Below are 115,062 nucleotides of genomic sequence, written 5' to 3'. Positions count from 1 at the left end.
CTTGTAGGCGTCGGGGGAAGCGGGCCTAAGACTCGACCGGCGTGAGCTGGTTGGCCGCCCTGCGGCCTAGCTCAGCGAAATGTTGACCAAGTCTTCTTCCTTCTTCTTGTTGAGCACCTGCTCTTCGTAGTACTCGCGCACCATGGCGGCTTCGCGGGCCGCTTTGCGGCGGGCCATCTTCTCGTCGCGGGCGGTCTGAGGACGGCCCTTGTTGTCGCGGGTGCGGGCCACGTCGTCGGAATTCAACCTGAGGGCATGCTCGTAATTGTTGAGGTCGACATTCTTGCCGCCGGCGAAAATCTCGTGGCGGCCGTTGTTCTCATACCACTTGGCGACGGTGGCGTTCATGTGCATGTGCTCGATGATGTTGCGCCATCCGTGACCCGTATTGTAGGCGCAGAAGGAAATCTCGCCTTCCTGGGTGGCGTAGGGGATGATGCACATCTCAGTGCGGCGGAAGTCGTAGTTGAAGAGGTCCTGGAACCACATTCCGGCGATGAAGAGGAAGTTCCAAGGATCGTCGCGGCGGTCTTTGCCCGTCCCGTAATCCTTGCCGGAAAGTCCGAAGCTCTTGTCGAACTTCTTGAGGATATCGAGCAGGCGCAGGCGCGGAGGCGCGTTGAAAGGCTCATAGTTCTTGAGCAGCGCCAATCCCATCATAAGGTTCGAGAACCACTTGCCGCGGCCGGCGTCGGTCAGCTTCTGCATGTCGGCTACCAGTCCCGGAATGTTGAGGAACTCGGGAACCGGGGCGGCGTCCTTGGTTTCCTTGTCGATCATGACGGCCGTTCCCACACCGCAGTTGGGATGGCATCCGCAACTGACTTGGCCCCACTCGGCCGAAGGTCCGTGGACCATGTCGGCGAAGTCGGCGAACGATCCCATCAGCGAGAGGGGGAACCAGTCGCGGGTGGGCTCGGTCATGCCGGTTTGCTTCTTCACGTCGCGGGCCATGTGGGAGAGCGTGTAGCGCTGGCGCTGGCGGCGCTCGTCGGTGATCTCCTCATCGCGTCCGGTGAAGGACACCGGCTGGAAGGAAATGAAGGCGATCTTCTTGGGGTTGTCCATGGCGAAGCGGATGATGGGTCCGACCTGGTCGTTGTTGACGTCGTTGACCAGGGTCGTGACCAGCACGATCTCCGTTCCCGCCGCATGGATGTTGTTGATGGCCCTCAGCTTGACGTCGAAAAGGTTGCCGATGTGGCGATGCGAGTTGGCGTCGTTTCCGATGCCGTCGAACTGCAGGTAGGTGTAGCGCAGCCCGGCCTCGGCCGCCTTGCGGGCGAACTTGATGTCCTTGGCGAACTCGATGCCGTTGGTGGCCGCCTGGACCGAGTTGAAGCCTAGCTTGCGCGAGTAACGAATGGCCCGGAAGAAGTGCGGCGAGAGGGTGGGTTCGCCGCCCGAGAACTGCACCGACATCTGACGGCGCGGCTTGATCGTCATGGCGTTGTCCAAGATCTCCTTGATCTCTTCCCACTCCAGTTCGTGCACGAAGCCCACCTGGTTGGCGTCCATGAAACAGGGATCGCACATCATGTTGCAACGGTTGGTCAAGTCGACCGTCAAAACGCTGCCGCGTCCGAACTTGATGGTGGAAGAGCCGTGGTTGTGCAGGGCTTCGTCATTGTGGGCGCGGATGTCGCGTCCGGGGAAATTGGACTCGATCCAGGAGAGAAACTTGGAGTCGATGGCCATCACGTCTTCATACTTGCCGTGGATGGGGCATTCCTTGACCATCAGGATCTTGCCGTCGCGCTCGATCACCTTGGCCTTGACCTCGCCGACCTTCTCCTCGATCAGCACCGTGTAGTCTTCTTCGCCGTTGAGAATCCGCTCGCGGGCTTCGATGACGCACTTGGGGCAGAGAGAGTCGGTCTCTCGCGGCCAACCCAGCGTCGGCTTCGATTTTTCCCACGACTTCAGCAAGGGCTTGTCCGACCACTTGGGCGTGAAGGAGGGATTGGGTCGATGCTTATTGAAGAACTGGATGGCGTCGAAGGCCGCCCCGGCCGTCTTGGCGATGGCCTTGTCCACGTACTTCCACTTGCTGGGCTTGCGGACCTGAGTGTTGGGCATAGCTGGCTTCCTTTCTGCTCGGCTGCTATCTCTGCGACTTGCAAATAACTCGTATCGTCGCTTCCAAATGTCTCTAAAAACAAAGGCACGCTTGAAAGCGTGCTGTTGTGGCATGCGCAATCTTACTGTGCCCCGAACGTGCCGTAGTATCTCGCTCCTGGTCAAATAATGCAAGTCGAGACGGAAGTGCGGGGTGGCTCACTTTGGCATTTTTCAATAAAGTGATCCTTCCGGCGGCGATTGCGCCTGCTTCGGACGGCTTGTTAGAATAGAGAGTCGCCGATTTTGCCTGAGGAGGGCTGTTATATGGATTTCACAATCACCGAAGAGGCGCAGGAACAGATCCGCGCCGCTGTCGATAAACAGAGAGATCAAGATCCCCCCAAGACCACGATGCGCGTGGAGGCCTCGGCCAACGGGAGTCCCGACTTCGCCTACGGCTTGAGACTGATCAGCGCCGAGGAAGAAAACGAAGACGACCTGATCCTCGAGCTGGAAGGCATCCGCGTGGCCATCGATCCGGGCAGCGCCAAGAACCTGGAAGGAGCCGAACTCGATTACGAAGACCGCATCGTCCGCAGCGGCTTCAAGTTCAGCAACCCCAACAAGCCCGAGACTCCCTCCATCGGAAGCGGCTCGCGCGACGATTTGTCGGGTCCGGTTGCGGAAAAAGTGCAGCGTCTGATCGATACCGAACTGAACCCCGCCGTTGCCGCCCATGGCGGTCACATGACTCTGGTGGGAGTCAAGGACGACAAGGTTTATCTGAGCTTCGGCGGAGGCTGCCACGGCTGCGGAATGGTCGACGTCACACTCAAGCAGGGGGTGGAGACCCGCATCCGCGAGCTGATCCCCGAAATCGTTCAAGTGGTGGACACTACCGACCACAGCAGCGGCGAGAATCCCTTCTACGCTTGATCGCAATGCCGGCAGGACGGCAAGCCGCCTGGCATCAGCACTCGGAAGCCCGGCAAGCACTCTTGTCGATTCAACGCTAAGAGGCGGGCTGTTGGCGCACAAACCCTCGCCCCGCTGACATTAAAGCGCAGATTTTTCGAACGCTTTGTGGTACAACTGAAGGTCCGCCCAGGCGGTTGAGCGTCCGCGGGGAGAGAGGTTCCGCGCAGCGCTCGGGGTTTGTGGCCAGAGAGATTTTTCTGTATAAGGAGTGCTTTACCAGGGGAGGATGGCTGCCTCATGTCATGGAATCGACTGCTGTTCACAATTGCCGGTTCGTTTTTGTTCCTAGTCGCCAGTTCCTGCAGCGACGCCAATTCAACGCCTGACCACACCAGCAACCGGGGCATCACCCGGGCCGCCTCACTGCGTTTCGAAGCGCCCTTGCTTTACCAGCGCGGTGAGGAGACCGTAGGATTAGAAGCCCGCCTCGTAGAAGCCGCAATGGAGCGGCTCAACGCGCCCCGCCGGGCCCAAGGCTCGCGTCCGCTGGAACTGATGTGGGTCGACCGCCAGTACGCAGAGCGGATTCCGGCCCTGGCCAACGCCGAGGTGGAGATGGCGGCCAGCGTCCTGGCCGTGACCGATGACAGGCGCTCCAAGGTCGACTTCAGCGAGTCCTACTACACTTCGGAACTGGCCCTGGTCATCAATCCCGGAATGGCCGAGTTCACCGCCAAGGAAATGTCGGGACGCAAGATCGGGGTGCGCGCGGGTACCGCCATCCAGGATTTCGTGGCCCAGCAGCATCCGAAAGCCGAGATCGTCCCTTTCCCCAGCCTCGACCCCGCCCTTTTGGCCTTGCGCCGCGGTGAAATCGAGGGCGTGGTGGACGACGTCAACATGGCCGCCTATGCGCTGGACACGGTGGCCGTCATGAAGAATATGGAAATTATGCCGGGCAGCCTGGGCAGCTTTGAGATCGCCCTGGCCGTACCCAAAGGCAGCACTACTCTGCTCAACGCCATCAACGGCGCCATCAGAGAGGCCCGCGAGAGCGGCGAACTGCAAGCCTGGATGGAGGAGCATATCGGCGAGCGCACCCAGAAAGTGCGTCAACGCCACCAGGACCGCCTGAAGCGACAGCGCATGGCGGTTCAGCCGCGCAGCTTCGTGCTCCGCATCAGCAAGGAAAGCCAGAGCCCCTTTGACATTTACAAGATCGCCAACCTGACCTTCTCGGTGCGCGGAGAGGGCGACAGCATCACGACCTCCAAGGTCAACTTCAACAAGCGCACGGGCTACGTCAGCGCCAGCCTCAAACCGGGCCGTTACCAGCTTTACCTGCCCAAGGTCTTCGGCAACTCGTCCCTGGGCGAAGTGCTGATCAAGTCGGATGACGGCGCAAGGGTCAACTACAACCTGGTCTTTCGGGCCGACAGCAGTGTTTACCTGAGGGCCGCCAACTGATTGGCCGGGGCCGAGGCCTTCACCTCGAGGCGGTTGCGCTTAGAGCGACCTCTCGGGTAATCTGAAGAGCCTCGACAGCCGAGGTGGGGATGAGTCTAGGAACAACGCCCAATCAGATGCCGTCAGCCCTGTCCGCTCCCTTGCAGCGGACGGAAAGCGGTCGATTTGCGGCTTATTGGGCCCTGACCAAGCCCCGAGTCACTTTCATGGTGGTGCTGACCGCCCTGGCGGGTTATGCCATGGCAGCGGTGGGCAGTCTCGACTGGGGCCTGCTGCTGAACCTGGCGCTGGGCACGTTCTTCATCGCAGGCGGAACGGCAGGACTCAATCAGGCCCTGGAAGCGCAAGCCGACGCCCGCATGCAGCGCACCGCCATGCGTCCCCTTCCGGCCGGCAGCATAGACCCGCCTGCGGCGCTTTTCTTCACCACTGTGCTGGTTTTTTCGGGCGCGCTATATCTGGCGCTGCTGGTCAGCCCCTCCAGCTCTTTGCTGGGCGTACTGACCGCCTCGCTTTATCTCTTCGTCTACACGCCCCTGAAGTCGCACACCATCTGGTGCACGACCATCGGCGCCATTCCGGGCGCCATCCCGCCGCTGATGGGATGGGCGGCCGTGCGCTCGCCCTTGGAACCCGGCGCTCTGGCCCTCTTCGCCCTGCTCTTCTTCTGGCAGTTCCCCCACTTTTACGCCATCGCCTGGATGTATCGCGACGACTACCGCAAGGGGGGATTCAGGATGCTGCCTCTGGCCGACGGCAGCGAAGGGCGCACCGCGCGCCACATCACCGTCCACAGCGTTTTGCTGATCGCCGTATCGCTCTTGCCCTTCGTGGTGGGAATGACAGGATGGCTCTATCTGGCGGGCTCCCTGGCGCTGGGCTGGATTCCGCTCAGAGCGGCCTTGAAAGTCAGCCGCCAGCGCACGCCCCAGGCCGCCGCAGGCGTCTTGAGGGCTTCGGTGATCTACCTGCCCCTGATGCTCATCTTACTGATCGCCGGCAAGCTTTAGCCGCTCGATGAGCATGAAGGTGATGTCGTCGGTCTGATCGTGCCCCTGAGTGAATTCCTCCAGGGTCTCGAAGATCTTGTCCTCCACCGCTTCGCCGCCGGATGCTCCGCTGTTTTTGAGCAATTCGATAAGCCGCTCTTCGCCGTACATATCCTCGCTGGGATTCTCGGCTTCGGTCAACCCGTCGGAATAGACCAGCAGAATGTCGCCTGGGTCGAGGCGGAAGGGATGGGCTTGATAGGTGGCGAACTCGAAAGCTCCTAGAATCAGGCCGGCCGAGTCGAGCTGGTCGACGGTTCCGGAGGCCGACCGGAAGAGAAAGGAAGGGTTATGCCCGGCGCTGATGAACTCGCCTGCGCCGTCCTCCCTGTCGAGCGTGAAGAAGAACAGGGTGCAGAAGCGATTGGCCTGGGAACGTTCGCAGGTAAAGCGATTGAGTTCGTTGAAAGCCCTGTCGGGCGGCGCCCCGGCCCTGAACTGCATGTGCAGCGCCCCCTGCAGGCTGGAGCTGAGCAAAGAGGCCGAGACGCCCTTTCCTGACACGTCGGCCAAGATGCCGCCCAGCTTCCCGTTGGGGAGATCGATGAAGTCGTAGAAGTCGCCGCCCACGTGGCGGGTGGGACGGCTGAAGGCGCGTATCAGGAATCCTTCGACCTGAGGGACTTTCTGGGGCAGCAGCGTGACCTGAGTTTCCCGCGCCAGAGCCAACTCGCTCTCCAGCTTCTGGCGTTCCTGCAGTCCGCGGATCATCTCGATCTTCTCGATGACGTTTCCGGCTTCGTCGGCCAGCCGGCTGAGGATCTTCTGGTCGAGGCCGGAGAGAGCGTGCATGGTTTTGGTGCTGTCCAGATAGAGGATGCCCAGTAGCTGAGGCGTGTCCGAATCGGGGGCGATGCCTGTCAGCGGCATGCAGGCCACGGCCCGCAGGTTCATGGCTACGATGCTCTCCTGCTGGGCGAACTCGCCGGATATGCCCTCGGTCATGAAGACCGGCTTGCCCTCCTCGGCCACCTGCTTGACCACCGACTGACTGGTGCGGAAATCGGCCTCGGAAAGCACGTTGCCCTGGTGGTCGAGTCCACGGGCGTATTCAAATCCCCGCTCCAGGCGCCTGAGCACGTAGCCGCGTTCAGCTCCGCTGATCTGCAGGGCGCTGGCCAGGATCTGATGGAACATGGCCTCGCCCGAGGTGTGCTGGCCCCACTGATACTGGAAGTCGAGGAGCAGAGAGAACTTCTCCAACTCCGATTGCCCGGTTTCCTGAGAGGGCATCATGCGAGTCAGGTTCATGAAGGCCGTCTGCATGGCCTCGGCCTCCGAGCTTTCGACCGGATCTTCTTCCAGCGGCGGAGCGGCATCGCTGTAGAAAACGATCTCGACCTGGTCGCGCCCCACGCCGATGCGGTCGCCGGAACGAAGGTTCTGACGAGGTTCGGCACGGCGGCCGTTGACGTAAGTGCCGTGGGTGCTGTTGAGGTCGGCCAGAAAGCAGTCATCCCCCTCGCGGATGATTTTGGCGTGATGGCGCGAGATGTAGGGGTTGGGCAGCACGATATCGGAGTCGGACTTGCGTCCGATGAGCACTTGGTCGGACTCGATTTCGAACCACTTCTCCCCTCCCATCGGGTCCTTCCAGTTCAGTTTCGGATTGCTCATAAGACGCTCTCCAGAGAACCGTCATTGTGCGCCATGCCGCCCGCTTGATGCAAGAGTCTGACCGGCGTTTCGGGCGAATCAGACTCGCCCTTGCCGGGCGGTCAAGAGGTTTTGGAATCGAGATTACGAAGAGTGGCGCGCAGGCGGGACTGGGTCGAGGCCGAGAACCAGCAGTCGAGAAAATCACGCCGTCGGTGCGGGGAAGGAGGGTCGATCTGGCGCAGCAAGGGGGCCAACAGAAAGTCTTTGGAGGTGCGGAAGGCGGCGGGATCTCCGGCGGCCAGCCGGCGGGCCAGACCGTCCACGGCGGAGGGCAGCTTCTCTTCCGACTCAACCTGGTCGATCCAGCCCATGCCAAGGGCCTTTTCAACCGGGTAGTTCTCCCCCAGCCAAAGCGGACGACGGGCCCGCGAGAATCCCAGCAGATGCCGGAAGACCTGCTGGGCCGTGTAGGGAACCGCCACCGAGAAATTGAGGGGAGTCATTCCGATGAGGGCGCCGCGGCGGGCCAGGCGGAAATCGCAGCAACTGGCCAAGATGCATCCCCCTGCCAGCGCATCTCCATTGAGTTGGGCCAGCACCGGCTTGGGATGGCGCAGCAGGGACACCATCAATCCCTCGAAGGCCTCGATCATGTCCTCCATCTCGGCCCGTTGCAAAGCGCTCACCTGACGCAAATCGAATCCGGGCGAAAAGAAGCGGCTTCCCTGGCCGCTGATGATCAACACCCGGCTGCCGTCGTCCCGGGCGTGGGACTCGAGGGCGGCGAGAAGCTCCGCGATGGCTAGTCGGGTGAGAGTGTTGTGGCGGCTGGCCAGTTCGAGACGGGTGCGGTCTTGCCCGGCTTCCAACAACAGATGAGCGCTAGCGTTCACGGGGCCATCCCTAGTCGAGCCCAAGCTCTTCGATCAGTTCTTCGAAGGCCGCCCGGCCGCGCAAAGGATCCATCACCGGATCGACCTTCAGATAGACCGCCTCGGCGGCACGGGTGCGCACAGCTTGCTGGATGAGTCGCAGAGCCTGCTCCTCATCTCCCAGTCCGAGCTGCACAAGAGCCATCCAATAGGGCCGCGATCCCCATTCGCCGAGAACCAGTTCGCGGCCTGGGAAGGGCGCGTCGGGTGCGGGCGGCTCGCGGGGGACGGAAGGCGGAGCGGGAGGAAGGGGCGGAGGCGCCGAACCCTGGCTTGGCCGAGGACGCCGGTCTCGCCCCACCGATTGATTGTAAAGGGAAAGGCGCCGCAGGTGAGCTCCGGGCCGTGACAGATTCCGCAAGACTCTCTCGACTTTGTCTCTGTCGCCGCTGCGCCCGTAGGCCAGTCCCAGCACGGCCATGGCCTGATGGCGGGCGGGATTGAAGGCCTCTTGCGGATCGCCGCCGCGCAGCCGTCCTTCAAGCACCTCGACGGCCGCCCGGGGACGTCCGGCGCCCAAATGGCTGAGGGCCGTGTATTGCTCGGCGAAGAGGCCCGGCGAACCTTTCGAGTCGGCTTGTCCCAGAACGTCGATGGCCTGGTCGTAGCGCCGCTGGAAGTAATGGACGCGGCCCAAGTCGAAGAGCAGGGCGGCGGAACCGGGCTTGAGGCGCATGGCCTTGCGCAGCGCATTTTCAGCCTCGTCCAACTGTCCCGTCGGGACCAAATAGTCCATGGCGTACTGCTGCAGCGTCTCCGCCGAACGCGGGTTCATTTCCATGGCCTGCTCGAACTCGTCTTCAGCGCGGTCCCAGTCGCGCTCGAAACGAGAGTAGACGGTGGCCAGCACGCCGTGGACTTCAGCGTTGCCCCGCTTCAGGTCGAGCAACTTGACGGCGGCGGCCTTGGCCATCGGCATGACCACGCCGGGATCGAGATGCCCCGCCGCCCCGGCGCTGGAAAGCGCTTCGGCCAACCCCTGCTGGGCCTTGACGAAGTCTTTGTCGATCTCCAGAGCCTTGAGGTAGCTTTCGATCTGATCCCCCACCTCGGCGGCATCGCGCTCGGCCATGCGCTTTTCGCTTGGCTTGTGGCGGGCCTCCAGGTAGTGGTTGAAGGCTTCGGGATCAGGAGCTGAACCCTCTGCCAGGAAGTCGGGCTCGCCCGTCCATTCATAGCCCAGCCGCTGCACCACGTTAGAGGCCACCTGCTCCTGAAAGGCGCCGGAACGGGAGAAGGGCTCCTGGAAACGGTCGCCCCAAATCTGGAATCCCTGGCGGGTATCGAGCAGGGTGGCCTGCACGGTGACCGTCTCTTCACGCCGCGACACCCGCCCGCTCAAAACCGCGTCCACCTGCAACTGCCGCCCCGCCTCCAAGGGATCTTCGACGCTGCCCTGGTAGCGGCTCACGGTACTCCAAGCCATCACCTGCAATTCCTCGACCTGGGAGAGGCGGTTGATCAAGCCCTCTACAACCTCCTTGCTCAAATAAGCGAGTTGAGTCGAGCCGTCTGAGCCGTCTTCCGCGGCCTCTTCGAATTGAAAGGGCAAAACTGCCAGAGAACGCACTGGTCCGGCCTCCCGGCCGGAATCGGAGCCGTCCCAAAAAAGTGTACCGGCGTAGAAGAGCAAGGCCGCCGCCGTCAGGACAGCAAGGGCGTAGAGGGCGGGCCGGATAGAGGCGCGCCGCCCTTGGCCCGGGGGAGGGCTGTGCGTCGATGACGGCTCAGGCATGGGCGTAAAGGCCGCGCTGTCGGCGGCCCCCAAGGCGGCCTTCAACTCGGCCCGGACTTCGCGGGCACTCTGAGGACGCTGACGCGGATCTTTGCTCAGGCAACCCCGCACCACCTTTTCGAGCTGCAGCGGGATGGACACCCCCGACTCGCCGGTTCCCGACACCTCGTCGCGCAGGATGGCGGCCATGATGTCGCTGGACGTCTCTCCCTGGAAGGCCCTCTGCCCCGTGATCATCTCGAAGAGAATGGCGCCCAGCGAGAAGATGTCCGAGCGCTCGTCGGTGGGCATGCCCCGCACCTGCTCAGGCGACATGTATCCCACGGTGCCTAGAACCGTTCCGGGCTCGGTCTTGGTAATGGCGGTAGGGGCCGAGGAATGAGGGCCCAACTGCTGTACGCCTTCTACGCTGGCCAAACCGAAATCGAGGATCTTGATTCGCTCGTCCTCGGTTATGAAGATGTTCTCGGGCTTGAGATCGCGATGGATAATGCCCTTGGAATGGGCGGCGGCAAGCCCTTCGGAAAGAGCCATGCCGAATTCGGCGGCCTGCTGCCACGATAGCGGCCCTGAGGAGAGGCGGCTGCGCAGGCTCTCGCCTTGCAGCAACTCGCTGACGGCATAGGGCTTCTCGTCGATGAACCCGAAATCGAAGATGGAAACGATGTTGGGGTGCGACAAGGCCGCCACGGCCTGGGCTTCGCGTTCGAAGCGTGCCCGGGCCTCTTCGTTGTCGACATGGCGCTGGGGCAGCACCTTGATGGCCACGTCGCGCTGCAGCCGAGTATCGCGGGCTCGATAAACTTCGCCCATTCCTCCCGCGCCAACGGTGTCCAAGATCTTGTAGGGACCGACTTTGCTGCCTATTTCAAGTGACATGGCTGTGAAGGGGACGACCAAGTTACATTACGACACTTGTAGAGGAAAGTTTCGCCTTTCTAGGGCCACTAGGTGGCCAACAAGTTCACACCCGAATCAAGAGGCTGCTCGCTACTTCTAGTCCGCCAACCTGGCGTAGGCGCCGTCATAATAAAGCAAGGGTTTGCGGTCGCTGCGGAGCACGGCATTGGTGACGCGGCCCACCAGAATCTTGTGGTCGCCTCCCGGATAGCTCTGCACGATATCGCATTCCAGCCAGGCCAGGCAGTCGGCCAGCAGCGGGAGCCCGTTCTCTCCCTGAACGTAGTCGAATTCGGTTCGGTCGGTGCTGGGCCGGGAAAAGAAGACGGAAGCGTCTTCCTGTCCCTCGGCCAGGATGTTCACGCCCATGCGTCCGAAGTCTTCGAACAGCTCCAACCCGCTCAGTTTTTGGTCGAGACACACCAGGACCATCAAGGGGTCCAGCGAGAGAGAAGTAAAGGCGGTTACCGTAACGCCGTATGGGCAACCAGCCAAGCCCTGGGTGGTGACCACCGTGACGCCCATGGCGTAATTCCTCATGACAGCGCGAAACTTTTCCGCCGACAATGCCATACTCGCGTCTCCCATACCATGGAAGAGTCTACAACACCCGCTCCTGCGGGCGCGAACCTCGTTCATCAACCCGCACAGCCGTCAGGTGAAAGGGCCGGCAATCTGCTATTCTGAGCCCGACATCCTGGAGAAGCCATGAAAAAGATCGCCATCGCCGTTGTCGTCGTCCTGCTGCTGGCCTTCCTGACAGTAGGTCTGTTTATCGATTCCATCGCCGCCTCGGCTATCGAAAACCAGGGCAGCCGCGCACTCGGTGTGGCGGTTCATGCCGGCTCGGTGGACGTGGGCATACTCAGCGGCGGATTCAGCCTGTCGGGACTCGAAATCGACAATCCCGAAGGCTTTCAGTCGCCCCATCTGGCCCGGGTAGGCGACCTCCATCTAGACGTCTCCCTGGGAACGCTGCTGGCGGACAAGATCGTGGCTCCGCGCCTTCACGTCAGCAATGTCGAAATCTGGGTTGAGGGCTCCCGAGGACGCACCAACATCCAGACGATCCAAGAGAACCTGCGCAAGCACCGGTCGTCGGACGACTCCGCCGACGGAGGCGGGGGCAAGAGGTTCGTCATCGAAGAAGTCGTGGTTGAAAACATCGTTGCCACCGTCAATCTCCCGCCCTTGGCACAGGGTCTCAAAGTCGAGGTCCCCAAGGTGACGCTTGAGAACGTGGGCGGCGGCGAAGGCGGCGAAGGAGTCACTCAGGGCCAACTGGTACAGCAGATCATCAGCCGAATCGCCGAACAGGCCCGGCGGGAAGCCATGCGCAATCCCGAAGGTACGATCGACCGCATCAGGGACCTGATCAACAAGTAACCTCCTCCTCCTGCATGTCGATCAACCGCGTTCAGATCGTCGATGAGAACTTCCGTACCCGCGTAGGCCAAGCTGCCTTCAAAAGGGTCTCTTTTCTTCCCCACGACCTGTTGGTGAGGAACTCCCGGCTGACCGTTGCAGCCGCGGTGGAGCTTCTCGAGTGCCAGATCACCAGCCGCTGGCTCGACTACGTCGCCCGCGAACTGAAGGCTGAGGGCAAGAGCTTCTACACCATCGGCTCGGCGGGACACGAAGGCAACGCCATGCTGGGACAGCTTACGAGTCCCACCGATACGGCCTTCCTGCATTACCGCAGCGGCGGATTCTACCTGGCCAGGGCCCGTCAAGTGGCCGGAGAAACCCCCATATTCGACACTTGCCTGGGCCTGTGCGCTTCCAGGCAGGACCCCATCTCGGGCGGACGCCACAAGGTCTGGGGCAGCCTTGGCCTCAACATTCCTCCCCAGACCAGCACCATCGCCTCTCATCTGCCCAAGGCGGTAGGCTACGCCTTTTTCATGGACCGGCGGCGCCGTCTCGACCTGATGGGTTGCGGAGGAGTTCCCCGCGACGCCATCGCGATCTGCACTTTCGGAGACGCTTCGGTCAACCACTCCACCGCTTTGGGAGCCCTCAACTCGGCCTCCTGGGCCGATTTCCAGCGCTTGCCGGTTCCCTTGCTGCTGGTCTGCGAAGACAACGGCATCGGCATCTCGGTGCGGACGCCGGGGGAATGGGTCGACAAAAACTACCGTCATCGCACGGGACTGACCTACTACAAGTCCGACGCCCTCGACATCTTCAAAAGCTACCGCGAGATTGAGGAGGCGGTGGCCTATTGCCGCAGGACGCGGCGGCCGGTCTTCCTTCACCTGCGCACCGTGCGCCTTTTGGGCCATGCCGGCACCGACATCGAGCTGTCTTACAAAAAGCGGGAAGAAATCGAGGCCCAGGAAGCCCTCGACCCGCTCATCCAAACGGCTTTGGGATTGATCGAGCGGGGGGTGCTCTCGCCGGGAGAAGTCCTCGACCTTTACGATTCCATAGCCGAACAGGTGCGCGCCGCCGGGCGTGAAGCCTCGCGCCGGGATCGCCACAGCAGCGCGGCCTCGGTGATGGCTCCCCTCCTGCCCGAGACCCCGCCGCGCCTGCCCAGCCCCGTCAGCGCCGACCGGCCGACGCGCCGCAGCCATTTCAGCAAAGGACTTCCCGAGGACTCCAAGCCGCGTCACATGGCCCAACTCATCAACTGGGGGCTGCAGGACCTCATGCTCAGCGACCGGCGCATTACCGTTTTCGGGGAAGACGTGGCGCGCAAGGGCGGCGTTTACAACGTCACCGCCGAGCTTTACGAGCGCTTTGGCGTGGGGCGGGTCTTCAACACCCTGCTCGACGAGCAGGCCATCCTGGGACTGGCTATCGGCGCCGGACAAATAGGCCTGCTGCCCATCGCCGAAATTCAATATCTGGCCTATGTCTACAACGCCGTTGACCAGTTGAGGGGAGAGGCCTGCTCGCTGCAGTTCTTCTCTCAGGGCCAGTTCCGCAATCCCATGGTGGTGCGCATCGCCTCCTTCGCCTACCAGAAGGGGTTCGGAGGACACTTCCACAACGACAACGGATTCGCTTCGCTGCGCGAGATTCCGGGCATCATCATCGTCACCGCCAGCAACGGGCCCGATGCTGTACGCGCCATGCGCTGTGCCGTCAGCCTGGCGCTTGAATGCGGCGCCGTCGTGCTCTTCCTGGAGCCCATCGCCCTTTACATGGCCAAGGACCTAACCGGGGACGACGACTGGCTCTTTCCCTACCCGGCTCCTCAGGAAACACTCGACTTCGGCCACGTCAGCTTTCACGGCCGGCAGGAGGCCGAGATTCTGGTTATCAGCTATGCCAACGGATGCTACCTGAGCCGACAAGCTCAGCACGACCTTTCCCGGCAGAGCATCGAATTTGCCATCCTGGAACTGCATTTCCTGACGCCGCTCAATCGCCAGGCGATCGTCGACGCCGCACGAGGACGAAAAAGCGTCATCCTGGTGGACGAATCACGCCGAACCGGCGGACTGTCGGAAGAAATCGCCGCCCTGCTGTGCGAGGCCCTGCAGGACGAAATGCCCCATCTGACGCGAGTTTGCGGAGAGGACACTTATATCCCCCTGGGGACGGCCTGGGAATACGTGCTCCCCTCGCGGCAAAGCATCGCTCAAGCCGTACGGCAAAGATGGGAGGTTCTGCGTGGCTAGGATCGTGCTGGTGGCCCCCGGACGGGGGACCTACGGCAAGAGCGAGTTGGGCTACCTGAGCCGTTTTCAGGAACATCCGCGCTTTTCAGAGCGAGAGCGGCTGGTGGGAGAGGCCGACGAAATGCGCCGTCGGCGAAGCCAGCCCACCGTCAGCGAACTGGACGCCGCCCAACGCTTCAGCTCCGCCCTTCACCTGCCCGGCGAGAACGCATCGGCGCTCATCTTCACCTGCACGGCCGCCGATGCCGCCCTCCTCAATCCCGATCACGAAGTGGTGGCCGTGGTGGGCAACTCGATGGGATGGTACAGCGCCCTCTATCTCTGCGGCGCCCTCGGTTTCGCCGAGGCCTTTCGACTGGTCAATGAAATGGGCTTGCAGCAGCGCGGCAACGTCCGTGGCGGACAAATCATCTATCCGCTGGTGGAAGACCACGACTGGCGCCCCCGGCGCGGGAGCCTGGAGAAGGTGTTGGAGTTGGCCCGCTCGGTCAGCGACGACGACGCGCAGGCCCTCGCGGCTCAAGGAGAGCCGCCGTCCGAGAGCGCCTGTTGGGCCGGATTGTCGATCCGCCTGGGAGGCTATGCGGTCCTGGGCGGCACTCCGTCAGGACTGGAGGCCATGAGTGAAAAGCTGCCCCCGGTCACCCGCAACGGCCGCCAATTCCCCCTTCAGCTCGCCTACCACAGCGCCTTCCACACCCCCCTGATGGAGCCTCTCTCCCGCTTCGCCCGGCGAAAACTCAACGACCTGGAGTGGCATCAGCCCCACACCCCCGCCATCGACGGGCGGGGCGCTCAGTGGAAGCCTATGCAGACCTTGGCCGAGGCCCTCTCCCTCTACACCCTGGAGGAACAAGTGCTTCGCCCCTTCGATTTCAGCGCCGCCGTGCGGGTGGCGGCCCTGGAATACAATCCCGACCATTTCGTGCTGCTGGGCCCGGGAGAATCGCTGGGCGGAGCCTTGGCCCAAGTCCTCATCGCCGAAGGCTGGCGCGGCCTGAGCGACCGTGAGAGCTTTCAGAAGGCCCAGCGAAGCGGCCAGCCGCCGTTGATCTCGCTGAATCGCCTAAATCAAGCGGCTTCAATCATTTAGCGCCCTTCCGCCGTCAAGGTTAAAAGCGATGTTAGAATGAGGCCGTTTGCAATTCAAAGGAGAAGCATGAGCGAGAATATCGAATACAGCGTGGAACTCAAAGAAGACCAATATGAATGGCTGCGGGAGATGACCGAAGAGCACGGCCTCATCGACGAATCGAAGGCGGTACGTTGCCTGATCGACTTCGCCCGCGAGAAAAGCGACCTGGAGTCGGACATTTTTGAAGAGATCCGCTGCATGAACTGCTGAGAGCATGGGACGTCCACGCAAAAAGGGCCGCTTGACCCTGTTGCTCCTGCTCTTAGCGGCCCTTACCCTGACAGTCTTGGTGATCGTCTTCAGGGACGAGATATTTCCGGAGTACTCGCCGGCCCAGCGGGGTGCGCGTCTGATGGAGGAGGCCGGCTGCTGGTCCTGCCACAATCCCGCCTCCTCGGGAGCGTTCAATCCGGCCAAGGATGATTCCGCCCAGGAGTATTCGAGCATCCCCTCTCTCTTCAGCCAACGCATGTCGATCGCCGAGATGCGCCAATGGATCGCCGACGGCATCACCGACGAAAAGGAGCACTCCCAGGTCTACATGGCCTCGCGCCAGCAAGAGGCGCTGAAGATGCCGGCCTACAAACATCACCTCTCGGTCGAGCAGATCGACGACATCATCGCCTATCTGGCCCTTGAACAATATCGCTATGAAGTCGACCAGGCCCTGCGCCAAGGCTCCGACTACCCGCTGACGCCAGGGGAGGCTCTAGCCCATCGGATGGCCTGCTACTCCTGCCATGGAGCGTTGGGTCAGGGCGGCATCGGCAACCTCGATTCGCTCAAAGGTTACATCCCCGGTTTTTTCGGGGACGACTTCGACGCCCTCACCGGCGCAGGCGAACGAACTCAAGTGCTGGAGTGGATTCGCGACGGCGCCTCCCAGGCCTTCCTCGATCAGGGCTTCCTGGGCTTCAGCCCCGGCCGCTACTTTCAGCAGCGGCAGGCCATCGACATGCCGGCCTACGCCGATCACATGAGCGAAGAAGATCTGCAAGCTCTGACCGATCATGTGCTGGAACTGCGCGCCCTGGGTCCCCTCACCGCCCGCCAGTTCTTGCGGGAGAAGCCCCTGGGCCGGACCGACGCCGCAGACCCGGCCGAGGGCGAGGAGCCGGTCCGAACGGACGATCTCACCTCGGCGCGAAACTCTGATGCCGATTATTCCCTCTTTTACCAGGTGCGTCCCATTTTGAGGCGTTGTCTCAACTGTCACGGGCCCGGCGAGCAGAAGAGCGAATTCCGCATGGATACGCGTGAGCGGATGCTGGCAGGCGGCGAAATCGCCGAGTTCATGGAGCGGAAAGCCGTGGTGCCCGGAGACCCCGACGCCAGCATGCTGGTTACTTTTATCGAGGCCGACGAAGAGGATCCCTATAACGAAATCTATCCCATGCCGCCCAAGGGTGATCCGCTGACTCCCGGCGAGATCGAGTTGATCAGACGTTGGATCCGCGAGAACATCCCCTGGCCGCCGGGAGAAGAACTTCTTCCCCCCGAGGAAGAGGAAAATTGAGTTTACGTCCACCCCAATAAGCCCCTGAACGGAGTCGAACAGATGAGCAGAATCCTTCTCGCACTTTCGTTGCTGATAAGCGCTTCCCTTCCTGCTGCGGCCGCTCCTCAAGATGAGGAAAAGCCCGAGATCGTGCAGCGAATGGAGAACATGAACGACATTCTGCGCCAGATTCGTCGTCAATCCCGCGACGCGGCCAACAAGGCTTCGGTGCTGGAGTTGATCAAGGAGTTCCGCCTTCATGCCTTGGCCGCCCAGAAGGAAAAACCGCTGAAAACAGCCGACCTGCCCGAGGAGGAACGTGAAGCCTTCGTCGCCGAATTCCGCCAGACCATCGACAAGATGCTGAGCACCTTGGACGAGTTCCAGGCGGCGGTGGAAGCAGGCGATAGCGAGCAGGCCGGCCAACTGTTAAGGCGTCTCTTCGAGTGGAAAAAAGAAGGCCACTCCCAGTTCCGCGTCCAAGACGAGGATCCGAGTTAAGGCTCGATCTCTCTCTTGGTAGTTGGTCCTAGGAAATTGGTGGTTGGGCAAGGGCCACTAGGTGGCCAACAAGTTCACACACGGGTCAAGTTTCAGCGACCGCGGTGAATGCTCAATTGCGCTCGACGGTATGAGGTCGCTCGCTACCCCTAGGCTGGAGCCGCCGCCTCCATACGGTCGGGGTCGTAGGCCAGCACGGGAGCCAGCCAGCGCTCGGTTTCTTCCAGCGGCATGCCCTTGCGGCGCGCGTAGTCGACGACCTGGTCGCGCCCGATCTTGCCCAAGTTGAAGTAGGCCGAATCGGGATGGGAGAAATAGATGCCGCACACCGAGGCCGCCGGCATCATGGCGCAACTCTCGGTCAGCACGATTCCCAATTTGTCCTCAACGTCGAGCAACTGGAAGAGGGTGCGTTTCTCGGTGTGATCGGGTTGGGCCGGATATCCCGGAGCTGGACGGATGCCTTGATACTTTTCGGCGATGAGGGCTTGAATGTCCAGCTCTTCCTGGGCGGCGTATCCCCAGGCCTCGCGCCGCACCTTCTGGTGCAGATACTCGGCGAAAGCTTCGGCCAGACGGTCGGCCAGGGCCTTGAGCAGAATGGCGTTGTAATCGTCGTGCTCTTCCTCGAACCGGCGGGCCAGCTCGGCCACGCCATCTCCTGCAGTGACGGCGAACAGCCCCAGGTGGTCGTGCAGTCCGCTCTCGCGGCTGGCCACATAATCGGCCAGAGCCCGATTGGGATGGCCGCCCGTTTTCTGGGTCTGCTGGCGCAGTGTATGGAGAACGGCCAGCACCTCCTCGCGCTCTTGATCGGCGTAAACCTCGATGTCGTCCTCCACGCGGGCGGCGGGGAAGAGCCGAAAAGCGCCGTGGGCGCGGATCAGTTTCCCTTCTTGCAGCCTGTCCAGCATGGACTGGGCGTCCTCCAGCAGCTTGCGCGCTTCGCCTCCCATCGAGGGGTGATCGAGAATATCGGGGTACTTTCCAGTCAGCTCCCAGGTCAAGAAGAAGGGAGTCCAGTCGATATAGTTACGCAGTTCGCTCAGCGGGAAGTCGCGCAAGACCTGAAGCCCGCTGTCTCGGGGTGCGGGCAGAGCGCGGTCCCAGTCGACTTGATGACGGTTGCCGCGCGCCTCTTCCAGAGTCAGCAGGCGGGTCGAGTGTCCCCGCTGAGCGTAGCGCTCGCGTAGTCGGGCATAGTCTTGCCGCACCTCCTCCCAGAGAGTTCCGCGCAATTGGGGATCGATGAGCCGGCGCACCACGTCGACGCTGCGCGATGCGTCCAGCACATGCACGACGGGAGCCTTGGGATACCGTTGTTCGATCTTGACGGCGGTGTGGACGCGCGATGTGGTGGCGCCTCCGATGAGCAGGGGCAATTCGAAGTCCTGCCGCTCCATCTCTTTGGCCACGTGCACCATCTCGTCCAGCGAGGGCGTAATGAGCCCGCTCAGTCCGATGATGTCGGCACCGATCTCGCGGGCCTTGGCCAGGATCTTCTCGCTGGGGACCATGACCCCCAGGTCGATCACCTCGAAATTGTTGCAGCGCAAGACCACGGCCACGATGTTCTTGCCGATGTCGTGGACGTCTCCCTTCACCGTGGCCACCAACACCTTGCCCTTGCTGTTGCTCCCCCCGGAAGCCTGCCGCTCTTCTTCGATGAAGGGAATCAGGTAGGCAACGGCTTTCTTCATGACGCGGGCGCTCTTGACCACCTGGGGCAGGAACATTTTGCCTTCGCCGAAAAGGTCTCCCACCACGTTCATCCCATCCATCAGCGGACCCTCGATGACGGCCAGGGGAGAAGGGTATCTGCGGCGGGCTTCCTCGACGTCGTCTTCCACGTGGTCGGCGACGCCCTTGACGAGGGCGTGCTTGAGCCGCTCTTCCACCGGCCGGCCCCGCCAGTCCTGCTCGGCCTTTTCTTCAATTTCGCCTTCCTGCACGGTGCCGGCGAATTCGATCAGCCGCTCGGTGGCGTCGGGACGGCGATTGAGCAGCACGTCCTCCACTTTCTCCAGCAGATCGGGATCGATGTCCTGGTAGACGTCCAGATGAGCCGGATTGACGATGGCCATATCGAGGCCCGATTGCACGGCATGGTAGAGGAAAGCCGAATGCATGGCCCTGCGCACGACATTGTTGCCGCGGAATGAGAAAGAGATGTTGCTGACTCCGCCGCTGACCTTGGCCCAGGGCAGGTTCTCCTTGATCCAGCGGGTGGCACGCAAGAAGTCGACGGCATAGTTGTCGTGCTCGGCGATTCCGGTGGCCACGGTCAGGATGTTGGGGTCGAGAATAATGTCCTGAGGCGGGAATCCCACCTCTTCCACCAGGATCTTGTAGGCACGTGCGCAGACTTCGATGCGCCTCTCGAAGTTGTCGGCCTGACCTTTCTCGTCAAAAGCCATGACCACGACGGCGGCTCCATATTCGAGGGCTTTGCTGGCCTGCTTGCGAAAGGAGTCTTCGCCGTCCTTGAGGCTGATGGAATTGACCACGCTCTTGCCTTGCAGGCATTGCAGCCCGGCTTCCAGCACCGTCCAGCGGGAGGAATCGATCATGACCGGCACCCGCGCGATGTCCGGCTCGGCCGAGAGCAGCAGCAAGAACTTGCGCATGGCCTCCTCGGAATCGAGCATCCCCTCGTCCATGTTGACGTCGATGATCTGGGCCCCGCTTTCCACCTGCTCACGCGCCACCGAGAGGGCCTCTTCGAATTCGCCCTCCATGATGAGGCGCTTGAACTTGGGCGATCCCGCCACATTGGTGCGCTCGCCTACGTTGACCAGGTTGGAGTCGGGGCGGACCACCAGCGGTTCCAATCCGCTCAGCCGCAACAATGGCTCCATCTTGGGCACCTGGCGCGGAGGAAGGCCGCGCACGGCCTCGGCGAAGGCCCGGATATGCTCAGGAGTGGTGCCGCAACAGCCTCCCACCATGTTGACGAAGCCGCTCTCAGCATAGTCGCGCAGATGGCGGGCCATGAACTCCGGACTCTCGTCGTACTCGCCGAACTGGTTGGGAAGTCCCGCGTTGGGATAAAGGCTGGTGTAGGTGTCGGCCACCTGGGAGATCTCTTCAATGTAGGGACGCATCTGCTCCGATCCCAGGGCGCAGTTGAGTCCTACCGCCAGCAGCCGGGGGGCGTGGCGCAGCGAAATCCAGAAGGCCTCAGGCGTTTGTCCCGAGAGCGTGCGTCCGCTGTTGTCGACCACGGTGCCTGAAACCATGACGGGCGTCCGGCGGCCGGTCTCCTGGGCCGCTTGAGCGATGGCTGAAAGCACCGCTTTGCAGTTGAGGGCGTCGAAGACGGTCTCGATGAGCAGCACATCGACTCCGCCTTCCAGCAGCCCCAGAACCTGCTGCAAGTAGGAGTCCTGCATCTGGCGGTAGGTCACGGCCCGGTATCCGGGGTCGTTGACGTCAGGCGAGATGGAGAGGGTGCGGTTGGTGGGGCCGATGGCTCCCGCCACCCAGCGCGGACCCGTGCCTTGGCTGCGGCAGAAGTCCTCCACGGCCTGGCGGGCCAGGCGGGCCCCCTGCAGATTGATCTCGTAGGTCAGATCTCCCGTTTGGTAATCGGCCAGAGAGACGGCCGAAGCGCAGAAGGTGTTGGTCTCGATGAAGTCGGCGCCCGCCTCCAAATAGCGCCTGTGGATGGTTTCGATCAGTTGCGGCTGGGTGAGACAGAGCAGATCGTTGTTGCCCTTCAGATCGCAAGGGTGATCCTTGAAGCGGGATCCCCGATAGTCCTCTTCGGCCAGCTTCTGGTCCTGGATGGCGGTGCCCATGGCGCCGTCCAACAGCAGGATGCGCTCGTGCAGCAGGGATTGTATTTCGCGATGAATCATGGGCTTTCGCTTGAGAACCGCTATTCGACGGTTACGGACTTGGCCAAGTTGCGGGGCTGATCAATCTCGCAGCCGTTTTCGCGGGCGATATAGTAGGCCAGCAATTGGAGCGGAATGGTGGTCATAAAAGGCGTGAAGAGATCGTCGATCTGGGGCACCTCGATGACATCGTCACAGAGTTCGCGCATCTGCCTGTCGCCTTCGGTGACGATTCCCAGAATCGGCCCGCCGCGGGCCTTGATCTCCTGCATGTTGGAGATCATCTTCTCGTAGGAACTGTCTCGCGGGGCGATGCAGATGGTGGGGAAGTCCTGGTCGATCAGGGCGATGGGGCCATGCTTCATTTCGCCGGCGGCATAGCCTTCAGCGTGGCGGTAGGAAATCTCCTTCAGCTTGAGGGCGCCTTCCAGTGCCACCGGGTAGTTGAGTTGCCGGCCCAGGAAAAGGTAATTGGAATAACGACTGTACTTCTGGGCTAATGATTCGATGCGGTCGGCCTGATGGAGGATGCGGTCCATCTTCTCGGGGACGGTGCGGAAGGTCTCGATGAACTGCTTGCCTTCGGTCAGCGACATGCGGTGTCGCCGGCCCAGCATCAGGCAGAGCAGATAAAGCACGGCCACCTGCGAGGTGAAAGCCTTGGTGGAGGCCACCCCGATTTCGGGGCCGGCGTGATTGTAGACGCCGGCCGCCGTTTCACGCGCGATGTTGCTTCCCACGACGTTGACCAGTCCCAACACCAGCACGCCTTTGCGCTTGGCCTCCCGCACGGCGGCCAGGGTGTCGGCCGTCTCGCCCGACTGGCTGATGGCCAGCACGACTGTTCCCGGCTTCAGGTTGAGCCGCCGGTAGCGGAACTCCGAGGCCAGGTCGACGTCGACTCCGATCTCAGTCATGTGCTCGACGATGTAGCGCCCGATCAGCCCGGCATAGAAGGACGTGCCGCAGGAAACGATGATCAGCCGGTCCATGTTGAGGAATCGCTTCAGTACCGGTTCCAGGCCGCCCAGCTTGACCGTTCCCTCGTCTTCGATCAGCCGTCCGCGCATGGCGTTCTGTACCGCCTGAGGCTGCTCGAAGATCTCCTTCAGCATGAAGTGAGGGAAGCCCTGTTTTTCGGCGGCATCGACATCCCAATCGACGGTTTCAGGCATGCGCCTGATGTCGGCGTCGTCGAGGTTGAAGATGTCGTGCTGATCGGGAGTGAGGACAGCGATGTCGTTGTCTTCCAGGTAGACGACTTTCTTGGTGTGGTTGACCAGTGCGGCCACGTCGGAGGCGGCGAAGATCTCCCCCTCGCGCAGACCGATGATGAGGGGACTGCCGCGGCGGGCGACCACCATCTTGCCCGGCTCTTGGCGCGAGATGACGGCTATGCCGAAGGCGCCTCTCACCTGGCGCAAGGCTTGGGTGACGGCTTCGCCCAGGTCGCCCTTGTAGCAGTCGGCGATCAGTTGAGTGAGGACCTCGGTGTCGGTTTCCGATTCGAAATGATAGCCCTTGTCGAGGAGGCGTTCCTTGATCTGCTGATAGTTCTCGATGATCCCGTTGTGGATCAAGAAAATGCGGCCGGAATTGTCGCAGTGAGGATGGGCGTTGATTTCCGAAGGCGCGCCGTGAGTGGCCCAGCGGGTATGGGCGATGCCGCCCCAACTCTTGCAGCGGTGATCGTCGAGTTTGTCTTCCAGCTCGCGGATTTTGCCCAGGGCCCGCACGCGGTCGATAGAGCCGTTGTTGAAGACGGCGATTCCGGCCGAGTCGTAGCCCCGATACTCAAGCCGCCTCAGTCCGTCCAGCAGTATGGGCACTGCCGGACGCTTGCCCATGTAGCAAATGATTCCACACATTGAGAGGTCAGTTTATCAGAAGGGCGGGACGGCTCGGCCCTGAATCGAGGCGTTCCGCCGGTTCCTCAGATCAGTCCCAGTTGCAGTTTGGCGGCCTCGTTCATCTTTTCCATGGTCCAGGGCGGATCCCATATCACTTCGACTTTCGACTCTTCGACGCCCTCCACTTCGGCCACGCGGTTTTCCACCTCGGGAGGGAGGCTGTCGGCCACCGGACACATGGGCGACGTCAGGGTCATCTTGATGTCGACCTTGGCGTCTTTGCTGATGTCGATGTTGTAAATGAGTCCGATGTCGTAGATGTTGACCGGAATCTCGGGATCGTAGATCTCCCGCAAGGCCTCGACCACCTTCTTGTCGAGGTCGCCGGGATGCTCGCTGCGGATCTCCGCTATCGCTTCTTCTTGAGTGGTTTCTTCTTCAGACATCTCGCCCATCCTCTGAGTTTTGGATCGGTACACTATTGGACGGCTCAGGATTCAGTAGTGACCGGTTGGCTTTTCTCCTGCAAGGCGGCCTGCAACGTGTGCCAGGCCAAGCTGGCGCACTTGACGCGCACGGGATACTTCTGCACCCCTTGGAAGACCGCCAGTTTGCCGATGGTGTCGGGATCGGCTTCCCTCTTGCCCGTAACGACCTCGTGGAAGCGGCCGAATAGCTGTCGGGCGTCCTCGACCGTCTTGCCCTTGAGGGCCTCGGTCATCAGAGAAGCCGAGGCGGTGGAAATGGCGCAGCCCGCTCCCTGAAAGCGAATGTCGGCGATGACGCCGTCTTCGATCTCCAGGTAGACCTTGACCTTGTCGCCGCAAAGCGGATTGTGGCCCTCAGCCCGATGGCTGGCGCCTTCCAGCTCTCCGAAGTTGCGGGGGCTCTTGTTGTGGTCGAGGATGACCTCTTGGTAAAGCTCGTCCAGCATCAATTGAAAATCTCCTGCACTCTTCTCACCGCCTGCAAGGCTTTGTCGATCTCTTCGCGGGTATTGTACATCCCCAGCGAGATACGGGCGGTGGCGGGGATGCCGAAACGCTCCATGACAGGCTGGGCGCAATGATGTCCGGTGCGGATGGCGATCCCGTTCTGGTCGAGAATCGTGCCGATGTCGTGGGGGTGGGCGTTATCGAGCAGGAATGAGAACACGCTCGACTTGCTGGAGGCCGTGCCGACCGCCTTCAAGCCCGGAATCTGCCGGGCCTGCCGGGTGGTGTAAGCGAGCAGTTCGGCCTCATAGGCGGCGATGCGTCCGACACCCGCCTCGTTCAGATAGCGCAGAGCCGCGCCCAGCCCGATGGCCCCGGCGATGTTGGGCGTGCCGGCTTCGAACTTGTGAGGAATCTCGTTGTAGGTGGTGCCCTCGAAACTGACCGAGAGAATCATGTCGCCGCCGCCCTGGTAAGGCGGCAGGTCTTCCAGCAGTTCGGCCTTGCCGTAGAGAGCGCCGATACCGGTGGGCGCATAGATCTTGTGCCCTGAAAAGACGTAGAAGTCGGCGTCCAGATCGCCCACGTCGACTTCCAGGTGCTGGACGGCCTGAGCGCCGTCGATCAGCGCCAGGGCACCCTGCTCGTGAGCCATGCGGATCATCTGCTTGACCGGCGAAATGGTCCCCAGCGCGTTGGAGACGTGGGAAAGCGCCACCAGGCGCGTCCGCTCGTTGAGCAACTCGGCATAGGCCTCGACCTCGACCTCCCCGGCGTCGTTGATGGGTATCACCCGCAGGCTGGCTCCGCTGCGCTGGGCCAGCATCTGCCAGGGCACGATGTTGGAATGGTGTTCCAGGTGCGAGATGATGATCTCGTCGCCCTCGCCCAGAGAGCGGCCCAAGCAATGCGCCACCAGGTTGATGCCCTCGGTCGCACCCCTCACGAAAATGATCTCGCGGCTTTCGGCCGCATTCAGATATCGTTGGACCGTGCTCCGCGCTTTTTCGTAAGCATCGGTGGCGCGCTGGCTCAGCTCATGCACCCCTCGGTGAATATTGGCGTTATCGCGCCGATAGTATTCCTCCACCGCCTCGATGACGGCCCGCGGCTTTTGTGTCGAGGCTGCGTTGTCGAGATAGACCAAGGGATGGCCGTTCACCTCCTGATGAAGGATGGGGAAGTCGCGCCGGATGTTCTCGACATCGTAGGCCTGAGGAAATGATTGGGGCTGGGCAGCGGAAGTACCGATGGCGCTCATTGTCTTACTCGGCCTCCCTCACCAGATCGCCGTTGGGCAGCCAGTCGGCCATGTAATCATGCAGACGCTCACGCAAGGGCTTGTAGGTGACGCGGCTGATCACCTCGCTGGCAAAGGCGTAGATCATCAAACCGCGGGCCGCTTCTTCGGGAATCCCGCGGGAACGCAGGTAGAAGAGCCCCTCGTCGTCCAATTGCCCGATGGTGGCCCCATGGGTGCACTTCACGTCGTCGGCGTAAATCTCCAACTGCGGCTTGGTGTTGACCAAGGCGTTGTCGGAGATGAGCAGATTGTCGCTGCTCTGTTTGGAGTCGGTTTTCTGCGCTTTCTGACGAACGATGATGCGTCCGTGAAAGACCCCTCGCGAACTGTCGTCAAGAATGCCTTTGTAAACCTCGCGGCTGTCGCAATTGGGCTGAGCATGCTCCATCACCGTGAAACTGTCCACCAATTGCCTCTCGCGAGTCACGAAAAGCCCGTCCAAGCCGCAATGCGAACCTTCTCCGTCGAGCACGGTGTTGATGTCGTTGCGGACGATGGCCCCGCCGAAGGCCACGAAAAAGTTGCGGTAGTTGCTGCTGCGTCCCTGGTAGACCGCGGTGCGGTTGACGTGAAAGGCCTGCAGGCTCTCAAGATCGATCTTGAAATGGTCGACTACCGAATTGTCGCCCACCACCACTTCGCTGACCACGTTGTTGAAATAGCGGACCTGGCCCAGGGCGCTGTAGTTCTCCACCAGCTTGAACTGACTGTTCTCGCCCACCAGGACCAGGTTATGGGGATGGCAGGCGCCGTCCTGGGCCTTCCCGGTGGTGACGTATAGCACCTGCACCGGCTTTTCCACCACCGTGTTGGGCGCTACTTTGATGAAGGCGCCCTGGCGCAAGAAAGCCAGGTTGAGTGCCGTAAACGGCTTGTCCTGGTATTGGGCGTGACGCCCAAGGTGCTCTTCCAGCCAGTCGGCGTCCTCTTCAAGGGCCCGCGACAGCGTCTTGACGGTCACGCCCTGGGGCATTTGATCCAGGGTCGACAAGTCCTGGCTGAAATGCCCGTTGACAAAGGTCAGCCGGGGGCATTGCAGGTCTCCAAAGGGGATGCGGCTGAGCTCCGAGGCCTGCAGCGGATCGGCCTGCTGGAGGCCGAATTCCGTCCGGGTGAGCGGATTCAGGTTGGTGTACTTCCAGTCCTCGTCGCGCGTGGTCGGGAAACCTTTGTCGCAAAAGTAATTGAAGGCTTCTTTGCGCAACGAGCGCAACTGGATGGGGCCGGCATCGCCCGACTCCCTCTCTAAGGCCGCGAACTGCTCGCGGTAACTGTCGATCTCTCTTTTTACTGCTTCCAACATCGTCAGTCCTCTCTCGTGAAGTGTCCGGTTAGTCCCTTCAGGCCGAAACCGCTGCGGTTTTCTCTTCCAGCCAGGAGTAACCCTTCTCCTCCAGCTCGATGGCCAGTTGCTTGTCTCCGGACTTGGCGATGCGGCCGTCCACGAGGACGTGCACGTAGTCGGGGACGATGTAGTTGAGCAGTCGCTGGTAGTGGGTCACCACCAGAAAAGACCGCTTGGGATCGCGCAACGAATTGACTCCTTCGGCCACCACCTTGAGGGCGTCGATATCAAGGCCCGAGTCGGTTTCGTCGAGAATGGCCAGCTTGGGTTCCAGGACCGACATCTGAAAGATCTCGTTGCGCTTCTTTTCGCCTCCCGAGAAACCGTCGTTGACAGGACGGTTCATAAGAGTGTCGTCCATCTTGAGCAGCTTCATCTTGCTGCGCACCAGTTTGAGGAACTCCATGGCGTCGATTTCATCTTGGCCGTGGTACTTCAGCTTGGCGTTGAGGGCGGCGCGCAAAAAATAGGTATTGCTGATGCCGGGCAGGGCGACGGGGTACTGGAAGGCCAGAAAGATGCCTTCGCAAGCCCGTTCCTCAGGGTCCATCTCCAACAGGTCCTGACCGAAGTAAAAGACCTGCCCATCGGTGACCTCGTACTCTTCGCGGCCGGCCAGGACGTTGGCCAGGGTGCTTTTGCCCGAGCCGTTGGGACCCATGATGGAGTGGATCTCGCCCTCATTCATCTTCAGGTTGACGCCTTTGAGGATCTCTTTGCCCTCGACCGACACTCTCAAGTTCTTGATTTCCAGCATTTTCTCTATTTCTCCAGATTCCTGATCTATGGACATCGATGCATTGTCAATTCGAAGGGAGGCCTTAGCCGACGCTGCCTTCAAGACTCACATTGAGCAGTTTTTGGGCCTCCACGGCGAATTCCATGGGCAGCTCGCGGAAGACCTCCTTGCAGAAGCCATTGACGATCAAATAGACGGCTTCCTCCTCGGACAGTCCGCGCTGCTGACAGTAGAAGATCTGATCTTCTCCGATCTTCGACGTGGTGGCCTCGTGCTCCATGTGAGCGGTTGAATTCTTGATCTCGATATAGGGAAAGGTATGGGCGCCGCACTGGTCTCCGAGCAGCATGGAGTCGCACTGCGTATAGTTGCGCGCATGCGAGGAACCCTTGTTGATCTTGACCAGACCCCGATAGGTGTTCTGACCGAACCCGGCCGAGATTCCCTTCGACACGACGGTGCTCTTGGTGTTCTTGCCGATGTGGATCATCTTGGTGCCGGTGTCGGCCTGCTGATAACCCTTGGTCAGGGCCACCGAGTAGAACTCGCCGATGGAGTTGTCTCCTTGCAGGATGCAGCTGGGGTACTTCCAGGTTATGGCTGAGCCGGTTTCCACCTGCGTCCAGGAGATTTTGGAGTTCCGTCCGGCGCACTTTCCGCGCTTGGTGACGAAGTTGTAGATGCCGCCCCTGCCGTTCTCGTCTCCGGGATACCAGTTCTGAATGGTGGAGTACTTGATCTCGGCATCGTCCAGCGCCACCAGCTCGACCACCGCGGCGTGAAGCTGATTCTCGTCCCGCATGGGCGCCGTGCAGCCTTCAAGGTAGCTGACGTAGGCCCCCTCGTCGGCCACGATCAGAGTGCGCTCGAACTGGCCCGTGTTCATGGCGTTGATGCGGAAGTAGGTCGACAATTCCATGGGGCAGCGAACACCCTTGGGGACGTAGACGAAGGACCCGTCGGAGAATACGGCCGAATTCAGGGTGGCGAAGAAGTTGTCCGTGATGGGCACCACCGAACCCAGATATTTCTTGACCAGGTCGGGATGCTCTCGAACCGCCTCGCTGAAAGAGCAGAAGATGATGCCCATGTCCTTGAGCTTCTCTTTGAAGGTAGTGGCCACGGAGACGCTGTCGAATACCGCATCCACGGCCACTCCGGCCAACTGCTCTTGCTCCTGCAGAGGAATCCCCAGCTTGTTGTAGGTTTCCAGCAGTTTGGGATCGACCTCGTCCAGGCTCTTGGGCGCATCATCCTTGCCCTTGGGAGCCGAATAGTAAGAGATGGCCTGATAGTCGATGGGAGGGAACTTCAAATTGGCCCAGCGGGGCTCCTTGAATTCGCTCTTTTCAAAGTGCTTGAGAGCTTTGAGGCGCCACTTCAGCATCCATTCCGGCTCCTTCTTCTTGGCTGAAATGAGCCGAACCACGTCTTCGTTCAACCCGGGCTCTACCTGATCGGCTTCGATGTCGGTGTAGAACCCGTACTTGTACTCTCTATCCGCTAGTCTTTGAAGTTCTTCCGTTTCTGTAGACATCGTGTCTCCTTATCTCTACTCTTTTCGTTTCTGCAAAATCTATGACGAGAGCTGGACCGGTCGGTCCGCTATCTGGTGCAATTGCTGCGGACGGGTCATGTCCAGCAAGGTAATGCCCTTCAAGGCTTGGCGAATAAGCCTGTTGATATTCAGCCAATTGACTTGAACCGGGCAATTGTTCTCGTGACGGCACTCCCCGGGGGTTTCGATGCATTCGGTGATGGCCACAGGTCCTTCAATGGCCCGCACCAAGTCGATGAGGGTGATCTCGTCAGCCGGCCGCGCCAGGCTGTAGCCCCCCTTGGCTCCCCGTTGGGAAACCAGCACCTCCTCGCGCGTCAGGACTTTGAGGATCTTGCCCACCATCGGCAAAGGAAGATGGGTCATCTCCGACAATTCCCTCGCGCTCAAGGTCCCCTCGTCATCGGCGTTGACAATGGCCGTCAAAAGGAGAATGCCGTAATCGGTCTGCTTGCTTACCTTCAACATCGATTCTTCTGCTCCGGAATGCGGACGCGAAATCGTACTGTTCCGGTCCTATTAGAGCGCCTAAAAAATAGGACCCAATTGGTCCTAGTTGCCTAATGTAACAATGGAACGGAGTGCTGTCAACCTCAAAATCGAGGCTTGTCCGGGGACGCCCGCGTGTCTCGACGAAAGCGCCGCAAGGCGCGTTCTCAGCGGCTCCCGGTGGTTACTTCCGGCGGATCCGCATAATACCCCGGGCGGGTGCGCAGAGTCACTCCAGGTTTGGTCGGAGACTCGATTTCAATGCGCCGCCAGGTCCCGTCTTTGGCGCTGTTGCTGGGGATGTAGGAAATGAAGTAGAGGTTCTTGATCTCCTCCGCCACCTCTTCGTAGATTTCGCTCAGGTAGGTGGCGGCGGCCGCGCTGAACATGCGGGCGCCGGTGTCATGGGCCAGCTTGCGCAGGAAGGCTTCTGACTTTCGGATGTAGGCATCGGTAAATTCGAGCGGCACCGTGCGATGCTGGGCCAGCGCCTGCGCCCGGGCCCCGATGGCCTGTTGCCGGTATTCATCCAGGAGCGAAACGACGTAAACAGAGGCCTCCGAAGACTGGGCCAGTCGCAGCACCTCTTCCTGACGGTAGTAGCTGTTGCTGTCGACTCCATCGGTCAGGAGGATGATGGCCTTCTTGCCCTCCACGTCTTTAAAGAGGTCATCGAAAGTCAGATAGATGGCGTCGTGAAGCAAGGTCAGCCCTTTGGGCCAAATCGATTTCAGGCTATAGTCCAACTCCTCGAGATCATTCGTCCAGTTTTGGATCAGCTTGACCTGAGAGCTGAAAGTGATGATCGCCACACGGTCCTCTTCGCCCAGCTTGGAAGCGAAATTGTAGGCCGCGCGCTGGATGGAACTCTGGCTGAAGCGGGTTGAGCCGCTGGCATCGATCAGCAACGCCACGTGGGCCGGCGCGAGTTCTTGGGCGAAGTTGCGGATCTCCTGCTCGACCCCGTCTTCGTAAATCCTCACATCCTCAGCCGTCAGGTCGTCGACGAAGCCTCCTCCGTGGGCACGGGCGCTGACGGCCAGAAAGACTTGGTCCACCCGTACGTCGATGCGGAATCCCTGGTCCGCGGGAATCGGCTCCTGGGTCTGCTGCTCGGGTTCATCCTGGGCCAGCGGAAAAGAACCCATCCAGAGGACCGCGGCCAAAAAGAAATGTAGGCGTTTCACGCTTTCCAGTATAGCAAGGGCCCGCCCTCATCGGGGAGAAGCGGAGGGTGTGCCCGCCATGGTCCAGACGGCAAATGGCGGGTGGCTTACAATCAAGGCGATGCTTGGGGTGGTGTTGACGCTGGCGCTGATGGCGCTGCAGGCGGGACTGATGACGCTGTGGCCCTTCCGGCCGCAGCTTCCCTGGTTCCTGGGCGGCCTGGCAGTCTTTTACCTGCTGGCCGCGGCAGCCTGGCTGCTGTTGCGCCGCGGACGGCTGACTCTGCCTTGGCTGCTGGTCACGGCGCTGCTGCTGCGCGCGCTCTGGATCCCCGCCTCTCCCGGCCTCTCAGAGGACGTCTACCGCTACCTGTGGGACGGAGCCTTGACCGCTCACGGCGAGAATCCCTATCTGCGGGCGCCTCAAGAGCGCCTCGATTTCCAATCCCGCTATCCCGATCTCTACCAGCGCATGGCCCATACCGACCGCACCTCCATCTACCCCCCGGTGGCCCAGTTCCTCTTTCTCCTCAACCACCTCTTGTGGGGACCCTCTGTGATCGGATGGAAGTGTCTCCTCTTGCTCTTCGAGGCAATGATGGCGGCACTGTGGTGGAAAGCCGGTTTCAGGCGGGCCCAGGACTGGGCGCTTTGGCTGCTCAATCCGCTGGTGCTGCTGGAATTCTATTCCTCGGGCCACCTCGATCTGGTGACGGCCGCGATGTGGGTAGGCGCAATCCTGTGGCTGCCGGCTGCGGCCCCCGACCGAGGGGGATGGCGGGCCGCCCTTTCCCCCTTGCTCTTGGGGATGGCTTCGCTGACCAAGCTGATGCCGCTGATGACGGCGCCCTTCTTCTGGCTGAGAATGAAGGGCTGGAGAGCCTCCATCCGTTCTTTGCTTTGGCTGGCCGGCGGTTTCGCGCTTCCGGCGGGTCTCTACTTCGCCTGGCAGGGAGATCTGGCCGAGTCGTGGGGCGCTTTTCTGGAAGTGTCCCGCACCTATCACCAGAAGTGGCGCTTCAACTCCCCCTTCTTCTTGATTTACGAAGCGCGCCGGCCGGAGGTCCTGGCTATGGCCGGGAGGATCTTCGCTCTCGCCTGGGCGGTCCTGCTGGCCTATGCCTTCTTCCTTGCCAGGCGAGGGGACGGCAGCCGAGCCGGAACAGTGCAAACGGCTTCCGCCCTCTACTTCCTGCTCATGTTCTTCTACGCCTGCTCCTACACCGTTCACCCCTGGTATACCACCTGGGCCATCGCGCTTTATCCGCTGATCGGTCTGCGCTACTGGGCTGGGCTGTGGCTCGGGGCGGCGTCCTTCTTGAGCTACAGCGGATACTGGTTTGCCTATCCTCAGGTGGAAGAGCGGGCTTGGGTTCTGTGGCTGGAGTACTTCCCCTTTTACACGTTGCTGGTTTTTGATCTGTGGAAGTGGGTCAAGAGCCGGCCTCGTCCTTCAACGGTTCCTTCCGCTTCTCGATGAGGCGTATCTCCCCGATGCGCATATCCTTGTCCACGGCTTTGCACATGTCGTAGAGGGTCAGCGCTGCCACGGTCACGGCGGTCAAGGCCTCCATTTCCACGCCAGTCCCACGTCGGCAGGAAACGGTGGAGCGGATCTTCCAGGACCGTTCCAGCAACTCGATCTCGACGTCGGCAAAATCGAGATGGAGGTCATGGCAGAGCGGTATCAGGCTGCTGGTCCTCTTGGCGGCCTGGATGCCGGCGATGCGGGCCACTTCGAAGGGATCGCCCTTGGGCAGCCGGCGGCTACGAATCTGCTCTGCGGTTTCCGGCTGGATATGCAGGAACCCCTCGGCTACCGCCGTCCGAGCCATGCGTGGCTTGCGGCTGATGTCGACCATGCGGGCCCGGCCTTCCTCATCGATGTGGCTGAACGAACTCATGCGATCACCTCAATTCCCCGCGTGGTCGGGAAGCAGCCAAACTTCAGCCTGCCCGTGTTCGGGGATGTGCTCGGTGGCGGGCGGAATCAAGAGCAGCGAGTCGGCGCAGGAAAAGGCGGTGATGTCAGCCGAACCGCGCGTCTCGATGGGCTCGATCATCCATTTTCCGTCCTGCCGGCGGGTTCGGGCGGGCTTGAAGAAGAGACGACCGGGAGCTTGGGCAACCTCCTCGGTCAACCTGCCCCGGATTGCCGGCAGTTGGGCTGACGCCAGCCCCATCCACCTGGCCAGGGCCGGGCGGACTAAGACCTCGAAGGTGACGAAGGCCGACACCGGATTGCCGGGCAGACCGAAAATCATATTGCCGCGGGGATGGCGAGCTGCCAGGAAGGGTTTGCCGGGCTTGATGGCGACCTTGTGAAAGAGCACTTCCATGCCCGTTTGGCCCAACACCTGGTGGACAAAGTCGAATTCCCCGGCGGAGACCCCTCCCGAGAAGATGGCGACGTCAAAGTCGAGGGCCCGATGGAAGGCCGCCTCCACTTCTGCTGGAGTATCCCCGACCACCTCTTGCAAGGAAGGCTGCAATCCCATGCGGGCGCACTGCGCCGCCAGCATCCAGAGGTTGGAGTTGCGGATCTGTCCCGGCTCAAGCCGCGACTCGACTGGCACCAGCTCGTCTCCGGTGGTGAAGATGGCGACTTCCGGCGGACGGTAAACGCTGGGCCGGCTGACCCCGAAGGTCGCCAAGACGGCGATTTCGGCTGGCCCCAGGCGCCTCCCGGCTTTGAGGACCACTTGGCCCCGGCGCACTTCGCTTCCCTGCGGTCCTACGTTGAGCCCTGCCGCTACCGCTTCTTCGATCTCCACCTCTGAAGACGAGATGCGGCGCGTCTTTTCGACCATTTGGACGGCGTCGGCTCCTTTCACCAAAGGGGCGCCGGTCATGATCTGGACGGCTTGCCCCGATTCGATTTCGAGTTCTTTCTCCACCTTGCCGGCTGCCCTGGTTCCGATCACCTGCAAACGGCGCGGCAGCGAGTCGAGATCGGCGCTGCGCAGGGCATAGCCGTCCATGAACGATTTGTCGAAGGGAGGCACGTCGTGGTCGGCGCGGATGTCCTCAGCCAAGGCTCTTCCGCAGACATCCGTCAGGTCCATCCGGGCCGCCTTCGGTGACGGTACGGCTGCCAGCAGTCGGTCGAGCGCTTCTGGGAAGGACAACAGCATGAGGCAAGCATAGCAACTCTTGCAAACGGGAAGCGAATGGAAGGCGCGTCCGGTACGTAGGGATGTGATTAGAGTTAAGGTATTTTGAATCGAGTGGTTGCCGCGGGGCCTGGCTGGCGTCACAATGACTGGGACTATCAGGCCGGGAGGAGGACCGGGACCGCGGCCATGAAAATAGGACAGGGAAGTTAGATGAAGAAACTGATCTTCTTGTTGGTGGCCGTCGTGGCCCTGGTTTGGGCTGCGGGCATCATCTATTACCTCACGGCGGACCGCGGAGAAGGCGTTCGGGTCGAGAGCGAAGTTGTGGAGCGGAGCGAAGAGCTGGTCGCCAAGGTAACGGCCACCGGAGAGATTCGCCCTAAAGAGTACGTCGAACTGCAATCCGAGATCACCGGCATTATCACGGCGCTCTACGTCAGAGAAGGAGACCGGGTGGCCAAGGGCGACCTGCTGCTCAAAATCAATCCCAAGCAGTTGGAACTGGCTACCGTGGCCGAGCAGGCCAGCTATGAGATAGCCGAGGCCGACTCCGAGAATCAGCAGGCTCAGGTGCGCGTCCAGGAAAGCATGGTGGAACGCGACGAAGCCGGCGTCCGCAAGGCCGAAGCTGAGGCGGAGAGGGCTCGTCAGGCCTACGATATCGCTCAGAGGGCTTTTCAGCGCAAGCAGCAGATGCACGAGGACAGGCTGATTTCGCGCGAGATCTACGACCAGGCCAAGAACGAGCTGGTCAACGCCGAGACGGCCCTTACTTCGGCTGAACTCTCGCTGGGTCAGGCAAAGGCCCAGCTCAATGTCAGCAAGCTGGCACTGGAACAAGAGAGAGTCCGCTACCAGAATGCCCTCAAACGGGTCCGCCAGAGCAAGGCCAATTTGGAACGTCAGCAGGACGAATTCTCCAAGACCACCATCCGCTCTCCGCTGAGCGGTGTCATCACCCAAATGAACGTCGAGATCGGCGAGCGGGCTGTTCCCGGCACGCTCAACAATCCCGCCGCTACACTGATGGTGATCGCTGACCTGTCGGTGATCGAGGCCGAGGTGGAGGTGGACGAAACCGACATCGTCAACGTCGAGCTGGGCCAAACCGCCGAGGTCCTGGTCGACGCGCTCCCTGACGCGCCTCTCGAGGGGCGCGTCACGGAAGTCGGGAGTTCGGCTATCCAGAGCGGCGGTCAAGAGGCCAAGGACTTTCGAGTCATCGTGCAGTTGACCGACCCTCCGGCCAGCCTGCGGCCGGGGCTCAGTTGCACAGCCGAGATCACGACGGCGGTGCGCCGCGACGTCCTTACCATTCCCATTCAAGCCCTGACGCTGCGGGAAATCGAGAATAAGGACGAGGCATCCGGAAGCGACGGCGATGCAGACATTTCGCTTGCCGGGAGTACTTCGGCGTCTAAGAGCAACAAGTCCGAAAAGAAAAAGATCGACCGCGAAGGCGTCTTCCGCATCGAAGAGAACAAAGCCGTGTTCGTTCCCGTCGCCACCGGCATCACGGGAGAGATCAGAATCGAGGTTCTTTCCGGATTGCAGGAGGGTGATAGGATCGTGACCGGCAGCTATCGCGCCCTTCGCAACCTGGAGAGCGGCGACCCAGTACGGATCGAAGATGATGATGAAAGCGAGGAGTAGCTCGTGCCCCTGATCAGCACTAAGAATCTCTGGAAGACCTACGTGATGGGTTCAGAGCAGATTCACGCCCTCCACGACGTAACCTTCGACATCGAAAAGAACGAATACGTCGGCATCATGGGTCCCTCGGGATCGGGCAAGTCGACCTTGATGAACCTGATCGGCTGCCTCGATACGCCCAGCCAGGGCGAGTACTATCTCAATGGCAAGCTGGTCAGCGAGATGCACGACGATGAGCTGGCGCGCATCCGCAACAAGGAGATTGGTTTCGTCTTTCAAACCTTCAATCTTCTGGCCCGGGCTACGGCGCTTCACAACGTCGAACTGCCGCTGATCTATTCGGGTATTCCTTCCAGCAAACGCCGCCAACAAGCCCTGGAAGCCCTGACGCAGGTGGAACTGGCTGACCGGGTCGATCACAAACCCAACGAGCTCTCGGGGGGCCAGCGCCAGCGCGTGGCCGTCGCCCGCGCCCTCGTCAACAATCCTTCCATCATCCTGGCCGACGAGCCCACGGGTAATCTCGATTCCCGCACCGGACTCGAGATCATGGGTCTTTTCGACCGCCTTCACCGGGCCGGCCACACCATCGTGCTCGTCACCCACGAGCAGGACATCGCCCATTTCGCCAGGCGCATCATCTACCTTCGCGATGGACAGATCGAGAGAGATGAGAAGGTGCCGGAGAACAAGCGCGCTGAAGCGGCGGCGGCCCTGACTGGATAGCCTTTCTGCCTCACCCCGCCTCTACTTTTCCAATACCAGTCGGGCCAGACGCCGCGTGTACGGGTGCTGGGGCGCACCAAACAAGTCCTGGGACGGCAGCGTCTCGACCAGGCGGCCCTGATAGAGAACGGCGATGCGGTCGCAATAGCGGGCCGCCGCCGCCAAATCATGAGTGACCATCAGCATGGCCAAGTCCCGGCTGCGCTGAGCCGAGCGCAGCAATTCCAGGATCTGCACTCTGAGAGAAGCATCCAACGCCGAGGTGGGCTCGTCGGCGATCAGGATCTCCGGATCGGTTGCCAGGGCTCGGGCAATGGCTACCCTCTGCCGCTGTCCAGCCGAGAGCTGGGAAGGCTTGCGGTCAAGGACACCGGGAGGCAGGGACACCGCTGGCAAGAGATCTCGGACCCTTTTCATCGATTCCTCGGCTGCCAGATGGCGGCTTGCGACCCGAAGCGGTTCCAGAATGAGGCTGGTCACCGTCATTAGAGGATTGAGCGAAGCCAGGGGGTCCTGAAAGATGGCCTGCACTTTTCCCGGGCCGCCCCGAGAGAAAACGATCTCTCCGGAGTCGGGCTCGTTTATTCCCAGCAGACAGCGGGCCAGCGATGTTTTGCCTGATCCTGATTCGCCCACCAATCCCAGCGACTCGCCTTTGTGAAGCTGGAAGGAGACGCCGCGTAGCACCTGTTTGTCCTCATCCCGCCCCGGCGAAAGGGCGGCTTTATGGCGGTAGGAAAGGCAGACGTCGCGGACGGTCAGGACGGCGCTCAAGTTGTTTCCTCGCGGGTTGACGGTGATCGGTGGAAGCAGCGCACAGAATGATCGCTTGCAATCACTTCCACGCCCGGGCTGCCTTGGCTGCACTCCTCGCCGGCCTCGGGGCAACGGGGATGAAAGACGCATCCCTGGGGACGGGCGCCGGGTTCCGGCGGCTCTCCGCTTATGGCCAGCGGCGTTTCGCCTGGAAGAAGGCGGGCCGCCAACAGGGCTTGCGTATAGGGATGGCTGGGATTGCTCTTGATCTCCTCAAGGCTTCCCTGCTCCATGATCTCGCCGCCATAGAGTACGGTGATCCGGTGAGCGACCCGGAAGAGCATCTCCAGATCGTGAGTGATGAAGAGGATGGTGAGTCCGCTGCGCTCGTTCAGATCAGCCAAAAGGCGGGCCACCCGCACCGAGGCAACCACATCCAGCGAGGAGGTGGGTTCATCGGCCAGCAAAAGGCGCGGACGCAAGGCCAGAGCCATGGCGATGAGAACGCGTTGGGCCATGCCGACCGACAACTCATGAGCATAGGAACGCAGGATCTCGTTTCCCTCCTCCAGCCCCACCTGAGCCAGGGACTGAATCGCTTGCTCCCTGGCCTGAGAGGCGGTGACGGACTGGTGGGCCCGCAAGGTCTCGACAAACTGAGACCCGACCTTTTGGTGAGGATTGAGGGCGGAGGCCGCGTCCTGGGGGACATAGGCGATGGTAGCGCCCCGCAGGTGGCGCATCTCCTTCTCGGGCAGGAGGCATAGGTCGAGGCCCCCGAACAAGATCTCGCCGCGGGCTCGGCGGCAAGGTGGAGACAGCAAGCGCATAAGCGCCCGGGCCAGGGTGGTCTTGCCGCTGCCGGACTCCCCCACCAAACCGTGAATTTCGCCTTCCAGAATGGACAGGTCGATGGCGCGCAGGATTTCGGCCTGATGCGGCCTGGCGCGGATAACGATATCCAGACCGCGAACGGCGAGCAGAGGCGAGGTCATGGTTAAAAGACCACGGTTTCTTGGTACTCGCCGAAAACATCGCGCATGGCGTCGGCAATTTCGCCTACGCTGGCCAAGGCTTTGACAGCCTCGAGGATCGGCGGCATCAAATTGGAATCTTCCCGGGCGGCCTTGCGGACGGCCTCCAGGGCTTTTTGAGTGCGGTCGTTGTCGCGCTTGTCCTTGAGCGACTGCAGGCGGGCGCGCTGGCGGAGTTCCACCTCGGGGTCAATCTTCAGCGCCTCGATGGCCGTCTCCGCCCCTTCCTTGAAGTCATTGACTCCGACAACGATGCGCGATTTCTCTTCCAGGCCGCGCTGATAGTCGTAAGCGGCCTTCTGAATCTCCCGCTGCACATAGCCGCTCTCGATGGCCCGCAACATCCCGCCCATTTCGCGGATGCGCTGCATGTAGGCCTGCGCCTCGTCTTCGAGCCGGCTGGTGAGAGATTCGACCAGCCAGCTTCCTCCAAGCGGGTCGGCCGTCTCGGCCACTCCGCTTTCGTGGGCGATGACCTGCTGCGTTCTCAGGGCCAGGCGCGCCGCCGAATCGGTGGGGAGGCCGAGCGCCTCGTCCTTGGAGTTGGTATGCAGCGACTGAGTCCCTCCCAGCACCGCCGAAAGCGCTTGCAGGGCCACGCGGACGACATTGGTGTCGGGCTGCTGGGCCGTCAGCGTGCTGCCGGCGGTCTGGGTATGGAAGCGCAGCATCCAGGACTTGGGATTCTCGGCCTTGAAACGCTCCTTCATCAGCGTGGCCCACATGCGTCGGGCGGCACGATACTTGGCCACTTCCTCGAAGAAGTCATTGTGGGCGTTGAAGAAAAAGGAAATGCGGGGCGCGAAGTCGTCCACCGAGAGGCCTTCGGCGATAGCCGCTTCCACGTAAGTTTCACCGTCGGCCAAGGTGAATGCCAACTCCTGGGCCGCCGTGGAGCCGGCCTCGCGAATATGGTATCCGCTAATGGAGATGGTGTTCCAGCGCGGCACCTGCTGATGACAAAAGGCGAAGATATCGGTGATGATTCTCAGCGAGGGCTGAGGAGGATAGATATAGGTTCCGCGGGCAATGTATTCCTTGAGGATGTCGTTCTGAATGGTGCCCCGCAGTTGCTCCCAAGGCACACCTTGTTCGTCGGCTACGGCCAGGTAGAGAGCCAGCAGGATGGAGGCCGTAGCATTGATTGTCATGGAGGTGGAGACGCGCTCCAGCGGGATGCCGTCGAAGAGTCTCCGCATGTCCTCCAGGCTGTCGATGGCCACCCCCACCTTTCCCACCTCGCCTTCGGCCAGCTCGTGGGTGGAGTCAATTCCGATTTGAGTCGGAAGGTCGAAGGCTACGGACAGACCTGTCGTTCCCTGAGAGAGCAGGTAGCGGTAGCGGCGGTTGGACTCCTCGGCGCTGGCATAGCCGGCGTACTGCCGCATGGTCCAGAGACGGCCGCGATACATGGTGGGATAGATTCCGCGCGTGAATGGGTACTTGCCGGGATCATTGAGCCGCTGGGCATAGTCGTCCGCAGCCGTGTCATCCGGCTTGTAAACGGCTTTCTTGGAAGATTCGGAAGGAATTTTTGCGGAGTCTTTTGGAGGTGCCGGAACCATTGTTTTTCCTCGCGGGAGTTGCTATACTTCTTTCGGCTTCGGATGACATTGACGGAGCAGCAAACTCCTTCTGGCGGCAAGAACGGATGGTAGCAAAGCAAGGATACTCGGGCAAATGAACGACGACCATCTCAAGGAATATCGGCGCAAGCTTGAGAAGGCCATCAACGAGGCTCTAACCGAGTCGCCCGCCATCAATTCCATCATCCACGAGATCCAGGATACAGGTTACGACGTTTTCTTGATTGTCGAGGCCACGGTGGGCTTCAACGAGCAGAACGAAGATGGTGAAGAAAGCCCCAAGCCCAAGCCGGGCAGGTCTTCCAAAGTCAAGCTCGAACTCACCTCCCAGGACGAGCGCTTCCTGCGCCAACTCAAGATCTCTCCCGAGTGAGAGCCTCTTTCCCGCAACAAAGTCACTACGGTACGACTTCAATCAGGATCTCGTCGCGCTTCTCCACGACTTCGCCCACTATGGCGGCCTCTTGGTTCTGCCCGGCGAGGTCGGCGACGAGTTTCTCCGCGTCAGCCGGCGGCAGGCTGAAAAGGAGTCCCCCCGAGGTCTGCGGATCGAGAAGGATCTGTTGCACAATGAGGGTTGTGGAATGCCACTCGACTCGATCCCCCAGATAAGCCCTGTTGGACTCGATTCCTCCCGGCAACATGCCCGTTTGGGCTAGATCCCGCGTGCCTGCAATGAGGGGAACCTGAGAGGCCCGCAGGCGCAATCGGGCGCCGGAGGCCTGGGCCATTTCTAGGGCGTGGCCGAGGAGTCCAAAGCCGGTAATATCGGTGGCGGAATGAACGGAATAGGAGGCCGCGGCCCGGGCAGCGACATCATTGAGCCTGAGCATCACCTCCAGAGCGGCTTCCAGCACGGGTGGAGGCGTCTTCTCGAACTTCACCCCGGTCGTGATGATGCCGGTGCCCAGCGGTTTGGTCAGCACCAGCGCGTCCCCGGCCTGGGCCGCCGCGTTGGTCCAGCAGGCGTGGGGAGAGACCACGCCGGTCACGCAGTAGCCGAACTTGATCTCAGGGTCCTGGACGGAATGGCCCCCTATGACGGGAACGCGGGCCTCGGCCAGCTTGGCGCTGCCTCCCGCCATTATCTCCCCTAGGATGCCGGTGTCCAGCCCCGACTTGGGAAAGCCCACGACGGAAAGGGCGAAGCGCGGCTCTCCGCCCATGGCGTAGACGTCGCTGAGAGCGTTGGCGGCGGCGATCTGACCATATTGAAAGGGGTCGTCGACCACCGGGGTGAAGAAGTCCACGGTTTGCACCAGTGCCAGTTCGTCGGACAGACGATACACTCCCCCGTCATCCGCAGTCTGGTACCCGACGAGGACGGCCGGGTCATTCCATCCCTGCAGATTGCTCAGGACTGTCTTCAGCACCTCCGGTGCCAGCTTAGACGCTCAACCGGCGCAGGACACCAGTTCAGTCAGTCTCTTCCGCTTATCGGTCATGCTGGGCATTATAGACGAGAGGCCGGAAGCGGCGTGGTTGAAGGGAGAGATAGCCTCTCGCGTTATAATGGCCTTTCTCATGAGCAGACGGCATTATGACGTGGTAGTGATCGGCGGCGGCCATGCGGGCTGCGAAGCGGCCGCGGCGGCCGCGGCGGTCGGGGCCTCCACGGCGCTGGTGACCATCAACCTGGACATGATCGGTCAAATGTCTTGCAATCCCGCAATCGGGGGCATTGCCAAGGGTCACCTGGTGCGCGAAATCGATGCCTTGGGCGGCATCATGGGTCGCCAGGCCGATCTGACCGCCATTCAGTTCCGCCTCCTCAACCGCAGCCGCGGGCCTGCCGTTCAAGCCCCTCGCTGCCAGAGCGACAAGGAACGCTACCGCCTGCGCATGCAGGAACTGCTCTCCACCATGCCCGGCTTGGACCTGCTGGGGGGTGAAGTGACCGCCATTGTGCGCCGGGGAGGGCGTGTGGCCGGCATCGAGATGGCGGGCGGAGAAGAGATCTCCTGCCGGACGGCGATTCTGACCACCGGCACCTTCCTCAACGGAGTCTGCCACGTGGGCGGCGAGCGTTTTCGGGCCGGGCGCTCCGGCGAACGGGCGGCGGTCAAGTTGGCCGACTCGGTCAGCGGGATCGGCTTCGAAATGGGGCGTCTCAAGACGGGCACTCCCCCGCGTCTTCAGCGTTCCAGCATCGACTTCAGCCGCTTCGAGGCGCAGCCCGGAGACGAGGACCCGACTTTTTTTTCCTTTCGCACCACCGGGCCGGCCCTTCCTCAGGTCGATTGCTGGATCGCCTACACCAATCCGCAGGTGCATGATCTGATTAGCGAGAACAGCCGGCGCAGTCCTCTCTTGGGGGGGACTCTGACGGCCACCGGGCCCCGCTACTGTCCTTCCATCGAGGACAAGATCCGCCGTTTTTCCGACCGTTCTCGGCATCAGCTTTTCCTGGAGCCGGAAGGCCTCGATTCTCCATTGATCTATATCAACGGCTTTTCCACCAGCATGCCGGTCGACGTGCAGAAGCGCATGGTAGCCGCCATCAAGGGATTGGAAGAGGCCGTCGTGGTGCGTCCGGGCTACGCGGTGGAGTACGACTTTGTGCAGCCCCGTCAATTGAAGAGCACTTTGGAAACGCGTCAGGTGGAGGGCCTTTACCTGGCCGGCCAGATCAACGGCACCACGGGATACGAAGAGGCCGCCGCCCAAGGACTGATGGCCGGTCTCAACGCCTCCTTGGCCGTGCAGGACCGCGAACCGCTGGTGCTGGGCCGCCAGGAGAGCTACATCGGCATCCTCATCGACGATTTGGTGACGCGGGGAGTGGACGAGCCTTATCGCATGTTCACCTCGCGTGCCGAGTACCGCCTGCTGCTGCGCATCGACAACGCCGACAGGCGTCTGGCTGAGCACGGCCATCGCGCCGGATTGCTCTCCTCCCGTGAATTGGAGGCGGTCCATCAGAAGCTGAAAAGGATCGACAGGGCCGTAGACTTTCTTGACTCCGCCGGCTTGCAGCGGGATTGTCCCGGATTCGAGGACTTGCGCGGCAGGCTGCAGGCGGAGGCCGGATTGAATCTGGCCCAGCTTTTGCGCCGCCCGCAGTGCCGCCTGGAGGACCTGCGGCCCTTGCTCGACCTGGGCGGCATAGAATTGAGGGGAGACGAGGCCAACGTGGTTGAAACCGAGGTCAAGTACGAGGGCTACATCCGCCGGCAGGAAAGGGATGTGCAGAGAGTCCGCAAGATGGAAACGCGGCGCATTCCGGGCGATTTCGACTATGGCGGCGTGGAGGGCCTTTCAAGCGAGATGAAGGAGCGCTTTGGACGGGTGCGTCCCGAGAGCCTGGGCCAGGCCGCGCGGATCCCGGGCGTTACCCCGGCGGCGGTTTCCATCCTCAACATCCACCTCACCCTGAGCGAGCGGAGCCGGGTTTGACCGGGGAGGAGAAGGCTCGGCTGAAAGGGCTTGAAGAACGCTTCGGCCTGTCCTTGACTCCTCTACAGATCGAGCAGATGGAGACCTACTGGGCCTTGTTGCAGAAATGGAGCCGGAGGATCTCTCTGACCACGGTGGCTTCCTTCGGCGAGCTGATGGAGTTTCATTTCTTCGAGTCCTTCCTGGGTCTGCGGCTGCTCAAGGAGGGCGAGAGAAAGCTCGCCGACATCGGAAGCGGAGCCGGCTTCCCGGGCCTGGGCCTGCAGGTTCTCGATCCTGCCCTCGAGGTCAGCTTGCTGGAGCGGCACCATCGCAAAGCCGTGTTCCTGAAGGAAGCCGTGCGGCGTCTGGGGTTGGGGGGCGAAGTGCATCACCTGCCGGCCGAGGACTTCGTCTGGACGAACGTCGACGCGGCAACGGCAAGGGCCCTCAAGACCTCCGCCCGCGTGGAGGCGGCGCTGGGCGGGGGGAAGATTCCCCTGCTGGCTTTCCACGGGCAGGACGTCCCGGTGAGCGGCGCCGTGAAGTGGCGCGCCGAGACTCGGCTGGCGGTTCCCGGCTCCCATCGGCGCATGATCTCCAGGCTGATTTTCTTCCCCTAGACGGGCTTCCGGGAAGTGTTTCACGTGGAACATCGGCCCCCTCTGTTCCACGTGAAACATTCCCTTCCCTTTCGTGTTATTCTGCCTCGCATGCCGAAGACCATCGCCATCGTCAATCAGAAAGGAGGAGTGGGCAAGACCACCACGGCCATCAATCTGGCCGCCTCCCTGGCGGCAGCCGACCTGCACGTCCTGCTTGTCGACCTCGACCCTCAGGGCAACACCACTTCCGGCTTCGGCATCGACAAGGTCTCCTTGCGGCGGTCGGTCTACAACTGCCTCATCGACCGCCTTCCCGCCGCCGAGGCGGTCTGCGCCACCGAAGTCGACCGCCTCTCCCTGCTGCCTTCCAACCGCGACCTGACCGGCGCCACGCTGGAACTCCTGGAGGAAGAAGAAAGCCAGTTCCGCCTCAGGAAGGTCTTGAGCCCTCTTTGGGGACGCTATGACCTGATCCTCATCGACTGTCCCCCTTCTCTGGGCATTCTCACCGTCAACGCGCTTACGGCCGCTGATTCCCTGCTCATCCCCATTCAATGCGAGTATTTCGCCCTGGAGGGGCTTTCCGACTTGTTGGGCACGTTTCAGCGGGTTCGCGATCACCTCAATCCGGCCTTAAGCATCGAGGGTGTTTTTCTGACCATGTTCGACGACCGTCTCAACCTCTCCACCCAAATCCAGGAAAACATCGCCGGCCACCTGCCCCAACACCTGATGCAGACCGTGATTCCGCGCAATGTCCGCCTGGCCGAGGCTCCCAGCTTCGGCAAACCCATCCTCCTCTACGACCCGCGCTGCCGCGGCGCCCGCTCCTATCTGCAACTGGCCCGCGAGCTGCTGGACCGCATTCAGCTCGAGCCCGCCACCGCCGGCGCCGGCTAAAACCTCCGACAGGAAAGACTCGACCCATGAGCAAACGCAAAGCCCTCGGCAAAGGCCTCGACGCCCTGCTTCCTGCCAAGAGCGCCCAAGAACCTGATTCGCCTCTGCAACAGATCCCCGTGGAGAGAATCAAGCCCAATGCCTTCCAGCCCCGCAACCACTTCTCCGCCGAGGCCTTGGACGAGTTGGCTTCATCGATCACCGAAAAAGGACTCCTCCAGCCCATCGTGGTCCGGCCCCTCGAGGACGGATACGAACTCATCGCAGGCGAACGGCGTTGGAGGGCTTCCCAGCGGGCCGGCCTGCATCGCATCCCGGCCTTGATCCAGGACGTGTCCGACCAATCCATGGTGGAGCTGGCCCTGGTGGAAAACATCCAGCGCGAAGAACTCAGCCCCATCGAGGAAGCCAACGCCTACCAGTTGCTGATTGAGGACTTCGGACTGACCCAGGAGCAGGTGGCTCAGCGCGTCTCCCGCAGCCGCTCCGCCGTGGCCAACATGTTGCGGCTGCTCAAGCTGCCCAAGGCCATCCAGCAAGAAGTTTCAGCCGGCATCCTGAGCATGGGCCATGCCCGCGCCCTTCTTCCCCTGCCCCGCAACCGCCAGTTGGAGCTGGCTAAGCTCATCCGCAAGAAGGGCTTGAGCGTGCGCGACGTGGAGCGCCGGGTGCAAAAGCTCCTGCAACCCTCCCAGCAAAAGGCGCCCGCCGGCAAGGACCCCAATATCCGGGCCGCCGAGGAAACTCTGGAAGATCACTGGCAAACCAAGGTGGAGATCCACGGCCGGGGCAAATCCGGACATATCCGTCTCCACTATCACAGCGAAGAAGATCTCAACCGGCTCTACTCGCGCCTGATGGGGAAAAGCGAATAGCCAGGGCCTCACCCGCCTGGCCCCTACTTGCCGATGCAGAACGTGGAAAAGATCTCGCCCAGGATCTCCTCCACCGTCACCTCGCCCGTCAGCCTGCCCAGGGCCTCCAAGGCCCGGCGCAGGTCATAGAGGGCAAATTCCTCGCTCAAGCCTGAACGATATCCCTGCAAGCCCTCCAAGAGGGCCTCCCGGCACTCGCGCACGCAGCCTTGCTGGCGCACATTGGTCAGCAACGCCGCCTCCCCGCCCGCCGCCACTTCCTCTCCCCCGGCCAAGCGCCACAATTCCTGCCGCAGCCGGTCCACCCCTTCCCCGCTCGCCGCCGACACTTCCAGACGGCCGATGCAGCCTTGCTCGACCCGCTCAGGAAGCTCGATCGACACCCCTTTGTCGCGCTTGTTGACCACCAGCAGCGGGCGCCGTCCCTCCACCGCCTGCCATGATCTACTATCCTCGTCGGAGAAAGGCTCCGCCCCATCCACCACGAAGACGCTCACGTCGGCCTCGGCCACCATCTGCAAAGTGCGTTCCACGCCCAGCTTTTCAACCTCCTCCCGGGTTTCCCGGATGCCGGCCGTATCCACGATCTGGGCGGGGATTCCGTGCAGATCGACCCTCTCCCTCAAAGCGTCGCGCGTGGTGCCCGGAATCTCGGTGACGATGGCGCGCTCATCGCTCATGAGAGCATTGAAGAGACTCGACTTGCCCACGTTCGGACGACCTACGAGAGCTATCGTAATTCCCTCGTGCAAGAGCCGTCCCACCTGGAAACTCTCCTCCAGCTCAGCCAGAAAATCGGCCGCTTCCAGCAGACGCTGCGTCAGGGCTTCCCGGCCTTCGGGTTCGACCTGGTCCTCTACGAACTCCAGGGCCGTCTCCATGTGGGATATGACTTTGACCAGTTCATCCTTGAGAGGTTGCAGGCGCCTGCTCAGAGCGCCCTCCATCTGGCTGCGCGCGACCCTGGCTTGGAAGGCCGTTTCGCTCTCGATCAGATCGCGCACCGCCTCGGCCTGGATCAGATCCATCTTCCCCAGCAAGAAGGCGCGTTGAGTGAACTCGCCCGGACCCGCCAAACGGAGTCCCGACTGCAGTGCGCACTCCAGGACCTTGCGGCAAACCCAGGAACTCCCGTGCAGGGAGATCTCGACCACGTCCTGTCCCGTGTAGGAATGCGGAGCGGAAAAGAAGGTGACCAGGCCGCGGTCAATTTCGCCGCCTTGCAGATCGTTGAGGCGCGTCAACCGTGCCTGGCGGGGACGTTCTCTCCACTGCCGGGCCTCACAGAGGCGGGTCAGAAACTCGAGGGACTGTGGGCCGCTGATGCGCAATAGCGCCAGAGCGCTGCGGCCGGGAACCGTGGCTAGAGCGATGATCGTGTCGTTGAGATCAGCCGACACGTCGGCACCTCGCTAGGCGGGCATGACCACGACATGGCGGTTGGTGCCGTGGCCCGAGCTTTCCGTGCGCACGCCCTCTTCCTTGGCCAGCGTGAGATGAATGGTGCGGCGTTCAGCCGGCGGCATGGGCTGAAAGCGGAAGGACTGGCCCGATACACGAGTCTTCTCGGCCGCGCTTCGCGCCAACAGCTCCAACTCCAGGACTCGCCCCAGCCGGTAATCTTCACAATCGATCTCGACCCGCACGTCGCGAGGTTGATAAAAGATCTGATTGACGATGTCGTTGAAGGCCTCGAGGGTGCGGGCGCCGTTTCTGAGGATCACTTCAGAGTCCGCGCCGCTCAGCCGGACTTCGATGGTCTGGTCCGTCTCCTCCAACTCCATCTTCACATCCAACTGCATATGCCCGAGCAGCTCGGTCATGAATTTTTCCACCTGGGCCGCCAGCTTCTCGCTTTGCTCCGTCATCGATTCACTTCCTCCTGCTTTTCTTGGATGGACCCTTGGGTTTGCTCGACACTTTCTTTTCCTCTTCCGGCATCAAGGCCTGGAATCCCTTTTGGAAGGCCATTCCGAAGACATTGCTGAAAAGAAAGTAAATCGCCAGACCGCTCGACACGTTCAGGAAGAAGAACGTGAAGACCACCGGCATGAACATCATCATCTTGCGCTGAGTCGCGTCGCCCATGGAAGGCGTCATGGCCTGCTGGCCTACCATGGTTGCGCCCATGACCAGGGGGGTGATGTAATAGGGATCGGGGCGCGACAAGTCTTGTATCCACAGCATGAACGGCGCTTCCCGCAACTCGATCGAGTAGGCGATCATCTGATAAAAGGCGAAGAGGAACGGCATCTGCAGCAGCAGCGGGAGACATCCGCCCAGGGGATTGACGCCGTGCTGTTTGTAGAGCGCCATCACCTCTTCGTTCATCTTTAAGCGCCGCGGGTCATCGCGCTTCATCTTCTTGTACTTTTCCTGGATGGCCTTCATCTGCGGTTGGAGTTCGCCCATCTTCTTCATGGAGCGGACTTGTTTGATGCGGATAGGGGCCAGCACCAGGTTGATGGCGAAGGTCAGGAAAATGATGGAGAAGCCGTAGTTGTGGATGAAATCGTTGGCCCTGTTGAGCGCCCACTTGAGGGGAACGACCAGAATCTCAAGGTACCCGTAGTCGATGAGCTGGGGCAGGCTTGGCTCAACCGCGCGCAACCGCTCAGGGTATTTGGGACCGATAAACAGATCCACCTGGGCCCCGGCCGGCACCTGCACCTCGGCCAGTTGCAGGACTTTCTCCTCGACTTCGCCTTCAGCGTTGGGAAAGGCGTAGCTACGTTCGAAGACCTCGGCGCGAGGAAAAAGGCGTTCGCCGCTCAGTAATACGTAGGTGAAATAGAGGCTGTCGACAGCCAGCCAATCCACCGGGCTGCCGCTGATATGTCTTTCGCCTTCCAGACCGCCTGAACCGAAACTGGTGAGTCCGCCGGCGCCGCGATAGACCACGCGGGGATAGCGGAAATCGCCTTGCCAACCGCTCTCCGGACCATGTCGCCCGATTCCGGCGCCCATAGTCAAGGTGTAGGCGGTGCTCACCCCGTCCACCCGCACGTCCGTGCTCACCTGCAGCGTGTAGCCCTCCCGGGGAATGCGGATGCGCCTTTCCACCTGCAGAGGCCCGCGGCGGAAACGCATCTTCAATTCTCCGCCCGCGGGAACCCGTCCGCCCGATGGCCCTTCCACTTCGTAGACCGCTTCCCTCAGAATCGACTCGTAGACCTCGCCGGCCACCTTCACTTCCAGGGGCCGCGTAGCGTCTTCGGGCAAGTTCTGAGGAAGTACTTGCACGGGCAGGCCTTTGTCATTGAAGTAGTTGAGTAATTCGGCCGACACCAGACCGCCCCTGCGGTTGCTCCATATCAACCGCATGGCGTCGTTCTCCATCACCACCTCAGTTGGGGATGCCTGCGTCGGCGGCAATTCTTCGGCGCCCTGCCGGGCGTTTGAGGACGGCGGCGGAGTCGCGGTTTCAGCAGTGGCGTTCTGCGTACCTGCGGCGGACGCTTCGGGGTCTTCTCCTTGGACGGCCGGCGGAGGAATCGACTCAACGGGAGTGCTCGCCGGCCGCGGCATGAAGAACTGGAAGCTCAGCACAACCAGCATGGACAAGACAACGGCCAGGATGACCCGCCACTCCGATCCTTGGGTTTTTGGATCCTGCAGTTCGTTCATAGGGTGTCGAGCCTCATTCTCCCTCTTCAAGGAACCGGGTCAAACCCTCCCGCATTCCAAGGATGGCAACGCATTATCCTACGGACGCCCAGGCCGACGCCCTTGATCACTCCATATTTTTCCACAGCTTCGCGCATGTATTCAGAGCAGGTGGGATGGAACCGGCAGGCCTTAGGGAGTATCGGCGATACGAACCGCTTGTATCCCTTGAGCAAGCCCACCACAAAACTTTTCACCTTTCCTTCGCTCCTAACCTCCAGCGTTTCACCGCTCCCTCGAAGCTTTTCCGAAGCTCCTGGTAGGCGGCCCGCGAAGCCGGCCTCTTGACATTTACTACAACGTCGCAGGGCGGGTCGATATTCGCCTGCTCTTGACGGAAGATCTCGCGCAACCTCCTCTTGACGAGATTCCGAATAATCGGCTTCCCTATCTTTCTAGAGACGGTGACGCCGAGACGGCTGTGTGGGAGGTTGTTGGCGCGGAGAAACAGGACAAAGAAAGGGGTGTGGACTCGGTCCGCCTCGCTGTACAAGGAGAGGAACTGACGGCGCTTGCGCAACCGCATTTCCCGCCTTAAGCGAAAGTCTCCGGACACTAGGACACGCTGACCTTCTTCCGGCCCTTGGCGCGGCGGCGATTAATGATCCGGCGACCGCTGACACTGCGCATCCGGGCACGAAAACCATGTTTCTTGGCGCGGCGGCGGCGATTAGGCTGAAAAGTCCTTTTCATCTGTTACCTCTCTTCTCAAAAAAGGATTAGATCCTAACAGTTTTCGCAATCAGGAGCAACTCGTCATCCCTTCTCGTTTCGCCTTTCAAGGTACCCCAATTTCTCCTTGGCCTGGGCTATTTTCTCCTCGTTCTCCTGATAGGTGAAGTCGCCGCGGCCATTAAATCCTCCCTGGTAAACGGACTTGCGGTAGAGAGGGTGAGCCTCGCAGCGCAGATGAGCCAACATTTGATGTGCGCTTCGTTTGCGGCGCTCAGCTCGCAACAATGAAACATCCACCGGTCCAACCGTTATCTTTTCCCCGTCGCCAGGCGTGGCTTGCGTCACCAGGCGCCCGTCGTAATCAACGATCATGCTGCCTCCCGGCCACGAGAAAGGCGGGTAGTGAACCAGCTTGGCGGCCTGGTTGGCGGCCACCACGTAGGCGATGTTCTCCAGGGCCCTGCAGCGATTGACCACCGTCCACCAGTCGTTGGGTTGCGTGGCGCCGAAAGGATCCATGTAAGCGGACACGCGGATCAGCACCTCAGCCCCGTTTGCCGTCAATTGGCGTAACGTTTCAGGGAAGAGCCAGTCGTAACAAATCGCGGCGCCCAGGCGGCCGATCTCGCAGTCGACCACCGGAAACATCTCCTCTTCATAGCCTTCGATGTCATGGGGACTGGTGTGGACCTCCCAAGGGATCCAGGGATAGACCTTGCGGTACTTGCTGAGCAGCCCCTGGGGACCGATCAGACAGGTCGTATTGAAGAGCGCATTGGGATACTTGGGGTCCACCTCGAGCATGCTCCCGGATTGGATGAACACGTTGTATTCCCTGGCTTTCCGACACAGTTTCTCGGTGTGCTCGTTGGGGATCTCGACCCCCAGCTTGCCGCGCAGTTCCTTGAGCGTCTGGTAGGCCGGGGCGGAGTGGGCGAATTCGGGAAAAACCAGCAAGCGAACCGGCAGGAAGGGTTTGTAGCCGACCACCGCACAATCGATCAGCTCCAGGATGCGCCGGGTGTTGCGCTTCATCTCCTGGCGGTTGCGGGGATTCTCCTGATCGGTCTGTATGACGGCCGCGTTGTACTGGAGATCGCTCATAATCGCAGTATTTTCTCCCCTCCCGGTGGTTCCCGAGATTCCCTTCTAGTGAACTAGAAGAGAGTGTTTATTAATAGTCCTACTAGTAGGGCCTGTGGATGTTGTGAAAATCGCCGCAAGCGCATCGCTGCTCTCGCTTCCTACGTTTGAAATCCGTTCACATCGCCTTTTGAAAAAGCACTCCAAGCGGTGGAAGAAAAAGTCTCTCTTCCGCTTTCATCGGGCTGTGGGAAAGAGGTGCTGTGCGTATCGAGGATAAGTCGATTAAGTCCTTTATCGGCGGCTAGTTACCCTGTCGAAAAAGGGAGCCGGCTAATAGACTTCGCTTCCCTTCTCACCCTGTACGATCTTGATTCCGGCACTGGCGCCGATGCGGGTGGCGCCGGCTTCCAGCATTTTTCGGGTGGCCTCGGAATCGCCGATTCCACCGGCGGCTTTGACTCCAATCTCCGATCCGACCGTCCTCCGCATCAGGGCCACGTCTTCCAGGGTCGCTCCTCCCGGGCCAAATCCCGTCGAGGTCTTCACGAAGTCGGCGTGAGCTTTTTTAGAGAGTTGGCAGGCCCGGACCTTCTCGTCTTCGTTTAAATAGGCTGCCTCGATGATGACCTTGCAGATGGCTCCCGAATCGTGGCAGGCCTCGGTGACGGCCGCGATGTCTCGAAGAACGACATCGTCCTGGTTGCCCTTGAGGGCACCGATGTTGATGACCATGTCGATTTCGTCGGCCCCGTCACAGATGGCCCGGCGCGCCTCGTAGGCTTTAACGTCGTAAGCGTTGGCGCCTAAAGGAAACCCGACGACGGTGCAGACCGCCACCGCCGTCCCTTTCAATTGGTCGGCGGCGAGGCCCACGTAAGAGGGGTTGATGCAGACAGAGGCGAATCGATACTGGCGGGCTTCCTGGCAAAGCTTTTCGATTTGGGAGCGTGTGGCTGTGGGTTTGAGCAAGGTGTGGTCGATATACCTGGCCAGATCTCCGGCTGCTGATGGCTTATCGGCGTGAAAGCCCAGCCTCTGAGCTCCGCACTCGATCATAAAGCGGACCTTGTCTGCGTCCTTCTCGATGCAGGCCGCCTGGCAAGCCATCCCTCCGGCGTTGAAGCCCTGGCCTTCCAGCCGCCGGAAGATCTCTTCGGTGATCTGATCGATGAGGTGTTGAGCTTGCAAGTATCGTCCCCTCGAAGAAATGGACTGGCGGAGGTACATGGGAATCGAACCCACCAGCCACGCCTCTCGACGCGGCTCGACTGGTTTTGAAGACCAGGCCCGTCACCAGACGAGACGTACCTCCTGAAACGCTGGGAATTATAGCACCGCCTCACGGGGCCGGGACGGAACTACCTGAACAGGTCTTGTCCGGCTGGGCGCAGCAAATCTTTTCCACTGCGGTTGTTTCTGCGTGGGCCCGGCAGTTCGAGTCCGCGGATGAGCACGGCGGGAATGCCTGCGTCCTTCTTCATAACCAGACCCGCCGCCGCCGCCGCTTGATCAGCCAGCGCCACAATGCTCGACCGCATCTCCCTGCCCGCGCGGTCAGGCTCTCCTCGCAAGTCGATGAGGGGAGCGAAGCCCCAGACACCTATCGCCACTTCCAGCAAGCCCATTCTCCAGGGTCGCCCGAAGGTGTCGGAGACGATGCAGGAAAGGCGGCAGCCAAACCGCCGGCCCAAGCCTTCGGCCAAACGTTTGGCCGAAACATCGGGTGCCGAGGGCAACAGCACGGCACAATCGGGAGGCGCGTTAGAGGTGTCCACCCCGCAGTTGGCCGCCACGAATCCATGGATCGTCTCGGCGATAACGAGGCCTTCTTCCATGCGCACGATGCGCCGCGCTTGGCTGAGCACCACTTCGATCAGGCGCGCGTCCCGGTCGAAGCGGGCGGCCCAGGACTTGGCCAGCGCCGAAGGGCGGACGCCCTCCAAGGCCACGATTTTCCCCTCGGCCTTGGAGATGATCTTGTGACAGACCACCAGCACGTCCTCGTCGCGCAGCGACAACGCCCTTTTGTACAGGGCTTGAGCCAGCAACTCTGTCAGGTCGTCGCCAGGTTGGATATCCTCTTCCAGCCTTATGGGCAGGATTTGCAGATCGTTCACGGTTTCAACTCCCAGCAAGACAGCAGATCGAGGACGCGATGTGGCGGTCGGGCGGCGCCCAGGAAGTACCTCAGGTCGTCCCGCGTGTCCAGATCAAGGGCCACCGAGGGCAGCTCCAGGATGCGCAGGTCAATTCCCCGACGGCGCGCCTCGGCTTGGTGCAGCTTGCGGCTGTCGGGGCCGAAGCGGGAAGGGAAGGCATCGGGCGGCGTGCGCAGCAGCGCATTGGTTCCGTTTCCTGAGCGGGAGGGGACCAACAGGCAGTCCGCCTCGCCCTCGGCCTTGCACAAAGCCGAGATGTCCTCGGGCCGCAACAGCGGCAGGTCGCAAGGAAGACGCAGGACGCTGGCGGCGCCGGAAGCTAAAAGCTTCCCGCAAGCCCAGTCGACGGAGCGGCTCTCGCAAAGAGTGCCCTCTTCCTGCAATACCGTCCACCCCAGGGACGAGGCATGGGAAGCGATCTGGACGTCGGGCGTCACCACCGCCACCTCGACAACCGCTCCCTCAGGGTGTTTCAATGCGCGCTGCAAAACGTCCGCTGTGCGCCGGTAGAGGGTCCACATCAGCTCCCGCCGCTGAACCGCCGACAACACCGGTGCCAGCCGCTGTTTGCAGCAGTCCAGGCCCTTGACCGGCAGCAGCACCACAGTCATGAGGATTCTCTTTGAGTGGAAAGATGATCTTGAAAGATGTCCAACACCCTTCGGGCCAGAGCTATCTTTTCGCCTCTTGTGTTCATAACCGTATCAGCCAAGTGGACTTTGTAGCCCATCGCTTCAATTTGCCGCCTAAGACCCGCATCCCTCTGATCGAGGATGAAATGGCGGGCCAGGGGCTGGTAGATTCGGGCCACGCCGCCGGCCGTGACCTGGTGCCCCAACTCGCTCAGCATCTTGGCGGTGGGTCCTTTGAGGCTCTTCCCTCCCACCACGGGCGTCACCACCATGACCCGCTGCCGCCTCTCCTGCAAGCAGCGCCGGACGCCGTCCAGCGCCAGGATAGGCTGAATGCTGAGGAAGGGGTTACTGGGCGCGATGACAATGGCTTCGGCCTGGCGCAGGGCGTTCGAGACTCCCTCGGCAGGAGGCCTCGACTCGGGAAAAATCAGCCGCTTGACCCGAGGACGCGTTCCTTCCCGCACGAAGTATTCCTGTACATGCAAACGTCCCTGAGAGGTTTCCAGGCAGGTGGGACGATAGTCTTCGCTCATGGGCAAGAGGCGGCAGCCAAGCCCGAGGGCCTGCGCGATGCGCTGAGTCACGTGGCTTAGCGGCAGACCCTCAGCCAGCCAGCGGGTGCGCTGCAGATGCAGGGCCAGATCGCGGTCCCCAAGCTGGAACCAGGTGTCGGCGCCCAGCCGCGACAATTCTTGCAGGCAGTGAAAAGTCTCCCCGGCCCGCCCCCAGCCTCTTTCAGGCTCTACCAATCCGGTGAGCGTGTAGGTGATGGTGTCGAGGTCGGGACAGACCCGCAGCCCGTGTATCCGCAAGTCGTCGCCAGTATTGCCGACAACGGTCAGATCGCGCCCCTCAAGCTGAGCGTAAAGTCCAGTCAGCAGCTTGGACCCGCCGATTCCACCCGCTAAAACGGCCATCTTCGCCATTGATCGGATAAGATACCAGGGCTTTGCAGCAAAGCGCACTCGGCCTGGGGAAGCAGCCATGAAGATCATCTATAATCCAACTGCCGGCGGCGGCCGCAGCGAACGTCATCGTCAGCGCTTGGAAAAACTCCTCAAGGGCCGTGGACAGTCCTACCGCTTGCTGCCGACCGAGAAGCCCGGCCACGCCACCCAATTGGCGCATCAGTTGGTGGCTGAGGGAGAAGGGCGAGTAGTGGTGATGGGGGGAGACGGCACGATCGGCGAGGCTGTCAACGGCCTGTTGGGCAGCGACTGCGAGTTGGGCCTCATTCCGGTGGGCACCGGCAACGACCTGGCCCGGAGTCTGGGGTTGCCCTTCAACAATGTCGGAGGCGCTCTGGAGGTGCTGGAGAAGGGAGGGACCAAGGCCATCGACATCGGTTGGGAGCGGGACCGCCATTTCATCCTCATGACGGCCATCGGCTATCCGGCTCACGTGGCTGAAGAAACCAACCGCATGACGCGGCTCAAAGGTTCGCTGGCTTTTTTCGCGGCTGTCTACAAGGCCCTGGGACGCATGAAGCCTATCTCCGTCCGCATGTGGCTGGACGATGAAGAACGCGAGCTGAACTGCACCTCGATTCTGCTCCAGAACACGCCCTATTGCGGCGGCGGGCAATTCATGGCTCCCCAGGCCTCGCTTGAGGACGGCAAACTCGACGTGGTAGTGATCGCCCCCGTGGGGAAGCTTGACTTGATGCTCAATTTCCCTCGCATCTATCGAGGCACCCACGTAACTCATCCAGCTTTCAGCGTCCACCGCGCGTCCCACGTGCGCATCGAAACCGAAACTCCCATGCGCAAGATGTTCGACGGCGACATCTGCGGCGAAACGCCGCTGGAAGCGCGAGCCATGAGGGCTGCCTTAAGGGTGGTAGTTCCGCTAGAATAGGTTCCGTTTCGGGCCGGGCGCCTTGACTCGGCTGCTCGGCGGCCATTTCTTGAGCTACAATTTTTGTCCTTTGGTCCTGCGGGACGGGCAACTATGGGAACCATCTCGGACTATCTCAGCGGCAAGACCCTTTTCATTACCGGATCGACCGGGTTTTTGGGTCAGGCGCTGGTCGAAAAGCTTCTCTGGTCGGCGCCCGAGGTGCGCCGCATCTACCTCTTGATCCGTCCTAAGAAGCAGTTAAGGGGAACCCTCACAGCCCAGCAGCGCATCCAGAAGGAACTCTTTCAGTCGAGCGCTTTCGACCGCCTCTACTCGCGCCACGGGGATGGCATCGAAGAGTTTCTCAAGGACAAATTGGAGGCCGTTGCCGGAGATATTTCCGAGGACGACCTGGGCATTGAAGCCGATTTGCTGGAGCGGCTCAGGGGCGAAGTCGACGTCGTCATCAACAGTGCGGCCGTGGTGTCCTTCGATGCCCCGCTCAACGAGGCCCTGGATTTGAATGTCTTCGGCGCCGTGAGGCTGACACATTTCGCCAAGTCCTGCCGCCAGGCGGTACTGCTGCATGTTTCCACCGCCTACGTGTGCGGCAACACCAACGCCAGCATCCCCGAAACGCTGCACCATTCGGCCTTCGAGAGCGAGGACGACTTTCCTCAGCGGGGTTTCAAGGACCTCGATCTGGAAATCAGCAAGATCAGGTCTCGGGTGGCGGCCATCGAAGAGCAGGCCCAGTCGAAGGAAGTCGGCCGCGAACTGATGAAGCAGTTGGTCGAGCGCAACCGCAAGAAAGGCCGCAAATCTTCCAGGGGCCGGCGGCGCGACATCGTTGAACGGCTGCGCCGTTCCTGGCTGCGCGACAAGCTGGTCGAGGACGGTATGGAATGGGCCCGCCAGCGTGGCTGGAACGATACCTACACCTACACCAAGGCTCTAGCCGAGCAGATGGTGATGCGCGAGCGCGGAGACTTGCCCACCGCCATCGTCCGACCCTCGGTGATCGAGAGCAGCCTTTCCGAACCCAGTCCCGGATGGTTGGACGGACTGCGCATGGCCGATCCGCTTATCGCCGCCATCGGCAAGGGACGCCTGAAAACCCTGCCCCTCAACCCCGATGCGGTCCTCGACATCATTCCAGCCGACATGGTGGTCAACGCCTTGCTGGCGGTGCTTCCCACGCTACAGGGAGCGCCGCGCGAGGTGGGCATCTACCACGTTGCCACGGGCTTCGAGAATCCTATCCGCCTGGGGACTCTTTACGACCTCATACACGCCTTTTTCGAGAGCAATCCGATGCTCGACCGGGATGGCCGCCCTATCGCCATCAAGCGCCTCAAGTACCAGACTCCCGAGCGTTTCCGCTTCCGCTACAAGCTGCGCAACGCCCCGCTGAGACGGGCCGAGAAGACGCTGGACCTGTTGCCGGTCTTCGACGTGGTGGCCAAGAAATACAAACGCCGCATCGCGGCCACCCGCATCGCCAACGAAAAGCTCTACTACTACGGAGAGATCTACGAGCCCTATCTCAACCTGGATTGCCGTTTCCAGGTCGACAGCACCCTGCGCCTCTACCACAAGCTGCCCGAGGACGAGAAGGTCGAGTTCAATTTCGACGTAACGCGTCTCAACTGGCGTTACTACGTGCAGAACGTGCACATCCCGGGGGTCAAGAAATTCATCCTCAAGGTGGAAGGCGGCGGTTCGCTGGAAGTGGCCGACCCCAGGGAGCTGGAGCCCCTCAAGGAGCTGACCATTCCCTTCCTCTTGCGGCGGGCCGTGGAACGCTATCCCGACCGGCCCATGCTGCAAATCAAGAGGGGCGAGCAGTGGGAACGCTTCAGCTACCGCCAGGTCGAAGAGAAATCCCGTGAGATCGCCCGCCGCCTGCAGCGCTACGGCCTGACAAAGGGAGACCGCGCCGTACTCTTTTCAGAGAACTTGCCGGAATGGGGAATGACTTATCTGGGCGCTGTTTCCATCGGGCTGGTCGTGGTGCCTATCGACGCCCAGACCTGGCATGAAGAGGCCTGGTCAGTGGCCCGTTTCACCGAAGCCCGTTGCATTCTGGCCTCCGAGTCCTGCTTCAGCCGTCTGCAACGCGGGGGGTTCGACGAAAACGAGCAGTCCCAGCAGCCCCGCAAGCTGCTCAACATCAACGACGACTGCCGGCCCTTCAGCGTCGACGGCTTTCCTCTCAGCACCTGTTGGGAAGAAGGCGGCCCCGAATTGGAAGAGAAGGTCGAGATCGCACCCGACGATCCCGCCTCCATCATCTTCACCAGCGGAACGATCGTCAATCCCAGGGGAGCCCTGCACAGCCACTCCAACTTCATCAACAATCTGCTGGGCGTCAACCACTTCCTGCCCATTTACGATTCCGACCAGTTGCTGTGCATTTTGCCCCTTTACCACGCCTTTGCCTTTTCCTGCGGCTTCCTCATGCCGATTTATGGCGGCGCCACCATCTCCTATGCCCATTCGCTCAAGCCGCGCGTCCTGTTGGAGGCCATGCGCGAAACCGGCACCACCTGCCTGCTTGGCGTACCCACTTTTTTGGCCATGCTGCGCGACGACATCGAGCGGCGCATCCTCAAGACCAGCAAGTCGAAAGTCAAGTCGAGCTGGGTGGCTACCTCAAAGCAACTGAGCCGCACGGTCAAAAAGCGCTTCGGACGCAACATCGGCAAGGCCTTGTTCTCTCGCATCCACCAGGAGTTCGGCGGCAACATCCGCATCGTCGTCAGCGGGGGATCGGCCTTGGGAGGCGAACTCTACGACGACTACCACGCCATGGGATTTCCTATCTACGAGGGCTACGGGTTGACGGAGACGGCTCCGGTGCTGACCGTCAGTCCGCTCAAGCGCTCGCGCCGCGAGTCGGCCGGCAAGCCCCTTCCCGGAGTGGAATTGCGCCTTTTTCATCCCGACGAGGAAGGGATCGGCGAGATCATCGTCAAGACGCCTAGCCTGATGGAGGGCTATTACAAGAACGAAGCCGCCACCCGCGAAGTGATTCACGACCAGTGGTTCCATACCGGAGACCTGGGCTGGGTCGACAACGACGGCTACGTCTACATCACGGGACGCATCAAAGACGTCATCGTGACGGGGGCCGGCAAGAACGTCTACCCGATCGACCTCGAGGCCATTTACCGCGCGCTTCCCTCCATACGCGACATCTGCGTGGCGGGTATCAAGACGGGCCTCACCGAGGAAGTCCATGCCGTGGTGGTTCCCAGCGAAGACCTCAACGAAGATACCGACCGCGCCGGACTGAAGCGCGAAATCCAGCTTGAAGTGAGCAGCCTGGCCCGCGAGCTGCCCAGCTATCATCGGCTGCAGGCGATGCATCTTTACAGCGGCCACCTGCCCCGCAACGAGGACGGGGAACTCGACCGCCAGGCCATCCGCTGCTGGCTGGACCGCAAGCTGGATGGACAGGCTGCTTCAGAACGGCCGTCCGGCGAGGGCAAAAGCGCTGAAGGCAGCGACCGCGAGGTCATCATCCAGGAACTGAGCCGCCTCTCCGGCCTTCCGGAGCATGAGATTTCTCCCTCCAGCGATCTTTACACCGACCTTGGGCTCGATTCGCTGCTGGCCATCGAATTGCTGCTCTTCCTGGAGAGCAACTTCGGCATCACCATTCCCGACGACCAGGCCTCCGCCATCCAGACGGTGGGAGAGGTGCTGTCGCAGGTCGAAACCCGCCGCCCCAAGGGGCGCAAGGGCCCCTCCAACGTCGTCCGCTCGGCGTTGCCGCTCTCCCAGCGTCCTCTGCGCGACCGCATCTGTCTGGGAATGACGCTGTCGGGATTAAGCCTGATTTACCGCTATTACCTGCGCCTGTCACTGCACGGCACCGAAAATCTGCCCGTGGACAAGCCCTATATCGTGGCTCCCAACCACTCCAGCCACCTTGACATCGGAGCCATACTGTCAGCCTTCAAGAAGGCTCGCGGCGCGCGCCAGGCCAAGCGGCTGCACAGCGTGGGCGCCCGCGACTACTTCTTCGACAACGGATTCAAGAGTTGGTTCTTCAGCAGCTTCCTCAACGTCATCCCCCTGGAGCGGGAAGAAACCTCACTGGCCGGACTGAGGCTGGTCAAGTCGATCCTGGAAACGGGCGAGCCGATCCTGATCTTTCCCGAGGGCACGCGCAGCGTAACGGGCGAGATCCAGGGCTTCAAGCCGGGACTGGGTTTGATGGCACTCGAGCTGGACGTCCCCATCATTCCCGTCTACATCAAGGGTACTTATCAGGCCATGCCCAAAGGCTCGTTCCTCCCGCGCACGGGCGAGGTCGAGGTCTATTTCGGGCCTCCCATCGCCATGAACGCCTACCGTGAGAACGGAGGCCGTGCCAGCGATACCTACCGGCGCATCGCTTCCGACGTCCGCCAAGCGGTCCAGCGCCTGGCCCAAGAGGCTGGCCCGTGAAGCGAGGCTCACCGGCCGCTGCTTTCTTCGATGTCGATGGAACCGTGGTCCGCGGCAACATCGTCCTCTACTACGCCCGCATGCGTACCGCTTCCATGCCGGCTTGGATGAAGTGGTTGTGGGCGTTGGCCTACCTGCCCACCGCGGCCTATTATTTTGTGCTTGACTTGAAGAGCCGCCGCCGTTTCAACGAGGTCTTCTACCGCAGCTATGCCCGTTTTTCGGTGTCCGAACTGGAAGAGCTGGCCCAATGGCACTTCGAGGAATTCATGCGTCCCAGCGTCTATGCTGATGCCCGCCGCTGCATCCGACGGCACCAGCAGCAAGGACACGCCGTGGTACTGGTCACCGGCTCCGTGACCGCGGTGCTGCGTCCTCTGGCCGAGTGGCTGGAGGCCGACGAGACCTACGCGGCCGAGCTAGAGGAAAGGAACGGACACTACAGCGGACGACTCAGCTTCGGCCCCATCACCGACGCCGCCAAGGTTGAAGCCTTGCGCGAGTTCGCCCGCCGCAATGCGTTGAAGCTGGAGGACTGCTATGCGTATGCTGACAGCATGGACGATGTCCCCATGCTGAGCCAGGTCGGGCACGCGGCCGTCGTCAATCCTGGGAAACGGCTCAAGGCGGTGGCCGAGAAGCGCCAGTGGGACGTCCTGCGGTGGAAGGAGACGGTCGGGCAGTCCGGGGAGCGGTGAATATGCGTGCCATCCGCTATGTCAAGAGCGTGCCTCGTTATCTCACGGCCCGCTACCTGGGGCGCAGGTTCCCGTCCCTCTACACCTCGGGATGGGCGGCTTTGCAGTACGTCGACATCGAGCCCCAGCCTCTGCCCTCCCCCCGTTGGACGCGCGTCCGCCCCTCGCTGAGCGGGATCTGCGGGTCGGACCTGGCTTCGCTGACGGCTGAAGGCAGCGCCTATTTCTCTCCTTTCACGCCCTCGCCTTTCGTCTTTGGTCACGAGGTTGTAGGCGAAGTGATCGAATGCGGGGCCCAGGTGGACAGGTTCAAGACGGGAGACCGCGTCATTTTGCAGCCCCCGCTCACCTGTCGCGTCCGCCAACCCGAGCAGCCTTGCAGCTATTGCCTCGGCGGAAACGACATCTACTGCCACAAGATCGACCAAGGGGTGATCGGAGCCGGTCTGCAAACCGGTTTCTGTCAGGATACCGGCGGAGGGTGGAGCGACAGCTTCGTGGCCCATGAACTGCAGCTTCATGCAGCCCCCGCCGACCTTCCCGACGAGATCGCCGTTTTGGCCGAGCCTTTCAGTTGCTCCCTCCACGCCGCCAACCGGGCCCCCCTCAAGGACGACAAGCGCATTCTGGTCATCGGTTGCGGGACCATGGGCGCCCTGACCCTTGCCGCCATCCGCTCGCTGGGCTGCAAATCACACGTCACTGTCGTTGCCAAGCATCCGCACCAGCAGGAATTAGCCCGCCGGCTGGGGGCCGACATCGTCATCGGCACCGGGTCCGGATTCTATTCCGAAATCGCCGAGATTTATCAGGCCCGTTCTTTCCAGCCCGAACTGGGCGGCCCTGTTTTCCTGGGCGGAGCCGACCTGTGTTTCGATTGCATCGGCTCTTCGCGCACTATCGATGACGCCTTGCGTCTGACCGACACGGGAGGCGCCGTGATGCTGGTGGGCATGCCCGGCATCCCCAAGAACGTCGATTGGACGGCCATCTGGTTCAAGGAACTGACGGTGACTTCGAGCTATACCTGCCATCTGCCTCTCTTCGCCCGGGCCATCGACGAAGTGGGCAAGCTGCGCCAGGAGCTGGAAGGATTTGTGGGAGCCGTCTACGCCCTGGAAGACTACCGCAAGGCCATCCACTGCGCCCTCAACACCGGCAGCAGCAAGGTCCTCAAGACCGCTTTCAGGGTTCACCCTCCATAGCTTGAGCGACGGAGGGTTCGTTTCAAATTAGCTCCTGGAATCGCCTCCCTATTTGAAACTCCAGCCCGCCAGATTCATCTCATGTAGGTGCGGGAAGCACCAAACGAAGTCGGAGCAGCAACATGAAAAAGCATCTTGCCCTCATCACCATCATCTTTCTTCTGGTCGGCATGACCGGAGTGGCCTTGGTTGCACATCCGGCCTCCCCCGAGTTTGCGGCTCAGCAACAGGATCGGCCGGTAGTCGTCCCCTCCACTCCCCGTCGCACCGACCCCAATCGCGACCCTGATGTGGTCAGAGGACCTCGCCGGGGCAACTATGTCATCCCTGAGGGAACTCCCGTCCCCATCCGTCTGGCTGAGAACCTGAGCAGCGAAGAAAACCGGACGGGCGACACCTTCGAAGCCATCCTCGACCGCGATCTTTTCGACGAGCAGGGACAATTGGTGGCCGCCAAGGGCAGCCGCCTTGAGGGCCGTCTCATCGACGTGGAGAGCTCCGGCAAGGTCAAAGGACGCGCCCGCATGGTCCTTGAGCTGACCCGGCTTTACATCGAGGACGATCCCCAGACCCTGGTCACCGATACCGTCGAGTTTCAGGCTGAAGGATCGGCCGGCAAGGACGCCAAGAAGGTTGGCGTGGCGGCCGGAATCGGCGCCATCATCGGTGCGATCGCGGGCGGCGGCAAGGGAGCCGCCATCGGCGCGGCCATCGGCGGCGGAGCGGGCGGAGCCACCGTCCTGCTCACCAAAGGCGAGACGATCGACCTGCGCAAGGAACGCCTCCTCAGCTTCCGCCTGGAACGCGACGTCGACGTCCTTGTCCGCTAGCGACACTGGAAGGCCGCCTCCCACTGCGCCGAGGCGACAAGTGGGAGGCCGGCCTCGTTGACCCCACCCGCGAAATCCCTTAAAATGCAGGATTCTCGCTGCCCCCGCTAGCGAGCCCACCTACGAGCGGAGAGGTGCCGGAGTGGACGAACGGGGCTGCCTGCTAAGTAGTTGTGCTGAGAAATCGGCACCGAGGGTTCGAATCCCTCCCTCTCCGCCATTTACTCTTCCCTAGCCATCTTCTTCGAACCTGTACCGGCAGCACATTTTTCAAATTTGTTGAAATTATCTGGCGGCATGCGCTAAAGTCATGCCAGCCAAGGGCAGTTACGGAGGAAGACCTAAGATGGCGAGATGTGTTGCGGGCGGGAGTTTGTTTCTGTTGGTGATAGGGCTCGGTTTGGGCGCCTTGGGGCAAGGCTCGGACCAGGATCAGCTTGAGCAATTGTTGGAGGACTACGTGGCGGGTTGGCGGGAAGCTGATGTGAAGCGGCTGGAGAAAGTCTTTGCGCTGGAGGAGGGGCGGGTGATGTGGGTGTCGGACGCTTCCGGCCAGGAGACTCTCAGCTCGATGACCTTCGCCCAAGTGCTTGAAAGGCGGAAGCCTCAGCCGGAGTACGGACTCGAGTGGTCGATCTTGTCGCTCGACGTCGTGGGCGGACGCCTGGCCGTGGCCAAGGTGCGGATCTCGCGCGCGGGGGGCAGCTACATCGACTTCCTGGTCTGCCAGAAAATCGCCGACCGCTGGAAGATCATCAACAAGACCTTCCTCACCCAGTAGCAGCCCCCTCTGACAAAGGGGCAGGTTATACTCCTTCGCGGAGGCCTTGAAAGGCCTCTTGCCGTGGGGGAGGAATTCCAAATCAAGGTTCTGTTCACCAATAACACCCTCGATTTTCGCTCCGGGACGGAGCTTTATGTGCGTGACGTGGCGGGGGCGTTGGTGCGCAGGGGGGTGAGTGTGGCGGGGTTCAGTCCGCGCCTGGGGGCGGTGGCCGAAGAGATGCGCGAGGAGGGGATCGCGGTTGTCGACCGCCTCGACGATCTTCCCTTCACCCCCGACATCATTCATGGACACCACCACATGGAGGTCATGAAGGCCCTGCTGCGATTCCCCTCCACGCCGGCCATCCTCTACTGCCACGGCAGCGTTCCCTGGGAGGAGACGCCCGTTGCCTTCCCCCGCATTCTCCATTACCTGGCCGTGGACGAGAATAACGAACGGCGCCTGCGTGAGACCGAGGGGATCGATGCGGGACGGGTGACCCTGCTGCCCAATTTCGTCGATCTCGACCGCTTTCAGCCCCGCCCTCCTTTATCGCAGCGTCCTCGCAAGGCCTTGCTCTTCAGCAGCACCGTGAATAGCGGCAAGGTCGCAACAGTTCGAACTGCTTGCGAACGAGCGGGTCTCGAACTTGATCTGCTGGGCAAAATCTCAGGCAGGTTCACTCCTCACCCCGAAAGGGAGCTGGGGCGTTACGACCTGGTATTCGCCAAAGGACGGGCCGCCCTCGAGGCCCTGGCCGTGGGCACAGCCGTCATCGTCATGGACCTGGGAAAGTTGGGACCGATGGTGAGCGGCGATAACCTAGACCGCTTGAGGGGGCTGAATTTTGGCCTCTACACCTTGGAACACGACTTGACGGCAGAAAATCTGGTGAGAGAAATCGAGTGCTATGACGCCGCCGATGCCCGAGCCGTTCATGAGCGCGTCCGCCGCGAGGCTGGTCTTGAACTGATAGTTGGTCAACTGATGCGGATCTACCAAAGCGTCATCGACGAATTCGCCCGCATGCCTCCGCAGCACCAGGCCGAAATGCAGGCCGCGGCCCGCTATCTGGAGTGGCTGATCCCTCTCCTCCGCAAGCATGCAGAAGATCTGGATGCCGAGGTGAGGGAGCTGAACAGCAGCTTGACCATGCGCCTGCGCCGTCGCATGCTCAGCAACCCGGTGACTGCCAGGATGGCCCGCTCGATCGTGCTCCTTTTACGAAGGTGGTCGTGAGCCTCAAGGCAGGCGCCGAGCCAGGGTCTGACCCTCAATTCCGGCGTTGGCCGCCGCCGCGCTGTTGGGAGTGTTGCAGGGGCGTAACCGCGATGCGCGGCGCGCAAAATCTATTGCGCCGGCACCAGAGTTGAGCAGGGGAGTTTTCTCTCCTGGCGGATTCTGCTAATCTCTTCAGCACTTTCAAGTGTCAAGCATGGGAGGGATTCGTGAAGACGCAAGGAACCCGCTTGGTAGTGCACGTCGTCTCCTGCGACGCCAAGATCATCGGCTCCTTGGTGGGCGGATGCCGGATAACGGTGCGCGACTGCCAAACCGGCGATGTCTTGGCCCGCGGGATTCATGAGGGCGGCTCGGGCGACACCGAGTCGATCATGAAGCAGCCGCCCCAACGCGGCAGGGCGCGCTTCGATACCCCGGGGACGGCCTCTTTTTGCGTGGAGTTGCGGATCGACCGCCCGACCCTGGTGGAAGTCGCGGCCGAAGGGCCCCTGGCTTTCCCGGCCTCCATGCAGAGGGCTTCGGCCACCACTTGGCTGATTCCCGGACGCCACATGGAGGGCGACGGGCTGGTCCTGCAGCTTTACGGGTTCATCGTGGGCATCATGACCCCGACTCCGGCCGACGTCTATCAGCCCCAAGCCGAGGTCGACCTGAGAGCCCATGTCCACTTGCTTTGAGGGTGCCCCATCGAGCCCGGAGGGCTCTGGGACGCCGACAAGATCAAGGTGGCCGCCCGCATCGAGCATCAAGACCGGCTGGTGCGGGAGATGCCGTTGACATACGCCGGACGCAAGAACGTATTCGAGGGGCGCTTCAAGGTGCCTGAGGTCGAGAAAGACTACGAGGTTTTGTCCATCACGGTTACCGCCGCCCAAGCCTCGGTGGGCAATTTCGGGGCGGACCGCAAGACTTACAAGTTGACGCCCTAAATGAACATCTACTTCGCCGTCATCCTCATTTACCTGCTGGCCCTGGTTGGCGTAGCCGTTTGGCAAGGCCGCGGACTGCGCAGCCAGGAAGACTTCTCAGTAGCCGGCCGCACCCTTTCGCCGCTGGTCCTTTTCGGAACCATGCTGGCCACCTGGATCGGCACCGGCAGCATCTTCGGCAACGCTGAGCGCACCTACGAGGTCGGCATCGCCACCCTGATCATTCCGCTCTCCAGCGTCTTCGGCGTCATCGTGCTCTACTTCCTGGCCGGACGGGTGCGCCTGACCGAGCAGATCACCATCCAGGACCTGCTCGAGCAGCGCTACAACGCCACCGCCCGAGTCTTGGGCGTGATCACCATGACCATCGCCTACATCACCATCGTTTCCTACCAGTACCGGGCGGCGGGGGCGGTGCTTCACATCGTGTGGGACCCTATCAGCGACGAAGTGGCATCAGCCGTGGCGGCGGCCTTCATCATACTCTTCACCGCCATAGCCGGCATGAAGTCCATTGCCAACATCGGTCTGATTCAGGGCATCACCATGATCGTGGGCATCACGGTCACGCTGCCCATGCTCTTTTTCCGAGCCGGAGGCGTGGACGGGATCAGGCAGGCGCTGGAGCCCAGCCACCTGGAGATCTTCGGCCCCATCGGGTGGATCGGCGCTCTCAATCTGCTTCTGCCCTCGTTTTTCCTGATTCTGGGAGATGCCAACATGTACCAGCGCTTCCTTTCGGCGCGGGATGCGGGGGTGGCCAAGCTGGCAGTGCTGTGGTGCGTCGTCGGCATCGGTTTCATGGAAGTGACCATCATCCTCACCGGCTGGGTTGGAAGCGCGCTCAAGCCGGGCTTGGAAAATCCCGGGTATGTCATCGCCGAGGTTTCAAAAGAGTTTCTTCCCACGGCGGTCGGAGCCCTAATGTTGACCACCATCATGGCCATTGTCCTCTCGACAGCAGGTTCTTACTTGCTGGCGCCTGGGACCGCCCTCATCCGCGACGTCTACGAGCGCTTCATCTATCCCGAGGCCAGCGGCAAGCATCTAGTCTTGATGCTGAGGATCACTACGCTGGTGTTGGGCCTGGCCGCCTTCGGCATTTCTCAATTGGACGACAAGTTCCTCGAGGTCGCCCTGCACGCCTACACCATCTACGGAGCCGGCATCACGCCCGCCTTATTGGCCGTGTTCTTTTGGAAGCGGGCTACCGCCCAAGGAGCCGTGGCCTCCATCTTCGCCGGAACCGGAGTGACCCTGCTATGGGAGTACTGGCTCAAGGAACTCTTCCAGTCTTCAATGGGAGCCGTGCTTCCCGCCGTAGCCATTTCAGTCTTGATGCTGTGGCTTGTATCCATGCTGACGCCCCCTCCCCGCAAAGAAAAATACGAGCCCTTTTTCGCCAAAAAATAGGAGTGCGGCTAATTACTCGTCCCACCCATGCTGCCCCACTAGCGGGACGAAAGAGCAGGGGTCTTTCTCGTGGTGTTCGTACTGATTGCCGTGACGGGTGATGACGGTGAGGACCTGAGCTCCCCGGTTTTGCAGGGGAATAACCAGGCGGCCCCCGTCCTCTTCCAGTTGCTCCAGCAGCGGACGCGGCGGCTTGCGGGGACTGCCGGCGCTGACGAGGATGGCGTCGAAGGGGGCTTCCCCGGGCCAGCCCAGCGTGCCGTCCCCGGCCCTGAAGCAGATGTTGCGGTAGCCCATGTCCTCCAGCAGATCGCGCGTTCTCTCCAACAGCGAGGGGTAGCGTTCGATGGTGTAGACCCGGCTGCAGATCTCGGCCAGGATGGCGGTTTGGTAGCCGCTTCCAGTCCCGATCTCGAGCACTTTCGAGTGGCCGTCGAGGGCAGCGTACTGCACCGTGATGGCCACCATGTAGGGCTGGCTGATGGTTTGTCCTTCGCCGATGGGCAACGGTCCGTCGGCGTAGGCCCGGCGGCGGTGCTGCGGGGGGACGAAGCAATGGCGCGGAACGTCGTAAAAGGCCTCCAATACCGCCCGGTCGCTGATTCCCCGCGGAACCAGTTGACGCTCGACCATGCGGCGGCGCTGGGCGTCATACTCGCTCATTTTTCTAGTCTTTCACAACTCGCCGCCGCCGCGCCAAAAGCGCCCGCAGCCGGATCAATTCGGAGTCGCTGAGGTTCTCGCGCCGCCGCCCGATCTCATCGGCCAACGCCTTGAGACCGGAGGCACAGGAGGCCTCCTTCATCTCTTCGCGCAGGCGGTAGAAGAGACTGCAGAAGCGGCCCCTGATTTCGTCCAGCACGTGAAAGGAGCGCCGGTGGGCGGCACACAGCCCATGCTTTTGAATGGAGCGGCAGTGCAGATCAGTGCCGTAGCCCTTGTGCTGGGCGAATCCGTAGAGGGGAAAGCGCCGGTCCAGTTCCACCATCAGCCGGTCGCGATGGTTCTTGGCCAGAATGGAGGCCGCGGCCACGCTGATGCTGTTGCGGTCGCCCTTGGGCACCGCTCGCTGCGGAGGCCGGTCGAGTCCGGGAATGGTGCGGGCGTCGGTGAGCACGAATTGGGCTTTCTCGCCCAACCCCTCCACCGCCCGCCGCATGGCCAACAGGGCGGCGTGATAAATGTTGAGCCGGTCGATCTCTTCCACATCGGCCGAGGCCAAGCTGTAGCACAGCGCCTGTCGGCAGATCTCCCTTTCCAACTGCCGGCGGGTGGGCGGGTCCAGTTTCTTGGAATCGTCGATTCGGGCGATGTCGGTCCCGCGAGGCAGCGCCACCGCGGCCGCCACCACCGGGCCCGCCAGCGGACCCACGCCCGCTTCGTCCACCCCTGCCACCACTTCCACTCCCCGCCCCCAAAGCACGCGTTCCAAGCGGCGGATACGCTGCATGCGAAGGGCTTCCCGCCGCTCCTGCTCCATTTGCCGGGACAGCATGGCGGCAATGCGGCGTACGCCCTCACGGCGATCGCGGCGCATCTGGCCCAGACGGTAGTTGCTGACAGGCTGCCTTTCCTCGAGGAAGCGGCGGCGAATCTCGGCGACGCTCCAGTAGGGGATGCCCGTGGCCATGACGGATCTCCTCGGTCGACTGCTCTTCCTGCGCCGGTTCATTATAATGACCCGCCGTGAAAAAAGGCGCGCCACCGCGGTTTACCTTCAAGCAACGAGCCCAGATCTGGTTGGCTTATCGCCTGGGACGTCTGCTCATCGGCGCCATCGGACGCACCCTGCGCTTCCAGGTCGAAGGCTGGGACAACTACCAGAGTCTGAGGCAAGCGAATCAGCCCGCCATTCTTTCCTTCTGGCATGATCAGATCCCGGTCGCCACCTACTTCTGGAGGAATCGCGGCATCGTGGTCATGACCAGCGAGCATTTCGACGGGGAGTACATCGCCCGCATCATCGAAAGTTTCGGCTACGCGACCTCGCGCGGATCGAGCACCCGAGGCGGCGTGCGGGCTCTGCTGCAGCTCAAGCGGCGGTTGCGAGAGGGACGCGACGTGGCCTTCACAATCGACGGACCCAGGGGACCGCGCCACAAGGTCAAACCCGGCCCGCTGCTCCTGAGCCGGAAAAGCGGCTGTCCCATCGTCTGCTTCCACATCCAGCCCCAGCGCTACTGGCAACTGGGTTCCTGGGACCGGATGCGCATCCCGAAACCCTTCTCCAAAGCCCTGGTCAGAATCGGTTCGCCTTTCTACCTTCGCGAGCAGGACTCGCACCAGCAATGGATGGATACCTACCAGAGGGAAATGAACCGCCTGGGGTGTTAAGATCTTTGCTCTTATGTCGACAGGCGTGGTGATTCTGCTGTTGCTGGTGGTGGCCGTCCTCTCTTTCTTGGCCGGGATAGGGGCCGTGCTGTGGTGGGCCGTGCCGCGCATCGAGAGGATGTACGTCTTCCGTCCCAGCGGAGAGGTGGCCAAGACGCCCTCCGACCTGGGAATCCCCTTTCAGCAGCATTTCATCGAAACGCCCGACGGCTGCCGTCTCAGCGCCTGGCACCTGCTGCCTCCCGACCCCATCGCCTCCATCGTCTACTTTCACGGCAACGGGGCTAACCTGGGCATCCTCAACGAGATCTTGCGGGACTTCTACAAGGCCGGATACCAGGTGCTGGCCGTTGACTACCGGGGCTACGGATGGAGCAGCGGCATCCCCTCTGAAGAAGGGCTGTGCATCGACGCCGAGACCACCGTCCGCTACTTTCGCGACCACCTCAAGGCGCCCAAAGCACCTCTGGTCTACTGGGGACGCTCCTTAGGGAGCGCTTTCGCCTCCTATGCCGCACACAAACTGCCGCCTCAGGGCTTGATTCTGGAGTCGCCCTTCCCGTCCAAATCGTCCTTGCTGCGCCACTACCCCCAGTACCGCTTCTTCTCCCTCTTTTCGCGCATCCGCCTGGCCACCGCCAGGTACCTGCGCGAACACGCGTTTCCGGTCTTGGTCATCCACGGCGACAGGGACCGCACCGTCCCGCTCGATCAGGGCCATCTTCTTTACCAGAAGCTGACCGGACCCAAGGAGTTCTACCGGGTAGAGGGAGCTGACCACATCGACCTGCATCTGGTCGACCGCGACGCCTACATGAGCCGCATCCGGCGCTTTGTGGAGCAGGCCAAGCCGCCCAGCATTCATTAGACGGCCCGACGCAGGGACGAGTCGGCCCAGGCGCTCAGTACGGCGCCGGCCAAGTCGGTATCGCGCCGCCGTCCCAGCAGGTGCTCGGCTCCGGGGATGGCCAGGAAGGACTTGGGTTGCTTGGCGGTCTGGAAGAGCTTGATTCCATGCTCGATGCCCACTGTCTTGTCCTCGGTCCCGTGCATCACCAGGAAAGGCTTCTGGTAGGAGGCCAAAGTCCCGGTGAGCGACAGTCCCTCCAGGTCGCGCAGGAATTCCTGGCTGATGGGGTAGGATCGGCCCGCGATGGTGACGTCCACCGAGTTCTCGGGCGGACGGCGGGCGGGGTCGAGGCCAGGCAGCAGGCGGTAGATGTTGCCCGGATCCGAGGTCGTCCCGATGACGGCCAGTCCGGCCACTTCGGGAAGCCGTCCGGCGGTGACGATGCTGATGGTCCCGCCCATCGAGTGGCCGGCCAGGACCACCGGCCCCATGCCTTCCTTCACCGCCCAGCGGACGGCCTGCTCCAGGTCATGGCTGTCGGAGGAGATGGTGGTCTCCTCGAACTCGCCTTCGCTGTCGCCCAACCCGGCGAAGTCGAAGCGCAGCGAGGCAATGCCGGCTTGGGCCAGGGCGCGGCTCAGGCGAACCAGAATCTTGTAGTTCTTGTTGCAGGTGAAACAATGCGAGAGGATGACGCAGCCCCGGCTCTCAGAAGGTCGATGCAGAATGCCCGACAGCTTCAGGCCTTGGCTGCTTTCAAAAACGACACGCCTGGTACTTGCATCCGTCATGGTGATCGCCTATCAAATGAAGGTGCCGTCAATTGGCCACCTTCTCAAAGATGCCCCGCGGTCCGCAGCGGTTTCCTCCGCTGGCTGCCGCGAGGCCGCGAAAGTAAGAACTCGATATGTCTCAACCCTCCGCCGCCAAGGCTACGGAGGTCAGGCAACCCGGCCTGGCCGAATTGGCCGCCGTCTTCTTCCGCATCGGAGTCCTCGGCTTTGGAGGGCCCGCGGCCCACATCGCCATGATGGAAGACGAAGTGGTGAATCGCCGCAGGTGGATTTCACGACAGGACTTTCTCGACCTGGTAGGCGCCACCAATCTGATTCCCGGACCCAATTCCACCGAGATGGCCATCCATCTAGGCCTGCGTTTGGGCGGATGGACTGGGATGCTGGCCTCCGGGGCCTGTTTCATACTGCCGGCCGTCGCCATGACCGGACTCCTGGCCTGGTTCTACGTGGCCTACGGAGACCTCCCCAACGTAGAGCCCTTGCTGCGGGGCATCAAACCGGCCGTGATCGCCGTCATCGCCCTGGCGGTGTGGCGCTTTGTCCCCAAAGCGATCGATCGCGTTTCGCTAGGTATTTTGGCCGCGCTTCTCATCGCCCTTTCCTTCCTGGGCTGGGACGAGGCGCTGCTCATCATAGGGGGCGGTCTGGCGGGAATGCTTTGGCTGGCCGGGCTGGCACCCTTCCTCAAGGGAGTGAAGTCATTGCCCCTGCTGCTCATCCTGCCTTTGCTCCAAGCCGCGCCGGGGACGCAAGCTTCATCCCCCAGCCTGCAGGGACTGGCTCTCTTCTTCCTCAAAATCGGCTGCATCCTCTTCGGCAGCGGATACGTGCTGGTCGCCTACCTGGAAGGCGAACTGGTACGCGAGAAGGCCTGGTTGACGTCCCAGCAGCTCATCGACGCCATCGCCGTGGGCCAGTTCACGCCGGGGCCGGTGCTGACCACCTCGACCTTCGTCGGCTATCTCATCCAGGGCTGGCAGGGCGCTTTGGTGGCCACCGTGGCCATCTTCACCCCTTCCTTCATCTTCGTTCTCGTCCTCAGCCGCTTCGTACCGCGCCTGCGTGAAAGCCGTTGGGCCGGTGCCTTTCTGGACGCGGTCAATGCCAGCGCCGTGGCTTTGATGGCCGCTGTGGCCGTCAATCTGGGCATTCAAGTGGTGACCGGATGGCCTCCCGCCCTTATCACGGCGCTCTCGCTGCTGTTGCTCTACCGCTTCAAGCTCAACAGCGGCCTGGTGGTGGTCCTGGGCGGACTGCTGGGCTGGCTGCTGATGTGAAGCCAGTCCCTCAGGATTTGGGAATGCTGTCCCTTCGGCTAAACCTCTCGCCTCCCGACTGCGTTAGCGCTCATGTAAGGAGGCACCAAGCCATGACGAAAAACACACCATCGATTACCGCCCTGCTCTTGACCCTGCTTCTCTTCACGGTCCCTGCCTTTGGGGGACAATGGCTGCATCTGTCGGTAGAAGAGGAAGGAAGCAACGAAGGGGTACGGATCAATCTGCCCTTGAGCTTCGCCAAGCTGCTCTTGCCCATAGTCGAGGACGAAATGAGGGCAGATCTTTCCCAGGTCGAGATCCATGACCGCGAATTGAGCGCGCGGGAGATGCGGGAGATCTGGCAAACCATCAAGGCGGAAGGAGACTACAGGCTGGCTTCGATAAGAGGCCGGCGAAGCGAATTGGTTCTGGCCCTGGAAGGCGAGTACCTGATCGTCCGCTCCAGCCGGGGTTCTCGTGACCGGGTCGACATGCGCCTGCCCATCGCCATCGTCGATGCGCTCTTTTCCGGCTCCTCGGACAGACTCAACCTGAGTGCCGCTTTGGACGTTTTGTCCAGCTACGCGCAGCAGGATGTCACGCTGGTCGACATCGTCGACGGAGACGACCGCGCCAGGGTGCGCCTCTGGATCAGCCCCCACAAAGACCGCTAGGGCAGAACCTCCCAAACAAGGCGGAGCCAACCGGATCCGCCCCTTTTCCTATCTTCTGGAAAACTTGCATCCCCCAGGGCCGACTTGCACTCGGGGGGTGAAATGCGTAAAAATTAGCAACATGCCCGCTCTTTTCCGGCTATCGGAGGGGTTGGTTTGACGGAGATAATGCGTAAAACCAAGCATTTAGACTTGACAAGAATGGGAATTTTGGGACAATCGTGACGCGGAGAGTTTTTTCCGCGCCCGATGGCTTGCCCGAAAGTGCGACTTTTTGAGCCGTAAGGTATCTTTTGCACTCAAACGATAAGTTCATGGCACGGGGGGGCAGTCGGGTGCGGCTGCGAGGAATCGGAGCTAGAACTTGAAGCGAGCCAAACAGAGAATGACAACACTGCCGCAGCCCAAGGCGGCTCGTCGCCCTGTACACGCGGGAGACGCACGAGGAATTCAAATGAAAGAAAGGGGCAATATGCTAAAGAAAGGTTTTTACTTGGCGATCTGCGCGCTGTTCATGGCGTCGATGGTGATCGCCCAACCGGTGAGTTTTGACCTCACGGGGGATCAGGAAGTTCCCCCTGTCGACACGGAATTCTCCGGTAGCTGTACGGGAAATCTAGACGCTCTCCAAACAGCCTTCTCGATTGATTGCACGCACGACGTGGACAACGCTACGGCGGCCCACATTCACCGCGGGGCAGAAGGTGTTAACGGACCCATCGTTTTCTTCCTCAATGCCGACACGACCTTCAGTTTCACCGTCACGGCCGAAACCCTGCAGCAGCAGGCCGATGACATGTTGCCCGTAGCCGGCATCTCTTTCGAAGAGTTCCTGGATGCGCTGCGGACTGGCAACCTCTACGTCAACGTCCACACGATGGCGAATGTGGGCGGCGAAATCCGCGGACAGATTCCGCCGACAGGCCAATCGCTGTACTTCGCCCAGTTCGGATCGGGCTTGGGCGATCCCATGCTCAACACGCCCACTATCAGTTCTCAGATCACCCTGCTGAACAGTTCGGCGACTCCCGCCAGCGGCACGGTCTCGTTCTTCGACGACGCCGGCATGCCGGCTGATGTGACTGTGGGAGATACGATGGCATCCGAGTTCCCGTTTACTCTGAACGGGAATGGCACTTTTCAACTTGATCTGGTTCCGACCGAAACCTTTGTGGTTGGATCTGCGGTATTGAATGCCGACCAGTCCGTGATCGGCTTCCTCCGCTTCGCCATCGAAGGCTCGGGTATCGCCAGCGTACTGGGACAGGGCGCCGGCACCTCGCTGGTGGCCCCGGTGACCGTCAGCGAAACGCTCAATACCGGTGTGGCCCTGCAGAACGCCGAGACGTCGATGATCACCGTCAACTGCGAACTGCGCGACGACACTGGAGCGGCGGTGGCTATGACGGGTGTTCCTTTGGATGGAAGAGGACATTTCTCGCAGTTCGTCACCGAGTTGTTCGACAGCGTCGATTTCAGCACCGGCTTTCAAGGCAGCATCGCCTGTTCTTCTGACAGCGGCTTCGCCATGATCGCCCTGGAACAGGGTCCGGCCGACAGCGGATTGCTCAACGCCGTGCCTTCGGTTCCCAACTAAACCTCAGCCGCAAAATGCGGATGACTTGCAGGCCGAGCTTCTGGTTTCCAGAGGCTCGGCCTTTTTTATTCAGGGTCGGTGGAATAGCTGCCCACCAGCCGAGCCACCAGAACGGCCATAAAGAAGACTCCGGCCAAGGCTTCCAGAATGGTGATGGGACGCACCAGCGGCGAGGCCGGCACGATTTCTCCAAAACCCAGAGTGGTGAGGGTGACGAAGCTGAAGTAGATGAGGTCGGGCCGTCCTGCGCCATCGACAGGGAAGTCCGTTCCCGGTGTCGCGAAAGAGCCCGGCGCGGCGGCTTCGATGAGGATGTAGAGGAATCCCCAGGCGACGCCCATCAGCAGGTAGGCGCTCAAGCCCCCGATGATGCGATCGACGCCCCGGCCTTCTCTGCTGAGCACGTAGGAAAGCACGTGGGCCAGGAGGTAGAGGTAAAAGAGGATGATGAAAATCAGGGCCAGGTAGCGGGCCATCGGATACTGGTAGGCGAGCGCGGCGACGGAGGCGGCTAGTTGCAGTACGGCCAGCACCACGGCAGCGGGAAGGGAGCGGCCGCGGAAGCGCAAGGCGGAGATTCCGGCGATCAGGGTGATCGACTGGAGAAGCAGAAACATGACGGCCGCACCGGGCCCCAGGTTGACTACGGGAGCCAGCAGCAGCAGCGCCAGGAGGGAAAGAAAAAGGAAGAGGCAGCGGGGCCGTTGAGAATGGTTGCGAACTGCTGGAAAGCACATTTCCCCTCCCCAGGACCCGACCCGCCTAGTAGCGGAAGCCCTTGAAGCTGACGCGGAAGAACAAGGCGTAGAGGGCGGGCACGACTCCCAGCGTGAGCAGGGTGGCGAAGACCAGTCCGAACATCACCGCCACCGCCAGCGGCTCGAACATGGGCCCTCCGCCCAGGTAGAGCGGGATCAGCCCCAGCACCGTCGTCAAAGTCGTCAAGAGTATCGGCCTCAGCCTTTGTTGAGCCGCTTCCATGATGGCGCGGGCCGGACTCAGCCCCTCTCCGATCTCGATGTCGATGCGGTCGATGAGGACGATGGCGTTGTTGATGACGATTCCGGCCAGGGAAACGACTCCCAAGAGCGTCATGAATCCGAAGTAGGAGTCCATGATCAGCAGCCCCAGCACCACGCCGACGAGTCCCAGCGGAATCGTCAGCAGGATGATGGCGGCCCGGCGGAAGGAATTGAACTGGCCCACCAGCAGCAGAACGATGATGAGTCCGGCGATGGGCAGTTTGTCGTTGATGGACTGGCTGGACTTGCCCGAATTCTCGTATTCCCCTCCCAGCGACCAGCGGTATCCGAGAGGCCACTGTTGCGATTCTGCCTCCAGCCAGGGAACCAATTCGTCGGTCACTTCAGTCGCGGTTACGCCGTCGGCCAGATTCGAAGACACGGTAATGGTCTTGAGACGGTCGCGCCGATAGATCTTGGCAGCCTCGAACTCGAGGCTGAGATCGGCCACCTGCTTGAGAGGGACCGTACTGCCGGTGGCCTGGGAGAAGATGTTGAGGCTTTCCAGCTTTCCGATGTCTTCGCGGTCGGCTTGGGATGATCGCAATATCACCGGGATGATCTCGTTTCCTTCCCGGTACTGGGTGGTTTGGAATCCGCTCAGCAGCGTTTGCAGAGAGACGGCCACATCTTGATTGGAGACACCGCTGCGCCGGGCCCGCGCCGCGTCGATGTCGACCAGGATCTTTTTCGTCCTCTGGCCCCAATCGTCGTCGATGTTCTTGCTGCCCGGAATCTCGTGCAGCTTGGCCTTGACCGTGTCGCTGATGGCGAAGAGGCGCCCCACGTCAGGCCCCGACAAGCGGATCTCGACGGGGTTCTTGATGATGGGGCCGGTGGCCAGCGCCTTGATGGCCGGCTTGAGATCGGGAAAGCGCTCAAGACAGAAAGCTTCCAGGCGCGGCATCATCTGATTGATGATCTCCCGCGAGCTGGCGTTGAAGAGCAGGAAGGAATACTCCGGACTGGTCTGTTCGGGCGAATAGGAAAGGTAAAAGCGGGGCGCTCCTTGCCCGATATAAGCCGACCAGTTGACCACGCCCTCCCTCCTCTCGCCGTTAACCCTGAGTTCCTCCTCGACGAAACGCGAGATTTCGGCGACCACCTCCTCGTTGTACTCGATGGCGGTGCCCACAGGCAGGGTCAGTTCCGCCTGAAAGATGGGCACGTCCGAAGCGGGAAAGAAGATGTTGGGGATCAGCGCCAGCAACTGCATGACCAGCAGAAAGACCACCACGACGGCAGCCAGCGTCAGGGGAGGAAAGCGAAGGAGGACTTTGAGAAAGCCCCTATAGAGACGGTAGAAACGGGTTCCGAAGTCCCGCTTTTCTTCCTTCACCTTGAGGAACTTCACGCACAGCAGAGGTATGAATGTCAGAGCCAGAAGCCAGGAAGAGAGCAGGGTGATGGTCACGACCTGGAAGAGGGGAGCCGTATATTCCCCCACCGCCGATTCAGCCAGGTAAATGGGGAGAAAAGCGGCGGCGGTGGTGAGGGAAGAGGTGAGCAGGGGAACGCGCAGTTCGGCAGCCGCGTGGACGGCCGCGTTCACTCCGGCCTCGCCCGAGGCCATGCGAACCATGATGGCTTCGGCCATGACGATGGCGTTGTCGACCAGCAGTCCCAAGGCGATGATCAGTGCGGCCAGGGACATCTGATCGAGTCCGATGGAGAAGACGTTCATCAGCAGCAGGCTCATCACCATGGCCGAAGGGATGAGGGTGGCCACGATCAGCCCCGTGCGCAGCCCCAGCATGATCAGCATGACCAGCAACACCAGGGCTATGGCCTGCACCACGTTGCCCACGAAGTCGCGCACCTTGCGGTCCACCCTCTCGGGTTCGAAGGCGACGATGTCGAAATCCACCCCGATGGGAAACTGGGCCGGAAGCCGGTCGACCAGGGCTCGAACCTGCTCTCCCAGCGCGATCAAGTTGCCGCCCTCGCGCATCGAGATGGCCAGGCCCAGCGAGCGGTCTCCATTGGCGTTCATCATGGTGCTGGGCGGGTCGACATAGCCGCGCCGAATGTCGGCGATGTCCTCCAGATAGACAAGCTGGTCGGAATCGACTCCGGGCACGCTGATGACGGTGCGCGCCAGATCCGCCACCGACCCGAAGTTGCCTGAAGGCTCCAGTACGATGCGCTCCTGCTCGGTGCGGACGTTGCCGCCCGGAATGATGATGTTGCGGGCCTCCAGGGTCTGCCGCAGGAAGGTGGTCGACAGCCCCAGTTCAGCCAGGCGGGCTTCGTTGTACTCCACGAAAACGCGCTCGTCCTGACCCCCCACGATTTCAACCTTGCCGGCATCGGGCAGCCGCAGCAATTCGTCGCGCACGGCATCGGCCACGTCTTTCAATTGGGCATATCCGAACCCATCTCCCGTGATGGCCACGATGATTCCGAAGACGTCCCCGAACTCGTCGTTGACGAAGGGCCCGCTGATCCCATCGGGGAGGTCGGGCCGAACGTCCGCCACCTTTCGCCGCAGGCTGTCCCAGATGGGACGCATCTCGGTGTAGCTCTCCAAGATGTCGACGTAGACGATGGAGACCCCGGTCTTGGACTGGCTGCGCACCGCGTCCAGTTCGGGCATTTCCTGGATGGCTTCTTCCAGCTTGTCGGTGACCAGGTTCTCGACCCGTTCCGGGCTGGCGCCCGGAAAGCGGGTGACGACCAGGGCCGTGCGGATGGTGAAGCCTGGGTCCATGGCCCGGGGCATGGCCAGATAGGCGCTGATTCCGGCTGCAAAGACCAGCAAGACCACCACCAGGGTGATGCGGTCCTTCTCAATAGCGAAGCGAGTGATGTCCATAATGAATGGCCCGTTATGAGCCTTCAGATTTGATCTTCGGGACGGATCTTGACCGTCTGCCCGTCCCTGACTTTGCTGGTGCCTGAAACCACGATCAGTTCCCCCTCTTCCAGACCCTGCAAGACCTCCAGCCCCTCTCCCACGATGTCCCCGACCCGCACCGGCCGCCGGCGCACCCTGGCCAGTTGGTCGCCCGTTTTCTCAAGCACGAAGACGAAGTTGCCCTGGCGGTCTTGGGCCACGGCGTGGCTGGGCAGGATGACGCGGCGGCTTTGGCCCCCCTCCCCGAAGCGGAAGCTCACCTCGGCGGACATGCCGGGCAAAACGCGGGAATCGTCGCGCCTCAGCCGAACGGTGACGGGAAAGGTGTTGAGACTGGAGGAGGCGGCCACGCCGACTTCATTGACAATGCCCGCGAACGACTGGCCCGGAACAGCGTCGAAACGCACCTGCACCTCGCTTCCCCGGCGAACTCCGGAGATGAGTACCTCGGGAATCCCCACCTCCACCTCGGGAAGGTTGGCTTCGGTAATGATGACCGCCGGTTGCCCGGCGCTGACGTTCTCGTTGATCTCCACGGGGACGTCTCTGACCGATCCGCTGACAGGCGCTTGCAGGGTGCAGTACTCGACCTGCAACTGGGCCAGGTCGAGTTGCTTCTGGATGGAATCGATCGTGGCTTCAATGACGCGCACCTGGGTGTATGCGGCGTCCAAATCGGCTTCGGACGCGTTGTTGTTCTCGTAAAGACCTCTAATCCGCCTCAGGTTGGCCTGAGCGTTCTCCAGCTCAGCCCTGGCTTGAGCCAGGCCGGCCTCGGCCTGTTCCACCATGAGCTGGTAATCGCGCGGGTCGAGCCGGGCGATGACCTGCCCCTTTCGAATGGAATCCCCCACCTGTACGTTGAGCTCCCGCAAGGTGCCCGCCACCTTGAAGCTGAGGCGGGATTCCACGCCGGCCTTGGCAAGTCCCGTGAAACTGCGGGTGCGGGCCGCGCTGACGACTTTCACCTGCGTGTAGCGCACCGGGCGAATCACTTCTTCGGCCGGGGCTGTCTCCTGCTCCTGGCAGGAGAGCAAAGCCAGCGACAAAAAGAGCAGCGTCCATCTCCTGCTTGAGCGAGACACCATCATCATCTCCTTCGCAAGGGAACTCCCTGTTCCCGGTAAAAGGCGTCCACACGTTCGAACCAGACGTTGCGCTCGGCGGGCGAGGCCAGAAAGTCGAAGGAACCCACCGCCCGCTGGGCCTCCACCCAGTCGAGAAGAAACTGATAGACCGCGTTGGCTCGGGCCAGATCGGCGTTGACAACGGCCTGCTGAGCGTCCAACAGGTCGGTAATGTCGACCACGCCTTGCGAGTAGGCATCTTGAACCAGTTGGAAATTGCGGCTGGCCGCCTCGAAAGCCTGCCCGGCCAGAGAGATGGAGGCAAACGTGAAACCCGCTTCATGGGCCGCCGAGCGGACGCGCTGCTCGATGCGCTCAGCGGTCGCCTGGCGGTCGATCTCGAGGCGCCGGAGATCCTCGAACGCCTGCTGGCGTTCGGCCTTGCGGGCCCCGCCTTGAAAGAGCGGCAGGCTGGCGTTTACGGCGATGGTCCAGTCCACGTTTCCGTTCTGCGGCAAGTCGAAGATAGTGACGGCATCGCGGCTGACGCGGGTGTCGGAAAGGGATGCCTGAAGCACCACGTCGGGAGACCAGAAGGCCCTTTTGGCGGCCAGCAGACTGCGCTCCTGGGCTTCGATGGCCGCCTCCAGACGGCGCAGCTCGGGCGCGTGCTGCAAGCCCTCCCGGGCCAGGAAGCGCCGCAGCACCTTGAAGCTTTCGGGATCTTCGATATAGGCCAGGAAGCGCTCGTCGCTGGTCAAAAAAGCGGCGTCGTCCAAATCGGCTTCGGCGGTCAGAAAAGGCTCTTCCAAAGGGCGGTTGAGCAGCCGGTTGAGGGCGATTTCAGCCTGGTTGCGGCGCGCAGAAGCCTCGATCATGTCGCGACGGTCGTTGGCGATCTCGCTTTCCCAGCGGGTGACGTCCGACACTCCCGAGAATCCCAGCCTCTGGCGGGTTCGGGAGAGCTCCAGGTTGGAGCGGGTCAGTTCCAGGTTGGAGCGGCGAATGCCTTCCACCGTCTTGCTGATAAGGATGTTGAGGTAGGCTCTGGCGGTGTCGGCGGCGACATCGAGCCTTAGCTGCTCCCGCTCCTCTTCGCGACTTCGCTGCAGACTCTCGGCGATCTCTTGCCGGGCCAGCACCGAGTCGGAATAGAGCACCTGAGAAAGCGAGAGGCTGTTCTGGATGTTGGCTTGACCGCTGGCTCCAAAGCTGGCATCCGCCCGGTCGTCGTCAATGAAGGTGCTCAGGCTCGACACTTCCAAGGAAGGCAAACGCAGGCTGCGCGCCAGCGCCACATCTTGCAGTCCAGCCGATAGCGAGCGGTCTTGCGAGGCCAAGTCGAGGTTGCGGGCAATCCCTTCCCGGACGGCGGTCGGCAGGTCGAGACGGCGGGCCGCGCTTTGGCGGACGTCCTGCAGCAGTTCGGCCTCGGTGAGCATCTGAAAGCTGGGCGAGACGCCGATAGCGCGGGCGGTGGACATGTTGATGGAAAGCCGCTGGCGCCTGCGGAAGGTGACGGGCAACCGCGACGGCGCCTCTCCCTGCAGGATGCGCAGGACGGTCAAGGCCAGACGCCGGGAAAGCTTGGGCACGTCGGCGTCGAGCGACAAGGAAGCCAGCATACCCAGTTCAACCTCGCTGCGCCCCCACAAGGAGAAGGTCGGTATCTTGCGGGCGTTGAACTCCTCGATTCCCTGGCGCAGCTTTTGAAGGTCCAACTGCAGCAATGGGGCTACATAGGCCGCCTCGATGGGAGGGGCGGTGCGGATGGCTTCCACCAACGAATCCGAGACTTCCAGCACATCGTATTGAAGGCCCTTTTCAGCCGCCGCCTGACTCAGGTTCTGGTGCAAAAGCGGCAGCGCCCTGAAGATCACCTGGTTGACCACGAAAGTGATCTTTTCGAATGGGACCAATTCCTGGAAGACTTCCAGATCGTCCCTCAGCGTATCGGGGAAATCGATATAAGTCAGGTTCTCCACACCGCTGACCACCTCGCGCCTGGCCGCGGCGCCCTCTTGCAGTTCGATCACCTCGGAAGGAATGCCGAGCAGCTCGGTATTGATGGCGAAGGTGGCGACGACCGGCTTTCCCAGATTGCCGTGGCGGGCGGCCAGAAGAGAAGAAAGCGGTCCTGCCGCAACGATCAGATCGACCTGGGGATCGGCCAACAGGACCTCCAACTGGCGTCCCACCCCCTGCGGCGTGAAGTCGGCCTTCAAGTCCGCTACATAGCGCACTTCGTACTTGCCTTCCAGCAAGCGCGAAATGGCGGACCTGAACTCACCGCCGATGGTCTCGGCCCTGTCCCAGGACCCGTCGGTGAGAAAAGCGATGCGCACCTGGGAAAGGGGCGGGGCGGATGACGGCTGAGCGCTTAAAAAAGGCGCAAGGGCGCACAGCCACAGGATCCCCAGGATTGTCTTTTCCGCAAGCCGCATGTATACCGCCGCCGACACCAGGTTCTACCAAAAGGGTCGCGGCAGATTATACGGGAAACCGTCAGGCGCGCCTAGCCCGCATCGGTGGCGACGCCCTGTCAGAAGGACGGCGCTATCGCCGCCCCGCTACCAAAACCGATGCATAATGCGGGCTAGTGCTGCCGGTCATAAGTTCTGAGCCAGCCCTCCGCTCTTGTCCCTGACAGGGACAGATTCGCCAGCCCAGGGTCAGCCGCGGCGAGCGCTAGCGAGACGGCGGCGCCACCCTGGGTTTCAAACGCCAAATGTGGCAACGCTGAAAGCGTGAGATAACGCCACAGGGTGGCTCAAAACTTCTGGCGCACTGCACTAGGGCCGATCGAAGCGGTTCGGGCGCAGCCCGCGGCGGGTCTAGAGGGAAGGCTCGACCTTGGCTGCTGCGGCCTGAAACATCCGCAGGTGCTCCTCCAATTGAGGAAGCAAGTTGCGCGAATGATCGGGGATCAGCTCGATGGCCTCTTGTTGGGTTCGGACGGCCCCCAGGCTGTCGCCCGTGCTGTGCTGGGCCAGGGCCAGGGTGTCGAGAAATAGCCAAAGGTCGCGGCCCTTGCCGCTGCGCTCGATCTGGCAGGCCCGGGCGGCGGCCCGCAGCGCAGTCTCGGGCGAACTCAGCTTGGGGCCGGGCAGATTGAGCAGGAACCAGGCAGCGCTGTTGAGCTGATTGGCGGTGGCTTGCGGATAGTCCACGACCCGATGCAGCAACTCCGCCAGACGGGGCAGGATAGGCTGCACCTCGGCGGGCCAGCCTTTGCTCTCATAGAGGCCCAGCGACTGCATGAGCAGATCGACCCGGACGGGATGCAGACTCTTCCCCGGCGGAGCCATCAGCATGTCTTCAAGCAGCCCGTATGCTTCCTGGTCGCGGCCCATGGTGGCCAGGACCGTGGCCAGGTTGAACTGTGCTCCCCAAGTGTCGAAATGATGCTCGCCCAAGAACTTCTTGCGTGCCTCCCATACCTGCCGGGTCAGGATCTCTGCTTCCGTCCAGCGGTTGAGGCGCATATGGCTGATGGCCAGGTTGTTGATGGCCAGCAGCGTGCCGGGGTGATGGTCTCCGAAGTTCTCCACCCAGTCGACGACGACCTCTTCAAGCATGCGGTGAGACTCTTCCGCCCGGCCCATCGCAGCCTTCAATTGGGCCAGGTTGACCCGTGAGCCCAAGGTGTTGGCGTGTTTCGGCCCCAGGCTTTGGCTCTGCCCCTGAAGCACCTTGATCTGAAGCGCCTCGGCTTCTTCCAGTTCACCGCGCTGGGCGTGGATCTGAGCCAGGTTGTTCATCAGCCCCAGAATGATCTGTTCATCCTCATCCTTGATCCGGCCCAGGCCCTGCAACGCCTGACGATAATGTTCCTCGGCCTTGTCGAAATAGCCTTGGGCATAGTAGACGCTTCCCAGACTGGCCATCGACATCAGCGTCAGCTCGTCTTGCGGGCCCAGTTCCTTCTCGCGGATGGCTGCGGCCGCCCTCAGGTGATTGCCCGCCTCTTCTTCCCGCCCCAGGCTGAGGTAGGTCTTGCCCACCGTGTCGTGGAGGCGGGCTTCAACCAGCGGCTGATCCTTGAAAGAGGAGGACAGGTCGGAGGCCGATGCCTCCAGCAAGTCGACCACCGTGACATCGCGGCCCTTATCGGCCGGATCGGCCGAAGCCAGCATCTCGGACAGGAAGCTGACCACGGCTTCTGACTCGTCGCGGGCCAGGCGCGCCGAGTCGCGCTCATGGCTGGCCTGGAAAAAGGCATAGGTGGCGAAGCCGAGCCCGCCCAGCAGCGCCAGCAAGACCGCCGCGGCGGCGCTGAGGAACCCTTTGTGACGGCGCGCGAACTGTCCCAGCCGGTAGGAAGCGCTGGGCGGAGTCGCCTGAACGGTTTCGTGGCGCAGGTGACGGTGGAGGTCGTCGGCCAGGGCCGCCACGGAAGCGTAGCGCCGATCACGGTCGCGGTCGATGGCCTTGAGGACGATCCAGTCCAGTTCGCGGCGCAAAAGGCGTTCCAGCCCCGAAGGGTCGGTGCGGCGCTTGTCGGCCACCTCCCGGCGGCGGGAGGGGTCAGCCATCCCCTTGAAGCGCAGTGAAGGCCGGGTGGGATCTTCGTTGCGCACCCGTTGCATCCATTCCCGATAGCCCGAGGGCGTGTTGCGCTCCACTTGAAAAGGACGCACGCCGACCAGCAGTTCATAGAGAACCACCCCCAGCGAATAGACGTCGCAGCGGATGTCGAGGGCGCGTCCCGAACTCTCGGCCTGTTCGGGCGACATGTATTCGGGCGTACCCACCACCTGGCCCCATTGGGTGAGCATGGTGGCGTCGGTAAGCGGCTCGCGCAGGGCCTTGGCGATTCCGAAGTCGATGACCTTGGGAAGCGGCTTTCCTTCCACTTCCGTCACCATCAGGTTGGAAGGCTTCAAATCGCGGTGGATAACGCCCTTCTGATGGGCGTGATGAACGGCCTGGGCCACTGAAAGAAAGAGCTGGAGGCGCTCCCTGACGCTCATCTCGCGCTCATCGCAATAACGCGTCAAGGAGGTGCCTTCCACATACTCCATGGCGAAGTAGGGGCGGCCCATCTCGGTGGCGCCGGCATCGAAGACGCGGGCGATGCAGGGGTGGTCCATGCGCGCCAGTGCCTGTCTCTCGGCTTGGAAGCGGGCAATGATATGACGCGAGTCCATGCCCGGCTTGAGGATCTTCAGAGCCACCTTGCGGGAAAGGGGAGCATCTTGCTCAGCCAGGAAGACAGCCCCGAAGCCGCCCTCGCCAAGCAGCCGGACGAGCCGATAGGGACCCAGGCGGTCGCCGGGTTTCTCGGCGATTCCTTCCACTACGGCGTTCTGCAATGGCGGGACGGCGGATTTCCCGTCCTGGCCGTCGAGGATGCCGCTGACGTCATGAGCTTCCAGCAGCCGCTCGATCGTTTCACGCAATTGCGTGTCTCCGGCGCAGGCCCGCTCCAGGAACGGTCCCCGCTCCTCGGGGTCCATTGCGGCGGCCCTTTCAAAAATCTCGATCTTCTCGGAACGTTCTTCTCCCATCATCTCAAAATGCGTAAACGATGCGAGAGAGGGATCACCCTCACCGAAATTTGTTGATTCTTGCTATGAGAAAAGGATGACAGGCCTCAAACTGCCTCTCCGCTAGACGGAGCGGGCCGGCAGCAGGCGGGCGTGCCATGAGTCCGCCAGCGGCTTTTCGAATCCCTTTGCCCTCCGCAATTCTCCCAGCGTTTGCAGAGTGGTGTCGAAGACGCGGGTGGTGTCGTCGATCTCCCCGCTTTCCGCTTTTTTGACGAAAGTCAGGCGATCGGCGGCCTGGATGGAGCCGTCCGCCAAACGGTAAAAGACCAGAGCCCGGTTGAGGGCATCGTAGCCGGCTCTTTTGAGCTGCTTGAAGTTGGCCATGCAACTGTCCATCGAACAGCCCGAAAGGCCGTCGGCGGCGTCCCCGGCCACAACGGCGAAGCGGTCTTCCACCAAGGTAAAGGCGCCCGTGACCGGAATTTGGTGGGCGTTCCAGGTGGGCAGGAAGCTCTCGAGCTGGGCTGAAACGGCTTGACGTCCTCTCTCGCCGAGCGGACGGCTGAAGCCCATGATCCAGAGGCGGGACTGGTCGGGAAGATCCTTGAAGAGATTGAGGTCCATGTCGGTTGCCTTCGAAGCTGAGATGGGGCGCTCCAGGAGCCGGGCCCAGGGAGCGCCAGAGATTGTTTTCAACCCTACTGGCTTTCGCTCCAGGCGGCGTAACCGCCTTGCAGGCTCTTGATGTTCTCGAAGCCGTAGTTTTGGAAGAACTGGGCGGCCTGAACGCTGCGCTGGCCGTGCTGGCAGTAGACGATGATCTCACGGTCGCGCGGCCAATCCTGGATGATCTCCTGAGCCTTGGCCCGGTCAACGGCGATGGCGCCATCGATCTTTCCGTTTTCCATCTCCCAGGGCTCGCGTACGTCCAGCACGGCAACTTCGCCATTGTCGGCCAAACGCTGCTTGGCCTCCTCCTGGGAGATCTCGAGTGCCGCCAAGGGGTCGTAGATTTCAGCCGCTTCGTCAACCGCCTCGCCGCAGAATTTCTGATAGGCGCTTTGCAGAACCTTGGCCACGTTTTCAGCCGATTGCCCCTCGATATGATGACGTTCCACCATGTGGACGACTTGCCCGTCACGGATGACGGCGGCCGAGGGTGAAGAAGGCGGATATCCGGCGAAGTGCTGGCGGGCGCGGTTGACGGCGTCGACGTCGTTGCCGGCGAAGCTGGTCACCAGCCGGTCGGGCAGGACGTCGCTTTTCAGTGAGGCCACCACGCCGGGACGGGCCACGCCGGCGGCGCAACCGCATACCGAATTGATGAAGAAGAGGGTAGTGCCCTTTTCAGACATGATCTTGTCGACTTCATCTGCCGTCCGGGCTTCGCTGAAACCAGCGCCGGTCATCTCTTCCCGCATGGGTCTGATCATGTTCTCGTCGTACATTGGGCTTGCTCCTTAAGCTCTGTAGAATCTCGAATGTTCGAGGGCGGGCTCTTGGCTCCGCCATTTGGATTTTCTCTCTTTATTCTGGTGAAGTTCACTATTATAGCGAATCTTGCACTTGGCCATCGAGCGGGCAATGGGTCCGCCGCCTAGGATTGCTGAAAGACGATCTTAGGCTGCACTGACAGGCCGTCCGAAGCGGCGATAGCCAGCAGGCGGCCTTGGCAGAAGAGGCGGCACTGGCCGCGCGCCGGGTCGGGGATCATCAAGGCCGCCCCGTTGAGGACCCGCTTCGCTGCAGAAGGATCCACGTCGATACGAGGCAGTTCCGGCAACATTTTCTCCATCGGAACGAGGACCTCCTGCCATCGCGCTTCCACCTCCTGGGGAGCGATGGCCTGGGCTATCTGGAAGGGACCCGAACGGGTCCGGACCAGACTTTCCAGGTGGGCGCCGCAACCCAGCCGGCGGCCCATGTCGTGGGCCAGGCTGCGCACGTAGGTCCCTGAAGTGCAGTCGATCAGCAAGGTCCAGGCCGAGTCCTCGCGCTCCAGCAGTTGGAGACGGCTGATGGTGACGCTCCGCAGCGGACGTTCGGCTTGCTGGCCCTTGCGGGCGTACTCGTAGAGTTTCTTCCCCTTGACTTTGACCGCCGAGTAGAGGGGAGTGCGCTGTTGAATCGGTCCGCGAAAAGCCTGCAGGACCTCTTCCACCTGCTGCCGGCTCAGCTCGGGTACGGAATGCTCGTCGGTGACGCGTCCTTCGGCGTCGTAGGTATCGGTGGCGCGTCCCAGTCGGATGACGGCCCGGTATTGCTTGTCATGGCCTTGCAGATAGCGGGCCAGCCGGGTGGCCTGGCCCAGCACCAGCACCAGTACCCCTGAGGCCTGCGGATCCAGCGTACCCGCATGTCCCGCCTTGGCCTTCAAGCAGCGCCGCACCAGCGCAACCATGTCGTGGGAGGTGGGACCGGCGGGCTTGTTGATGACCAGGACGCCGTTGATGTCGCTGCGTTCGTATTTGCGCCGCCTACCCATTTCCGACCTCTTCCGTCCCCGCTTGACCTCGCCCGGCCTCTATCAGATCGCCCAGTTCCCTCAACACCCGGCTGCGGATCTCTGACCAGTCGCCCTGCAGAGTCATGCCGGCGGCGTTGAGGTGGCCTCCTCCGCCCATCCGCCGGGCCAATCCGCCCACGTCGATTTCTCCCTTGGAGCGCAGCGAGACGCGGCAATGGCCTCGGGAATCTTCCCGCAGCACCACTGAGGCCCGGATGCCTTCGAGAGAGAGCGGATAGTTGACCAGGCCTTCGGTGTGCTCGATATCGGCCGCCGCCCCCTGCAGGTGAGGCCGGCGCAGTTCGATCCAGGCCAGTCCTTTCTGGCGGTCGGTTTGCATCCGTCCCAGAGCTGTCCCCAGCAAGCGCAGCCGGGCCTCGGGTTGTCGCCGGTAGACCTGATGAGCAATGGCTCCCGGGTCGGCTCCGGCGCTTACCCAGCGGGCCGCGGCTTGGAAGGTGGAGGCATCGGTATTGGAGAACTGAAAGGAACCGGTATCGGTCAGCACCGCCAGATAGAGGCAGGTCGCGATGTCGGCGTCGAGGGGCGCTCCCAGCCGCAGCAACAGGTCGTCCACCAGCATTCCCACCGCCGAAGCCGTCTCGTCGACCCAATTGAGATCGGCAAAACCCGCGCCGCCGGGATGATGGTCGATGTTGATGGTGAAATGCTCCTCCAAGCCCGAAAGACCGGTCCGCTGGAAGTCGCTGCACTCCAGAATGACGATTCCCTGGTAGTCCCCTTCCACGCTGCGGCGCTGCAGGATGTCGGCGACTCCGGGCAGAAATGCCAAGACCGGCGGAACCGGCTCGGCGCTGAGGACGTCGACTTGCTTGCCCAGCCCCCGCAGCCCATGAGCCAGGGCCAGCGAAGATCCGATGGAGTCGCCGTCCGGCCCCTGATGGGATACCACAGCCAAACGGGTCGCCGAGCGGAGAAATTCGGCTATCTTGTGAGAGTCCATGAACGGTCGCCCCCGATAGCGGCAGCTAGCGGCTTGTCAGTAAGGCCACTAGGTGGCCAACAAGTTCACACACACGTCAAGTTTCAGGGACCGCAGTGAAGGCCCATTGCTCTCTGCGGTATGAGGCTGCTCGCTATTCGTAGTCGATGATTTCGATTTCGTAGCGGGTAGCGTCCATCCCCACCACCGTCTCGATATCGCGCACTACCTTCTCGGCCATGGCTTCCAGCTTTCTTTGGTCGGGGCCGATGGAGACGGCTCCCAGACGGGCCCGCTGCCAGAGATCCTGATGGCCGATCTCGGCGATGGAGAAGCTGGAACGCTGGCGCGACCTCTCGACCGCCTTGCGCAGGACGTTGCGCTTCTCCTTGAGGGAGTGGCAGAAGGGCAGGTAAAGCTCGATGGAACAGAAGACGATGGGCATGAACAGTTCTTAATGCCGCCGTCCGCGGCGCTGGCGGACGGCGGTCGATTTAGTGCAGTTCGGGCGTCGTTTCTTCGTGGGTGAAGCACTCGATGATGTCGTTGACCTTGACATCCTGGTAGCCTTCCAGCGAGATACCGCACTCGTAGCCCTTGCGTACTTTGTTGACGTCTTCCTTGAAACGGCGCAAGGAGTCGATGCGTCCTTCGTGCACCACCACGTTGTCGCGCAGCAGGCGGACGGAGGCGTTGCGGCGGATCTCTCCTTCGGTGACCATGCTGCCAGCCACCACTCCGTAGCGCGGCACCGAAAAGGTTTCGCGGACTTCGGCGCGTCCCAAAGCCACCTCTTTGACAGTGGGGTCGAGCAGTCCGACCAGGGCCTTCTCGATTTCGGCGGTGATGTCGTAGATGACCGTGTGCAGGCGGATGTCGACGCCTTCCTTCTCGGCCGCATCGGCCGCCGAGCGTTCGGGACGCACATTGAAGCCGATCACGATGGCGTCGGAAGCCGAGGCCAGTAGGACGTCCGATTCCGAGATGGCCCCCACACCGCTGTGGATGATCTTGACCTTGACCTTCTCGGACTTGATCTTGGTCAGCATGTCGGCCAGGACTTCCACCGATCCCTGGGCATCGGCCTTGAGGACGATGGGCAGTTCCCGCACCTCGCCGGCCTCCATCTTCGAGTAGAGGTCGTCGAGGCTGAGGCGCTGACCCCGGCTCAGCTCATGCTCGCGATGCTTCTCTCGTCGGTGTTCGGCCACCTGGCGGGCCTTGGAGGCGTCGCTCACGCCCTGGAAGGCGTCCCCCGCTTCGGGCAGTCCCTGTAGTCCCAGGATTTCTACGGCGCTTCCCGGACCCGACTTCTCCACGCTTTCGCCGCGGTCGTCGAACATGGCCCTCACACGGCCGCTGATCTTTCCGGCGATGAAACTGTCGCCGATGCTCAAAGTGCCGTTCTGAACCAGCACCGTCGCCACCGAGCCGCGGCCCTTGTCGATCTTCGCTTCCAAGATGACGCCGGCGGCTGAGCGGTCGGGGTTGGCCTTGAGTTCCAGCACTTCCGAGACCAGCGAGATCATCTCCAGCAGCTCGTCCAGGTTGGTCTGCTTGACGGCCGAAACCTCCACCATGACCGTATCGCCTCCCCAATCCTCCGCCACCAGTTCCAGGTCGGACAACTGCTGTTTGACGCGGTCGGGCTGGGCGTCGGGTTTGTCGATCTTATTGATGGCCACCAGGATGGGAACATCGGCGGCCCGGGCGTGATCGATGGCCTCGCGGGTCTGCGGCATGACGCCGTCATCGGCCGCCACCACCAACACCACCAAGTCGGTGGCCTGGGCTCCGCGGGAGCGCATGAGGGTGAAGGCTTCGTGGCCGGGGGTGTCGAGAAAGACGATGCGTTTGCCAGCGACATCGACATGATAGGCGCCGATGTGCTGGGTGATTCCGCCTGCTTCGCCGGCCGCCACCCGAGTCTCGCGAATCGCGTCCAGGAGCGAGGTCTTGCCGTGGTCGACGTGACCCATGACGGTGACCACGGGAGGACGCTCCTTGAGGTTCTCGGGTTTGTCTTCGACTTTGGTTTCTTCGATGACGGCCTCTTCGAAGGTCACGAAGGTGGGCGTCACGTTGAATTTCTCGCAGAGCTTCTCCATGATGCCCTGATCGATGGTTTGGTTGATGGTGGCCATCACGCCCATCCCCATCAGTTCTCTCAGGACGTCCTTGCTCTTGACCGAGATCTTTTCCGAGAAATCCCTCACGGAGAGGTTTTCGGAAAGGGTCAGATCCTGATGTTCGCGTTCCAGAGGAGGCTTCTTGACGCGGGTCCGCTGCTGCGGCTTAGGCTGCACCGGCGGACGCTCCAAAATGCGGGCCTGGCGGCGCTGGGGACGCTTGATCTCGCCCACGTCGCGTTCCGAAATGGGTTTGGGCAGTTCGGTGAGCTTGACCTTGGCGCGCTTGCGCTTGACCGCTTCCCGCTTTTTCTTCTCGGCCTCTTTCCTCTTGGCTTCCTCGAGGGCCTTTTTCTTCTCGGCCTCTTCGGCCGCCTTCTTTTCGGCGGCGGCCTTCTTCTCTTCCTCGGCGGCTTCCTTCTCCTCCGCCTTCTTGGCCTCTTCCTTAGCTTCAGCTTCCTCTGCTTCTTCGGCCTTCTTGGCCTCTTCGGCTTCCTTGGCCTCAGCCGCGGCCTCTTCTTCGGCCTTCTTCTCTTCCTCGGCGGCTTCCTTCTCCTCGGCCTTCTTAGCCTCTTCTTCAGCCTTCTTTTCGGCGGCGGCCTTCTTCTCTTCGGCCTCTTCTTCAGCTTTGGCCTTTTCTTCAGCTTCGTCGGCCTCTTCGGCCTCGACATCCTCTTTCCCGGCCTCTTTCTTGGCCTTTTCTTCCTCCTCAGCTTCGGCTTTCTTAGCTGCGGCCTCCGGAGTCATCAGCTTCTCGGCCTGTTCAGGAGAGACCGGAAGCGGACCTTCGGGTTGCTTGTCCTCTTCCGCCTCCAGGGCTTCTTCTTCGATCTCCTCGTCCTTGGTGACGGGCTTCTCCACCCTGCGATAGGCGGGAGACGTGCCTTTGCGCGGCTTGAGCGAGCCGCCCAGCGGCGACTCGGCGGACTCCTCAGGCGTCTCTTCAACCGGCTTGCGCACACCCTTGCGGGGGCCTTTGCCCAGTTGTTTGATGGACTTGCGCGGCTTGGCGGCGGGCGTCTTCTTGGCCTTGGTCTTTTTCTTCTTTTCCTGTTCGATTTCAGCCAGCATTTCCAGGCGCCGCCGGACGCGCTTGGCAATGTCCTGATCTACCTGCGTATCGGCAGACGGCACCCACACCCCGATCTTCTTCAACTCCGAGATCACGGTGGAATCCCGAATGTCGAATTCGGACGCGAGTTCGCTGACCTTAATCTGTTCCATTTGCACGTCTTGGGCCATTACGTCTTTAAGACTTCTCCTCGCCGCTCTTGTTTGTCCAATCCGGTGAGATCGGCTTTATTTCTCCTCTGAGGCGCCTTCCTCGACGCCTTCAGGGGCTAATTCCTCTTCCTCTCGGTCTTCTTCGTCATCTTCGCCGATCGGTCCCAGCACGTCTTCAGCCGTCAGTTCCTTTTCGGCCTCCTCCGCGCTCTCTTCCGCGGATTCGGCCTCCTCCGGCTCCTCGTCTTCCTCATTTTCCTCGTCTTCCTCGTCTTCGGACTCTTCCCCGACCGAGGCCAGAACATCTTCGGCGGTCAACTCTTCTTCGATGTCTTCCAAGTCTTCGTCGTCGAATTCCTCGTCGCGGGCGTGCAGAAAAGCCCGGGCGCGGGCGATCAGATCCTGGGCCGTATCGTCTTCCATGCCGGTCTTTTGGGCCAGCGTGCCGGCGCCGCTCTTGACCAGGTCCTCCACCGTTTCGATGCCGGCTTCTTCCAGCATCTCCTGCTGTTCCTCGGTGATCGAGAGAGCCACCTCTTCTTCCGGGAACTGCTCTTCCATCTGGCTGAGGATCTCGCGTTTCTTCTCCTCGGCGCTCTTGATATCGATCTCCCAACCCAGCAAGCGCGAGGCCAGGCGCACGTTCTGCCCCTTCTTTCCGATAGCCAGCGAAAGCTGGTCCTCGGGGACGATTACCTCCAGCACGTTCTCTTCCAGGTCGCTGATGAGGACCTTGGAAATGCGGGCCGGGTTGAGGGCGTTGATGGCGTACTCGACGATATCGTCGGAGTACTGGATGATGTCGATCTTCTCGCCCCGCAACTCCCGGATGACGGCGTTGATGCGGCTCCCTTTCATGCCCACGCAAGCTCCTACCGGATCGACCGTGTCGTCCTTGGAAGCCACCGCCACTTTGGCCCGCTCTCCCCCTTCGCGGACGGCGTTTTTGATGACCACCGTACCGTCGTAGACCTCGGGGATCTCCCGCTCGAAAAGGCGGATGAGCAGGGAGGGGTCGGTACGCGAGACGACGATCTGGGGCCCTTTGGAGACGCGGTGGACCTTGATGATGGTGACGCTGACCCGGTCCCCGGGGTTGTACTGCTCGATGCGCGACTGTTCGCTGAAGGGCAAAAGCGCCTCGACGCGCTTGCGGCCGATCTCCAGGATCACGTCGCGGCCTTCGCGGCGGCGCACCACGCCGTTTTCCACCTCGTGGATCTTGTCCTTGAACTCTTCGTAAATCTGCTCCCGTTCCGCCTCCCTGATCTTCTGGTTGATCACCTGCTTGGCGGTTTGCGCCGAGATGCGGCCCAATTCCAGCGTCGGCTTGGGGATCTCGATGAAGTCTCCTTCCTCGAAAGATTCGTCGATTTCCTGGGCTTCCTGCAGCGACATCTGCTCGTCGGGATCTTCGACCTCCTCCACGATCTCCTTGACCGCGAAGACTTCGATCATGCCCGTCTCCAGATCAAGGCGGGCTTGCAGGTTCTCGGTGGTCTTGAAGTACTTTTTGGCAGCCGCAACCATGGCATCTTCGATGGCCTCGCGGATGATGTCCGCCTCGATGCCCTTTTCCTTGCTGATCATCTCGATCTGCTGCCCTAGAATATTCGCCATTTATATCGCCTCGAACGCTCTTCGGCGTCCCTTCTGGTTAGTCGAATTCGTAAACCAGATTCGCTTTCTTAATCTTCTCGTATGGGATCTGATAACGGTTTCCTTCGCAGTCCATCGTCACGACCCCATTTTGGAAGTCCTCAATGACCCCCTTGAAGTTCCTTCTCCCGTCGATTTTCTCCGTCGCCCGCAGGCGGATTTCCCGGCCCACGAAACGGCGGTAATCGTCCGCCTTGAAAAGCGGCCGCTCGATTCCGGGTGAGGAGACTTCCAGAACATATTTTCGGTCGATGAAATCCTCGACCTCCAGCAGCACGGCGACGTGCTTGCTGACCTTCTGACAATCATCCAAGCTGACTCCTCCGGGCTTATCGATGTAGATGCGCAACAGAGAGGGGCGCGCGCCGGCTACGAATTCCACGTGCTCGATGCGGACGCCGTGTTCTTCGGCGACTCCGCGAGCCAGTTCCTCTGTTCGGGCTGCCACATCCATAGGCCTAAAATAAAAAAGTGGGCAAATGCCCACTCGAAAGAGTCTGCCCTGCGTAAGTATATTCCAAGACCGTTACAGGTGCAAGAAGGAGGAAGCCGGTCGAAGCGGGCAAACCCCAGCGGACTAAGGGCTGGAGGGGGCCACGGTCCGCACGACGCCCAACCCCTCCAGCTCCGGCTCGAGTTGGGCCTGCGGGCCGGTCACGGCCAGCACGAAATCCTGGGCCGAAACGTGGCGCATGACAGCCGACTGCAGGCGTGCGGCGTCGATGCGCTCGATGCGCAGTCCGAAGGTGGTCACGTAGCCGGCCCCGATCTCGAACAGGCGCATCTCCAGCAGCGTCTGCAACCGCCTCATGGGATCCCGCAGCGACTGCCGGAAGTCTTCCAGCACCAATTGCTTGGCTTCTCTCAGGCGGCCTTCGTCGATCTGGCCTTCAGCCACCCCCTCCACGAAACGGCGCAACTGCTTGAAGTACTCGGCCAGCAGCCCGGCCTGGCTGCGAATGCTGAGCTGCAGGAAACCCGGCATGCGGCGAGCCTCCAGCAGCGGCCGGCCTTGAATGTGGGAACGCGCCTCCACCGTTTGGGCCCAGTCAGGAAGGCTGAGCGTGAGGTATTGCTCAAAGACCTTGAGAGCGTGATAGTCGGGATCGGTCTTGGGCACACCCAGGTTGCCCCAGCGCAGGATAGCCTGGTCGGCTGAGCCATCCAGCAACAAGATATGGCCCCCCTTGAGCGGTTCGGCCCGGCGGAAAGTGAAAGGCAGCGCTTCCCGCCCCACCCATCCGCCCCAACTGCGGCTCAGGCTGCGGAAGGCGCGCTCGCGGTCGCCCGAGTGGTAGAAGGCCAGTTGGGCCTGGTTGGGCATGACCAGCCGGCGGTACTGAATCTTGATGTCGTTGAGGCTGACCTTCTGCAGCGACTCCACCGTCCCTTTAACCGGTCGGCCGTAAGGATTGGGGACAAACAACTCGGCCAGCAGCAATTCCTGACTGCGCAGCTCCGGGTCATCGGCTTCGCCGCGCCTTTCCTGCAACAGCTCCTGGCGGGCGCTCTGGAAGGCTTCTTCGGTGAAGGACGGACGAATGACGATGTCGGCCAACAGCGAAAGGACCTCCCCCATGCGCGCCGTGGGACCGCTGCCCAGAAAGTAAAGGGCGTCGTAGTCGACGCGGACCTCGATTTGCGCATTGAGGGACCTGAGGGCGAAACGCATCTGCTCGGGGGTGCGCCCTTCCGTGGAAGCCAGCATCATGCGTGTCATCAATAAGGTCGAGCCCCACTTTTCCACCGGGTCGAAAGCCGCTCCGTTGCGGATCATGAGAAGGAAGTGAGACTCCTCGCGGGTGGTGGGCAGGAAGAGAATCTCCATGCCGTTGAGCAAGGACTCCTTCTCGAACTCGGGCAGCTCGATCTGGCTGGGCGGCGGAGCCTGAGCCGAGAGGACGGCCCCCCATGGAGGCGTCGCAAGAAGGAGGACCGTCAGCAGCATAAAGCGTAGATTTCTCATCACCATGTCAGAATCGTCTATTTTATAAGATGTGGAGAGTTGATGCGAAACGGCGAAACTTTGATCAAAGACGTGAGCCGCCACCGCCTCGATAACGGCCTCACGGTGCTGGCCCGGCAAGACCGCAGCGTCCCGGTCGTCACCAGCATGATGTGGTACAAGGTGGGCTCCCGCCACGAAAGCCCGGGGATGAGAGGCGTTTCCCACCTCTTGGAACATCTCATGTTCAAGGGCACCGACCGCTACGGCAAGGGCGAAATCGATTACATCACCACCCGCCTGGGAGGCAGCAACAATGCCTTCACTTCGCTCGACTCCACCGCCTACTACTTCTGCTTCGCTTCCGACCGCTGGCTGACGGCGCTTGATATCGAAGCCAGCCGCATGGGCGGCAATCTCTTCGAGCCGCGCGAGTTCGAGATGGAAAGGAAAGTGGTGATCGAAGAGCTCAAGATGGACCTCGATCAGCCCTGGAGCGCCTTGCGCAGCCAGGTCGAACGCAAGTCCTTCCGCAGCCACCCCTACCGCTACCCCGTGATCGGCTTGCTGCAGGACCTTCGCTCGATTTCTCTCGAGCAAGTGCGCGACTACTATCTTCGGCGATACTCGCCGGCCAATGCCGTGCTGGTGCTGGTGGGCGATTTCGAACCCGCGGAAGCCCTGCGCCAAGTCAGGGCCAGGTTCGAGTCCTTGCCGGACGGCGGCCGAGAGGCGGAAACGGCCTGTCCTGAAGAGCCGCCTCGGCAAGCCGCCCTGCGGGTCGACGTGCGGCGTACGGCCCGGGTTTCCCGCCTCTTGCTGGCCTTCCCAGCTCCCTCGATAAGAAATCCCGACCACTACGTCATGCAGGTGATCGACCGGCTCTTGTCGGAAGGCAAGCTGTGCCGCCTCTATCAAAGTCTGGTCGAGGAGCAGCGCCTGGCCTCCATGGCTTCCACCGAAGTCACCGAAACCTATGATCCTTACCTGCTGCTGGCCCGCTTCGAATTGCGCAACGGGATTTCGCTGCAGGAAGCCGAGGAACGCATTCTGGCCGAATTCAGTCGCCTGGGCCAGGAAGCCCCGGCCGAGGACGACGTGGCCCGCGCCCGCAAGCAATGCTGCACTCAGGTCCTGCAGGAATTCGAGACCACCCTTGACCAGGCCGTGCAACTGGGCATGATGGAGACCCTGGTCGGGTTCGAGTACTGGGTGGATTACCTGCGGCGCATTCGTTCGGTGACGCCAGAGGACGTGCGGCGCGTGGCCGAGCGCTATCTCGACCCCTCACAGGTCATTGTGGGGCGCATGCCGCGCACCCGCAGTCAGGTCGCTTGATCAAAAACACCATGGAACGAGTGGACACACGGCGCCGCCCCGGCAGCGGCTATGACTTGCACCTTTCCCGCAGGCGTCTGGAAAACGGCCTGACATTGCTGGTTTCCGAATCGCATCGGCTGCCCACGGTGACCGTCAACGCCTACCTCCTGGCCGGTTCGGACCAGAACCCCCAGGGCTGCGCCGGCCTCTCCGAACTGACCTCGCGCTTGCTCGACGAAGGCAGCCGCAGCCGTACGGCCCGCCAGATGTCGGCCTTGATCGAGAACGAAGGCGGGAGCCTGACCGTCTTCTCGCGTCGCGAGATTAGCGGCCTTTCCTTCCAATCCCGCCGTGAAGGGCTGGATACGGGTCTGCGGGTCCTCTACGAATTGATGGCCGAGCCAGTCTTTCCACAAGCCTCTTTCGAAGAGGAAAAGCAGCGCCTGCTCAGCGACCTGGAAGCCATGGAAGACGATCCCTCCAGCGTGGCGGGACGCCTTTTCAATGCCCAGATCTACAGGGGGACATCGCTTCAGTACCCCTACCTGGGCACTCCCGATCAAGTGCAGGCGCTGGCGGTGGAGGACGTGAGGGATTTTCACCGCCGCAAGTATTCGCCCCGCAACACCGTGCTGGTGGTGGTGGGCGACGTTCAAGCCGGCCGGGTCGAAGAAGAGGTGACACGCCTCTTCGGCGACTGGCAGGCTCCCCATTTCGACAGACGCCCCATTCAAGTTCCGCCGCGCCAGAACAAGCCCGTGCTGCTGGAAGAGGTGATGGACGCCGAGCAGGTCCAGATCGCCCTGGGACACCTGGGGGTAACCCGGCTCAACCCCGACTTTCACCGTCTTCAGGTGCTGGACGTGATTCTGGGCAGCGGACCCGGATTCACCAGCCGCATCCCGCGCATCCTGCGCGACGACCTGGGATTGGCTTACCTCACCTACTCCAACATCACCTCCACCGCCGGACTCTATCCCGGACGCTTTGTGGCCTACCTCAGCACCTCTCCCGAAAACCGTCGCCAAGCGCTGTCCCGCCTGACCGAGGAGATCGGCGCCATGGCTCAAGGGGCCTTCAGCGACGAGGAACTGCAGACGGCTCAAGAGTTCCTGACCGGGAACTTCGTCTTCGATTTCGAGTCCAACTACAATGTGGCTCGCTTTTTGCTGGCCAGCGAGTTGTACGGATTGGGAATCAACTTTCCAGACCGTTATCCCCGCATCATCCGTTCCATCACCCGAGAGGACGTGAGGCGGGTGGCGGAACGCTATCTCGATCCGGTAAACTGCACTACAGTGGTGGTGGGACCATCCGCCCCAGTTGAGGATTGACCTTGAACTTCTATCGCAGACTTGTTCCCCTGTTGGTTTTCTTGCTGGCGGCTGCGGCCTGCGGCGAGCGCCAGGCCCCGCCTCCGCCCCCGCCCAGCGCCGACCGCAGTCCCACCGGATCTCCTGATGCCACGCCCGGCGCAACCGTGGCGCCTCCCTCGGTGACCCTGAACGCCCAGCCTCTTCAGGTGCGCAGAGGGGAGCCTTCTCTGCTGGATTGGGAGGCCACTTCGGCTTCCCAGGTGACGCTGCAGCCCGGAATCGGCGAGGTCGAGGCCGTGGGAAGCTTGCAGGTCTATCCCGAGCAGACCACCACTTACATTCTCAACGCGCTGGGAGAGGGGGGATCATCCACCCGCTCGGTTACGGTGGAAGTGCTTGCCGACGAGCAAGGACTGGAGGTCCAGAACATCGACCCCGATCTGCCCCTGGAAGAACGCTTCAAGCGGGCCGTCAAGCCCGTCTTTTTCGAGTTCGACGAGGCTGACCTGAGCGCCGAGGCCCGCCGCACCCTGGACGAAAACATCGAGTGGCTGACGTTGCCCGAAAACTTGTCGGTCCGCTTTCTGGTGGAAGGTCACTGCGATCAGCGGGGTTCCGACGAATACAACCTGGCGCTGGGCGAGTTGCGGGCCCAGGTGGTGAAGGGCTACCTGGTGCGCGGAGGCGTCGATCCCGCCCGGATCTTTACCGTTTCCTACGGCGAAGAGCGCCCCTTTGCCACGGGGGACAGCGAAGAAGACTACGCCCTCAACCGGCGAGCCCACTTCCTTCTGCGGCCTTAGAGGGAGCTTTCCATGTTTGAGGAAAAGGAAAAGAAGTCCAACAATCCGATGCTCATCTTTCCTTTGGCCGCCCTTCTGGTGATCGCGGGCGGCTTGGCGGTCTACTACCTGACTCCAGGACCTCCCCCGCCTCCCGGCGAGGTGGAAGGAATGATCCGAAAAGACACTCCCGAGTTCGAACGTTACAGCGAGAGCCTGCGCCTGGAGCAGAGCAAGAGCAGCATGACCGCCAACTTCAGCGGGGGAGAGACGGTTCTTTTCAAAGGTTCGGTCCTCAACCTGACCACCCGCACGGTCGAGGCTCTGGAGGTCACGCTGCTCTTTTTCAACAACCAAGAAACGGTGGGTGAGATTCCCCGAATGGTGATCCATCCAGCCGAGGACGAGCCGCTGCCTCCCCAGTACGAACGCGGCATCAGCATCGCCGTGGACGAAGAGCACTTTCCCCAGGGATGGCTGCGCCAGCACGCCGAAATCGAACTCAGCGGTTTCCGCTTCGCTCCCCAGCCCCGGCCCGTTCAATGACATCGGGCTACTCGACCTTCAGCACCACGACCGTGATGTCGTCATGCTGGGCCTCGCCCCTTGAGAAAGCCAGGACCTCGTCCAGCACCAGCTTCTGGATGTCGTCGGCGGTCAGGAAGACGTTTCCCGACACTAATTCCACCAGCCGATCCATCTCGAACTGGCGTCCCTGAGGATCCTGGGCCTCCACGACGCCGTCGGTATAAAAGAGCACCAGGTCGCCTTGGCTCAGTTGCAGCGATTCCTCCTCGTATTCCCGGTCTTCGAAGAGCCCGGCGGCCATTCCTCCGGCCGACAGCTTGCGCACACCCTTGTTGGAGAAGAGCAATGGGGGGTTGTGGCCGGCGTTGCAGTAGGTCAGCGTCAGGCTGTCGGCGTCGAAGTGGCTGAAAACCAGGGTGGCGAACTTGTCGGCGGCCGTTTGGGCATAGAGGTGCGTGTTGAGGGCTGCCACCGCCCGGCGCAGCGTTCCCGGTCCGCAGACGGGGAAATCCCCATCGGCGCTCTGGTAGACCACCCGGGTGCGGATGGCGCTTTGCAGGCTGGCCATGAGCAGGGCCGCCGAGATTCCCTTGCCGCTGATGTCGGCGATGACGATATCCAGCCGCTGGTCATCGAAGGGAATGAAATCGTAGTAGTCTCCGCTCACCATTCGGGCCGGCAGGCACTGGCCGGCAAGGCTGAGGCGGCGCACCTTGGGAATCGTGCGCGGGAACAATTGCTCTTGAACCTGGCGCGCAATCTCCAGCTCTTTTTCCAGGCGTTCTTTCTCGCCCAGTTGGCTGAGGAGGCGGGCGATGCTGGCCGACATTGAATTGAAGGCCGCCGAAAGGGCACCAAGCTGATCGGCCTTGCCTTCAGGGATGGAATAGCCGAATTCGCCGCGGCGAATGCGCTCGGTGCCGCTGTAGATGTTCTGAATGGAGCGGGTGATGTTGCGGGCGATGGCTACGCCTATGAAAAGGGAAACCGCTTCGGCTAAGATGAAGACGATTCCCAGCAGGGCCACGATCTGCAGCAGATACTGGCCCAGGAAGGTCTCCTGGGAGAAGTAGAAGTTGTAGTAGAGCTGTTCCAGGGGCACGCTGATGGCGAAAAGCGACAGCTCGGGATCGAGAAAGCGCATGGTGCTGCCGGTGGTCCAGTCGACGGGCGTGACCACGTGCATCCAGAAGATGTCGCCCCAGCCGCCTTGGCCTTGAAAGAGCACGCTCAGTCCGCGCGCTTCTTTCAGGGGGGTCACCGACTGGGGAGGCGTCAAGCGCAGCGAGGTGCGTTGTTCGATGGCTTCGACCACGGCCTCGTCAAAAGGCAGATCGAGAACCAGCAGCAGCCTGTCTGAAGCCTGGTGCATCTGCTCGAGGCTGCGGAAGTAGAGGCGCCCCCGGTCGTGCACCAAGCCGTCGAAACCCTCCCCGGCCCATTCGGGCAAGAGCAGCGGAGGCGCCTCTTCCGGCAGCCGTCCCGCCGGCCGCAGGGCTCCGTCCGCCGAGCGGAGGAAGACATAGGCGCGCAGATGAGCGTAAGCGGGCTCTTCTTGCAGCAGGTGTTCCCGCTCCTGCAAGGTCGCCTGCAGCAGTTGGCGGGGGCCGCCGGCCTGGCGCCTGGCATAAAAGCCCGAAGCCACCCGGTGAGAAGCTTCCTGCAAGGCTACGGATGTCAGCCGGATCTCATTCTCGAGATAGAGGGCGCTGACCTGGCCGAACACCAGGCGGAAGGAGATGATCCCGATGAAGGTCAGGATGAGGACAGGTATGAGCCCCACGAAGGCATAGGATAGGATGATCTTGTTGCGGACCTTCCACAGGAAGCGCTTGACCAGCCGCCGCATCAAGCGAACGGAATAGTAGGCCAGCGAGATCAGCAGTCCTGCCAGCCCCACGTCGCGCAACAGACCAAAGGCGTTTTGCGGGGCGGCCAGGGTGACGAGCAAGCCCACAAAGAAAAGCAAGGCGGCAACTGCGGTGAATCTGGACATGGCAGAAAAGGCTCATTATAGCCCTTGCCTTTGACACCGAAAGAGAAATGAAGGCCCTGTATGGGTGTGATCGTCGTCTTCATCGATGGAATCGGGCTGGGGGAGAAGGCACCCGGACGCAATCCGCTGGCTTGCTTCGAACCTCGCGTGCTGCGGCTCTTCCGCCGCTCTCCAGGACCCTTTCCGGCCGCCGGACGCTGCCTGGAAACCCGCGTCGACATGGGGGTCGAGGGACTTCCCCAGTCGGCCACCGGCCACACGGCGCTGTGGACGGGCCGCAACGCCGCCCAGCATATCGGACGCCACCTGAGCGGATTCCCCACGCCGGCCCTGCGCGGGCTGATCCAAGACCACTCCCTCTTCCGTCGCCTCAAGGAGGCCGGGAAAAATCCCACCTTCGCTAATGCCTACCGTCCCGTCTTCTTCGAGAAGCGTCCCCGCTGGGTATCGGCCAGCACCGTCATGTGCGAATCGGCGGGCGTTCCGTTGCGCACCGTCGAGCAGGTTCGCCGGGGACGCGCCCTCTACATGGACCTGAGCAACCGAGTCCTGCTGGAACACGGGCTGGTCGAGCGCACCCGCACGCCTCAGCGCGCCGCTCAAGTCCTGCTCTCCCTGGCCGGCGACTACGACCTCGTTCTCTACGAGTACTTCCTCACCGACATCGTGGGCCACCGGGGCGACATGCAGAGCGCCGTCCCCCTGCTGGAGCAGTTGGACCTCTTTCTGGCCAGTCTTGTCCAAGGCCTGGGGAAAGACGGTTCGCTGCTGGTGACCTCCGACCACGGCAACATCGAAGAGATCGATCATCCCCGTCACACCTTTAATCCGGTGGCGACCTTGTTATGGGGACCCGTGTCGGAGGCCTTCCCCGCCGAGGGCCTGGAGATCACCGACATCACGCCGGCCCTTCTGCGCTTCCTGTTGCAGGCTCCGCGTTGATGCTAGACTCGGCTGCGAGGTTCTATGAAGGACAAGGTAGGCCGCTTATGCGAACGGCTTGACCTGACTCCCGAGGAGTTGGCCCGCCATTTGGGCGTGAATCGGCAGGCCGTCATGAACTGGCTTTCGGGACGGGTGCGCGAATCGTCCAAGTCGCCCTTGATCGTCGCGAGACGAGATGGAAGAGCGCCTCAAGGAGTTCTGCCAGCAGGCCCGCGATTTGCGCGACCTCCTATCCGAGGAGGTACACGATTCCTTGCAGGAGATGCTCAAAGGGCGCGGTAAGGGAACCTCGGGTTGATTGCTCAGATCTGTTCCAGCAGAGCTCGCGGGACTTCCATTTTCATCAGCAGCAGGGCGTGGGCGTAGGTCTTGCCTTGCGGATCGATGCCCAGCGACAGCGTCCCGCCGCCGCCCAGCGACTCGTGGAGCAGAAAGTTGAGGGCCTTGATGTTGGGGACTTCAAAGCGCTCAACTTGGCCCTGGCAGATCTCTCCGAAATAGGCTTTCACTTTCTCGGCGGTCAGCTCCCGCCTGAGAAAGGCGTAAGCTGACGGGCTGCGGGCCACCACGCCGATATTGCAGGTGTTTCCCTTGTCGCCGGACCGGGCGTAGGCCAGCCTCTGCAGAGGGACTTCCTGGCGGGGACCTTCGGGCGGCCGGGTCAGCTCCTCCTGGCCGGCGTCCCCGCTTCGGGAAGGGGCCCCGGCCCGGTCGGGCGGCGCCGTCCAGGGCACCGTGACGCTTTCACCCCCGCCCAGCAGCGAAACCCGCGGCGTGACCTCCTCGGCCGGCAACAGGCAGGGCCAGTACGCGACCACGTCCTGAATGCGCGGACGCGCTCCCACGATGGCCACCCCCGGCACGGTGCTCAAGATGACGGAAGGGAACTGCTTGGAAAACTCCGCCACTTTGCCTTTGTCGCGGTCGCGGACGCCGACCTGCAGCAGAATCTCGGGCGGATCGCCCTCTCCCGCCAAGTGCTGATGGCAGGCGTTGTATCCCACCAGGTTGGCCCTGGTTTCCTCGAAGTCGAGGCCCAGACGGCGCAAGAAGATCTCTTCGATGGCGCGGCATTTCTCCACCGCCTCGGGGCGGCTCACGATCACCGTTCCCTGGGCCTTGTAGCCGTCGTGGTAGGAGATCGAAGCCTTCAGGCTCTCGGTGCGCCGCCGGCCCGTGACACCTGAAATCCTCACCTGGTTGCTCCCCAGGTCCTGCAAGCGGATGCTCGAGAACTCGGCCACGACGTCGGGCGTGATGTATTCCTGGGGGTCGCCCATCTCGTACACCAGTTGCTCGCTGACGGTCTTTTCGTTGACCAGTCCGCCCGCCTTTTCGTGCTTGCTGACCAGGAACGATCCGTCCTGGCTGAATTCCACGATGGGATAGCCCATCTGCTGAAACGACTTCACTTCCCGCCAGTCGGTGAGGTTGCCGCCGCTGGCCTGGGCGCCGCATTCGATGATATGCCCGGCCACCACCGCCGATGCCAGCCGGTCCCAGTCGGTCAAGTCCCATCCGAACTCGAAGGCGGGGCCGGCGATAGTGATTCCGGTATCGGTGACGCGCCCGGTCACGATCACCTGCCCGCCCATCTCCAGCGCCTTGATCACCGGTGTGGCGCCCAGGTAGGCGTTGGCGCTTTGAACCCGCTCCCGCACCGCCGACAAGTCCTGCCCTGTCTCCATGTTGGAAAGTTTGTGGCCCCGCGCCAGCAGTTCGTCCAGGCGCTCCATCAGGTCGTCGCCTTCCACAACCGCAATGGGGAGATCGACCCCGGCTTTACGGGCCGCTTCGGCGATCTGCCGGGCGCATCCCGAGGGATTGATGCCGCCGGCGTTGCTGATCACCTTGGTTCCGCTTTGAGCCAGCAGGGGCAGGGCTTTCTCGACCTGATCGACGAAGTCACGCGCATAACCCATCTCAGGATCGCGGGAGCGCTGCTTCTGCAGAATCGACATGGTAATCTCGGCCAGGAAGTCGAGGGAAATGTAGTCGAGAGGTCCCAGCGACAGTTGACGCTGAAAGGCCTCGAGATCGTCTCCCCAATACCCTCCCGCATTTCCTACCCGCACGGTCTTGTCCTTGGCCATGGGCCTAGTCTATCAGCCTTCATTTGCCCTCGCCGCCTCTGACTTGTTGCGTCCAATTCCGATCTTCTGCGTCTAATAAGTGCAAGGAGCGCCAGATGGAAACCACGATCGAATCGATGCGGCCCGAGGACTGGGAATCGGTAGCCGCCATCTACCGGGAAGGCATCGCCACCGGAGACGCCACCTTCGAGACCGAGATCCCCGCCTGGGAGGGTTGGGACGCCGCTCACCTGGCTTGTGGACGCCTGGTGGCGCGACGGGGACAGGAGGTGCTGGGCTGGGCCGCCCTCAGTCCCATCTCAGACCGCTGCGCCTACAGCGGAGTGGCCGAGGTCAGCGTCTACGTCTCTTCAAAGGCCCAGGGACAAGGTTTGGGCAAGGCTTTGCTCAACCGTCTGGTGACAGAATCCGAAGAAGCTGGAATCTGGACCCTGCAAGCCGGCGTCTTTCCTGAAAACGAGGCCAGCATCGGCCTTCACCGCGCCTGCGGATTCCGTACCGTAGGAGTCCGGCGCCGCTTGGGCAAACTCGAGGGACGTTGGCGCGACGTGGCCATGCTGGAACGCCGCAGCGACAAGGTGGGCCTATGACAGCCAATACGAAAGAAGCGATGAAACAAGAGCAACCTAGCCTCGAGGAGATCATGGAAATCCTGGAGCGCACCCCCGAGACCCTGCTGGGCTGGTTGGGAGGCCTCAGCCAGCCTTGGTACAGGGTCAACGAAGGGCCCGACACCTGGAGCCCCTTCGACGTGGTGGGCCACCTGGTGCACGGAGAAGAAACCGACTGGATTCCCAGAGCCGCCATTATCCTGGAGCACGGCGAGGAGCGTCCCTTCGAGCCCTTTGACCGCTTCGCCCAATTCCAGCGCTTCAAGGAGTGGACCTTGCCTGAACTGCTGGACCGCTTCGCCCAACTCCGCGAGACTTCCCTCAAAACCTTGCGGGGATGGAATCTGACGCCGGCCCAGCTCTCTCTGAGCGGAATTCATCCTGAATTCGGAAAGGTCACGCTCAGCCAGCTCCTGGCCACCTGGGCCGTCCACGACCTCAACCACATCTCCCAAATCGCCCGCGTCATGGCTCACCGCTGCCGCCATTCCGTAGGGCCCTGGTCGAAGTACCTTTCCATCCTCCGCTGAGAGAGAAGGCCGTCGCGGCAGTCAGATCCGCTGCAGGATTTCCCGGTAACGACGGGTGGCCGCCGCGCTGGGTTGGCCTCGCTTGCAGAAGGCCAGCTTGCCTAAGTATCGGTGGGGATTCTCGATCACCATCTTTCCGGCCTCGATTTTCGACTCCAGCGTCGCCAGCGCCTGGGCGAAGCGGTTGTCTCGCCTGGCCCGGTCGTAGAAGGAGAGGACATAGACGTAGTAGAAGAGGTTGTAGCGCAGGAACGGGAATTCCGTCTGCATGAAGAGCGAGCCGATCCCGAAGGAGCAAGGGCCCAGCGGACGCCTGACTTCCCAGTGCTCGAGAAGGTTGAGGACGGCCTGGTCGAGGCGCTCGTCGCGGTTCAGGTGCGGGCTGAAGCGGAACGCGTCCAGCACCCACAGCGTCACGCCCGGGTTGGAGCGGTCGCCGATCTCGCCGCGTCCCATGGGTGACTTGTTGCAGCGCCAGCCTCCGTCCTCATGCTGAATCTCGAATAAGTGCTGGAAGGTCTTGGCCAGACGCTGGTCGTCGGCGAAGCCCAGGCGGCAGAGCATGCGGGCGATGTTAGCCGTGTGACAGGGATAGATGGTCCCCTTGGGAGCGATGCGGAATCGCCCGTCCTCGCGCCAGGCGTCCAGTAGCAGTTCGCTACATCCCTTCAGAACCGGGTCGGAGGAACTCATCCCCAGTTCGGTGAGCATGAGGACGCAGTCGACGGTTGAAAAGGGGCTCCCTTTACCCAGCCGGCGATCTGAAGTCGTCCACAGGTCCGCGCCGTGCTGGTTGCGCTTGGAGAGGATAGCTTCCACGTCCTCCTGGTACTCTTTGGGCACCGCCATTCTTCGCCTCCCAACTACTCCATTCGTGAACCTGTTTCAGCGCAAGTTTCGGGCGAAGAAATCCAGGCTGCGCCGGCAGGCCAGTTCGGCGGCCTCCTCATCGTAACGGGTGGTGTGATCATCCCCCTGATCTCCCCTTCTTCGCTCTCCTCTCATTTGGCCGTCGGGATCATCCGCGGGTAGAGCAGGGCGTTGCCTGCCGCCACCACTGAAAACACGATCACCGCGTCCACCATGCTCCACAGGTAGAAGGGTTTGACGGCGTCGTTGTAGTGATTCATGTAAACGGCCGCCAGGCTGATGAAGAAGAGGCAGACCAGGCCGTATCCTTTGAAGCTCTTGGCCCACCATCCCCCGGCGAGCGAAGGTTGCATGAGGTGAAAAAGGCAGACGGCGAAGAACCACATCATGAAGTTGTAGAGCAGCGAGACGGCCAAGTCGCCGCCGCTGAAGTCGGTGTCGAAGACCTGGGGAAAGCGCGCCATGGGAGCATGCATGGGCCCCATGATGGTGAAGCCCTCGATGAATCCTCCCACCAGATAGCGCAGCAGATTCAAGAGCACCGTCAGCGCCAGCAACCGCAGCACAAGTCCGACAGCCATAGTAGTTGAGCCTCCCTTGTCGTCCCGCCAAGAAGGTACACGTCCGTAAGCCGCCCCGCAACCGACCTTACGCGGACAGGCGGGCAGGCGAGTGCGCCGAGCAGACTTTTTGAGTACTATCATCTGTCGATGAACGTCGACCGAGCGACTCTGGATTTGGGATGTGGCCGCAACAAGCTGCCCGGGGCCGTGGGCTTGGACCGCGTCGGACTGCGCGGAGTGGACGTGGTCCATGACCTGAACCAGCCCCCGTTCCCTTTCGCGGACAATTCTTTCCACAAAATCCGGCTGATCCACGTCATCGAGCATCTCGAGTCGATTCTCAAAGTCATGGAGGAAGTGCATCGCCTTGGGAAGCCCGGCTGCCGGGTCACCATCGTGACCCCCCATCACACCGACGCCATCTCGTGGCAAGATCCCACCCACCGGTGGCATCTGAACGGCTACTCCTTCAGCTACTTCGATCCGGACTACCGCACCAACTACTATTCTCCGGCCCGTTTCCGCCTGGTCAGCCACCATCAGGAGCTGGCCTCGATCTGGAAGGTCCTGGGCCTGCAGGCTCTCATCAACCTGGACAACCTCTTCCCCGCAGTCCGCTTCGTCCGCCGTTTTTGGGAACAGCACCTCTGCTTCCTGCTGCGCGGCAAGCAGATGACGTTCGTGCTGGAAGTGCTGAAATGACCCGCAACACGTTCGTGTCGAGGACGATGCGAATCAACGTTCCCGAGCCCTTCGAACCGCCTCGCCTATGTCAGCGGGCTTCAGGCCTGCGGCGCGCGCCTCTTGCCTGGCCTTCTCCAGGATTCGATCAAAGTCCCTCATAGATGGTGCCTCGATCCTCTTAAGCACCACCACGCCGTCCTCGCCGACGACAATGAAGCGCTCTCCCAGGCCATACCCTTTTCTTGCCCCGTGGTTGACGACTCAGTCCGAGGTCCTGACAGGCGAAGAAAGCGATGGCGGCGGCAGCCGGTCTTCGATCGAATCGGGACTCAGGTTGAGGCGTTCGATCACAGTCTTGAATCGAGGGTCGCTGCGAAGTCCATCGAAGAGTGGGTCGACGAGAATCTCCAGGACAAGCCGGTTGCGTTCATGATAGGCACGTTCCAGCCAGGCCAGGGCCGATTCCCGATCACCCGCCCGCGCGTAGGCGCGAGCGAAGTGCATCGCGGCCACGTATTCGCCTTGGGACAACTTGGCTTGCAGACGTTCGACCTGTTTAGCGAAGACAGCCTTGATGGCTGGGGCGTAACCCGCTTGCTGGTAAACGCTCTCAAAAAGCGCCGCCAGTTCACGGTCGCCCTGCAGAGTCAGCGCCCGCAGGAACGACCTGGCTGCGGCGACTTCCTGTCCCAGTCTTTCGTAGACTTGCGCCTGCAGCTCGAAGGTCAAGGCGTCATTCGAGTCGAGTTGAAGCGTCTTGGAGAACTGTTTCAGTGACTCCTCGTCGCGGCCTAGAAGGTAGAGGGCCCAGCCGAGGTTGCGATTGTACCGAACCGAAAAGGGGTCTAACACGAGCACATGGGTGAACTCAGCAATGGTTCGTTCCTCCCATTTCAAGAGCCAGGAGAACGATCCCATGTGGTTATGGACTTCCGCGTAACTCGGATTGAGCTCCACTGCTCGTTTGAAAGATTCGAGTCCGCCTTTCCAGTCTCGGTCGCGGTAGAGTCGAAGGCCCGCCAGCGAGTTGTAGGCCTCGGCCAAGTCGGGGTCGAGTTCGAGGGCTTTGAGCGTGGCGTCCTCCATCAGAGGCCAGCACTCATCGGGCGGCAGCCGGCCTTGCGAGACGGCAAATCCATAGAAGTCGGCGATCCCGGAGTAGGCGGCCCCAAAGCCCGGATCGAGTTCCACCGCTTTTTGGAAGTGACCTAGACTCCTGCGGTAGTCTTCGAAAGTGGCCTTGTTCCAGTAGAAGCGGCCCCAGAGATACTGCTCCAGGGTTTCGGGATCGACAGCGCGCCGTTTGCGAGGCGAAGGGCCACGATTCCCTCTCAGCTTCTGGGCGAGTTCCCCGACTACTCGCTCCGCGATCGCGTCCTGGACGGAGAAGATGTCGTGGAAGTCCTCGTCGAATCGATCCGACCAGAGCTGCCTCCCGTCCGCCACGCGGATCAATCGTGCGGTGATACGAATGCGTTCGCCATCGCGTAGAATGCTGCCGTCGAGCACGGCGTCGACAACGAGTTCCTGGCCAGCCCGCACTGGGTCAAGCTCTAGACCATGGTATTTGCGAGATGCCGATATCGGCCGAACGATCATGTCCCCCGCCGCGCTCAACTGGGTGATCAGCGTGTCGGCCATGCCCATCTCGAGAGCCTCATCGCGCGCTCCGGGCAGCAGCGGCTTGAATGGCAGTACGGCTACCGATTCAAGCAGGTCCGAGTCTGCGGGAGGCAGCGTCGGATTCTCGGCGAGCGAAGCCAGGTAGACCAGCCCGAGCAAAGCGATTACAAAGGTCAAGCCCCCGCCCACGAACAGGCCCCGCCACTTTTGCCATCCGATTGGCGGAAGATCCTCGGTTCCCGCCTTGCTGACTGCGCCGGTGCCATCAAAGGAGGCGTCGCAACCTCTCTCCAGGCGATAACCCCGACCGTGCACCGTCTTCAGGCATTTCGAGGATTCGAGGCCCAACGCCTGGCGAATTTCCTCGATGCATTTGCCTAGAGCCCCGTCGGTGACTGCCCTGCCCAGCCAAAGGTCCTCGATCAATTGGTCCTTTGAAATCAGGCGGCCTTGAGCTTGGGTGAGATAGCGAAGGACTGCAAAAGTCTGGGGACGCAGATGGACGGGCTCCTCATTTCGCAGCAGAACGCCACGACCCAGGTCCAGGACACAGTCTTGAGAAAGTCGGATCGTCTCGTCGCTCATAGAGTACAAGCGGGAGCCGTTGCGGTCGCGAGGCATGGCGCTTTCCCTTAAGGTGCAACCTGCGTTCGCGAAAGTTTCCCCAAACTTTCGCGGAACTTTCGATACCGTTTGCCGGGCAATATATAGAATCTCCGCTCGGCGAGGCGCATCGAGGGATCCGATGAACCCTGGCGCCCCGCGAGAATTATAGAGGATTGCAGCCAAGGGCTGCGCGCGATGCGGCGCATGCTGCCGAAGGTTTCGGTACGTCTAGGCGTGACTCAGCCACACCAGCCCCTGGCGGCGCCCAGAAGACTCCAGGAGATTAAAGATGATTCGTCACAAGTTTCGTTTGTTGTTGTTGCTGCTTCTTACCCTGTGCGGAGGGCCCCTGTGTCACCTGATTGCCCAGTGCCAGGTCTCGGCCGTGACGGCAGGTCTACGGGCTCCCGTGAAGATTGTTTTCAGTGGCTCCGACCACCTCATCGTTACGGAAGCCGGGAATGGACCCAACACGGGGCGCATTTCAGTGGTCGACGTGACCAGCGGGATCAGGCGAACGCTCGTCGAGGGCTTGCCTTCGGGGTTTTCGCCGCCCGATAACGCTCCCAGCGGGCCCAGCGGCATCGCTCTGCGCGGCCGGACGCTCTACTTGGCAATCGGCAACGGAGACGTCACGGTTGCCGGTGCTGTCCCAGGCACAGACGTTCCTAACCCTATTCCTTCCTCGCCGATCTTCAGCTCGGTCCTGGCGTTACACTTCAGTAACTACGTTGAGGACTCAACCGCCGGTTTCGCCTTGACGCTGGAGGATCACGAAGCCCTGAGTGAACGGTCTCAGCTCAAGCTGGACAACGGTATGGGCGACAAGCTGACGATCCGTCTTATCGCGGACTTCCAGGACTGGGTTGCGGACCCAAGACCGGGGGAACCGAACGCTGTGCGCCATTCCAATCCTTTTGGGTTGGCGGTGCTCGATGACGAGCTCTACTTGAACGACGCCAGCATGAACTCGATCCGGGTCATCCAACTGACCACCGGGGACAGCGAAACACTGACGACCCTTCCGCCACTGCCCAACACGCGGCCATTCGGTCCTCCCCTCGTCGAACCGGTTCCAGACAGCATCCGGGCTCTCTCTTCACAGGAACTTCTGGTCACTCTCCTAAGCGGGTTCCCCTTCCCTCCGGGCCAGGCACGGGTGCTCCAGGTCGACCGGGAAACCGGCGCCGCCGAGGCGCTCATCACGGGTCTCACCTCCGCCATCGATGTTCTCCCCTATCGGAGCTTTGGTAACGAGATGTCGTATCTCACCCTCGAATTCAGCGCCGATATGCTGGTTCCGGGCACGCCGGGGCGGCTGAGGCTCTTTTCCCCCGGTAGTTCGCCGGTTGACCTCTCCACATGCCTTATCACACCTACTAGCATGGCCCGCGATCAGCAAAGCGGCGACATCTATGTGTCGGAGATTTTCACTGGCAGAATCGTGCGAGTTGTCCCCTAAACCCAAAGCGTCCTATTGCGGGGCCGCATTTCTCCGAATGTCGCCCCGAACCGACGCCACCCTGGCCGGAACTCTCCTCAAGCAGGGGGGCCGGCCAGGGCAGCGTGTGACAAGGCCTGATTCCCGCGAGGACAGTCGCGTGGAGTGTCGGAGCTATAGCACTCGGTTGCTTCTTGTGGGTCTGGATTTCGGGGCAGGTACCCCAGCGAACTGTGAGGGCCGCGCCAAGTCTGATTATTGCTCTAAGCTTATTCCCGTGTGCCGAGCCTGCGGTTCGGTTCGCCTCATGAGGGCCTCAGTCTGGCTTGGGCTGGAAAGCGTTGGAGTTTTTGATGCGCGTATTTATCAGTCATTCATCCAAGGCCAAGCCCGCAGTTGAGGCGCTGGCCATCTTTCTGCGCCGGCGCGGAATCGAGGCCTGGCTGGACAAGTGGGAGATTGCAGCCGGCGACGACATCGTGGCTTCCATCAATCAGGGCGGGTGATGGCTGCACGTCACTGTTCGTCCGGCTCGACAACCGGCCAGCCTGCTACGAGCTTGGGCCCCTCGCGGGCAGATGTTGATCCACAAACTCCCTCGGTGTCAGGATGTTCACTCCTCGATACTCCTCGACTTCTACTAGCGCCTTGTCGCCGCTGATGACGAATTCACAATCCAATGCCACGGCGCAGGCCAGGAACTTGTCGTCGTCTGGGTCTATGCAGACCTGTTCCTCAAGTACAACGGGGTCTACAAGCCTCGATCTGATCGCTACTAGCCGGAGGAAAGGCTCCAGATCGACATGACGGTATTTTTCGGCCAGCCTTTCGCCAGTTTGCCAGTATTCCTCAAGAATCTCTGTGGACACGACGATCTGTATCAGCCCGCCGCGCCAAGCTTGCAGAATTTCTCCCGGAGGACCACCGAAGAAGAGCCCGGACAGCAACACGTTCGTGTCGAGGACGATGCGAATCAACGTCCCCGAGCCTTTCGAACCGCCTCGCCAATGTCCGAGGGCTTCAGTCCCGCGGCGCGCGCCTCTTGCCTGGCCTTGTTCAGGATCTGATCAAAGTCCCTCATAGATGGTGCCTCGATCCTCTTAAGCACCACCACGCCGTCCTCGCCGACGACAATGAAGCGCTCTCCGGGCTCCAAGCCCAGTCGTGTCCGAACTTCCTCAGGAATCACCACCTGCCCCTTCGATGACATCTTGGTTGTCGCTACTTTTGACATCGCTGTATCCCCAACTTACCAGTAAGACTATACACGCGACAGTGCGAGCTCGGCAAGTGTCTGTGAGCTTCGAGAATGAGAGGAGGAACAAGACGGTAGAAGAGGAAGTAGTAGCTGCGAAAAAAGCGAAGAAAGGGGCCTTCTCACGTCTTGACCCGATGCTGTACCAACTTGTGGGCGATGCCTACAGTTGAGGCTGGGATGTAGATTCCTTCGTCTTTTCTCGGCTCAGTCGGCGGCGCTGGGACGCGGCGGGCCGGAACACGACGGAACATGAATTTGGGCACATTCTTAGAGGCGATGTCTTCTCTAGGCCTCTTATCCCCTTGGTATCGAAAGCTCTGCGTGACATAAGAGTAGATGCACTAATTGGCCATCAGAGAGTGCTCAGGGATCTTGAGAGGCGTTCGCTTCTCCACCGCCTTTTAAGGCGGTGGATTCTTGGTGCGGCTAAAGTCGCCTAAAGGGTCCTTCTGGTTGATGATCCCAAGCTGTTTTTCCTGATCCTGGGCACGGCAGCAGCCACCTTCAATCTCTTCGAAAGTCTGCTCACGGCCCTTTTGATGTTCGCTCTGCTTTACGCGCTGGCCCGCTGGGCGGCGCAGAATGACCCCGCCGTGCTCAAGGTGCTGCTCAATTCCTCCAAGCAGCGACATCCACACCACCATGCGCTATGCGCACTTCGCGCCCAGTCATGCTCACAGGAGCGTGATCGAGGCGCAGCGCCGCGAAGCGGCAGAAGCCGAAATTACGCAGGCGGCAAACAGGCAACAGGCGAAATGACCGAGAGGGAAATGGAACAGGCGGACGGCTAACTCGTTGATTCTATTGGTGCCGGAGGGGGGATTCGAACCCCCACGAGGAGTAAACCTCGCCAGATTTTGAGTCTAAAATCGGCGAGATCCAAAGCTGTCCAAAACTAGGAAAAACCCAACAACGACTCGGGTTTTCGCCACACAGACCGATCCGTTCCTATCCCTTTCTGGCCGTTTCCAGGTGGATACAAACTGGCTACACTCGGCGGCCCCTCCGCCCTTGGGCACCTTTCAGACCAGCACTCGACGATCCAGGCTTTTCCTATTGCTAAAACCTTCCCACCACACCGAACGATAAGCGTCCGAGATTGAAGTCTTCGCCGCCGATGTCCCAGATACGGAGCCAGTCGCTTTGAAAGACCCGGATTGCGAAGTGTTCGGTGACCCCGACATCCACCCCACCCCCGATCACAGTCGAGAAGCCGGTTTCGCCAACCCCGACGCCGAGTAAACCAGCGCTGATACGGCTGGCACCAAACAGGACATGTCCGAAGCCGCGAACACGCCCGGTGCGGCGAGTGAATTCAGGGCCAATGGCAAAGCTGTACCAAGAGACATCAAGAACCCTGAAGTCAGTGTAATGGCCCGACACATCACCCGTAATGGCCAGCCAATCGGTCAAGTGGCCAGTGATGGCTCCGTTGAAGCCGTTCCAGTTGAGGCCGCCCGAATCCCCTTCCGAGCGCCCGTAGCTGTATCCTCCAAACAGAGTGACTTTCGTCGGTTCAGGAGCTGCAGGGAGGGGTGCGGCTGCCGCCTGGGGCGCCTCGGCATCAATGATGAGTTTAACCAGTCTAGATGAAGCACCGGCTCCCCTGAGAATCATGATGTCGAATGCAGACTTCTCGCAGGCGCAACCCGAAACAGCAATCTTCTCGATGATGATGTCTTCGGAAACACCCGATTTGAGCATCTGGATGATGTCCTCATTTGTGAGGGGTTCTTCCTGAGCTGAAACAAATCCGGTCAGCGTGACGGTCAAAAGTAAGACAAGCTTGTGCATTGCAAGTCCTCCAATGAATCTAAGAATTACATTTAGAAATGGGTTCAGAGTACACTCTCAATTGGCTACGAGAGAGCATAGCATAGAATTTCGTCGCTCTGAAACATCGTCTCTCCTTTCGTTGCGGGTCGGGGCCGTGGCCGCTGAAGATGGCGTGATCGGGGCTTACACCGTCTTGCTCGGAGAAACCGGTATGCGAAAGTCCGAGGGCTTGCGGCTCAAGGGGCAACACATCCGCCAGCGAGAGCGGATGGTCTTGATTGGCCGCGCCAAGAGCGGGAAGGTGAGGTCCGTGCCCTTGTCGGATCTCGCCTTGGAGTGGCTTGGGAAAGTGATCCGCTTTATCGACATTCCATTGGTTTTCGTTGACCCGGTACGCAACAGGCCCTGGCTCGACCCCCGGACACCGTTCGCAAGGGGGAAGGCCAAGGCGAACCTGGAATGGGTCGGCTTTCACGGGCTGCGTCATTTCAGGGCAACCCAATGGCTCATCCATGGGGTGGATGTCAACACGGTCAAGGAACTGCTGGGCCATGCCACCATCCAAACCACCATGCGCTACGCGCACTACGTCCAGACGCACGCGCTCAAGGCCGTGCGCGGAGCGCAGCGAAACGAGGCTGAGGAGTGGAGACAGTCAGTGGATACAAAGAGGAGACAGGGACGATGAAGACGGGGCAGCGGATCAAGCCGAACGGCGCTAAGTGGTTGATTCTATTGGTGCCGGAGGGGGGATTCGAACCCCCACGAGGAGTAAACCTCGCCAGATTTTGAGTCTGGTGCGTCTGCCAGTTCCGCCACTCCGGCTGTTTGAGCGGATTCACAGTATAGCGAAAGTTAGGGTGTGTTGGTAGGGAATGGTGATGGTC

101 protein-coding genes and 3 tRNA genes are annotated in these 115,062 nt (G+C 61.5%); 45 read left to right on the top strand and 59 right to left on the bottom strand.

Annotated elements, in window-relative coordinates; translation table 11 throughout:
* Window positions 1–66 precede the first annotated feature (66 nt).
* On the bottom strand, window positions 67–2,079 hold the full coding sequence (locus VLU25_14375) for a radical SAM protein (GenBank protein ID HSR69118.1): 2,013 nt from the start codon (window positions 2,077–2,079) through the stop codon (window positions 67–69).
* 306 nt (window positions 2,080–2,385) lie between these two features.
* On the opposite strand from VLU25_14375, the gene VLU25_14370 reads away from it, so the two are divergent.
* The 3 genes from VLU25_14370 to cyoE all read left to right on the top strand — a co-directional run bounded on the left by VLU25_14370 (window position 2,386) and on the right by cyoE (window position 5,456).
* The gene (locus VLU25_14370; GenBank protein ID HSR69117.1) at window positions 2,386–2,997 is read left to right on the top strand and encodes an iron-sulfur cluster assembly accessory protein; all 612 of its coding nucleotides are present in this window, start codon (window positions 2,386–2,388) and stop codon (window positions 2,995–2,997) included.
* A 279-nt stretch (window positions 2,998–3,276) separates the two neighbouring features.
* Window positions 3,277–4,446, top strand: a complete 1,170-nt coding sequence (locus VLU25_14365) for an ABC transporter substrate-binding protein (GenBank protein HSR69116.1) — start codon at window positions 3,277–3,279, stop codon at window positions 4,444–4,446.
* A gap of 89 nt (window positions 4,447–4,535) precedes the next feature.
* Window positions 4,536–5,456: a heme o synthase gene (gene cyoE, locus VLU25_14360; protein HSR69115.1), complete on the top strand. Its 921-nt coding sequence runs from the start codon at window positions 4,536–4,538 to the stop codon at window positions 5,454–5,456.
* Here the strand turns inward: cyoE and VLU25_14355 are convergent.
* The 4 genes from VLU25_14355 to VLU25_14340 form a co-directional block, all read right to left on the bottom strand.
* Window positions 5,433–7,112, bottom strand: a complete 1,680-nt coding sequence (locus VLU25_14355; protein HSR69114.1) for a SpoIIE family protein phosphatase — start codon at window positions 7,110–7,112, stop codon at window positions 5,433–5,435. The genes cyoE and VLU25_14355 overlap by 24 nt on opposite strands.
* Before the next feature lie 101 nt (window positions 7,113–7,213).
* Window positions 7,214–7,987, bottom strand: coding sequence for an enoyl-CoA hydratase/isomerase family protein (locus tag VLU25_14350; protein ID HSR69113.1), 774 nt, complete (start codon window positions 7,985–7,987; stop codon window positions 7,214–7,216).
* A 10-nt stretch (window positions 7,988–7,997) separates the two neighbouring features.
* The gene (locus VLU25_14345) at window positions 7,998–10,640 is read right to left on the bottom strand and encodes a protein kinase (GenBank protein HSR69112.1); all 2,643 of its coding nucleotides are present in this window, start codon (window positions 10,638–10,640) and stop codon (window positions 7,998–8,000) included.
* A gap of 117 nt (window positions 10,641–10,757) precedes the next feature.
* The gene (locus VLU25_14340) at window positions 10,758–11,201 is read right to left on the bottom strand and encodes a flavin reductase family protein (protein ID HSR69111.1); all 444 of its coding nucleotides are present in this window, start codon (window positions 11,199–11,201) and stop codon (window positions 10,758–10,760) included.
* A 168-nt stretch (window positions 11,202–11,369) separates the two neighbouring features.
* Between VLU25_14340 and VLU25_14335 the strand changes: the two genes are divergently transcribed.
* From VLU25_14335 to VLU25_14310, 6 genes are all read left to right on the top strand, one after another.
* Window positions 11,370–12,047 carry a hypothetical protein gene (locus VLU25_14335; GenBank protein ID HSR69110.1) on the top strand — a complete coding sequence of 226 codons (678 nt, stop codon included), beginning with the start codon at window positions 11,370–11,372 and terminating at the stop codon, window positions 12,045–12,047.
* A 14-nt stretch (window positions 12,048–12,061) separates the two neighbouring features.
* Entirely contained in the window at window positions 12,062–14,293 is a 2,232-nt protein-coding gene (locus tag VLU25_14330; protein HSR69109.1) for a thiamine pyrophosphate-dependent enzyme, read from the top strand.
* Window positions 14,286–15,386 carry an ACP S-malonyltransferase gene (locus VLU25_14325; protein ID HSR69108.1) on the top strand — a complete coding sequence of 367 codons (1,101 nt, stop codon included), beginning with the start codon at window positions 14,286–14,288 and terminating at the stop codon, window positions 15,384–15,386. Before VLU25_14330 ends, VLU25_14325 begins: the two co-directional genes overlap by 8 nt.
* 66 nt (window positions 15,387–15,452) lie before the next feature.
* Window positions 15,453–15,638, top strand: coding sequence for a hypothetical protein (locus VLU25_14320; GenBank protein HSR69107.1), 186 nt, complete (start codon window positions 15,453–15,455; stop codon window positions 15,636–15,638).
* A 31-nt stretch (window positions 15,639–15,669) separates the two neighbouring features.
* Entirely contained in the window at window positions 15,670–16,944 is a 1,275-nt protein-coding gene (locus VLU25_14315; GenBank protein HSR69106.1) for a c-type cytochrome, read from the top strand.
* 42 nt (window positions 16,945–16,986) lie between these two features.
* The gene (locus VLU25_14310) at window positions 16,987–17,427 is read left to right on the top strand and encodes a cytochrome b562 (GenBank protein ID HSR69105.1); all 441 of its coding nucleotides are present in this window, start codon (window positions 16,987–16,989) and stop codon (window positions 17,425–17,427) included.
* A 149-nt stretch (window positions 17,428–17,576) separates the two neighbouring features.
* Here VLU25_14310 and metH read toward each other — a convergent pair whose 3' ends face one another.
* The 10 genes from metH to VLU25_14260 form a co-directional block, all read right to left on the bottom strand.
* Window positions 17,577–21,287 carry a methionine synthase gene (gene metH, locus VLU25_14305; GenBank protein ID HSR69104.1) on the bottom strand — a complete coding sequence of 1,237 codons (3,711 nt, stop codon included), beginning with the start codon at window positions 21,285–21,287 and terminating at the stop codon, window positions 17,577–17,579.
* Window positions 21,288–21,307: 20 nt separating this feature from the next.
* Complete coding sequence (gene glmS / locus VLU25_14300) at window positions 21,308–23,134, bottom strand: glutamine--fructose-6-phosphate transaminase (isomerizing) (protein ID HSR69103.1); 1,827 nt, start codon at window positions 23,132–23,134, stop codon at window positions 21,308–21,310.
* Window positions 23,135–23,199: 65 nt separating this feature from the next.
* On the bottom strand, window positions 23,200–23,562 hold the full coding sequence (locus VLU25_14295) for an SUF system Fe-S cluster assembly protein (GenBank protein HSR69102.1): 363 nt from the start codon (window positions 23,560–23,562) through the stop codon (window positions 23,200–23,202).
* A gap of 44 nt (window positions 23,563–23,606) precedes the next feature.
* Window positions 23,607–24,050 carry an SUF system NifU family Fe-S cluster assembly protein gene (locus VLU25_14290; protein ID HSR69101.1) on the bottom strand — a complete coding sequence of 148 codons (444 nt, stop codon included), beginning with the start codon at window positions 24,048–24,050 and terminating at the stop codon, window positions 23,607–23,609.
* The gene (locus VLU25_14285; GenBank protein HSR69100.1) at window positions 24,050–25,312 is read right to left on the bottom strand and encodes a cysteine desulfurase; all 1,263 of its coding nucleotides are present in this window, start codon (window positions 25,310–25,312) and stop codon (window positions 24,050–24,052) included. The genes VLU25_14290 and VLU25_14285 overlap by 1 nt, the downstream gene beginning before the upstream one ends.
* A 4-nt stretch (window positions 25,313–25,316) precedes the next feature.
* Window positions 25,317–26,657 carry a Fe-S cluster assembly protein SufD gene (sufD, locus tag VLU25_14280; GenBank protein ID HSR69099.1) on the bottom strand — a complete coding sequence of 447 codons (1,341 nt, stop codon included), beginning with the start codon at window positions 26,655–26,657 and terminating at the stop codon, window positions 25,317–25,319.
* A 37-nt stretch (window positions 26,658–26,694) separates the two neighbouring features.
* Complete coding sequence (sufC, locus tag VLU25_14275; protein HSR69098.1) at window positions 26,695–27,456, bottom strand: Fe-S cluster assembly ATPase SufC; 762 nt, start codon at window positions 27,454–27,456, stop codon at window positions 26,695–26,697.
* Window positions 27,457–27,520: 64 nt separating this feature from the next.
* Window positions 27,521–28,975, bottom strand: a complete 1,455-nt coding sequence (gene sufB, locus VLU25_14270) for a Fe-S cluster assembly protein SufB (GenBank protein ID HSR69097.1) — start codon at window positions 28,973–28,975, stop codon at window positions 27,521–27,523.
* Window positions 28,976–29,014: 39 nt separating this feature from the next.
* Window positions 29,015–29,464 (bottom strand): SUF system Fe-S cluster assembly regulator, encoded by a 450-nt coding sequence (locus VLU25_14265; GenBank protein ID HSR69096.1) that lies wholly within the window; start codon window positions 29,462–29,464, stop codon window positions 29,015–29,017.
* 188 nt (window positions 29,465–29,652) lie between these two features.
* Window positions 29,653–30,672, bottom strand: coding sequence for a VWA domain-containing protein (locus VLU25_14260; protein HSR69095.1), 1,020 nt, complete (start codon window positions 30,670–30,672; stop codon window positions 29,653–29,655).
* Between the two features lie 100 nt (window positions 30,673–30,772).
* Here VLU25_14260 and VLU25_14255 point away from each other — a divergent pair, with 100 nt between their 5' ends.
* Window positions 30,773–32,131, top strand: coding sequence for a glycosyltransferase 87 family protein (locus VLU25_14255; protein HSR69094.1), 1,359 nt, complete (start codon window positions 30,773–30,775; stop codon window positions 32,129–32,131).
* On the opposite strand, the gene moaC is transcribed toward VLU25_14255, so the two are convergent.
* Window positions 32,085–32,555 (bottom strand): cyclic pyranopterin monophosphate synthase MoaC, encoded by a 471-nt coding sequence (gene moaC / locus VLU25_14250; GenBank protein ID HSR69093.1) that lies wholly within the window; start codon window positions 32,553–32,555, stop codon window positions 32,085–32,087. The two genes, VLU25_14255 and moaC, sit on opposite strands and share 47 nt — an antisense overlap.
* A 9-nt stretch (window positions 32,556–32,564) precedes the next feature.
* Entirely contained in the window at window positions 32,565–33,785 is a 1,221-nt protein-coding gene (glp, locus tag VLU25_14245) for a gephyrin-like molybdotransferase Glp (GenBank protein ID HSR69092.1), read from the bottom strand.
* A 192-nt stretch (window positions 33,786–33,977) separates the two neighbouring features.
* Here glp and VLU25_14240 point away from each other — a divergent pair, with 192 nt between their 5' ends.
* Window positions 33,978–35,420: an efflux RND transporter periplasmic adaptor subunit gene (locus VLU25_14240; GenBank protein ID HSR69091.1), complete on the top strand. Its 1,443-nt coding sequence runs from the start codon at window positions 33,978–33,980 to the stop codon at window positions 35,418–35,420.
* Between the two features lie 45 nt (window positions 35,421–35,465).
* Window positions 35,466–36,146, top strand: coding sequence for an ABC transporter ATP-binding protein (locus tag VLU25_14235; GenBank protein HSR69090.1), 681 nt, complete (start codon window positions 35,466–35,468; stop codon window positions 36,144–36,146).
* 21 nt (window positions 36,147–36,167) lie between these two features.
* Here VLU25_14235 and VLU25_14230 read toward each other — a convergent pair whose 3' ends face one another.
* The 3 genes from VLU25_14230 to VLU25_14220 are packed head-to-tail and all read right to left on the bottom strand — an operon-like array spanning window position 36,168 to window position 39,501.
* On the bottom strand, window positions 36,168–36,920 hold the full coding sequence (locus tag VLU25_14230) for an ABC transporter ATP-binding protein (protein ID HSR69089.1): 753 nt from the start codon (window positions 36,918–36,920) through the stop codon (window positions 36,168–36,170).
* Window positions 36,917–37,897, bottom strand: a complete 981-nt coding sequence (locus tag VLU25_14225) for an ABC transporter ATP-binding protein (protein HSR69088.1) — start codon at window positions 37,895–37,897, stop codon at window positions 36,917–36,919. Before VLU25_14225 ends, VLU25_14230 begins: the two co-directional genes overlap by 4 nt.
* Before the next feature lie 2 nt (window positions 37,898–37,899).
* On the bottom strand, window positions 37,900–39,501 hold the full coding sequence (locus tag VLU25_14220) for a methylmalonyl-CoA mutase family protein (GenBank protein ID HSR69087.1): 1,602 nt from the start codon (window positions 39,499–39,501) through the stop codon (window positions 37,900–37,902).
* A 115-nt stretch (window positions 39,502–39,616) separates the two neighbouring features.
* Between VLU25_14220 and VLU25_14215 the strand changes: the two genes are divergently transcribed.
* Window positions 39,617–39,895, top strand: coding sequence for a hypothetical protein (locus VLU25_14215; GenBank protein ID HSR69086.1), 279 nt, complete (start codon window positions 39,617–39,619; stop codon window positions 39,893–39,895).
* A 25-nt stretch (window positions 39,896–39,920) separates the two neighbouring features.
* Here the strand turns inward: VLU25_14215 and selD are convergent, their stop codons facing one another.
* Window positions 39,921–40,907 (bottom strand): selenide, water dikinase SelD, encoded by a 987-nt coding sequence (gene selD, locus VLU25_14210; protein HSR69085.1) that lies wholly within the window; start codon window positions 40,905–40,907, stop codon window positions 39,921–39,923.
* 139 nt (window positions 40,908–41,046) lie between these two features.
* Between selD and mnmG the strand changes: the two genes are divergently transcribed.
* From mnmG to VLU25_14190, 4 genes are all read left to right on the top strand, one after another.
* Window positions 41,047–42,918: a tRNA uridine-5-carboxymethylaminomethyl(34) synthesis enzyme MnmG gene (mnmG, locus tag VLU25_14205; GenBank protein HSR69084.1), complete on the top strand. Its 1,872-nt coding sequence runs from the start codon at window positions 41,047–41,049 to the stop codon at window positions 42,916–42,918.
* Window positions 42,915–43,520, top strand: coding sequence for an RsmG family class I SAM-dependent methyltransferase (locus VLU25_14200; protein HSR69083.1), 606 nt, complete (start codon window positions 42,915–42,917; stop codon window positions 43,518–43,520). Before mnmG ends, VLU25_14200 begins: the two co-directional genes overlap by 4 nt.
* A gap of 90 nt (window positions 43,521–43,610) precedes the next feature.
* Window positions 43,611–44,402 carry a ParA family protein gene (locus VLU25_14195; GenBank protein HSR69082.1) on the top strand — a complete coding sequence of 264 codons (792 nt, stop codon included), beginning with the start codon at window positions 43,611–43,613 and terminating at the stop codon, window positions 44,400–44,402.
* A 26-nt stretch (window positions 44,403–44,428) separates the two neighbouring features.
* A complete protein-coding gene (locus VLU25_14190) occupies window positions 44,429–45,277 on the top strand; it encodes a ParB/RepB/Spo0J family partition protein (GenBank protein HSR69081.1) in 849 nt (282 codons plus the stop codon).
* Between the two features lie 23 nt (window positions 45,278–45,300).
* Here VLU25_14190 and mnmE read toward each other — a convergent pair whose 3' ends face one another.
* The 12 genes from mnmE to cofD form a co-directional block, all read right to left on the bottom strand.
* Window positions 45,301–46,677 (bottom strand): tRNA uridine-5-carboxymethylaminomethyl(34) synthesis GTPase MnmE, encoded by a 1,377-nt coding sequence (mnmE, locus tag VLU25_14185; protein HSR69080.1) that lies wholly within the window; start codon window positions 46,675–46,677, stop codon window positions 45,301–45,303.
* A gap of 12 nt (window positions 46,678–46,689) precedes the next feature.
* Window positions 46,690–47,145, bottom strand: coding sequence for a R3H domain-containing nucleic acid-binding protein (locus VLU25_14180; GenBank protein HSR69079.1), 456 nt, complete (start codon window positions 47,143–47,145; stop codon window positions 46,690–46,692).
* A gap of 4 nt (window positions 47,146–47,149) precedes the next feature.
* Window positions 47,150–48,904, bottom strand: a complete 1,755-nt coding sequence (gene yidC / locus VLU25_14175) for a membrane protein insertase YidC (protein HSR69078.1) — start codon at window positions 48,902–48,904, stop codon at window positions 47,150–47,152.
* Window positions 48,905–48,930: 26 nt separating this feature from the next.
* Window positions 48,931–49,140 (bottom strand): membrane protein insertion efficiency factor YidD, encoded by a 210-nt coding sequence (gene yidD / locus VLU25_14170; GenBank protein HSR69077.1) that lies wholly within the window; start codon window positions 49,138–49,140, stop codon window positions 48,931–48,933.
* Entirely contained in the window at window positions 49,137–49,469 is a 333-nt protein-coding gene (gene rnpA / locus VLU25_14165; protein ID HSR69076.1) for a ribonuclease P protein component, read from the bottom strand. Before rnpA ends, yidD begins: the two co-directional genes overlap by 4 nt.
* 29 nt (window positions 49,470–49,498) lie before the next feature.
* Window positions 49,499–49,636, bottom strand: coding sequence for a 50S ribosomal protein L34 (gene rpmH, locus VLU25_14160; protein HSR69075.1), 138 nt, complete (start codon window positions 49,634–49,636; stop codon window positions 49,499–49,501).
* Window positions 49,637–49,699: 63 nt separating this feature from the next.
* Complete coding sequence (locus VLU25_14155; protein HSR69074.1) at window positions 49,700–50,722, bottom strand: nitrilase-related carbon-nitrogen hydrolase; 1,023 nt, start codon at window positions 50,720–50,722, stop codon at window positions 49,700–49,702.
* Window positions 50,723–51,034: 312 nt separating this feature from the next.
* On the bottom strand, window positions 51,035–51,760 hold the full coding sequence (deoC, locus tag VLU25_14150) for a deoxyribose-phosphate aldolase (GenBank protein HSR69073.1): 726 nt from the start codon (window positions 51,758–51,760) through the stop codon (window positions 51,035–51,037).
* A gap of 157 nt (window positions 51,761–51,917) precedes the next feature.
* Window positions 51,918–52,016, bottom strand: a tRNA-Sec gene (locus tag VLU25_14145).
* 46 nt (window positions 52,017–52,062) lie between these two features.
* Complete coding sequence (gene cofE / locus VLU25_14140; GenBank protein HSR69072.1) at window positions 52,063–52,821, bottom strand: coenzyme F420-0:L-glutamate ligase; 759 nt, start codon at window positions 52,819–52,821, stop codon at window positions 52,063–52,065.
* A complete protein-coding gene (gene cofC / locus VLU25_14135) occupies window positions 52,818–53,474 on the bottom strand; it encodes a 2-phospho-L-lactate guanylyltransferase (protein ID HSR69071.1) in 657 nt (218 codons plus the stop codon). The genes cofE and cofC overlap by 4 nt, the downstream gene beginning before the upstream one ends.
* Window positions 53,471–54,415: a 2-phospho-L-lactate transferase gene (gene cofD / locus VLU25_14130; GenBank protein ID HSR69070.1), complete on the bottom strand. Its 945-nt coding sequence runs from the start codon at window positions 54,413–54,415 to the stop codon at window positions 53,471–53,473. The genes cofC and cofD overlap by 4 nt, the downstream gene beginning before the upstream one ends.
* 67 nt (window positions 54,416–54,482) lie before the next feature.
* Here cofD and VLU25_14125 point away from each other — a divergent pair, with 67 nt between their 5' ends.
* The 11 genes from VLU25_14125 (at window position 54,483) to VLU25_14075 (ending at window position 66,878) form a co-directional block, all read left to right on the top strand.
* Window positions 54,483–55,355 (top strand): diacylglycerol kinase family protein, encoded by an 873-nt coding sequence (locus VLU25_14125; GenBank protein HSR69069.1) that lies wholly within the window; start codon window positions 54,483–54,485, stop codon window positions 55,353–55,355.
* A 93-nt stretch (window positions 55,356–55,448) separates the two neighbouring features.
* Entirely contained in the window at window positions 55,449–59,795 is a 4,347-nt protein-coding gene (locus VLU25_14120; protein HSR69068.1) for an AMP-binding protein, read from the top strand.
* On the top strand, window positions 59,792–60,493 hold the full coding sequence (locus VLU25_14115) for an HAD-IB family hydrolase (protein ID HSR69067.1): 702 nt from the start codon (window positions 59,792–59,794) through the stop codon (window positions 60,491–60,493). The genes VLU25_14120 and VLU25_14115 overlap by 4 nt, the downstream gene beginning before the upstream one ends.
* A 2-nt stretch (window positions 60,494–60,495) precedes the next feature.
* Window positions 60,496–61,698 carry a medium chain dehydrogenase/reductase family protein gene (locus tag VLU25_14110; protein HSR69066.1) on the top strand — a complete coding sequence of 401 codons (1,203 nt, stop codon included), beginning with the start codon at window positions 60,496–60,498 and terminating at the stop codon, window positions 61,696–61,698.
* Window positions 61,699–61,820: 122 nt separating this feature from the next.
* Complete coding sequence (locus VLU25_14105; protein HSR69065.1) at window positions 61,821–62,528, top strand: hypothetical protein; 708 nt, start codon at window positions 61,821–61,823, stop codon at window positions 62,526–62,528.
* A 128-nt stretch (window positions 62,529–62,656) separates the two neighbouring features.
* A tRNA-Ser gene (locus tag VLU25_14100) sits at window positions 62,657–62,748 on the top strand.
* 126 nt (window positions 62,749–62,874) lie between these two features.
* Complete coding sequence (locus VLU25_14095) at window positions 62,875–63,309, top strand: nuclear transport factor 2 family protein (GenBank protein HSR69064.1); 435 nt, start codon at window positions 62,875–62,877, stop codon at window positions 63,307–63,309.
* Between the two features lie 63 nt (window positions 63,310–63,372).
* Complete coding sequence (locus VLU25_14090; GenBank protein ID HSR69063.1) at window positions 63,373–64,533, top strand: glycosyltransferase; 1,161 nt, start codon at window positions 63,373–63,375, stop codon at window positions 64,531–64,533.
* A 209-nt stretch (window positions 64,534–64,742) separates the two neighbouring features.
* Window positions 64,743–65,213, top strand: a complete 471-nt coding sequence (locus VLU25_14085) for a hypothetical protein (protein HSR69062.1) — start codon at window positions 64,743–64,745, stop codon at window positions 65,211–65,213.
* Window positions 65,214–65,261: 48 nt separating this feature from the next.
* The gene (locus VLU25_14080) at window positions 65,262–65,465 is read left to right on the top strand and encodes a hypothetical protein (GenBank protein ID HSR69061.1); all 204 of its coding nucleotides are present in this window, start codon (window positions 65,262–65,264) and stop codon (window positions 65,463–65,465) included.
* Entirely contained in the window at window positions 65,466–66,878 is a 1,413-nt protein-coding gene (locus VLU25_14075; protein ID HSR69060.1) for a sodium:solute symporter family protein, read from the top strand.
* 12 nt (window positions 66,879–66,890) lie between these two features.
* Here VLU25_14075 and VLU25_14070 read toward each other — a convergent pair whose 3' ends face one another.
* Both VLU25_14070 and VLU25_14065 read right to left on the bottom strand, forming a co-directional pair.
* Window positions 66,891–67,541: a protein-L-isoaspartate(D-aspartate) O-methyltransferase gene (locus tag VLU25_14070; protein ID HSR69059.1), complete on the bottom strand. Its 651-nt coding sequence runs from the start codon at window positions 67,539–67,541 to the stop codon at window positions 66,891–66,893.
* A 4-nt stretch (window positions 67,542–67,545) separates the two neighbouring features.
* Complete coding sequence (locus tag VLU25_14065; protein HSR69058.1) at window positions 67,546–68,508, bottom strand: ribonuclease HII; 963 nt, start codon at window positions 68,506–68,508, stop codon at window positions 67,546–67,548.
* A 56-nt stretch (window positions 68,509–68,564) separates the two neighbouring features.
* Between VLU25_14065 and VLU25_14060 the strand changes: the two genes are divergently transcribed.
* Both VLU25_14060 and VLU25_14055 read left to right on the top strand, forming a co-directional pair.
* Window positions 68,565–69,212: a lysophospholipid acyltransferase family protein gene (locus tag VLU25_14060; protein ID HSR69057.1), complete on the top strand. Its 648-nt coding sequence runs from the start codon at window positions 68,565–68,567 to the stop codon at window positions 69,210–69,212.
* A 13-nt stretch (window positions 69,213–69,225) separates the two neighbouring features.
* Entirely contained in the window at window positions 69,226–70,080 is an 855-nt protein-coding gene (locus VLU25_14055) for an alpha/beta hydrolase (protein HSR69056.1), read from the top strand.
* Here the strand turns inward: VLU25_14055 and VLU25_14050 are convergent.
* The gene (locus VLU25_14050) at window positions 70,077–70,853 is read right to left on the bottom strand and encodes an alpha/beta fold hydrolase (GenBank protein ID HSR69055.1); all 777 of its coding nucleotides are present in this window, start codon (window positions 70,851–70,853) and stop codon (window positions 70,077–70,079) included. The genes VLU25_14055 and VLU25_14050 overlap by 4 nt on opposite strands.
* A 116-nt stretch (window positions 70,854–70,969) precedes the next feature.
* On the opposite strand from VLU25_14050, the gene chrA reads away from it, so the two are divergent.
* The 3 genes from chrA to VLU25_14035 all read left to right on the top strand — a co-directional run bounded on the left by chrA (window position 70,970) and on the right by VLU25_14035 (window position 74,389).
* Window positions 70,970–72,136, top strand: a complete 1,167-nt coding sequence (chrA, locus tag VLU25_14045) for a chromate efflux transporter (GenBank protein HSR69054.1) — start codon at window positions 70,970–70,972, stop codon at window positions 72,134–72,136.
* A gap of 92 nt (window positions 72,137–72,228) precedes the next feature.
* Window positions 72,229–72,792, top strand: a complete 564-nt coding sequence (locus VLU25_14040) for a hypothetical protein (GenBank protein HSR69053.1) — start codon at window positions 72,229–72,231, stop codon at window positions 72,790–72,792.
* 454 nt (window positions 72,793–73,246) lie between these two features.
* A complete protein-coding gene (locus VLU25_14035) occupies window positions 73,247–74,389 on the top strand; it encodes a CHRD domain-containing protein (GenBank protein ID HSR69052.1) in 1,143 nt (380 codons plus the stop codon).
* A gap of 65 nt (window positions 74,390–74,454) precedes the next feature.
* Here the strand turns inward: VLU25_14035 and VLU25_14030 are convergent, their stop codons facing one another.
* The 14 genes from VLU25_14030 to VLU25_13965 form a co-directional block, all read right to left on the bottom strand.
* The gene (locus VLU25_14030) at window positions 74,455–75,126 is read right to left on the bottom strand and encodes an ion channel (GenBank protein ID HSR69051.1); all 672 of its coding nucleotides are present in this window, start codon (window positions 75,124–75,126) and stop codon (window positions 74,455–74,457) included.
* A 25-nt stretch (window positions 75,127–75,151) separates the two neighbouring features.
* Window positions 75,152–78,226 carry an efflux RND transporter permease subunit gene (locus VLU25_14025; protein ID HSR69050.1) on the bottom strand — a complete coding sequence of 1,025 codons (3,075 nt, stop codon included), beginning with the start codon at window positions 78,224–78,226 and terminating at the stop codon, window positions 75,152–75,154.
* Window positions 78,227–78,249: 23 nt separating this feature from the next.
* Window positions 78,250–79,362 (bottom strand): efflux RND transporter periplasmic adaptor subunit, encoded by a 1,113-nt coding sequence (locus tag VLU25_14020; GenBank protein ID HSR69049.1) that lies wholly within the window; start codon window positions 79,360–79,362, stop codon window positions 78,250–78,252.
* Window positions 79,359–81,779 (bottom strand): ABC transporter substrate binding protein, encoded by a 2,421-nt coding sequence (locus VLU25_14015; GenBank protein ID HSR69048.1) that lies wholly within the window; start codon window positions 81,777–81,779, stop codon window positions 79,359–79,361. The genes VLU25_14020 and VLU25_14015 overlap by 4 nt, the downstream gene beginning before the upstream one ends.
* A gap of 390 nt (window positions 81,780–82,169) precedes the next feature.
* A complete protein-coding gene (locus VLU25_14010; GenBank protein HSR69047.1) occupies window positions 82,170–84,848 on the bottom strand; it encodes a tetratricopeptide repeat protein in 2,679 nt (892 codons plus the stop codon).
* A gap of 99 nt (window positions 84,849–84,947) precedes the next feature.
* Window positions 84,948–85,451, bottom strand: a complete 504-nt coding sequence (locus VLU25_14005; GenBank protein HSR69046.1) for a hypothetical protein — start codon at window positions 85,449–85,451, stop codon at window positions 84,948–84,950.
* A gap of 74 nt (window positions 85,452–85,525) precedes the next feature.
* Entirely contained in the window at window positions 85,526–86,275 is a 750-nt protein-coding gene (locus VLU25_14000; protein ID HSR69045.1) for a BrxA/BrxB family bacilliredoxin, read from the bottom strand.
* Between the two features lie 149 nt (window positions 86,276–86,424).
* The gene (gene truB, locus VLU25_13995) at window positions 86,425–87,312 is read right to left on the bottom strand and encodes a tRNA pseudouridine(55) synthase TruB (protein ID HSR69044.1); all 888 of its coding nucleotides are present in this window, start codon (window positions 87,310–87,312) and stop codon (window positions 86,425–86,427) included.
* Complete coding sequence (locus tag VLU25_13990; GenBank protein ID HSR69043.1) at window positions 87,305–88,297, bottom strand: bifunctional oligoribonuclease/PAP phosphatase NrnA; 993 nt, start codon at window positions 88,295–88,297, stop codon at window positions 87,305–87,307. Before VLU25_13990 ends, truB begins: the two co-directional genes overlap by 8 nt.
* 133 nt (window positions 88,298–88,430) lie before the next feature.
* Window positions 88,431–88,721: a DUF503 domain-containing protein gene (locus VLU25_13985; protein HSR69042.1), complete on the bottom strand. Its 291-nt coding sequence runs from the start codon at window positions 88,719–88,721 to the stop codon at window positions 88,431–88,433.
* Window positions 88,722–88,770: 49 nt separating this feature from the next.
* Complete coding sequence (infB, locus tag VLU25_13980) at window positions 88,771–91,629, bottom strand: translation initiation factor IF-2 (GenBank protein ID HSR69041.1); 2,859 nt, start codon at window positions 91,627–91,629, stop codon at window positions 88,771–88,773.
* A gap of 75 nt (window positions 91,630–91,704) precedes the next feature.
* A complete protein-coding gene (gene nusA / locus VLU25_13975; protein HSR69040.1) occupies window positions 91,705–93,249 on the bottom strand; it encodes a transcription termination factor NusA in 1,545 nt (514 codons plus the stop codon).
* Window positions 93,250–93,286: 37 nt separating this feature from the next.
* On the bottom strand, window positions 93,287–93,736 hold the full coding sequence (gene rimP / locus VLU25_13970) for a ribosome maturation factor RimP (GenBank protein ID HSR69039.1): 450 nt from the start codon (window positions 93,734–93,736) through the stop codon (window positions 93,287–93,289).
* Window positions 93,737–93,865: 129 nt separating this feature from the next.
* Window positions 93,866–95,254 (bottom strand): pitrilysin family protein, encoded by a 1,389-nt coding sequence (locus tag VLU25_13965; GenBank protein HSR69038.1) that lies wholly within the window; start codon window positions 95,252–95,254, stop codon window positions 93,866–93,868.
* A gap of 42 nt (window positions 95,255–95,296) precedes the next feature.
* On the opposite strand from VLU25_13965, the gene VLU25_13960 reads away from it, so the two are divergent.
* The 4 genes from VLU25_13960 to VLU25_13945 are packed head-to-tail and all read left to right on the top strand — an operon-like array spanning window position 95,297 to window position 99,197.
* On the top strand, window positions 95,297–96,571 hold the full coding sequence (locus VLU25_13960; protein HSR69037.1) for a pitrilysin family protein: 1,275 nt from the start codon (window positions 95,297–95,299) through the stop codon (window positions 96,569–96,571).
* 11 nt (window positions 96,572–96,582) lie between these two features.
* Window positions 96,583–97,887: a pitrilysin family protein gene (locus VLU25_13955; protein HSR69036.1), complete on the top strand. Its 1,305-nt coding sequence runs from the start codon at window positions 96,583–96,585 to the stop codon at window positions 97,885–97,887.
* Window positions 97,888–97,889: 2 nt separating this feature from the next.
* Window positions 97,890–98,672, top strand: coding sequence for an OmpA family protein (locus VLU25_13950; GenBank protein ID HSR69035.1), 783 nt, complete (start codon window positions 97,890–97,892; stop codon window positions 98,670–98,672).
* Window positions 98,673–98,684: 12 nt separating this feature from the next.
* On the top strand, window positions 98,685–99,197 hold the full coding sequence (locus VLU25_13945; GenBank protein ID HSR69034.1) for a hypothetical protein: 513 nt from the start codon (window positions 98,685–98,687) through the stop codon (window positions 99,195–99,197).
* A gap of 7 nt (window positions 99,198–99,204) precedes the next feature.
* On the opposite strand, the gene VLU25_13940 is transcribed toward VLU25_13945, so the two are convergent.
* The gene (locus tag VLU25_13940; protein HSR69033.1) at window positions 99,205–101,175 is read right to left on the bottom strand and encodes a SpoIIE family protein phosphatase; all 1,971 of its coding nucleotides are present in this window, start codon (window positions 101,173–101,175) and stop codon (window positions 99,205–99,207) included.
* A gap of 60 nt (window positions 101,176–101,235) precedes the next feature.
* Here VLU25_13940 and VLU25_13935 point away from each other — a divergent pair, with 60 nt between their 5' ends.
* Both VLU25_13935 and VLU25_13930 read left to right on the top strand, forming a co-directional pair.
* Entirely contained in the window at window positions 101,236–102,117 is an 882-nt protein-coding gene (locus VLU25_13935) for a peptidase (GenBank protein HSR69032.1), read from the top strand.
* A gap of 178 nt (window positions 102,118–102,295) precedes the next feature.
* On the top strand, window positions 102,296–102,418 hold the full coding sequence (locus VLU25_13930) for a hypothetical protein (protein ID HSR69031.1): 123 nt from the start codon (window positions 102,296–102,298) through the stop codon (window positions 102,416–102,418).
* 4 nt (window positions 102,419–102,422) lie between these two features.
* Here the strand turns inward: VLU25_13930 and VLU25_13925 are convergent, their stop codons facing one another.
* The gene (locus tag VLU25_13925) at window positions 102,423–104,213 is read right to left on the bottom strand and encodes an acyclic terpene utilization AtuA family protein (GenBank protein HSR69030.1); all 1,791 of its coding nucleotides are present in this window, start codon (window positions 104,211–104,213) and stop codon (window positions 102,423–102,425) included.
* A gap of 95 nt (window positions 104,214–104,308) precedes the next feature.
* Here VLU25_13925 and VLU25_13920 point away from each other — a divergent pair, with 95 nt between their 5' ends.
* Together VLU25_13920 and VLU25_13915 are read left to right on the top strand one after the other, a co-directional pair.
* The gene (locus tag VLU25_13920; GenBank protein ID HSR69029.1) at window positions 104,309–104,803 is read left to right on the top strand and encodes a GNAT family N-acetyltransferase; all 495 of its coding nucleotides are present in this window, start codon (window positions 104,309–104,311) and stop codon (window positions 104,801–104,803) included.
* Window positions 104,804–104,823: 20 nt separating this feature from the next.
* Window positions 104,824–105,354, top strand: coding sequence for a DinB family protein (locus VLU25_13915; protein ID HSR69028.1), 531 nt, complete (start codon window positions 104,824–104,826; stop codon window positions 105,352–105,354).
* Window positions 105,355–105,375: 21 nt separating this feature from the next.
* Here the strand turns inward: VLU25_13915 and VLU25_13910 are convergent, their stop codons facing one another.
* Both VLU25_13910 and VLU25_13905 read right to left on the bottom strand, forming a co-directional pair.
* Complete coding sequence (locus tag VLU25_13910; GenBank protein HSR69027.1) at window positions 105,376–106,203, bottom strand: prenyltransferase; 828 nt, start codon at window positions 106,201–106,203, stop codon at window positions 105,376–105,378.
* 152 nt (window positions 106,204–106,355) lie between these two features.
* The gene (locus VLU25_13905; GenBank protein ID HSR69026.1) at window positions 106,356–106,805 is read right to left on the bottom strand and encodes a hypothetical protein; all 450 of its coding nucleotides are present in this window, start codon (window positions 106,803–106,805) and stop codon (window positions 106,356–106,358) included.
* Between the two features lie 129 nt (window positions 106,806–106,934).
* On the opposite strand from VLU25_13905, the gene VLU25_13900 reads away from it, so the two are divergent.
* Window positions 106,935–107,489 carry a methyltransferase domain-containing protein gene (locus VLU25_13900; GenBank protein ID HSR69025.1) on the top strand — a complete coding sequence of 185 codons (555 nt, stop codon included), beginning with the start codon at window positions 106,935–106,937 and terminating at the stop codon, window positions 107,487–107,489.
* 243 nt (window positions 107,490–107,732) lie between these two features.
* Here the strand turns inward: VLU25_13900 and VLU25_13895 are convergent, their stop codons facing one another.
* On the bottom strand, window positions 107,733–109,679 hold the full coding sequence (locus VLU25_13895; protein ID HSR69024.1) for a winged helix-turn-helix domain-containing protein: 1,947 nt from the start codon (window positions 109,677–109,679) through the stop codon (window positions 107,733–107,735).
* 310 nt (window positions 109,680–109,989) lie between these two features.
* On the opposite strand from VLU25_13895, the gene VLU25_13890 reads away from it, so the two are divergent.
* Both VLU25_13890 and VLU25_13885 read left to right on the top strand, forming a co-directional pair.
* A complete protein-coding gene (locus VLU25_13890; protein ID HSR69023.1) occupies window positions 109,990–111,162 on the top strand; it encodes a ScyD/ScyE family protein in 1,173 nt (390 codons plus the stop codon).
* 332 nt (window positions 111,163–111,494) lie between these two features.
* Complete coding sequence (locus VLU25_13885) at window positions 111,495–111,647, top strand: toll/interleukin-1 receptor domain-containing protein (GenBank protein ID HSR69022.1); 153 nt, start codon at window positions 111,495–111,497, stop codon at window positions 111,645–111,647.
* A 45-nt stretch (window positions 111,648–111,692) separates the two neighbouring features.
* Here VLU25_13885 and VLU25_13880 read toward each other — a convergent pair whose 3' ends face one another.
* From VLU25_13880 to VLU25_13870, 3 genes are all read right to left on the bottom strand, one after another.
* Entirely contained in the window at window positions 111,693–112,118 is a 426-nt protein-coding gene (locus VLU25_13880) for a putative toxin-antitoxin system toxin component, PIN family (protein HSR69021.1), read from the bottom strand.
* 682 nt (window positions 112,119–112,800) lie between these two features.
* The gene (locus tag VLU25_13875; protein HSR69020.1) at window positions 112,801–113,043 is read right to left on the bottom strand and encodes a hypothetical protein; all 243 of its coding nucleotides are present in this window, start codon (window positions 113,041–113,043) and stop codon (window positions 112,801–112,803) included.
* A gap of 415 nt (window positions 113,044–113,458) precedes the next feature.
* Window positions 113,459–114,193 carry a hypothetical protein gene (locus tag VLU25_13870; GenBank protein HSR69019.1) on the bottom strand — a complete coding sequence of 245 codons (735 nt, stop codon included), beginning with the start codon at window positions 114,191–114,193 and terminating at the stop codon, window positions 113,459–113,461.
* Window positions 114,194–114,329: 136 nt separating this feature from the next.
* Here VLU25_13870 and VLU25_13865 point away from each other — a divergent pair, with 136 nt between their 5' ends.
* On the top strand, window positions 114,330–114,863 hold the full coding sequence (locus VLU25_13865; protein HSR69018.1) for a site-specific integrase: 534 nt from the start codon (window positions 114,330–114,332) through the stop codon (window positions 114,861–114,863).
* Between the two features lie 48 nt (window positions 114,864–114,911).
* Here the strand turns inward: VLU25_13865 and VLU25_13860 are convergent.
* Window positions 114,912–115,000: transfer RNA gene (locus VLU25_13860), tRNA-Leu, on the bottom strand.
* Window positions 115,001–115,062 lie beyond the last annotated feature (62 nt).

The organism is Acidobacteriota bacterium, assembly GCA_035471785.1.
In the GTDB taxonomy this organism is placed as follows: domain Bacteria; phylum Acidobacteriota; class UBA6911; order RPQK01; family DATIPO01; genus JANQFM01.
Note: the sequence above shows the minus strand (reverse complement) of the source record. Positions and strands in the feature narration are given on the sequence as shown.

Bases quoted from the DNA above. Each gene is read 5' to 3' on its own strand.
- VLU25_14040 (HSR69053.1), top strand. From the start codon at position 72,229: ATGACGAAAAACACACCATCGATTACCGCCCTGCTCTTGACCCTGCTT.
- VLU25_14255 (HSR69094.1), top strand. From the start codon at position 30,773: ATGCTTGGGGTGGTGTTGACGCTGGCGCTGATGGCGCTGCAGGCGGGA.
- rpmH (HSR69075.1), bottom strand. From the start codon at position 49,636: ATGAAAAGGACTTTTCAGCCTAATCGCCGCCGCCGCGCCAAGAAACAT.
- mnmG (HSR69084.1), top strand. From the start codon at position 41,047: ATGAGCAGACGGCATTATGACGTGGTAGTGATCGGCGGCGGCCATGCG.
- VLU25_13905 (HSR69026.1), bottom strand. From the start codon at position 106,805: ATGGCTGTCGGACTTGTGCTGCGGTTGCTGGCGCTGACGGTGCTCTTG.
- VLU25_14075 (HSR69060.1), top strand. From the start codon at position 65,466: ATGAACATCTACTTCGCCGTCATCCTCATTTACCTGCTGGCCCTGGTT.
- moaC (HSR69093.1), bottom strand. From the start codon at position 32,555: ATGAGTTCGTTCAGCCACATCGATGAGGAAGGCCGGGCCCGCATGGTC.
- truB (HSR69044.1), bottom strand. From the start codon at position 87,312: ATGGGTAGGCGGCGCAAATACGAACGCAGCGACATCAACGGCGTCCTG.
- VLU25_13990 (HSR69043.1), bottom strand. From the start codon at position 88,297: ATGGACTCTCACAAGATAGCCGAATTTCTCCGCTCGGCGACCCGTTTG.
- VLU25_14285 (HSR69100.1), bottom strand. From the start codon at position 25,312: ATGAGCGCCATCGGTACTTCCGCTGCCCAGCCCCAATCATTTCCTCAG.
- VLU25_14195 (HSR69082.1), top strand. From the start codon at position 43,611: ATGCCGAAGACCATCGCCATCGTCAATCAGAAAGGAGGAGTGGGCAAG.
- VLU25_14310 (HSR69105.1), top strand. From the start codon at position 16,987: ATGAGCAGAATCCTTCTCGCACTTTCGTTGCTGATAAGCGCTTCCCTT.
- VLU25_14375 (HSR69118.1), bottom strand. From the start codon at position 2,079: ATGCCCAACACTCAGGTCCGCAAGCCCAGCAAGTGGAAGTACGTGGAC.
- VLU25_14330 (HSR69109.1), top strand. From the start codon at position 12,062: ATGTCGATCAACCGCGTTCAGATCGTCGATGAGAACTTCCGTACCCGC.
- VLU25_13925 (HSR69030.1), bottom strand. From the start codon at position 104,213: ATGGCCAAGGACAAGACCGTGCGGGTAGGAAATGCGGGAGGGTATTGG.
- VLU25_14050 (HSR69055.1), bottom strand. From the start codon at position 70,853: ATGACGGATGCAAGTACCAGGCGTGTCGTTTTTGAAAGCAGCCAAGGC.
- VLU25_13900 (HSR69025.1), top strand. From the start codon at position 106,935: ATGAACGTCGACCGAGCGACTCTGGATTTGGGATGTGGCCGCAACAAG.
- metH (HSR69104.1), bottom strand. From the start codon at position 21,287: ATGATTCATCGCGAAATACAATCCCTGCTGCACGAGCGCATCCTGCTG.
- VLU25_14180 (HSR69079.1), bottom strand. From the start codon at position 47,145: ATGACGGAGCAAAGCGAGAAGCTGGCGGCCCAGGTGGAAAAATTCATG.
- cyoE (HSR69115.1), top strand. From the start codon at position 4,536: ATGAGTCTAGGAACAACGCCCAATCAGATGCCGTCAGCCCTGTCCGCT.
- VLU25_14010 (HSR69047.1), bottom strand. From the start codon at position 84,848: ATGATGGGAGAAGAACGTTCCGAGAAGATCGAGATTTTTGAAAGGGCC.
- VLU25_14125 (HSR69069.1), top strand. From the start codon at position 54,483: ATGAAGATCATCTATAATCCAACTGCCGGCGGCGGCCGCAGCGAACGT.
- VLU25_14355 (HSR69114.1), bottom strand. From the start codon at position 7,112: ATGAGCAATCCGAAACTGAACTGGAAGGACCCGATGGGAGGGGAGAAG.
- VLU25_14345 (HSR69112.1), bottom strand. From the start codon at position 10,640: ATGTCACTTGAAATAGGCAGCAAAGTCGGTCCCTACAAGATCTTGGAC.
- VLU25_14000 (HSR69045.1), bottom strand. From the start codon at position 86,275: ATGTACGACGAGAACATGATCAGACCCATGCGGGAAGAGATGACCGGC.
- VLU25_14005 (HSR69046.1), bottom strand. From the start codon at position 85,451: ATGGACCTCAATCTCTTCAAGGATCTTCCCGACCAGTCCCGCCTCTGG.
- glmS (HSR69103.1), bottom strand. From the start codon at position 23,134: ATGTGTGGAATCATTTGCTACATGGGCAAGCGTCCGGCAGTGCCCATA.
- VLU25_13955 (HSR69036.1), top strand. From the start codon at position 96,583: ATGGAACGAGTGGACACACGGCGCCGCCCCGGCAGCGGCTATGACTTG.
- VLU25_13945 (HSR69034.1), top strand. From the start codon at position 98,685: ATGTTTGAGGAAAAGGAAAAGAAGTCCAACAATCCGATGCTCATCTTT.
- VLU25_13985 (HSR69042.1), bottom strand. From the start codon at position 88,721: ATGCCCATCGTCTTCTGTTCCATCGAGCTTTACCTGCCCTTCTGCCAC.
- sufD (HSR69099.1), bottom strand. From the start codon at position 26,657: ATGTTGGAAGCAGTAAAAAGAGAGATCGACAGTTACCGCGAGCAGTTC.
- VLU25_14370 (HSR69117.1), top strand. From the start codon at position 2,386: ATGGATTTCACAATCACCGAAGAGGCGCAGGAACAGATCCGCGCCGCT.
- VLU25_14335 (HSR69110.1), top strand. From the start codon at position 11,370: ATGAAAAAGATCGCCATCGCCGTTGTCGTCGTCCTGCTGCTGGCCTTC.
- VLU25_14215 (HSR69086.1), top strand. From the start codon at position 39,617: ATGAACGACGACCATCTCAAGGAATATCGGCGCAAGCTTGAGAAGGCC.
- VLU25_13930 (HSR69031.1), top strand. From the start codon at position 102,296: ATGGAAGAGCGCCTCAAGGAGTTCTGCCAGCAGGCCCGCGATTTGCGC.
- VLU25_13870 (HSR69019.1), bottom strand. From the start codon at position 114,193: ATGCACAAGCTTGTCTTACTTTTGACCGTCACGCTGACCGGATTTGTT.
- VLU25_13940 (HSR69033.1), bottom strand. From the start codon at position 101,175: ATGTCCAGATTCACCGCAGTTGCCGCCTTGCTTTTCTTTGTGGGCTTG.
- VLU25_14235 (HSR69090.1), top strand. From the start codon at position 35,466: ATGGGTTCAGAGCAGATTCACGCCCTCCACGACGTAACCTTCGACATC.
- VLU25_14020 (HSR69049.1), bottom strand. From the start codon at position 79,362: ATGATGATGGTGTCTCGCTCAAGCAGGAGATGGACGCTGCTCTTTTTG.
- VLU25_14340 (HSR69111.1), bottom strand. From the start codon at position 11,201: ATGAGGAATTACGCCATGGGCGTCACGGTGGTCACCACCCAGGGCTTG.
- deoC (HSR69073.1), bottom strand. From the start codon at position 51,760: ATGATCGAGTGCGGAGCTCAGAGGCTGGGCTTTCACGCCGATAAGCCA.
- VLU25_14295 (HSR69102.1), bottom strand. From the start codon at position 23,562: ATGTCTGAAGAAGAAACCACTCAAGAAGAAGCGATAGCGGAGATCCGC.
- infB (HSR69041.1), bottom strand. From the start codon at position 91,629: ATGGAACAGATTAAGGTCAGCGAACTCGCGTCCGAATTCGACATTCGG.
- VLU25_13895 (HSR69024.1), bottom strand. From the start codon at position 109,679: ATGAGCGACGAGACGATCCGACTTTCTCAAGACTGTGTCCTGGACCTG.
- sufC (HSR69098.1), bottom strand. From the start codon at position 27,456: ATGCTGGAAATCAAGAACTTGAGAGTGTCGGTCGAGGGCAAAGAGATC.
- cofD (HSR69070.1), bottom strand. From the start codon at position 54,415: ATGGCCGTTTTAGCGGGTGGAATCGGCGGGTCCAAGCTGCTGACTGGA.
- VLU25_13960 (HSR69037.1), top strand. From the start codon at position 95,297: ATGCGAAACGGCGAAACTTTGATCAAAGACGTGAGCCGCCACCGCCTC.
- VLU25_14065 (HSR69058.1), bottom strand. From the start codon at position 68,508: ATGGCCACGGGCATCCCCTACTGGAGCGTCGCCGAGATTCGCCGCCGC.
- VLU25_14035 (HSR69052.1), top strand. From the start codon at position 73,247: ATGAAAGAAAGGGGCAATATGCTAAAGAAAGGTTTTTACTTGGCGATC.
- VLU25_14015 (HSR69048.1), bottom strand. From the start codon at position 81,779: ATGCGGCTTGCGGAAAAGACAATCCTGGGGATCCTGTGGCTGTGCGCC.
- VLU25_13920 (HSR69029.1), top strand. From the start codon at position 104,309: ATGGAAACCACGATCGAATCGATGCGGCCCGAGGACTGGGAATCGGTA.
- VLU25_14110 (HSR69066.1), top strand. From the start codon at position 60,496: ATGCGTGCCATCCGCTATGTCAAGAGCGTGCCTCGTTATCTCACGGCC.
- VLU25_14025 (HSR69050.1), bottom strand. From the start codon at position 78,226: ATGGACATCACTCGCTTCGCTATTGAGAAGGACCGCATCACCCTGGTG.
- VLU25_14220 (HSR69087.1), bottom strand. From the start codon at position 39,501: ATGGTTCCGGCACCTCCAAAAGACTCCGCAAAAATTCCTTCCGAATCT.
- VLU25_14095 (HSR69064.1), top strand. From the start codon at position 62,875: ATGGCGAGATGTGTTGCGGGCGGGAGTTTGTTTCTGTTGGTGATAGGG.
- VLU25_14240 (HSR69091.1), top strand. From the start codon at position 33,978: ATGAAGAAACTGATCTTCTTGTTGGTGGCCGTCGTGGCCCTGGTTTGG.
- VLU25_14365 (HSR69116.1), top strand. From the start codon at position 3,277: ATGTCATGGAATCGACTGCTGTTCACAATTGCCGGTTCGTTTTTGTTC.
- VLU25_14265 (HSR69096.1), bottom strand. From the start codon at position 29,464: ATGTTGAAGGTAAGCAAGCAGACCGATTACGGCATTCTCCTTTTGACG.
- VLU25_14225 (HSR69088.1), bottom strand. From the start codon at position 37,897: ATGACCTCGCCTCTGCTCGCCGTTCGCGGTCTGGATATCGTTATCCGC.
- nusA (HSR69040.1), bottom strand. From the start codon at position 93,249: ATGGCGAATATTCTAGGGCAGCAGATCGAGATGATCAGCAAGGAAAAG.
- VLU25_14120 (HSR69068.1), top strand. From the start codon at position 55,449: ATGGGAACCATCTCGGACTATCTCAGCGGCAAGACCCTTTTCATTACC.
- yidC (HSR69078.1), bottom strand. From the start codon at position 48,904: ATGAACGAACTGCAGGATCCAAAAACCCAAGGATCGGAGTGGCGGGTC.
- rnpA (HSR69076.1), bottom strand. From the start codon at position 49,469: ATGCGGTTGCGCAAGCGCCGTCAGTTCCTCTCCTTGTACAGCGAGGCG.
- VLU25_13935 (HSR69032.1), top strand. From the start codon at position 101,236: ATGGGTGTGATCGTCGTCTTCATCGATGGAATCGGGCTGGGGGAGAAG.
- VLU25_14070 (HSR69059.1), bottom strand. From the start codon at position 67,541: ATGAGCGAGTATGACGCCCAGCGCCGCCGCATGGTCGAGCGTCAACTG.
- VLU25_13875 (HSR69020.1), bottom strand. From the start codon at position 113,043: ATGGTGGTGTGGATGTCGCTGCTTGGAGGAATTGAGCAGCACCTTGAG.
- chrA (HSR69054.1), top strand. From the start codon at position 70,970: ATGTCTCAACCCTCCGCCGCCAAGGCTACGGAGGTCAGGCAACCCGGC.
- VLU25_14190 (HSR69081.1), top strand. From the start codon at position 44,429: ATGAGCAAACGCAAAGCCCTCGGCAAAGGCCTCGACGCCCTGCTTCCT.
- sufB (HSR69097.1), bottom strand. From the start codon at position 28,975: ATGTCTACAGAAACGGAAGAACTTCAAAGACTAGCGGATAGAGAGTAC.
- VLU25_14030 (HSR69051.1), bottom strand. From the start codon at position 75,126: ATGTGCTTTCCAGCAGTTCGCAACCATTCTCAACGGCCCCGCTGCCTC.
- VLU25_14290 (HSR69101.1), bottom strand. From the start codon at position 24,050: ATGCTGGACGAGCTTTACCAAGAGGTCATCCTCGACCACAACAAGAGC.
- VLU25_13890 (HSR69023.1), top strand. From the start codon at position 109,990: ATGATTCGTCACAAGTTTCGTTTGTTGTTGTTGCTGCTTCTTACCCTG.
- VLU25_13885 (HSR69022.1), top strand. From the start codon at position 111,495: ATGCGCGTATTTATCAGTCATTCATCCAAGGCCAAGCCCGCAGTTGAG.
- VLU25_14055 (HSR69056.1), top strand. From the start codon at position 69,226: ATGTCGACAGGCGTGGTGATTCTGCTGTTGCTGGTGGTGGCCGTCCTC.
- VLU25_13965 (HSR69038.1), bottom strand. From the start codon at position 95,254: ATGAGAAATCTACGCTTTATGCTGCTGACGGTCCTCCTTCTTGCGACG.
- VLU25_13915 (HSR69028.1), top strand. From the start codon at position 104,824: ATGAAACAAGAGCAACCTAGCCTCGAGGAGATCATGGAAATCCTGGAG.
- VLU25_14105 (HSR69065.1), top strand. From the start codon at position 61,821: ATGAAAAAGCATCTTGCCCTCATCACCATCATCTTTCTTCTGGTCGGC.
- glp (HSR69092.1), bottom strand. From the start codon at position 33,785: ATGCTGTTGTCCTTCCCAGAAGCGCTCGACCGACTGCTGGCAGCCGTA.
- VLU25_14320 (HSR69107.1), top strand. From the start codon at position 15,453: ATGAGCGAGAATATCGAATACAGCGTGGAACTCAAAGAAGACCAATAT.
- cofC (HSR69071.1), bottom strand. From the start codon at position 53,474: ATGACTGTGGTGCTGCTGCCGGTCAAGGGCCTGGACTGCTGCAAACAG.
- VLU25_13910 (HSR69027.1), bottom strand. From the start codon at position 106,203: ATGGCGGTGCCCAAAGAGTACCAGGAGGACGTGGAAGCTATCCTCTCC.
- VLU25_14155 (HSR69074.1), bottom strand. From the start codon at position 50,722: ATGAGCGATCTCCAGTACAACGCGGCCGTCATACAGACCGATCAGGAG.